General features: G+C 59.4%; 112 protein-coding genes and 1 tRNA gene (2 of these 113 only partly in view). 55 read left to right on the top strand and 58 right to left on the bottom strand.

Features of this window, described 5'->3' with window-relative positions; all coding sequences use genetic code 11:
- Together ACR0CG_RS00815 and ACR0CG_RS00820 are read left to right on the top strand one after the other, a co-directional pair.
- A protein-coding gene (locus ACR0CG_RS00815; RefSeq protein WP_480522420.1) for a helix-turn-helix domain-containing protein crosses the window boundary here: on the top strand, positions 1-278 show its 3' portion. It extends 601 nt beyond the left edge of the window; the window shows 278 of its 879 coding nt (coding positions 602-879); its start codon lies off the left edge, out of view; the stop codon is at positions 276-278.
- 80 nt (positions 279-358) lie between these two features.
- Positions 359-541: a hypothetical protein gene (locus ACR0CG_RS00820; RefSeq protein WP_170610632.1), complete on the top strand. Its 183-nt coding sequence runs from the start codon at positions 359-361 to the stop codon at positions 539-541.
- 3 nt (positions 542-544) lie between these two features.
- On the opposite strand, the gene ACR0CG_RS00825 is transcribed toward ACR0CG_RS00820, so the two are convergent.
- The 3 genes from ACR0CG_RS00825 to bcoG all read right to left on the bottom strand — a co-directional run bounded on the left by ACR0CG_RS00825 (position 545) and on the right by bcoG (position 3,769).
- Positions 545-1,303, bottom strand: a complete 759-nt coding sequence (locus tag ACR0CG_RS00825; RefSeq protein ID WP_170610629.1) for an SDR family oxidoreductase — start codon at positions 1,301-1,303, stop codon at positions 545-547.
- Positions 1,300-2,763 (bottom strand): carnitine 3-dehydrogenase, encoded by a 1,464-nt coding sequence (locus ACR0CG_RS00830; RefSeq protein WP_480522421.1) that lies wholly within the window; start codon positions 2,761-2,763, stop codon positions 1,300-1,302. The genes ACR0CG_RS00825 and ACR0CG_RS00830 overlap by 4 nt, the downstream gene beginning before the upstream one ends.
- Before the next feature lie 88 nt (positions 2,764-2,851).
- Positions 2,852-3,769, bottom strand: a complete 918-nt coding sequence (gene bcoG, locus ACR0CG_RS00835) for a 3-dehydrocarnitine:acetyl-CoA trimethylamine transferase BcoG (protein WP_480522422.1) — start codon at positions 3,767-3,769, stop codon at positions 2,852-2,854.
- 131 nt (positions 3,770-3,900) lie between these two features.
- Between bcoG and ACR0CG_RS00840 the strand changes: the two genes are divergently transcribed.
- Positions 3,901-4,887 (top strand): GlxA family transcriptional regulator, encoded by a 987-nt coding sequence (locus ACR0CG_RS00840; protein WP_170677424.1) that lies wholly within the window; start codon positions 3,901-3,903, stop codon positions 4,885-4,887.
- Between the two features lie 64 nt (positions 4,888-4,951).
- On the opposite strand, the gene ACR0CG_RS00845 is transcribed toward ACR0CG_RS00840, so the two are convergent.
- The 3 genes from ACR0CG_RS00845 to ACR0CG_RS00855 are packed head-to-tail and all read right to left on the bottom strand — an operon-like array spanning position 4,952 to position 7,957.
- The gene (locus ACR0CG_RS00845) at positions 4,952-5,998 is read right to left on the bottom strand and encodes an aldo/keto reductase (protein WP_480522423.1); all 1,047 of its coding nucleotides are present in this window, start codon (positions 5,996-5,998) and stop codon (positions 4,952-4,954) included.
- A 29-nt stretch (positions 5,999-6,027) separates the two neighbouring features.
- A complete protein-coding gene (locus ACR0CG_RS00850) occupies positions 6,028-6,486 on the bottom strand; it encodes a DNA polymerase III subunit chi (RefSeq protein WP_480522424.1) in 459 nt (152 codons plus the stop codon).
- Positions 6,487-6,490: 4 nt separating this feature from the next.
- On the bottom strand, positions 6,491-7,957 hold the full coding sequence (locus ACR0CG_RS00855; protein ID WP_480522425.1) for a leucyl aminopeptidase: 1,467 nt from the start codon (positions 7,955-7,957) through the stop codon (positions 6,491-6,493).
- Positions 7,958-8,186: 229 nt separating this feature from the next.
- Between ACR0CG_RS00855 and lptG the strand changes: the two genes are divergently transcribed.
- From lptG to rsmA, 5 genes are all read left to right on the top strand, one after another.
- On the top strand, positions 8,187-9,287 hold the full coding sequence (gene lptG / locus ACR0CG_RS00860) for an LPS export ABC transporter permease LptG (RefSeq protein WP_480522426.1): 1,101 nt from the start codon (positions 8,187-8,189) through the stop codon (positions 9,285-9,287).
- Positions 9,287-11,449: an LPS-assembly protein LptD gene (locus tag ACR0CG_RS00865; protein WP_480522427.1), complete on the top strand. Its 2,163-nt coding sequence runs from the start codon at positions 9,287-9,289 to the stop codon at positions 11,447-11,449. The genes lptG and ACR0CG_RS00865 overlap by 1 nt, the downstream gene beginning before the upstream one ends.
- Complete coding sequence (locus tag ACR0CG_RS00870; protein WP_480522428.1) at positions 11,440-12,693, top strand: peptidylprolyl isomerase; 1,254 nt, start codon at positions 11,440-11,442, stop codon at positions 12,691-12,693. Before ACR0CG_RS00865 ends, ACR0CG_RS00870 begins: the two co-directional genes overlap by 10 nt.
- On the top strand, positions 12,690-13,655 hold the full coding sequence (pdxA, locus tag ACR0CG_RS00875) for a 4-hydroxythreonine-4-phosphate dehydrogenase PdxA (RefSeq protein ID WP_480522429.1): 966 nt from the start codon (positions 12,690-12,692) through the stop codon (positions 13,653-13,655). Before ACR0CG_RS00870 ends, pdxA begins: the two co-directional genes overlap by 4 nt.
- Positions 13,656-13,739: 84 nt before the next feature.
- Entirely contained in the window at positions 13,740-14,582 is an 843-nt protein-coding gene (gene rsmA, locus ACR0CG_RS00880; RefSeq protein WP_480522430.1) for a 16S rRNA (adenine(1518)-N(6)/adenine(1519)-N(6))-dimethyltransferase RsmA, read from the top strand.
- Positions 14,583-14,634: 52 nt separating this feature from the next.
- On the opposite strand, the gene ACR0CG_RS00885 is transcribed toward rsmA, so the two are convergent.
- The 3 genes from ACR0CG_RS00885 to prfA form a co-directional block, all read right to left on the bottom strand.
- On the bottom strand, positions 14,635-15,222 hold the full coding sequence (locus tag ACR0CG_RS00885; protein ID WP_170610596.1) for a DUF4167 domain-containing protein: 588 nt from the start codon (positions 15,220-15,222) through the stop codon (positions 14,635-14,637).
- A 239-nt stretch (positions 15,223-15,461) separates the two neighbouring features.
- Entirely contained in the window at positions 15,462-16,307 is an 846-nt protein-coding gene (gene prmC, locus ACR0CG_RS00890) for a peptide chain release factor N(5)-glutamine methyltransferase (RefSeq protein WP_321252548.1), read from the bottom strand.
- Positions 16,304-17,359: a peptide chain release factor 1 gene (gene prfA / locus ACR0CG_RS00895; protein ID WP_480522631.1), complete on the bottom strand. Its 1,056-nt coding sequence runs from the start codon at positions 17,357-17,359 to the stop codon at positions 16,304-16,306. The genes prmC and prfA overlap by 4 nt, the downstream gene beginning before the upstream one ends.
- A 63-nt stretch (positions 17,360-17,422) precedes the next feature.
- On the opposite strand from prfA, the gene ACR0CG_RS00900 reads away from it, so the two are divergent.
- Positions 17,423-17,710 (top strand): hypothetical protein, encoded by a 288-nt coding sequence (locus tag ACR0CG_RS00900; RefSeq protein WP_321252546.1) that lies wholly within the window; start codon positions 17,423-17,425, stop codon positions 17,708-17,710.
- Here the strand turns inward: ACR0CG_RS00900 and ACR0CG_RS00905 are convergent.
- The 4 genes from ACR0CG_RS00905 to ACR0CG_RS00920 form a co-directional block, all read right to left on the bottom strand.
- Positions 17,651-18,058, bottom strand: coding sequence for a DUF1499 domain-containing protein (locus ACR0CG_RS00905; protein WP_480522431.1), 408 nt, complete (start codon positions 18,056-18,058; stop codon positions 17,651-17,653). The genes ACR0CG_RS00900 and ACR0CG_RS00905 overlap by 60 nt on opposite strands.
- 63 nt (positions 18,059-18,121) lie before the next feature.
- Positions 18,122-19,069 (bottom strand): agmatinase, encoded by a 948-nt coding sequence (gene speB, locus ACR0CG_RS00910; protein ID WP_480522432.1) that lies wholly within the window; start codon positions 19,067-19,069, stop codon positions 18,122-18,124.
- 64 nt (positions 19,070-19,133) lie between these two features.
- The gene (gene speB / locus ACR0CG_RS00915) at positions 19,134-20,102 is read right to left on the bottom strand and encodes an agmatinase (protein WP_480522433.1); all 969 of its coding nucleotides are present in this window, start codon (positions 20,100-20,102) and stop codon (positions 19,134-19,136) included.
- A 12-nt stretch (positions 20,103-20,114) separates the two neighbouring features.
- Entirely contained in the window at positions 20,115-21,278 is a 1,164-nt protein-coding gene (locus tag ACR0CG_RS00920) for a M20 aminoacylase family protein (protein ID WP_480522434.1), read from the bottom strand.
- Between the two features lie 66 nt (positions 21,279-21,344).
- Here ACR0CG_RS00920 and mazG point away from each other — a divergent pair, with 66 nt between their 5' ends.
- From mazG to ACR0CG_RS00935, 3 genes are all read left to right on the top strand, one after another.
- Positions 21,345-22,202 carry a nucleoside triphosphate pyrophosphohydrolase gene (gene mazG, locus ACR0CG_RS00925; protein ID WP_480522435.1) on the top strand — a complete coding sequence of 286 codons (858 nt, stop codon included), beginning with the start codon at positions 21,345-21,347 and terminating at the stop codon, positions 22,200-22,202.
- A 64-nt stretch (positions 22,203-22,266) separates the two neighbouring features.
- Positions 22,267-23,208 (top strand): nucleoside hydrolase, encoded by a 942-nt coding sequence (locus tag ACR0CG_RS00930; protein ID WP_480522436.1) that lies wholly within the window; start codon positions 22,267-22,269, stop codon positions 23,206-23,208.
- The gene (locus ACR0CG_RS00935; protein WP_170610566.1) at positions 23,205-23,654 is read left to right on the top strand and encodes a GNAT family N-acetyltransferase; all 450 of its coding nucleotides are present in this window, start codon (positions 23,205-23,207) and stop codon (positions 23,652-23,654) included. Before ACR0CG_RS00930 ends, ACR0CG_RS00935 begins: the two co-directional genes overlap by 4 nt.
- Here the strand turns inward: ACR0CG_RS00935 and ACR0CG_RS00940 are convergent.
- The 6 genes from ACR0CG_RS00940 to ACR0CG_RS00965 form a co-directional block, all read right to left on the bottom strand.
- On the bottom strand, positions 23,651-23,818 hold the full coding sequence (locus ACR0CG_RS00940) for a hypothetical protein (protein ID WP_170610563.1): 168 nt from the start codon (positions 23,816-23,818) through the stop codon (positions 23,651-23,653). The two genes, ACR0CG_RS00935 and ACR0CG_RS00940, sit on opposite strands and share 4 nt — an antisense overlap.
- A gap of 65 nt (positions 23,819-23,883) precedes the next feature.
- A complete protein-coding gene (locus tag ACR0CG_RS00945; protein ID WP_170805560.1) occupies positions 23,884-24,357 on the bottom strand; it encodes a hypothetical protein in 474 nt (157 codons plus the stop codon).
- A 214-nt stretch (positions 24,358-24,571) separates the two neighbouring features.
- The gene (gene eno, locus ACR0CG_RS00950) at positions 24,572-25,846 is read right to left on the bottom strand and encodes a phosphopyruvate hydratase (RefSeq protein ID WP_480522437.1); all 1,275 of its coding nucleotides are present in this window, start codon (positions 25,844-25,846) and stop codon (positions 24,572-24,574) included.
- Positions 25,847-25,991: 145 nt separating this feature from the next.
- Positions 25,992-26,873: a DMT family transporter gene (locus ACR0CG_RS00955; RefSeq protein ID WP_480522438.1), complete on the bottom strand. Its 882-nt coding sequence runs from the start codon at positions 26,871-26,873 to the stop codon at positions 25,992-25,994.
- A gap of 136 nt (positions 26,874-27,009) precedes the next feature.
- Entirely contained in the window at positions 27,010-27,423 is a 414-nt protein-coding gene (locus ACR0CG_RS00960) for a Fur family transcriptional regulator (protein ID WP_170610551.1), read from the bottom strand.
- 78 nt (positions 27,424-27,501) lie between these two features.
- The gene (locus ACR0CG_RS00965) at positions 27,502-28,206 is read right to left on the bottom strand and encodes an endonuclease/exonuclease/phosphatase family protein (RefSeq protein WP_170610549.1); all 705 of its coding nucleotides are present in this window, start codon (positions 28,204-28,206) and stop codon (positions 27,502-27,504) included.
- A 171-nt stretch (positions 28,207-28,377) separates the two neighbouring features.
- Between ACR0CG_RS00965 and ACR0CG_RS00970 the strand changes: the two genes are divergently transcribed.
- Positions 28,378-29,343 (top strand): cation diffusion facilitator family transporter, encoded by a 966-nt coding sequence (locus tag ACR0CG_RS00970; protein WP_480522439.1) that lies wholly within the window; start codon positions 28,378-28,380, stop codon positions 29,341-29,343.
- Between the two features lie 9 nt (positions 29,344-29,352).
- Here ACR0CG_RS00970 and ACR0CG_RS00975 read toward each other — a convergent pair whose 3' ends face one another.
- Positions 29,353-30,771 carry a protein adenylyltransferase SelO gene (locus ACR0CG_RS00975; protein WP_480522440.1) on the bottom strand — a complete coding sequence of 473 codons (1,419 nt, stop codon included), beginning with the start codon at positions 30,769-30,771 and terminating at the stop codon, positions 29,353-29,355.
- 85 nt (positions 30,772-30,856) lie between these two features.
- Between ACR0CG_RS00975 and ACR0CG_RS00980 the strand changes: the two genes are divergently transcribed.
- Together ACR0CG_RS00980 and ACR0CG_RS00985 are read left to right on the top strand one after the other, a co-directional pair.
- The gene (locus ACR0CG_RS00980; protein WP_480522441.1) at positions 30,857-31,276 is read left to right on the top strand and encodes a cupin domain-containing protein; all 420 of its coding nucleotides are present in this window, start codon (positions 30,857-30,859) and stop codon (positions 31,274-31,276) included.
- Between the two features lie 4 nt (positions 31,277-31,280).
- On the top strand, positions 31,281-32,171 hold the full coding sequence (locus tag ACR0CG_RS00985; protein WP_480522442.1) for a fatty acid desaturase: 891 nt from the start codon (positions 31,281-31,283) through the stop codon (positions 32,169-32,171).
- Between the two features lie 65 nt (positions 32,172-32,236).
- Here ACR0CG_RS00985 and ACR0CG_RS00990 read toward each other — a convergent pair whose 3' ends face one another.
- On the bottom strand, positions 32,237-33,364 hold the full coding sequence (locus ACR0CG_RS00990) for an anhydro-N-acetylmuramic acid kinase (protein WP_480522632.1): 1,128 nt from the start codon (positions 33,362-33,364) through the stop codon (positions 32,237-32,239).
- Positions 33,365-33,605: 241 nt separating this feature from the next.
- On the opposite strand from ACR0CG_RS00990, the gene ACR0CG_RS00995 reads away from it, so the two are divergent.
- The 5 genes from ACR0CG_RS00995 to ACR0CG_RS01015 all read left to right on the top strand — a co-directional run bounded on the left by ACR0CG_RS00995 (position 33,606) and on the right by ACR0CG_RS01015 (position 39,170).
- Positions 33,606-34,898, top strand: coding sequence for an MFS transporter (locus ACR0CG_RS00995; protein WP_480522443.1), 1,293 nt, complete (start codon positions 33,606-33,608; stop codon positions 34,896-34,898).
- 87 nt (positions 34,899-34,985) lie between these two features.
- Complete coding sequence (tyrS, locus tag ACR0CG_RS01000) at positions 34,986-36,236, top strand: tyrosine--tRNA ligase (protein WP_170677471.1); 1,251 nt, start codon at positions 34,986-34,988, stop codon at positions 36,234-36,236.
- A 226-nt stretch (positions 36,237-36,462) separates the two neighbouring features.
- The gene (locus ACR0CG_RS01005; protein WP_480522444.1) at positions 36,463-37,764 is read left to right on the top strand and encodes an agmatinase family protein; all 1,302 of its coding nucleotides are present in this window, start codon (positions 36,463-36,465) and stop codon (positions 37,762-37,764) included.
- Positions 37,754-38,287: a DUF3299 domain-containing protein gene (locus ACR0CG_RS01010; protein WP_480522445.1), complete on the top strand. Its 534-nt coding sequence runs from the start codon at positions 37,754-37,756 to the stop codon at positions 38,285-38,287. Before ACR0CG_RS01005 ends, ACR0CG_RS01010 begins: the two co-directional genes overlap by 11 nt.
- Before the next feature lie 127 nt (positions 38,288-38,414).
- Entirely contained in the window at positions 38,415-39,170 is a 756-nt protein-coding gene (locus tag ACR0CG_RS01015; protein ID WP_480490101.1) for a 3-hydroxyacyl-CoA dehydrogenase, read from the top strand.
- Between the two features lie 72 nt (positions 39,171-39,242).
- On the opposite strand, the gene ACR0CG_RS01020 is transcribed toward ACR0CG_RS01015, so the two are convergent.
- The 3 genes from ACR0CG_RS01020 to ACR0CG_RS01030 form a co-directional block, all read right to left on the bottom strand.
- A complete protein-coding gene (locus tag ACR0CG_RS01020; protein ID WP_480522446.1) occupies positions 39,243-41,051 on the bottom strand; it encodes an ABC-F family ATP-binding cassette domain-containing protein in 1,809 nt (602 codons plus the stop codon).
- Between the two features lie 68 nt (positions 41,052-41,119).
- Complete coding sequence (locus ACR0CG_RS01025; RefSeq protein ID WP_480522447.1) at positions 41,120-41,854, bottom strand: GNAT family N-acetyltransferase; 735 nt, start codon at positions 41,852-41,854, stop codon at positions 41,120-41,122.
- A gap of 99 nt (positions 41,855-41,953) precedes the next feature.
- The gene (locus ACR0CG_RS01030; RefSeq protein WP_170610518.1) at positions 41,954-42,430 is read right to left on the bottom strand and encodes an outer membrane protein assembly factor BamE; all 477 of its coding nucleotides are present in this window, start codon (positions 42,428-42,430) and stop codon (positions 41,954-41,956) included.
- 85 nt (positions 42,431-42,515) lie between these two features.
- On the opposite strand from ACR0CG_RS01030, the gene ACR0CG_RS01035 reads away from it, so the two are divergent.
- The 8 genes from ACR0CG_RS01035 to ACR0CG_RS01070 all read left to right on the top strand — a co-directional run bounded on the left by ACR0CG_RS01035 (position 42,516) and on the right by ACR0CG_RS01070 (position 47,891).
- Positions 42,516-43,052: a YceD family protein gene (locus tag ACR0CG_RS01035; RefSeq protein ID WP_480522448.1), complete on the top strand. Its 537-nt coding sequence runs from the start codon at positions 42,516-42,518 to the stop codon at positions 43,050-43,052.
- Positions 43,053-43,257: 205 nt separating this feature from the next.
- Positions 43,258-43,464, top strand: a complete 207-nt coding sequence (gene rpmF / locus ACR0CG_RS01040) for a 50S ribosomal protein L32 (protein ID WP_008756996.1) — start codon at positions 43,258-43,260, stop codon at positions 43,462-43,464.
- Positions 43,465-43,488: 24 nt separating this feature from the next.
- Positions 43,489-44,577, top strand: coding sequence for a phosphate acyltransferase PlsX (gene plsX / locus ACR0CG_RS01045; protein ID WP_170610513.1), 1,089 nt, complete (start codon positions 43,489-43,491; stop codon positions 44,575-44,577).
- A 22-nt stretch (positions 44,578-44,599) separates the two neighbouring features.
- A complete protein-coding gene (locus ACR0CG_RS01050) occupies positions 44,600-45,571 on the top strand; it encodes a beta-ketoacyl-ACP synthase III (RefSeq protein ID WP_170610510.1) in 972 nt (323 codons plus the stop codon).
- Between the two features lie 96 nt (positions 45,572-45,667).
- On the top strand, positions 45,668-45,970 hold the full coding sequence (gene ihfA / locus ACR0CG_RS01055) for an integration host factor subunit alpha (protein WP_008755922.1): 303 nt from the start codon (positions 45,668-45,670) through the stop codon (positions 45,968-45,970).
- A gap of 18 nt (positions 45,971-45,988) precedes the next feature.
- Positions 45,989-46,612: a MerR family transcriptional regulator gene (locus ACR0CG_RS01060; RefSeq protein WP_480522449.1), complete on the top strand. Its 624-nt coding sequence runs from the start codon at positions 45,989-45,991 to the stop codon at positions 46,610-46,612.
- A gap of 61 nt (positions 46,613-46,673) precedes the next feature.
- Positions 46,674-46,750, top strand: a tRNA-Pro gene (locus ACR0CG_RS01065).
- Positions 46,751-46,811: 61 nt separating this feature from the next.
- Positions 46,812-47,891, top strand: coding sequence for a 2'-deoxycytidine 5'-triphosphate deaminase (locus ACR0CG_RS01070; protein ID WP_480522450.1), 1,080 nt, complete (start codon positions 46,812-46,814; stop codon positions 47,889-47,891).
- 3 nt (positions 47,892-47,894) lie between these two features.
- Here the strand turns inward: ACR0CG_RS01070 and ACR0CG_RS01075 are convergent, their stop codons facing one another.
- From ACR0CG_RS01075 to argS, 6 genes are all read right to left on the bottom strand, one after another.
- Positions 47,895-48,137, bottom strand: coding sequence for a hypothetical protein (locus ACR0CG_RS01075; protein WP_480522451.1), 243 nt, complete (start codon positions 48,135-48,137; stop codon positions 47,895-47,897).
- Positions 48,138-48,200: 63 nt separating this feature from the next.
- The gene (gene scpB / locus ACR0CG_RS01080; protein WP_170610498.1) at positions 48,201-48,857 is read right to left on the bottom strand and encodes an SMC-Scp complex subunit ScpB; all 657 of its coding nucleotides are present in this window, start codon (positions 48,855-48,857) and stop codon (positions 48,201-48,203) included.
- Entirely contained in the window at positions 48,850-49,644 is a 795-nt protein-coding gene (locus ACR0CG_RS01085; RefSeq protein ID WP_170677493.1) for a segregation and condensation protein A, read from the bottom strand. The genes scpB and ACR0CG_RS01085 overlap by 8 nt, the downstream gene beginning before the upstream one ends.
- Positions 49,634-50,641 carry a beta-N-acetylhexosaminidase gene (nagZ, locus tag ACR0CG_RS01090; RefSeq protein WP_480522452.1) on the bottom strand — a complete coding sequence of 336 codons (1,008 nt, stop codon included), beginning with the start codon at positions 50,639-50,641 and terminating at the stop codon, positions 49,634-49,636. The genes ACR0CG_RS01085 and nagZ overlap by 11 nt, the downstream gene beginning before the upstream one ends.
- Positions 50,638-51,750: an SPOR domain-containing protein gene (locus ACR0CG_RS01095; RefSeq protein WP_480522453.1), complete on the bottom strand. Its 1,113-nt coding sequence runs from the start codon at positions 51,748-51,750 to the stop codon at positions 50,638-50,640. The genes nagZ and ACR0CG_RS01095 overlap by 4 nt, the downstream gene beginning before the upstream one ends.
- Before the next feature lie 39 nt (positions 51,751-51,789).
- On the bottom strand, positions 51,790-53,535 hold the full coding sequence (argS, locus tag ACR0CG_RS01100) for an arginine--tRNA ligase (protein ID WP_480522454.1): 1,746 nt from the start codon (positions 53,533-53,535) through the stop codon (positions 51,790-51,792).
- 132 nt (positions 53,536-53,667) lie between these two features.
- Between argS and ACR0CG_RS01105 the strand changes: the two genes are divergently transcribed.
- Complete coding sequence (locus tag ACR0CG_RS01105) at positions 53,668-54,219, top strand: putative pterin-binding protein (RefSeq protein WP_480522455.1); 552 nt, start codon at positions 53,668-53,670, stop codon at positions 54,217-54,219.
- Here ACR0CG_RS01105 and ACR0CG_RS01110 read toward each other — a convergent pair whose 3' ends face one another.
- Positions 54,220-55,377 carry a deoxyguanosinetriphosphate triphosphohydrolase gene (locus ACR0CG_RS01110; RefSeq protein WP_480522456.1) on the bottom strand — a complete coding sequence of 386 codons (1,158 nt, stop codon included), beginning with the start codon at positions 55,375-55,377 and terminating at the stop codon, positions 54,220-54,222.
- Between the two features lie 76 nt (positions 55,378-55,453).
- On the opposite strand from ACR0CG_RS01110, the gene ACR0CG_RS01115 reads away from it, so the two are divergent.
- Positions 55,454-55,777, top strand: a complete 324-nt coding sequence (locus ACR0CG_RS01115; protein ID WP_480522457.1) for a HesB/IscA family protein — start codon at positions 55,454-55,456, stop codon at positions 55,775-55,777.
- 203 nt (positions 55,778-55,980) lie between these two features.
- Positions 55,981-56,760 carry an exodeoxyribonuclease III gene (gene xth / locus ACR0CG_RS01120; RefSeq protein WP_480522458.1) on the top strand — a complete coding sequence of 260 codons (780 nt, stop codon included), beginning with the start codon at positions 55,981-55,983 and terminating at the stop codon, positions 56,758-56,760.
- A gap of 4 nt (positions 56,761-56,764) precedes the next feature.
- Here xth and ACR0CG_RS01125 read toward each other — a convergent pair whose 3' ends face one another.
- Together ACR0CG_RS01125 and dksA are read right to left on the bottom strand one after the other, a co-directional pair.
- The gene (locus ACR0CG_RS01125) at positions 56,765-57,913 is read right to left on the bottom strand and encodes an FAD-dependent monooxygenase (protein WP_480522459.1); all 1,149 of its coding nucleotides are present in this window, start codon (positions 57,911-57,913) and stop codon (positions 56,765-56,767) included.
- Positions 57,914-57,985: 72 nt separating this feature from the next.
- Positions 57,986-58,408 carry an RNA polymerase-binding protein DksA gene (gene dksA, locus ACR0CG_RS01130; protein WP_170610471.1) on the bottom strand — a complete coding sequence of 141 codons (423 nt, stop codon included), beginning with the start codon at positions 58,406-58,408 and terminating at the stop codon, positions 57,986-57,988.
- Between the two features lie 382 nt (positions 58,409-58,790).
- On the opposite strand from dksA, the gene ACR0CG_RS01135 reads away from it, so the two are divergent.
- The 7 genes from ACR0CG_RS01135 to ACR0CG_RS01165 all read left to right on the top strand — a co-directional run bounded on the left by ACR0CG_RS01135 (position 58,791) and on the right by ACR0CG_RS01165 (position 64,088).
- Complete coding sequence (locus tag ACR0CG_RS01135; RefSeq protein WP_170610468.1) at positions 58,791-59,636, top strand: AAA family ATPase; 846 nt, start codon at positions 58,791-58,793, stop codon at positions 59,634-59,636.
- Positions 59,637-59,765: 129 nt separating this feature from the next.
- The gene (locus ACR0CG_RS01140) at positions 59,766-60,215 is read left to right on the top strand and encodes an N-acetyltransferase family protein (RefSeq protein WP_480522460.1); all 450 of its coding nucleotides are present in this window, start codon (positions 59,766-59,768) and stop codon (positions 60,213-60,215) included.
- A complete protein-coding gene (locus ACR0CG_RS01145) occupies positions 60,212-61,579 on the top strand; it encodes a DUF2927 domain-containing protein (RefSeq protein WP_480522461.1) in 1,368 nt (455 codons plus the stop codon). The genes ACR0CG_RS01140 and ACR0CG_RS01145 overlap by 4 nt, the downstream gene beginning before the upstream one ends.
- A gap of 7 nt (positions 61,580-61,586) precedes the next feature.
- Positions 61,587-61,757 (top strand): hypothetical protein, encoded by a 171-nt coding sequence (locus ACR0CG_RS01150; RefSeq protein ID WP_480522462.1) that lies wholly within the window; start codon positions 61,587-61,589, stop codon positions 61,755-61,757.
- 4 nt (positions 61,758-61,761) lie between these two features.
- On the top strand, positions 61,762-62,946 hold the full coding sequence (locus ACR0CG_RS01155) for a vWA domain-containing protein (RefSeq protein WP_480522463.1): 1,185 nt from the start codon (positions 61,762-61,764) through the stop codon (positions 62,944-62,946).
- A gap of 74 nt (positions 62,947-63,020) precedes the next feature.
- Positions 63,021-63,317: an antibiotic biosynthesis monooxygenase family protein gene (locus ACR0CG_RS01160; protein ID WP_480522464.1), complete on the top strand. Its 297-nt coding sequence runs from the start codon at positions 63,021-63,023 to the stop codon at positions 63,315-63,317.
- A gap of 81 nt (positions 63,318-63,398) precedes the next feature.
- Entirely contained in the window at positions 63,399-64,088 is a 690-nt protein-coding gene (locus tag ACR0CG_RS01165) for a M48 family metallopeptidase (protein ID WP_170805531.1), read from the top strand.
- A gap of 45 nt (positions 64,089-64,133) precedes the next feature.
- Here the strand turns inward: ACR0CG_RS01165 and ACR0CG_RS01170 are convergent, their stop codons facing one another.
- The 5 genes from ACR0CG_RS01170 to ACR0CG_RS01190 are packed head-to-tail and all read right to left on the bottom strand — an operon-like array spanning position 64,134 to position 69,499.
- Positions 64,134-64,685: an RSP_2648 family PIN domain-containing protein gene (locus ACR0CG_RS01170; RefSeq protein WP_480522465.1), complete on the bottom strand. Its 552-nt coding sequence runs from the start codon at positions 64,683-64,685 to the stop codon at positions 64,134-64,136.
- The gene (locus tag ACR0CG_RS01175; RefSeq protein WP_480522466.1) at positions 64,682-65,890 is read right to left on the bottom strand and encodes an RSP_2647 family RNA methyltransferase; all 1,209 of its coding nucleotides are present in this window, start codon (positions 65,888-65,890) and stop codon (positions 64,682-64,684) included. Before ACR0CG_RS01175 ends, ACR0CG_RS01170 begins: the two co-directional genes overlap by 4 nt.
- A 43-nt stretch (positions 65,891-65,933) precedes the next feature.
- Positions 65,934-66,206 (bottom strand): hypothetical protein, encoded by a 273-nt coding sequence (locus tag ACR0CG_RS01180; RefSeq protein ID WP_480522467.1) that lies wholly within the window; start codon positions 66,204-66,206, stop codon positions 65,934-65,936.
- Positions 66,190-68,985, bottom strand: a complete 2,796-nt coding sequence (locus ACR0CG_RS01185) for a bifunctional [glutamine synthetase] adenylyltransferase/[glutamine synthetase]-adenylyl-L-tyrosine phosphorylase (RefSeq protein WP_480522468.1) — start codon at positions 68,983-68,985, stop codon at positions 66,190-66,192. The genes ACR0CG_RS01180 and ACR0CG_RS01185 overlap by 17 nt, the downstream gene beginning before the upstream one ends.
- Positions 68,986-69,034: 49 nt before the next feature.
- Complete coding sequence (locus ACR0CG_RS01190; RefSeq protein ID WP_480522469.1) at positions 69,035-69,499, bottom strand: DUF4440 domain-containing protein; 465 nt, start codon at positions 69,497-69,499, stop codon at positions 69,035-69,037.
- A gap of 78 nt (positions 69,500-69,577) precedes the next feature.
- Between ACR0CG_RS01190 and ACR0CG_RS01195 the strand changes: the two genes are divergently transcribed.
- From ACR0CG_RS01195 to ACR0CG_RS01210, 4 genes are all read left to right on the top strand, one after another.
- Positions 69,578-70,000: a DUF2852 domain-containing protein gene (locus ACR0CG_RS01195; RefSeq protein WP_480522470.1), complete on the top strand. Its 423-nt coding sequence runs from the start codon at positions 69,578-69,580 to the stop codon at positions 69,998-70,000.
- 66 nt (positions 70,001-70,066) lie between these two features.
- Positions 70,067-70,498, top strand: coding sequence for an RDD family protein (locus tag ACR0CG_RS01200; RefSeq protein WP_480522471.1), 432 nt, complete (start codon positions 70,067-70,069; stop codon positions 70,496-70,498).
- Between the two features lie 77 nt (positions 70,499-70,575).
- Positions 70,576-71,400, top strand: a complete 825-nt coding sequence (locus ACR0CG_RS01205) for an arginyltransferase (RefSeq protein WP_480522472.1) — start codon at positions 70,576-70,578, stop codon at positions 71,398-71,400.
- A gap of 9 nt (positions 71,401-71,409) precedes the next feature.
- Complete coding sequence (locus ACR0CG_RS01210; protein ID WP_480522473.1) at positions 71,410-71,799, top strand: VOC family protein; 390 nt, start codon at positions 71,410-71,412, stop codon at positions 71,797-71,799.
- A gap of 131 nt (positions 71,800-71,930) precedes the next feature.
- Here ACR0CG_RS01210 and ACR0CG_RS01215 read toward each other — a convergent pair whose 3' ends face one another.
- From ACR0CG_RS01215 to ACR0CG_RS01225, 3 genes are all read right to left on the bottom strand, one after another.
- Positions 71,931-74,285, bottom strand: a complete 2,355-nt coding sequence (locus ACR0CG_RS01215; protein WP_480522474.1) for a TRAP transporter large permease subunit — start codon at positions 74,283-74,285, stop codon at positions 71,931-71,933.
- 17 nt (positions 74,286-74,302) lie between these two features.
- Positions 74,303-75,229, bottom strand: a complete 927-nt coding sequence (locus ACR0CG_RS01220) for a TRAP transporter small permease subunit (RefSeq protein ID WP_170610432.1) — start codon at positions 75,227-75,229, stop codon at positions 74,303-74,305.
- Between the two features lie 120 nt (positions 75,230-75,349).
- A complete protein-coding gene (locus tag ACR0CG_RS01225) occupies positions 75,350-76,432 on the bottom strand; it encodes a TRAP transporter substrate-binding protein (RefSeq protein ID WP_170610429.1) in 1,083 nt (360 codons plus the stop codon).
- Positions 76,433-76,681: 249 nt separating this feature from the next.
- Here ACR0CG_RS01225 and ACR0CG_RS01230 point away from each other — a divergent pair, with 249 nt between their 5' ends.
- Positions 76,682-78,115, top strand: coding sequence for a cache domain-containing protein (locus ACR0CG_RS01230; protein WP_480522475.1), 1,434 nt, complete (start codon positions 76,682-76,684; stop codon positions 78,113-78,115).
- Positions 78,112-78,759, top strand: a complete 648-nt coding sequence (locus ACR0CG_RS01235; protein WP_170610423.1) for a response regulator transcription factor — start codon at positions 78,112-78,114, stop codon at positions 78,757-78,759. Before ACR0CG_RS01230 ends, ACR0CG_RS01235 begins: the two co-directional genes overlap by 4 nt.
- A gap of 80 nt (positions 78,760-78,839) precedes the next feature.
- Here ACR0CG_RS01235 and ACR0CG_RS01240 read toward each other — a convergent pair whose 3' ends face one another.
- A complete protein-coding gene (locus tag ACR0CG_RS01240; RefSeq protein WP_480522476.1) occupies positions 78,840-79,229 on the bottom strand; it encodes a bleomycin resistance protein in 390 nt (129 codons plus the stop codon).
- A 50-nt stretch (positions 79,230-79,279) separates the two neighbouring features.
- Positions 79,280-80,125, bottom strand: coding sequence for a HalD/BesD family halogenase (locus tag ACR0CG_RS01245; protein ID WP_480522477.1), 846 nt, complete (start codon positions 80,123-80,125; stop codon positions 79,280-79,282).
- Positions 80,126-80,547: 422 nt separating this feature from the next.
- Here ACR0CG_RS01245 and ACR0CG_RS01250 point away from each other — a divergent pair, with 422 nt between their 5' ends.
- The 3 genes from ACR0CG_RS01250 (at position 80,548) to ACR0CG_RS01260 (ending at position 83,972) form a co-directional block, all read left to right on the top strand.
- Positions 80,548-82,299: an acetolactate synthase 3 large subunit gene (locus tag ACR0CG_RS01250; RefSeq protein ID WP_480522478.1), complete on the top strand. Its 1,752-nt coding sequence runs from the start codon at positions 80,548-80,550 to the stop codon at positions 82,297-82,299.
- Between the two features lie 67 nt (positions 82,300-82,366).
- Entirely contained in the window at positions 82,367-82,927 is a 561-nt protein-coding gene (gene ilvN / locus ACR0CG_RS01255) for an acetolactate synthase small subunit (protein ID WP_170610415.1), read from the top strand.
- 316 nt (positions 82,928-83,243) lie between these two features.
- The gene (locus ACR0CG_RS01260; RefSeq protein ID WP_480522479.1) at positions 83,244-83,972 is read left to right on the top strand and encodes a helix-turn-helix domain-containing protein; all 729 of its coding nucleotides are present in this window, start codon (positions 83,244-83,246) and stop codon (positions 83,970-83,972) included.
- Between the two features lie 28 nt (positions 83,973-84,000).
- Here ACR0CG_RS01260 and ACR0CG_RS01265 read toward each other — a convergent pair whose 3' ends face one another.
- The 3 genes from ACR0CG_RS01265 to prfB all read right to left on the bottom strand — a co-directional run bounded on the left by ACR0CG_RS01265 (position 84,001) and on the right by prfB (position 87,519).
- Positions 84,001-84,783: a DUF2189 domain-containing protein gene (locus ACR0CG_RS01265; RefSeq protein ID WP_480522480.1), complete on the bottom strand. Its 783-nt coding sequence runs from the start codon at positions 84,781-84,783 to the stop codon at positions 84,001-84,003.
- Positions 84,784-84,807: 24 nt separating this feature from the next.
- Positions 84,808-86,205 (bottom strand): amidase, encoded by a 1,398-nt coding sequence (locus ACR0CG_RS01270; RefSeq protein WP_480522481.1) that lies wholly within the window; start codon positions 86,203-86,205, stop codon positions 84,808-84,810.
- Positions 86,206-86,391: 186 nt separating this feature from the next.
- On the bottom strand, positions 86,392-87,519 hold the full coding sequence (gene prfB / locus ACR0CG_RS01275; protein WP_170610394.1) for a peptide chain release factor 2: 1,128 nt from the start codon (positions 87,517-87,519) through the stop codon (positions 86,392-86,394).
- 127 nt (positions 87,520-87,646) lie between these two features.
- Here prfB and ACR0CG_RS01280 point away from each other — a divergent pair, with 127 nt between their 5' ends.
- A complete protein-coding gene (locus ACR0CG_RS01280; RefSeq protein ID WP_480522482.1) occupies positions 87,647-88,009 on the top strand; it encodes an aminoglycoside phosphotransferase family protein in 363 nt (120 codons plus the stop codon).
- A 22-nt stretch (positions 88,010-88,031) separates the two neighbouring features.
- Here the strand turns inward: ACR0CG_RS01280 and ACR0CG_RS01285 are convergent, their stop codons facing one another.
- The 3 genes from ACR0CG_RS01285 to ACR0CG_RS01295 all read right to left on the bottom strand — a co-directional run bounded on the left by ACR0CG_RS01285 (position 88,032) and on the right by ACR0CG_RS01295 (position 93,067).
- The gene (locus ACR0CG_RS01285) at positions 88,032-90,521 is read right to left on the bottom strand and encodes a PBP1A family penicillin-binding protein (RefSeq protein WP_170610366.1); all 2,490 of its coding nucleotides are present in this window, start codon (positions 90,519-90,521) and stop codon (positions 88,032-88,034) included.
- A 95-nt stretch (positions 90,522-90,616) separates the two neighbouring features.
- Positions 90,617-91,837: an N-acetylmuramoyl-L-alanine amidase gene (locus ACR0CG_RS01290; protein ID WP_480522483.1), complete on the bottom strand. Its 1,221-nt coding sequence runs from the start codon at positions 91,835-91,837 to the stop codon at positions 90,617-90,619.
- Positions 91,838-91,903: 66 nt separating this feature from the next.
- Positions 91,904-93,067, bottom strand: a complete 1,164-nt coding sequence (locus tag ACR0CG_RS01295) for a pyridoxal phosphate-dependent aminotransferase (protein ID WP_480522484.1) — start codon at positions 93,065-93,067, stop codon at positions 91,904-91,906.
- Between ACR0CG_RS01295 and ACR0CG_RS01300 the strand changes: the two genes are divergently transcribed.
- The 3 genes from ACR0CG_RS01300 (at position 93,066) to ACR0CG_RS01310 (ending at position 96,837) form a co-directional block, all read left to right on the top strand.
- Entirely contained in the window at positions 93,066-94,445 is a 1,380-nt protein-coding gene (locus tag ACR0CG_RS01300; RefSeq protein WP_480522485.1) for a M48 family metalloprotease, read from the top strand. The two genes, ACR0CG_RS01295 and ACR0CG_RS01300, sit on opposite strands and share 2 nt — an antisense overlap.
- A complete protein-coding gene (locus ACR0CG_RS01305; protein ID WP_480522486.1) occupies positions 94,442-95,200 on the top strand; it encodes a DsbA family protein in 759 nt (252 codons plus the stop codon). Before ACR0CG_RS01300 ends, ACR0CG_RS01305 begins: the two co-directional genes overlap by 4 nt.
- Before the next feature lie 200 nt (positions 95,201-95,400).
- On the top strand, positions 95,401-96,837 hold the full coding sequence (locus ACR0CG_RS01310) for an arylsulfatase (protein WP_480522487.1): 1,437 nt from the start codon (positions 95,401-95,403) through the stop codon (positions 96,835-96,837).
- A gap of 152 nt (positions 96,838-96,989) precedes the next feature.
- Here the strand turns inward: ACR0CG_RS01310 and ACR0CG_RS01315 are convergent, their stop codons facing one another.
- From ACR0CG_RS01315 to hemA, 4 genes are all read right to left on the bottom strand, one after another.
- Positions 96,990-97,838 (bottom strand): SDR family NAD(P)-dependent oxidoreductase, encoded by an 849-nt coding sequence (locus ACR0CG_RS01315; protein WP_480522488.1) that lies wholly within the window; start codon positions 97,836-97,838, stop codon positions 96,990-96,992.
- Between the two features lie 14 nt (positions 97,839-97,852).
- Positions 97,853-98,974 (bottom strand): flavodoxin-dependent (E)-4-hydroxy-3-methylbut-2-enyl-diphosphate synthase, encoded by a 1,122-nt coding sequence (gene ispG, locus ACR0CG_RS01320; protein WP_480522489.1) that lies wholly within the window; start codon positions 98,972-98,974, stop codon positions 97,853-97,855.
- Between the two features lie 71 nt (positions 98,975-99,045).
- Complete coding sequence (locus tag ACR0CG_RS01325) at positions 99,046-100,260, bottom strand: helix-turn-helix domain-containing protein (RefSeq protein WP_170610344.1); 1,215 nt, start codon at positions 100,258-100,260, stop codon at positions 99,046-99,048.
- A 130-nt stretch (positions 100,261-100,390) separates the two neighbouring features.
- Positions 100,391-101,614 (bottom strand): 5-aminolevulinate synthase, encoded by a 1,224-nt coding sequence (hemA, locus tag ACR0CG_RS01330; protein WP_480522490.1) that lies wholly within the window; start codon positions 101,612-101,614, stop codon positions 100,391-100,393.
- 328 nt (positions 101,615-101,942) lie between these two features.
- Between hemA and ACR0CG_RS01335 the strand changes: the two genes are divergently transcribed.
- Positions 101,943-103,328, top strand: a complete 1,386-nt coding sequence (locus tag ACR0CG_RS01335) for a M20/M25/M40 family metallo-hydrolase (protein WP_480522491.1) — start codon at positions 101,943-101,945, stop codon at positions 103,326-103,328.
- Between the two features lie 137 nt (positions 103,329-103,465).
- On the opposite strand, the gene lpdA is transcribed toward ACR0CG_RS01335, so the two are convergent.
- Positions 103,466-104,860: a dihydrolipoyl dehydrogenase gene (gene lpdA, locus ACR0CG_RS01340; protein ID WP_170610335.1), complete on the bottom strand. Its 1,395-nt coding sequence runs from the start codon at positions 104,858-104,860 to the stop codon at positions 103,466-103,468.
- Between the two features lie 215 nt (positions 104,861-105,075).
- Here lpdA and ACR0CG_RS01345 point away from each other — a divergent pair, with 215 nt between their 5' ends.
- On the top strand, positions 105,076-105,510 hold the full coding sequence (locus ACR0CG_RS01345; RefSeq protein ID WP_480522493.1) for a hypothetical protein: 435 nt from the start codon (positions 105,076-105,078) through the stop codon (positions 105,508-105,510).
- Here the strand turns inward: ACR0CG_RS01345 and ACR0CG_RS01350 are convergent.
- From ACR0CG_RS01350 to ACR0CG_RS01365, 4 genes are all read right to left on the bottom strand, one after another.
- Positions 105,507-106,085, bottom strand: coding sequence for a DUF924 family protein (locus ACR0CG_RS01350; protein WP_170610329.1), 579 nt, complete (start codon positions 106,083-106,085; stop codon positions 105,507-105,509). The genes ACR0CG_RS01345 and ACR0CG_RS01350 overlap by 4 nt on opposite strands.
- Positions 106,086-106,193: 108 nt before the next feature.
- Entirely contained in the window at positions 106,194-107,465 is a 1,272-nt protein-coding gene (locus ACR0CG_RS01355) for an MFS transporter (protein WP_170610327.1), read from the bottom strand.
- Between the two features lie 112 nt (positions 107,466-107,577).
- Entirely contained in the window at positions 107,578-108,624 is a 1,047-nt protein-coding gene (gene queA, locus ACR0CG_RS01360) for a tRNA preQ1(34) S-adenosylmethionine ribosyltransferase-isomerase QueA (protein WP_480522634.1), read from the bottom strand.
- 44 nt (positions 108,625-108,668) lie between these two features.
- A complete protein-coding gene (locus tag ACR0CG_RS01365; protein WP_480522494.1) occupies positions 108,669-112,049 on the bottom strand; it encodes a YhdP family protein in 3,381 nt (1,126 codons plus the stop codon).
- Positions 112,050-112,121: 72 nt separating this feature from the next.
- Between ACR0CG_RS01365 and ACR0CG_RS01370 the strand changes: the two genes are divergently transcribed.
- Positions 112,122-112,583, top strand: a complete 462-nt coding sequence (locus ACR0CG_RS01370) for a peroxiredoxin (RefSeq protein WP_170610321.1) — start codon at positions 112,122-112,124, stop codon at positions 112,581-112,583.
- A 94-nt stretch (positions 112,584-112,677) separates the two neighbouring features.
- A protein-coding gene (locus tag ACR0CG_RS01375) for a ferritin-like domain-containing protein (protein WP_480522636.1) crosses the window boundary here: on the top strand, positions 112,678-112,951 show its 5' end (the start). It continues 539 nt past the right edge of the window; only the first 274 of its 813 coding nucleotides appear in the window; its start codon is at positions 112,678-112,680; the stop codon falls past the right edge of the window.

Consider the following 112,951-nt stretch of genomic DNA (forward strand, 5'->3'; position numbering starts at 1 on the left):
ACCTGCTGGAACTCTGCGAATTGCTCTATCCACGATTGCGCATCTATCTGTTTGATGCCAAACGGCTTTATTCTGCACCAGTCACGATATTCGGCCCCCTTCTGTGCGTTTTCTACGCCGGCAGCCATTACATGGCTTTCCGCGATCGGGACCGGGTCGAGGTTTTCACCCGCCATTTCGATACCCTGATCCGCGAGGCCGACCTGACCGCCCGCGATTTTCCGGATCATCTGCGGCAATTCAGGTCAGCGATCTCAGATCCGTCTCAGACGCAGTGATGCGGCCTGGCAGTTCCTGTGTTATGGTGCCTTCGCGCGAACGTTTGGGACATCCGATCACAAGACGGAGGACTACAGGAATGGACGCACTGAAAACGGCAGAATACGCACGCGCCCTCTATACCGCGCACGGCGACCGGGCCGAGGCGGAAGCCGCTCAGAAAATGCGCGAATGCGAAGCTTCCGGTAACACACAGGAAGCTCAGGACTGGCAGGCCGTGCGCAGCGCTATTCGTCAGTTGCGTGGCCCAAATCAGGCCTGACGCTTAGACTTTGGGGTCGGGGTTCACTGTGTGACCATCCACGGCAATCACCTGCCCCGACACCAGCCTTGCCGCATCCGAGGCGAGAAAGACCGCCATATTGGCGATATCCTGCGCCTCGACGAATCGGCCCATCGAGGTGCCCGCGGCATAGCCCTGGTAAACCTGGTCGCGCGTCATTCCTTTGGCCGCAGCCTCACGCTGCAAAACGCCCTCCATTCGGGGGCCTTCGACAGCGCCCGGGCAGATGGCATTGGCGCGAATACCATGTGGCCCCAGCTCCATCGCCAGCGTCTTCATCAACCCGATCACGGCCCATTTCGCCGCTGAATAAGGCGCGCGAAACGGATACCCATATTGTCCGGCCGTCGAAGACGTCAGGATAATGCTTCCCGCGCGCGCCGATTTCATCATCGGGACCGCATGTTTGGCTGCCAGAAATGCGCCGTCCAGATTGACCGCGACACAGGACCGCCAAGCTGCCAGATCGATATCCTCGATCGCGTCAGTCGGCCCTGCGATCCCCGCATTGGCGCACAGCACGTCCAGACCGCCTGCTGCACCGGCCGCCTGAAAGACGGCGCTCATGTCGTTCTCGCTGGTCACATCCGTCCAATGCGCCGTCCAGTGATCCGGCAAGGCCTGCAGCGCCGCCTGATCAATATCCGTCACCCAGACCTCATAGCCTGCCGCGTCAAACGCATCGGCCATGGCACGACCGACGCCCGCAGCGCCGGCCGTGACCAGAACCCGCCGGGTCATGACGGTTTCCGGATGGCCACACCCGCACCTTCGGGGTATGGCAGATCAGCCTGCGCGGCGGCAATTCGCGCCATCGCATCCTCGATTTCGGCCGAAGGCGCGCTGGGGCGGCGGGTTTCCAGACTGACATGCAGCAAAAAGCTCTCACCCGTTGCCAGCAGCTTGTCGCCCTCGTACATGCTGTGGAAAACGTGCAGCTTCTTGCCCTGACCCAACAGCATCTGCGTGCGCACTTCGATCTTTGCGCCCGCATGGACTTCGTCGATATAGCGAAGGTGGTTCTCAGCGGTGAAATAGCTGCCGCCCGAGGCGATGTAATCCGCGTCACAGCCAATGATCTCCATGAACCGGTCGGTCGCCGAAGCAAAAGCCTCGAGGTATTTGGCCTCGTTCATGTGACCGTTGTAATCGGTCCAGTCCAGCGGCACCGCCCGCGACAGAGTCAGGATCGGCTGGCTCAGATCTGCCTGTTCCAGCGTCGGCAGCGCGCCGGGCCGCAGCATTGCGTCATGCTGGTTCAGCACCGCACCTGCCCCGTAATTCTGCAGCTTCAGCGCCCGCATCATCCCGACAAGGTTGTTGTCGCGGATACGCTCCAGTTCGCGGATCGAGTGCATCCCGGATTGCGCATCGGACTGTTCGGCGATCATGTCGACCAGTTCATCGGTAAATTCCGGCACGTCCATCAGCTTGGTCCAGGGCCATTGCAGGGCTGGTCCAAACTGCGCCATGAAATGCCGCATCCCGGCCTCGCCCCCGGCCACGCGATAGGTTTCGAACAGCCCCATTTGCGCCCAGCGGATGCCAAAGCCCATACGGATCGCCTCATCGATCTCTTCCGTGGTCGCAATGCCATCCTTGACCAGCCACAGCGCCTCACGCCAGACGGCCTCGAGAAACCGGTCTGCAATATGCGCGTCGATCTCTTTCTTGATATGCAGCGGGAAGAAGCCGACCGACGTCAGCATTTCCTTGGCCGTGGCAACCAACTCGGCTGAGTTCTTCTCGGTCGGCACCAGTTCGATCAACGGCAGCAGATACACCGGATTGAACGGGTGCGTCACGACGATCTGTTCGGGGCGCAGTGCGCCTTCCTGCAACTCCGAAGGCTTGAAGCCGCTGGTCGAGGACCCAATGATCGCGCCCGGATCACACGCCTCCTGCAACCCCTTGTAAACCTTCAATTTCAGCTCTAGCCGCTCGGGCACGCTTTCTTGAATCCAGTCCGCACCCCTGACGGCATCGGCCATATCCTCGTGAAAGCTCAGCGCCCCCTCGGTCGGCAAAGGCACATCGCTGAGACCGGGCAACGAGCGACGCGCATTGTCCAGCACTTCGCCAATTTTGCGCTCGGCTTCCGGGTCCGGGTCGAACACCCGAACATCCCAGCCATTCAGCAGAAACCGTGCGGCCCATCCGCCGCCGATTACACCACCACCAATGATCGCCGCTGTTTTCATGTCATCCTGCCAGTTGAACGCGCATATTTCATCTTTTTCAAAATACTCCGGGGGTTTGGGGGCTGGGCCCCCAAGTACCGCTCCGTTCTCACTTCGCTACCGGAGCCCGTTTGACCAGCCCCAACTTTTCACGCACTTCCTGCGGTCCGATCACCCGTGCACCCATGTTTTCGATGATGTTGCCCGCGCGCTCCACCAACTGCCAGTTCTCGGCAAGCACGCCTTTCTCCAGCCACAGATTGTCTTCCAGCCCGACGCGCACATTGCCGCCCGCCAAAACCGAGGCGGCAACAAACGGCATCTCGTTCCGTCCCAGCGAGAACGCGCTGAAGGTCCAGTCATCCGGCACATTGTTCACCATCGCCATGAACGTGTTCAGATCATCCGGCGCGCCCCAGGGGACGCCCATGCAAAGCTGGACCAGGGCGCTGGGTTCCAGAATACCTTCCTTCACTAGTTGCTTGGCAAACCACAGATGGCCGGTGTCAAACGCTTCGATTTCCGGCTTCACACCCAGGTCCGTCATCATCTTGCCCATGGCACGCAACGCGCCGGGCGTGTTGGTCATGACGTAATCGGCTTCGGCAAAGTTCATGGTGCCGCAGTCCAGCGTGCAGATTTCGGGCAGACACTCTGCAACATGCGCCACACGCTCGGACGCACCGATCATGTCCGTTGCGGCTTCATTGACAGGGAACGGGTTCTCAATCCCGCCAAAAACGATGTCGCCGCCCATGCCGGCGGTCAGGTTCAGAACCGCATCGACCTCGGCATCGCGAATGCGGTCGGTGACTTCGCGATAAAGGGCCAGGTCACGCGACGGTGCGCCGGTTTCCGGGTCGCGTACGTGGCAATGCACCACCGCTGCGCCAGCCTTGGCCGCGGCAATCGCACTTTCGGCGATCTGCTTGGGCGAGCGCGGCACATGCGGGCTGCGATCCTGCGTCCCGCCCGATCCGGTGACAGCACAAGTGATGAAGACTTCGCGGTTCATTTCCAGAGGCATTGCGTTTTCCCCAAGTTATACCCGGCTTCACCTTGGGTTTTCCCCAGGCTTTTCCCCGGATTCTGATTTGCGTTGCTGCCGACTCTGACGCAGCCTTGGGAAAACACTTGCCAGAATGCGAATCGAACTTGATGAAATCCGCAAAAAACATACTTCAGCCCGAACATCGCGCCCTGAAAACGGCGGTACTGGTGCTGGACGAATGCAACACGCTCAGCTTCGCTTCGGCCGTTGATCCAATGCGCGCGGCCAACCGTCTGGCAGACCGCCCGGCCTTTGACTGGGATTACGTCACCGCAACGGCTGAACCTGCAATGCTGACCAGCGCCCTGCAGGTGCCCGGGATCCCCCTGGCCCGGCTGCAAAGCTGCGAGTTGATGATTGTCGTCGCCGGGTTCCAGCTCGCCCGCCATGCCACGCCCAGTCTGCTGGCTGGCCTGCGCCGCATTGCCGGCACCGGCGCCACCATGGCCGGTATCGATGGCGGACCGTGGCTGCTGGCCGAAGCCGGCCTACTCAACGGCCACCCTGCCACAACGCATTGGGAAGACCTCAGCAGCTTCGCCGCGCGGTTCCCCGAAGTCGACGTCCGCCCGGACCGTTTCACCGTGTCAGAAGGCCGCCTGACTTCGGGTGGTGCGATTCCCGCAGTCGAGATGATGCTTCACATCATAGCCGCCCGCCATGGCGCCGGCTTCGCCGCGCGGGTTTCGGGCCTGTTCCTCTACGAAGGCGCGCCGCAACCTTCGAAACCCCAAAGCCGCACCGGCGCACCGCATCGCCATTCTGCCCTGACCGCCCGCGCCAATTCGCTGATGGAATCCTCGCTCGACGAACCACTGCCGCTGGCCTATATCGCCGACCGTCTGGGCACCAGTCCCCGTACCCTGCAACAACAATTCCGTCTGCGCCTGAACACCACGCCGCAGGACCACTACCTGCAATTGCGCCTGGCCGAGGCGCGCCGCCTTGTCACCGACACGGACATGCCACTGATGGATGTGGCCCTGGCCACCGGATTCGCCTCACAATCCAGCTTTGCCCGCGCCTTCCGTACGGCCCACGGCCTCTCGGCCCGTGACCTGAGGCAAGACCGGACCCAGCCCACGCATCACTGACCAAACCGCTCAATTGTTCAGAAAGACCTCGAGGAAGACACCGCTGGCGACGGGGGCTGCGCCCCTAGAACGGCATCGGATGGGCCCGGTGCGCTTGATTTATCTCGGTCAAAACGTCCGTCGACAATTCAAGATCGGCACCGCGCAGTATATGCTCCAACTGCACGACGCTCGTGGCCCCGAAGATGGCTGACATCATGAAAGGTCGGGTCCGGCACCAGGCCAGCGCCATGTGAACCGGGTCCAACCCGTGGCGATCCGCGATCTCGAGGTAGGCCGCCACTGCGTCAAAGACACGCGCGGACTTGCGTCCCCCCATTGCGGGCACCAGCGACATGCGCGATCCGGCCGGCACTGCCCCGTTCTGGTATTTGCCAGTCAGGAACCCTGCGGCCAAAGGGGAAAAGGCCATCAGGCCCACATCCTCGTGTACGCTCAACTCACCCAGGTCGGTGTCGAAGTGGCGGCAGAGCAGCGAATACTCGTTCTGTACAGACGCGACCCGTGGCGCGCCTGTCTGTTCGGCCAGCCGCAGCCACTGTGCCGTGCCCCAGGCGCTTTCGTTCGACAGGCCGAATGCGCGGATATTGCCCTTGTCCACCTGCGCCTGCAGCGCCAAAAGGCACTCCTGCATGTTCTCCAGAACTTCTCCGGTATTCTTCCCCGATGGCGCATAATCCCAATTTTGCCGAAACATGTAGCTGCCGCGATTGGGCCAGTGAAATTGGTAGAGATCAATGCAATCCGTTTGCAACCGCCGCAGCGAGCCTTCGATGGCCTCGGGGATGGTCTGCCCGGTGATTGGCGCGCCGTCGCGGGCGTGGGCAAACCCCGCGCCGGAATGCTTGGTGGCCAACACATAGTCGCCCTGTCGTGACCGGTTTGCGGCATTCCAGTTGCCCAGAATTTCCTCGGTCCGCCCGACCGTCTCTTTCGAGACCGGGTTCACCGGATACATCTCGGCCGCATCCACAAAGTTGACCCCGGCATCCAACGCCAGGTCGATCTGCGCATGCGCCTCGGGTTCTGAAGTTTGCGTGCCAAACGTCATCGTGCCCAGACACAGGTCCGACACCATGATGCCCGTACGGCCCAGAGGCTTGGTTTTCATCCGTCACTCTCCTGACTTGTTTTCGAAAATCAGGCCTCGGCCTTCTTTTCCCACCGCCCCGACGCCTCGGACCAGTATTGCGCCGAGCATCCCGCGGCGGTCAGCGCCTTCCACTGCCCCCGTGCGTGCTGAACGGCCTGTTCGTCGTTGCCATCGAACAGGATGCACACCCGTTCCAACGCGGCAACCTCGTCGGCCTCGACCGGCGCGCCATCCACCGCCATCACACAGGATGGGTCATTTGCGGCATCCGCCGTGGTGGTCAGCAGGATGGGCTGTGCCACATCATGCGGCCCGCCTTCCCGACCATGCGGCAGGAACCCCTCCTCGGGACCCAGCCACAGTTTTTCATCCAGCCAGTCCATCCGCGCGGGATCGGTCCCCCGCACGGCAATCCGCCACCCGGCCTGCCGCGCCTTGTCAAGCAGCTCCGACAGGGTCTGCTCCAAAGGCTGCCGGGTCAGGTGATAGAAATAGACGGCCCCCATCCGATTACTCGAAATTGTCCTGCACGAACCGGCTCAGTGCGCGCACGCCCCAGCCCGTGGCCCCCTTGGGAGCGTAAGACGTCTCGGTTGAAACCGAGGCAACACCGGCAATGTCCAGATGAATCCACGGCGTCTCTTCCTTGACAAACCGTTGCAGGAACTGCGCCGCAGTGATTGAACCCGCAGGCCGTCCGCCCACGTTTTTCATATCCGCAATGCGTGATTTCAACTGTTTGTCATAGGCCTCGCCCAGCGGCAGCCGCCACGCGCCCTCATCTTCGGCCCCGGCAGATTTCAGGAACGCATCGCAGAACGTGTCGTTGTTCGAGAATACACCGGCATTTTCATGTCCAAGACCGATGATGATCGCACCTGTCAACGTGGCCAGATCGACCATGCCAACGGGCCGGAACCGTTCCTGCGCATACCACATGACATCACACAAAACCAACCGCCCCTCGGCGTCGGTGTTGATGATCTCGACCGTATCGCCCTTCATCGAGGTGATCACGTCACCGGGCCGCGTGGCATTGCCCGAGGGCATGTTTTCGACCAGCCCCACCAGCCCGACGACATTGGCCTTTGCATTGCGTTTTGCCAGCGCCCGCATGGTGCCCGCCACAACGCCCGCGCCGCCCATGTCCATCGTCATGTCTTCCATGCCACCGGCGGGCTTCAACGAAATGCCGCCGGTGTCGAACACGACGCCCTTGCCGACCAGCGCCAGCGGCGCATCGTCCTTGTCGCCCCCGTTCCACTGCATCACCACCACTTTCGAGGGGCTGTCGGACCCCTGTCCGACGCTCAGCAATGTGCGCATTCCCAACTCGGCCAGCTTGTCCTCTTCCAGAACCTCGACCTCAAGCCCCAGCGCCTCCATCTCTTTCAGACGATCGGCGAACTCGGTTGTGGTCAGTACGTTGGCAGGTTCGTTGGTCAGGTCACGGGTCATCCGCACGCCGTCGGCCACGGCATAAAGCGGCGCAAAGGCGGCCTCGACCTCGTCATGCTTGCCGTGGCTGATGGTGACGGTGCCAGGTTCCTCCGCGTCCTTGGTCTTGTGCGCATCGAAATCGTAACTGCGCATCGCGATACCCATGGCCAGATCTTCGCACCGCAGCTGATTGGCCGCCATCACCAGCAGATCCGTGCCCGCTGCCAGCTTGGCCAGTGCCGCACCCGCCTTGCGCGCCTCTGCCCGCTCAGGCCGGCGCGGCAGCACCAGAACATCCAGCGCTTCCGCAGCCATCCCACCCGGCCAGCCCAGCGAGATGACTTCCCCGGTCTTGGCCTTGCCGAACTTCTCACTTTCAACCAGTCGCGCAACCGCACCACGTGTCAGGCGATTGGCGCGACGGGCGGCTGGACCCATTTTTCCCTCTGACGTAATGATGATCGCCACGCGCCCCTCAGCCTGCGCCATTGCATCCACATCGAAGGCCTGAAAACGGACTGGAACCAGACTGCTCATTGCAAACTCCTCAAAATCTGTTCCCCAAGACCTAGCCCGCACCGCGCGGCTTGACCAGATAGCAGTTTTCCCCAGCCGTCATTTGCATTAAAGTCCCGCAAAAAGAACCGACAGGCATCGGGGGACAAGACTTGGCACCAAACGGCAGGCACAAGCCGTCGCGCAGAAAATCACCTTCCGGCAAATTTGGCCCGGCCCCTTGCTTTTTCGGGCTGATGAGGGCGCTGTCGTGATCCTCGACCGCTATTTCGCCCGCAGATTCCTGCAAAGTTTTCTGGTCATTGGCAGCATCTTTCTGACACTGATGATTCTGATCGATCTGATCGAACAGATCCGTCGTTTTGACGATTCCAACCTGTCTTTTGGGCGCCTGCTACAGCTGACTTTGCTGAACACACCCGCTGCCATCAGCGAGATGTTGCCTCTGCTGATCATTCTGTCGACCATTGCCCTGTTCATCGGCCTGGCCCGCAGTTCCGAACTGGTTGTGACCCGCGCAACCGGGCGGTCCGGCATCCGCGCTCTGGCTGCGCCGGTTGTACTGGCGCTGATCATCGGTGCGCTGGCCGTGGCCCTGCTGAACCCGATCGCTGCGGCAACGTCCGAAGAATACCGGCGTCTGGCGGACAGCTACCGCAACGACGGCCGTTCGACCCTGTCCATCAGTCGCGATGGCCTGTGGCTGCGACAAGGGGCGCAGGACGGGCAATCGGTCATTCACGCGCAGGGCACCGAGAATGACGACATCCTGCATCTGACCGGTGTCACGATCATCACCTTTGGCCAAAACGGCAAGCCGACCCAGCAGATCGTCGCTGACGAAGCACGGCTGGAAGATGGCAGATGGGTCCTGCAGGACGCCAAGATCTGGTCCCTGAAGGATGACGAAAACCCCGAATTGAATGCGGTGACGCATGACCGGCTGGACCTGCCCACGTCCCTGACCCGTCAGCGCATCCTGGATTCACTGGGCCAGCAGGACTCTGTCTCGGTCTATGATCTGCCGCAACTGATCAACGATCTGGGACAGGCCGGGTTCTCGACCAAGCAATACGAGGTCTGGCTGCAATCCGAACTCGCGCGGCCCTTCTTTCTGGTCTCGATGGTCCTGATCGGTGCTGCCTTTACCATGCGCCACGTGCGTTTCGGCGGCACAGGCATCGCTGTGCTGACCGCCGTTCTACTGGGCTTTGCCATGTATTTTATCCGCAATTTTGCGCAAATCCTGGGGGAAAACGGACAATTGCCGGTCTACGTCTCGGCCTGGGCTCCACCCTTTGCCGCGCTGCTTCTGTCGCTGGGCCTGTTGCTGCACGCGGAGGACGGCTGATGCGGCACTTGCTACCCTTGTTGCTGTCCGGTGCGCTGATCCACAGCGCGCCAGTTATCGCTACAGCGCAGTCCGCGCCTGCACCAAATGCCGGGCAAGCGGCTGAACCGCAGGACCTTCCGGCCCTTCTGGTCGCAGACAAGATCTTTATCACTCCGGATCGCAAGCTGATCGCCGAAGGCAATGTCGAGGCGTTTCAGGGCGACGCCAAACTGACGGCCAGCAGCATCATCTATGATCGTGAAACCGGTTCGCTCGAACTGCAGGGACCGATCCGGATCGATCAGGAAGGCCGCACCACGATTCTGGCCGATTCGGCGGAACTGGACAACGGTATCCAGAACGGCCTTTTGATCGGTGCGCGCATGGTGTTCGACCAGCAGACCCAGATCGCCTCGGTCGAGGCGCGCCGCGCCGCCGGTCGTTACACGCAGCTCAGCAAGGTCTCGGCCACGTCCTGCCATGTTTGTGCCGACGGTCGTGCGCCACTGTGGCAGATTCGCGCCCGCAAGGTCACGCACGACCAGTTGGAGCGGCAGTTGTATTTCGAAGGCGCGCAGTTCCGTGTGCTGGATTTCCCTGTCTTCTATTTTCCGTATTTGCGCCTGCCGGATCCGACACTGGAACGCGCGACAGGGTTTCTTGTACCGTCCATTCGAACCACCTCGCAGCTTGGGACCGGCGTTCAGGTGCCGTACTTCTTCAAGCTCGGTGACCACAAGGACCTGACCCTGACCCCGTACCTGTCTTCGGGCACACGAACGCTGGGCTACCGGTACCGGCAAGCGTTCAAAACAGGCCGCATAAACATCGAAGGGGCCTACACACGTGACGACATCCAGCCGAACCAGGATCGCGGCTATCTGTTCGCAAGTGGCTTTTTTCTCTTGAAGAACGACTTCCGGTTGCTGTTCAGCATCAACACCACGTCTGACGACGGTTATCTGGCGGATTATGGCCTGCCCAATTACGACCGCCTGCGTAGCGAGGTCGCGCTTGAGCGGATCAAACGGGATACGGCCTTCAGGACCAACCTGATCCACTACAAAACGCTGCGTGACAGCGAAGATCAGGATGAAATTCCGTCGCGAATTTTCGACCTGAACTACCAGAAACGTTACTTCCCCCAAGGGGTTGGAGGCGAAGTCCGCCTGTCATTTCTCAGCCATGCCTACGAGCGTACCAGCGATACGGACGTCACTGGGCGCGATGTGGCGCGCGCCACCGTTGACGCCGAGTGGCTGCGCAGTTGGATATTCGCCACCGGATTACGGGCTGACGCTCAGTTCGGTGCGTCGGTGGACAGGTTCAACATCCGGCACGACAGCAATTTCGCGGATAACGTCAACCGGCTCACGCCTCGTGCGGCAATGACCCTGCGCTATCCGATGCAGCGCCGCGAAGCATCCGGTGCCTCGCAGGTGCTGGAACCTATCGCTCAGGTCGGGTGGACCCATGTGTCGACCAATGACGTGCCGATTGACGAAAGCACATTTCAGGAATTCGATCAGGGTGATCTGCTTTCCCTGTCCCGCTTTCCCGCAGTTGACCGCCGTGAAGACGGGCCGACCGGCGTTGTGGGCGTCAACTGGGCGCGGTACGGCATCAATGGCTCACGTGCATTGGCAACGATAGGTCAGGTTTTCCGCGCCGATGCCGACCCGGCCTTCAACCTGACATCCGGCCTTCAAGGCACGTCTTCCGATTTGCTGATTGCCGGGCAGGTAGACACGGTCAAGGGCTGGTCCATTGGCGGGCGCGGCCTGGTCAACGGCGATTTCAGCTTTGCAAAAGCCGAACTGCGTGGTCAATGGGCGCGCGGTGACGATGCAATCGTCGGCAGCTATGTCTGGCAGGAGCCTGACCCGGACGAGAACGTGGATGACGAAATCTCAGAATTCTGGGTGAACGGGCGCTACAGAATAGACGAGAACTGGCTGACTCGCGCCGAGGCGCGCTATGACCTCAGCGAAGACGAACCGATCCGGTACGGGTTTGGACTGACCTATCAGAACGAATGTGTTCAGGTTAACATGAGCGTCAGCCGACGCTTCACATCAACATCAAGTATTGAGCCTTCGACGGAATTCGGGTTTACCGTTGCCCTGACAGGTTACGCCATCGACGGCGGCGGTAAGAAGTACAAAAGATCATGCAGCTGAAATCAGGTTTCTCAAGGTTTATTCGTTCCGGCTGGATCAGGCGGGCCATTCCGGCACTTGCTGCCGCAGTCATCACGCTCGCAGCCGGGCAGATCTCGGCCCAAAGCCTGTTCTCGCCGGCGATCCGCGTCAATCAGGACATCATCACCTGGTACGAGTTGCAGCAACGCCAGCAATTGCTGACCGTTCTGGGCGTTCCCGGCAGTTCAGACCAAGAGGTGCGCGAAGCTTTGATTGAAGACAGCCTGCGCAATCAGGCCCTGCGCGATGCCGGCATCACGGCAACACCCGAAGACATTGAGGTCGGTATCGACGAATTCGCATCCCGCGGTCAGCTGTCGTCCGACGAATTCCTCAATGCCCTTAAAAATGAAGGGGTCGATCGCGAAACCGTGCGGGATCTGGTCGCCAACCAACTGGCTTGGCGCGAGTTCATCAGCACACGCTTTCTTTCCCAGTCCCGCCCTTCGGAAGACGAGATCAACCGCGCACTGGGACAAGGCGGCAATGGCGGCCTGCAGGTTCTGCTGTCTGAAATCATCATCCCGGTGACCCCGCAAACTCTGCCTCAGGCCCAGGTCCTGGCAGACGAAATCTCGAAACTCGAAGGCTATGACGCCTTCTCTGCCGCTGCCACACAGTACTCAGCCGCCGCTACCCGTGATAATGGCGGCAGGCTGGAATGGCTGGGCCTGACCGACCTGCCCCCGGCCCTGCAACCGGTGCTTCTGGGCCTCAAGAACGGCGAAATCACCGCGCCGCTGTCGCTGCCCAACGCTGTCGCCCTGTTCCAGATGCGCGGCGTTCGCGAGGTTTCGACCGCCGCGCCCCGGTATTCCGAGATCGACTATGCCGCGTATTACCTGCCCGGCGGGCGCAGCGCGGAAACCCTGACCCGGGCCAACAGGCTGAAGGAAGAGATCGACACCTGCGACGACCTTTATGGCATCGCGAAGGATCAGCCGGCTGCAGCATTGGATCGTGTGTCCGCGGCCCCGTCGGAAATCCCGCGCGATGTTGCGCTGGAACTGGCCAAGCTGGACAACAACGAGGTGTCGACAACGCTCACCCGCAACAACGGGCAGACTCTGATGTTCCTGATGCTGTGCACCCGCACTCTGGACAGGGGAGAGGACACGACGCGCCAGGACATTGCGAATGCCTTGACCCAGCAGCGCCTGCAAGCCTTTGCCGACAGTCTTCTGGAACAGATGAAGGCCGATGCGACCATCATCTCGCAATGACCGCCCCCATTGCGCTCAGTTGCGGGGAACCGGCCGGGATCAGCCCTGAAATCGCCGCTGGCGCATGGTCCCAATTGCACGGCGCCTGCCCGTTTTTCTATATCGGCGACGCTGCACACCTGCCCAAAGGCACCCCGATCCGCAAAATAAGCGCACCATCGCAGGCGCAAGCCGTCAGTGCCGAGGCCCTGCCTGTGCTGCACATGGAATTTCCCGCGCCCAACCGACCGGGCCATCCCGATCCGGACAATGCGCCGTCGGTCATCGATACCATTGAACTGGGCGTCAACCTCGTGCGCTCGGGCGAGGCCTCGGCGCTATGCACCGCGCCCATTCACAAGAAGGCCCTGATCGACGGGGCCGGGTTTTCCTTCCCCGGACATACCGAGTTTCTGGCAGCCCTCGCCGGTCAGGAGCGCGCGGTGATGATGCTGGCCAGTTCCAATCTGCGCGTCGTGCCCGCCACGATCCACATCCCGCTGTCCCGCGTGCCGTCCGAACTGACACCAGATCTGCTGCGCGACACCATTGCAATCACGGCTGACGGTCTGCGCCGTCAATTCGGCATCGCACACCCCCGTATCGCGGTGGCGGGCCTCAATCCACATGCTGGCGAAGGCGGCAAAATGGGAATGGAAGAACTGGACTGGATCGCGCCGCTTCTGAAAGGCCTGCCAACCAACGGCTACACCGTCACCGGCCCCCATCCGGCCGACACGATGTTCCACGCCGCCGCCCGCGCCCGATACGATGCCGCAATCGCCATGTATCACGATCAGGCCCTGATCCCGATCAAGACACTGGATTTTGACAAGGGCGTAAACGTAACGCTGGGCCTGCCCTTCATACGCACGTCGCCTGACCACGGCACCGCACTGGACATCGCCGGAAAAGGAATCGCCAATCCCACAAGCCTGATCGAGGCCCTGAAACTTGCCCAACAGATGGCACAAACCCCTTGATCCTTCACCTGGCCGAAAATATCCCCGCCGGAGGCAAAAAACCTCTGGCGCTTACCCACCAACCCGCGCCACGGTAATCGGATCATGAGCGCAATCGACACCCTCCCCCCTCTGCGCGAAGTCATCGCGTCACATCAGCTCTCGGCCCGCAAGTCGCTGGGTCAGAACTTTCTGCTCGACCTGAACCTGACCGCGAAGATCGCCCGTCAGGCCGGGGATCTGACCCAATGCGATGTGCTGGAAATCGGGCCGGGCCCCGGCGGACTGACCCGTGGCCTGCTGTCCGAAGGCGCGCGCAAGGTCGTCGCGGTCGAAAAAGATACGCGCTGCATCGCCGCCCTGAACGACATCGCCGCCGCCTATCCAGGCCGGCTCGAAGTAATCAACGGCGACGCTCTGGAAATCGACCCTCTGGCCCATCTGACCCCGCCGATTCGCATCGCAGCCAACCTGCCGTACAATGTCGGCACCGAACTGCTGGTGCGGTGGCTCACACCGCCCAAATGGCCGCCGTTCTGGCAAAGCCTGACTCTGATGTTCCAGCGCGAAGTGGCCGAGCGTATCGTCGCCCAACCCGGAAGCAAGGCCTATGGCCGCCTCGCTATCCTGGCCCAGTGGCGAGCCGAGGCGCGTATTGCCATGTCCCTGCCGCCCGGCGCGTTTACTCCGCCGCCCAAGGTTTCAAGCGCAGTGGTCCACCTGACCGCCCTGCCCGAGCCGCGTTTCCCGGCAAATGCTGCAACACTGTCCCGCGTGGTCGCCGCCGCATTCAACCAGCGCCGCAAGATGCTGCGCGCCTCGCTGAAAGGCGTGGCCCCGGATATCGAGGATCGTCTGCTGGCTGCCGGTATCCAGCCCACGGAACGGGCCGAACAGGTCCCTCTGGAAGCCTTCTGCGCGCTGGCGCGTGAAGTTTCCAAAGGCTGAAACAAAAAACCCCGGGCGTAACCCGGGGCTTCTTCTCAACCGATACGAGCGCTTACTCAGCCGCTTCCGGCGCGTCGCCTTCACTTGAAGGCGCTTCTTCAGCAGGTGCAGGCGCGGCCTTGGGCTTACGGCCCCGGGGCTTGCGCGCGGGTTTTTCCTTTTTCTCGGGCGTTTCGGCGACCGGCGCATCCTCTTTGCTTTCCGGCGTCTCGACCAGACCCGATTCCGGCGTTGCCTCCTCAGAACCGAAATCCATCACGTCGGGCTGCGGTGCCTCGGCCGGGTCTGCCTGGCGGGCAGCTTCACGTTCCTGACGTTCGGCGCGTTCGCGATCGCGTTCGGCCTGGCGCTCGCGATTCTGGCGCTCCTGCTCTTCGCGGCGCGCATCAATCTCGCGCTGCGCTTCGCTCAGCATGCGCAGATAATGCTCGGCGTGCTGCTGGAAATTTTCGGCCGCCACGCGGTCGTTGGACAACTGCGCGTCACGCGCCAGCTGATTGTACTTATCAATGATTTGTTGCGGCGTGCCACGCACCTTGCCCTCGGGGCCTGAACTGTCGAAAACCCGGTTTACGACGTTACCACCAGAAGGGCGATTGCGGTTATTCTTGGCCCGCGAGCGGGATTTTGAAGATCTCATCTTACTTTACGTCAGCCTTGTCATTCGCTGTCGATCAACCCGTACCTTACGCTGCTCAGAGGCTTGTCCCGTACCGCGTCATCGACTTTTTTGGGCTTGGCGTCAGGGGTGCGCTGCAAAAGCGCCAGCCTCGCTGACTACTCTGAGTAAGCATGTCCTGCCCGCGCAGACAAGGGGTTTATCGGATATTTCGCAGCTTTTTTACTTTCGCAGGCGCATTTCAGCCTCAGTTTTCGGGCCTAACCGGGCATTCTTGCGACAATTACCCGATCCCGCCCGTCCAGATCGGAAATGACACGAATTTCCGCCAGTCCGGCGGCATCAAACAACGCGGACACATAGTTGGCCTGCGTCGGTCCGATTTCGACCAGAAGACGCCCGCCCCGCGACAGAAAATCCGGGGCCGATGACGCGATCCGACGATACGCATCTAGCCCGTCGCCCTCATCTGTCAACGCTAGTCGCGGTTCATGTTCGCGTACTTCGGGGGAAAGCTCCTCCATTTCGGAAAGCGAGATATAAGGCGGGTTCGAAACGATCAGGTCAAACATGCCATCAACCGCCCCAAACCAGTCGGAATGCCAGACATCGATGCGGGCCTGCACCTGATGCTGCACCGCATTGGCGCTGGCCTGCAAACAGGCGGCTTCGCTGAGGTCGACACCAACCCCGGTTGCGCTGCGCCGCTCGGCCAGCAGCGTAATCAGAATACAACCGGACCCGACCCCCAGATCCAACACCCGGTCAAAAGGTTCGCTCAGGGCCGCTTCAATCAATACTTCCGTTTCGGGGCGCGGGTCCAGAACATCACGGCTGACGCGAAACCGGCGGCCGTAAAACTCGCGCTCTCCCAACAGGTGCGAGACCGGAACGCGTATGGCCCGAAGCGAGATCAGCTGGTCGTAGCGCTCGGCGATATCCGGCGACAGCTCCTCGGGCGCGATCAGAGTGACCCGGCTGGCTTCGATCCGGGCCGCATGAGCAAGCAACAGCCGCGCGTCCCGCGCCGGATCTTCAACGCCTGCCGCGCGCAGCCGGGCAGTTGCCGCCACCATCGCCTGCGCCGCAGTCTGCGCCCCGGTCATTGCGCCATCTCGGCCAGAAGCCGCGCCTGATCATCTGCGGTCAGCGCATCGATCACCTCTTCCAGATCGCCCTGCATCACCTGATCCAGCTTGTACAGAGTCAGATTGATACGGTGATCCGTCATGCGACCTTGGGGGAAATTATAGGTCCTGATCCGCTCGGACCGGTCGCCCGAGCCGACCTGACTGGCCCGATCCGCCGAACGCTCGCTGTCGATTCGCTGCCGCTCCAGATCGTAAAGCCGCGTTTTCAGCACCTGCATCGCAATCTCGCGGTTGCGGTGCTGGGATTTCTCGGAACTGGTTACCACGATGCCGCTGGGCAGGTGGGTGATCCGTACGGCCGAGTCGGTGGTGTTCACGTGCTGACCACCAGCACCGGAAGACCGCATCGTGTCGATGCGGATGTCACCCGCGTCAATCTGGATATCCACGTCCTCAGCCTCGGGCAAAACTGCCACCGTAGCCGCCGAGGTGTGAATTCGTCCGCCACTTTCGGTTTCTGGCACCCGCTGCACCCGATGCACGCCGGATTCGTATTTCATGCGCGCAAAGACGTTGTCACCCTTGATATGGGCCACCACTTCCTTGATCCCGCCCAGATCGGAGGCTTGCTCCTCGATGATTTCGAACTGCCATCCCCGCGCTTCGGCATAGCGCTGATACATGCGCAAAAGGTCTCCGGCGAACAATGCGGCCTCATCCCCGCCGGTGCCGGGACGGATTTCCAACATCGCCGGGCGCGCATCCGCTGCGTCCCGCGGCAACAACGCCAGTTGTAACGCGTGCTCTGCGTCGGGAATACGTGCCTGCAACGCCGGGATTTCCTCCTCGGCCAGTTCCTTCATGTCGGGGTCGGCCAGCATCACCTTTGCCTCGGCCAGATCGGCCACGAGCTGTCTCCAGGCCATGATCTGATCAACCACCGGCTTGAGGTCAGAATATTCCTTGGCCAATGCCGCAATATCACCGCCCGACGCGCCATCTGCCATGGCCGCTTCGAGGTACTGGAATCGCTGAGTTATCTGTTCAAGGCGTTCTTCGGGGATCATGCGCGGGGTGTCTATCATCCGGGGGCTTTGGTCAAGGGCAAGCCTTGTGCTAAGCTGTTATTCATGAAACGGATCGTGCTTGTTCTTGCCCTCTGCGCGGCACCTGCCATGGCCGATGTGGTCGGCCCCGGCGGCAAGGTTCAGGATTGTTATTGCACCGATAAATCCGGCACCCGCGTCGAACTGGGAGAGATGATCTGCCTGCAGGTCGATGGCCGCATGTTCATGGCCCAATGCCAGATGTCACTGAACGTCCCCATGTGGCGCGAGGTGCAGGAGGGGTGCCTGTCCTCAGGGCTGCAACAAAGCCAACCACCGGTCGACACGAACCCGGTTTACCCCAAAATCTGAACGCCCGAACCGCAATCTGCCGTGAATGCGCAGGATGTCCCCGTCTTGCTGTGCCGTTGTGTAATCGGGAAACCCTAATGTCGGTGTTCGGGTGACATATGTCACCATTCCATCACCAACCGACCCGGCCAAAACCGTTGTCCGTGGAGCGGCCCTTGCAATTGTATCGAAACGCGCCAACCCGTCCGGACCGGTTTCAACCACGCGCACCACGCCGCCTTTCATGTCCCGGTCCGAGTTACCAACCGGCGCGACGTGCCATGTCACGGGATCGGACGGAGCCAGCCGTATGAAAGCCGCCAGTCCAACCACCAGCGCAACACAAAGCCACAGCACCATCTTTGTCATCCCGATCCCAACCCTTTGACAAACCCTAGCCGGATCGGGATGCGGGGCAATATGCGACCCCGGTTATCGTGACGTCACTCCGGGCAGGATGCAGATCAATTCAAACAACAGGTTCGCCGCTGTCAGCGCCGTGTTGCCGGACGGATCGTAGGGCGGCGAAACCTCGACCAGATCACAGCCCACGACATTCATGCCCCCAAGCGCATGGATCAGTTGAAGCGCCTGCGGTGTGGTCAGCCCCGCAATCTCGGGTGTCCCGGTGCCGGGCGCATAGGCCGGGTCCAGACTGTCAATGTCGTAGGTGATGTAAACCGGATGATCCCCTACAGACTTGCGGATAAGCGAGCCGATCTCGGTCAGGTTCTGCTGCCACAGTTCCCAGGCCGGATATTGGCGGAAACCCCATCCCTTCGCTTCAGTGAAATCGCTGGCGGCGTAACCGGACCCGCGAATTCCGATCTGAAAGGTCTTGTCGGGAATGATCAGCCCCTCTTCGTAGGCGCGGCGGAAGACGGTGCCATGGGTCTCACGCTCGCCAAACATCTCGTCATTCACGTCCGCATGGGCATCCACATGCACCAGGGCGACCGAACCGTGCTTTGCCGCAATCGCGCGCAGGATCGGCAGGGTGATCGAATGATCGCCCCCCATCGCCACCGGGGTCACGTTCTGCGCCAGAATGCCGTCATAGCTGTCCTTTATGATCGTCAGACTGTCAGCCAGCGAAAACGTATTGATCGCCAGATCGCCGATATCGGCAATCTGCAAACTGTCAAACGGCGCGGCGAATGTCGCCATGTTATAGGGCCGGATCATCGCGCTTTCACTTCGGATCTGTTTCGGCCCGAACCGCGTGCCCGACCGCCACGAGGTGCCGATATCCATTGGAATACCCAAAACCGCCACATCCAGCCCCTCAAGCGAGGCCGCCTGCGGAAGGCGCATGAAGGTGTTCGGTCCCGAAAACCGGGCCAGATCATTGCCGCTGATCGGTTGGTTGAAATCTGCCATGCCTGTTTTCCCTTCTGCCCGGTCACACAATCAAGCAAATACCGGAAGTATGACTAACCAAATGTTAAACCGGAGCCAGCTTGTTCCAGCCCAGCAGGCAAATGATCTGCGTCGCCACATGCGCCCCGGCAATCGCGGTGGCGCCGGAGGTGTCGAACGGAGGCGAAACCTCGACCACATCGCCGCCCTTGATGTTGATCCCGGCGATGTCGCGCAGAATGATCTGCGTCTGGATCGAGGTCAGCCCGCCCCAGACAGGCGTCCCGGTACCGGGTGCAAAGGCAGGGTCCAGCCCATCAATGTCAAAGCTCAGGTAAACGGGACTGTCGCCCAGAATACCCTTGATCTTCTGCGCCACGGCGGCAGGGCCGGACTCATACACTTCGCGCGCGTCGATGATGTTGACGCCCAGCGTATCCTCGTTGTGTGTGCGAATCCCCACCTGAACCGAGCGCTTCGGGTCCACGATCCCGGATTTCACCGCCTTGTAGAACATCGTGCCGTGGTCCACGCGGGACATGTCGTCATCGGCCCAGGTGTCCGTGTGCGCATCGAATTGCAGCAGCGATATCGGCCCGTATTTCTCGGCATAGGCCTTCAGGATTGGAAAACTGATGTAGTGGTCCCCGCCCAGCGTGACCGAGGCGACATTCGCCTCCAGAATGGTGCGGATGTGATCGGTCAGCGTGTCGGGAAAGGCCGGGATGTTGGCATAGTCGTAGGCCATGTCGCCATAGTCGACGATGGCCAGTTCGCTGAGCGCATCAAAGGGCCAGCCATAAGGCGCATCGGGCGATTGCAGGGCGCTGGCCTCGCGGATCGCGCGGGGGCCCAGACGGGTGCCGGGGCGGTTGGTGACGGCCTGATCAAAAGGTACGCCTGTCACGGCGATGTCAACTCCGTTCAGATCCTTGGTATACAGCCGCCGCAGGAACGAGGTCGCGCCCCCGAACGTGTTCTCGTAGGACAACCCCTTGAGGTCGGGATTGGTGAACGCCTCATCCACTTGGTTTTTTGCGTCTTCCAGTGCCATGTCTTCTCCCTGTCAGCCCAGCGGCTGCGCCTTTTCCACGATCCGGGCAAAGAATGAGGCCCCGATCGGTGCGATGTCGTCGTTGAAGTTGTACTTCGGGTGATGCAGTCCTGCACCTTCACCCTGTCCCAGAAACAGATATGCGCCGGGACGTGCCTGCAGCATATAGGAAAAATCCTCGGCCCCCATCTCGCGCCCGCTATTGGCCGTGACCCGGTCATCGCCGGAAACCTCGCGGGCGACTTCAGCCGCAAATACCGCCTTGGCGTCATCGTTAACCGTGGCTGGGTAACTGACGTCATAGTCCAGCCGCGCTTCGACACCGTAGGATACCGCCTGCCCCTGCACGATCTGCTCCATCCGCTCCATCACCATCTTCTGCACATTGGGATCAAAGGTGCGCACGGTGCCGTTTATATAGGCCGTGTCGGGAATCACGTTGTTCACGGTTCCGGTATGAATCTGCGTGACCGAAACCACCAGATCATCCAACGCGTAGTTATTGCGGCTGACGATGGTCTGGATCGCCTGCGCGATACCGCAGGCCGCCATCACCGGATCGCGGGTTTCATGCGGCATCGCGCCATGGCCGCCCCTGCCCTTTATATGCACCTCGAACGTGTCGACCGCCGCCATGATCGGGCCGGGCGTTGTGTGGAACGCCCCTTCGGCAATGCCCGGCGCGTTGTGCAGCGCATAGACCTGCGAGATGTCAAACCGGTCCATGATGCCTTCTTCCACCATCACGCCGGCCCCGCCGCCTTCTTCCTCGGCGGGCTGAAAGATAAGTGCAACCCGCCCCCGGAAATTTCGTGTCTCGGCCAGATACCGCGCGGCCCCCAGCAACATGGTCGTGTGCCCATCATGGCCGCAGGCATGCATCTTGCCCGGATTCGTCGAGGCATAGGCGACACCAGTCTCCTCCGTGATCGGCAGCGCATCCATATCCGCACGCAGGCCAATGGTCGGCCCTTCACCCTGCCCGTTGATGATGGCGACCATGCCGGTTTTGGCGATGCCTTCGTGCAGTTCATCCACGCCGAACTCGCGCAGACGGTCCGCGACAAAAGCCGCCGTTTCATGGCATTCGAACTCCAGTTCCGGGATTTTATGCAGGTGCTGGCGCCATGCGGCCATATCGGCAGAGAAATCGGCAATTCGGTTGACGACGGGCATCGGGGGTGGACTCCTGATCCAAGCTGCGGGATGGATGCATCTGACACCGGAACAAGGGGCTTCGCAATGGCTGAAAATCCGCTGATCACCGACCCTGACGCTGGGATCGAGCGCTTGCTGGAAATCATGCGCCGCCTGCGCGACCCCGAATCGGGCTGTCCGTGGGATATCGAACAAGATTTCGCGACCATCGCCCCCTACACGATCGAAGAAGCCTACGAGGTCGCTGACGCCATCGAACGTGAGGCGTATGACGAGCTGAAGGGCGAGTTGGGAGACCTGCTGTTTCAATCCGTCTTTCACGCGCAAATGGCTGAAGAGGCTGGGCATTTCACCTTTCAGGACGTGGTTCGCACCATGTCGGACAAGATGGTCGACCGCCACCCGCATGTGTTCGGCGACGAGTCCCGCGACAAGTCCGCCGAACAACAGACAGCGGACTGGGAAACCATCAAGGCGGCAGAGCGTGCAGGCAAGAAACAGAAAGGAGCGTTGGACGGGGTTGCGGCCAACCTGCCTGCCCTGCTGCGTGCCCATAAACTGCAAAAACGCGCCGCCCGGGTCGGATTTGATTGGCCCGATGCCAGCCACGTGTTGGCCAAGATCACGGAAGAGGCCGCTGAACTGGAAGAGGCGCGCGACAGCATGGATGCCGACGCGCTCGAGGACGAATTCGGTGATCTGCTGTTCGTGATCGTCAACCTTGGCCGCCACTTAGGCATCGAACCCGAGGCCGCCCTGCGCCGCACAAACGCCAAGTTCACCCGCCGCTTCGAGAAGGTCGAAGCCCGGCTGGCCGAACGCGGTAAGACGCCCACCCAAAGTGATCTGGCCGAGATGGATGCGCTGTGGGACGAGGTGAAAATCGAGGAACACCGCGCCAATGGCAAACTCCCGCCGGTAAGCGCAACAACCGGGGCCTGAAACAACTGGACAAGACACGCTCAGCTTGTCAGTGTCCGACCTTCACCACCCCCGGAGGCAGAGCATGACCGCCCGCAAGATCATAATCGACACCGATCCCGGACAGGACGATGCCGTCGCCATCCTGCTGGCGCTGGCCAGCCCCGAAGAGGTCGAGGTTCTGGGCATCACCGCCGTCGCCGGAAACGTGCCGCTGGAACTGACGGCCAAGAATGCGCGTATCGTCTGCGAACTGGCCGGTCACACCGAAGTGCCCGTTTATGCCGGATGCGACCGCCCGCTGAACCGCCCTCTGATCACTGCGGAACATGTGCACGGTAAAACCGGCCTGGACGGCCCTGTTCTGCCCGACCCGCAGATGCCGCTGGCGCAAGGCCACGCGGTCGATTTTATCATCGACACCCTGCGTACACAGGCACCGGGGACCGTGACGCTTTGCCCGCTGGGTCCGCTGACCAATATCGCAACGGCGTTTCAGAAGGCCCCCGACATTGTCGACCGCGTTCAGGAAATTGTCCTGATGGGCGGGGCTTATTTTGAGGTCGGAAACATCACCCCAACAGCGGAATTCAACATTCACGTCGATCCGGAAGCTGCTGATATCGTGTTCAAATCCGGAAGGCCTATCGTCGTCATGCCGCTGGATGTCACTCACAAGGCACTTGTCACCAGACCCCGAAATGACGCCTTCCGCGCGCTCGGCAACAAGGTCGGCATCGCCGTGGCCGAAATGACAGATTTCTTCGAGCGGTTCGACATGAACAAATATGGCAGCGAAGGCGCTCCGCTGCACGATCCCTGCGTCACCGCCTATCTGATCCGTTCCGACCTGTTCAGCGGGCGTCACGTCAATGTCGAGATTGAAACCCATTCAGAACTGACCATGGGCATGACCGTCGCAGATTGGTGGGGCGTCACCGACCGCGCACCAAACGCCACATTCATGGGCGATGTGGACGCTGATGGTTTCTTTGCACTACTTACAGAAAGGCTGGCCCGGCTATGACCGCAGCACTCCGCCTCGCCCGACCGGACGACCTGGACCGCCTGATGACGCTGGTTTCCGCATTCCATGCCGAGACCGGAATTGAACAGGATGCCGACCAGCGGCGCGAAGCTCTGCGTCCCCTTCTGGAAGGAATCCCGCATGGGTGCATATACCTGATTGGCCCCGGCCGGGCTCCGCTGGGCTATATCATCCTGACTTTCGGGTGGTCGGTCGAGTTCGGCGGCATGGACGGCTTTGTCGATGAAATCTACATCCGCCCGGCCGTGCGTGGACGCGGTATCGCTTCCGAAGTGCTGCACGATCTGCCCAAAGCCCTTGCCGAGGCCGGAGTGACGGCCCTGCATCTGGAAGTCGATCGCACCAATGACGCTGCGCAAAAACTCTACCTGCGCAGCGGCTTCAAGGCCCGCGACCGCTATATGCTGATGAGCAGAACGCTCTAGCGGCTTTCCCCGCGGAAGATCACATCGGGGTTATACATTTCCTGAACCGGGTCATCCTGAGACACCTGCATCCCTGTGATCGGGTAGGTATCGGGTCCTGCGCAGGCCGCAAGGAAGGATACGGACAGGGCCGAAACCATCAGAAGGAATTTTGATACAGACATCGTGAGCTCCTTTCTGCAATGCAATCAGGATAACTCATGTTGAGACACCGCCGTTAGGAACAAGTTCACACATAACGATATAATACTCGGCCATTTTCCGCCGATATGTCTGTTTTCGCGGTCTTTTGACCAGCATATTCACTGCTAGAGCATTGATAACCATAGACGATCCAGCGATCGGACTTTTCGAGCGTTTTCCTAATTTCGTCTCGGATTTTTTGAATATTTTCTGTCCTCGCATCCCGAAATTTACACTTTCGCGACAAAACGCGCCCCTTTGCCACAACCTGAAAGCGATACGGAGAACTGAGATTTTCACCACATGCTCCAGTGACAGACAGCAAGGCGGCAGCTTGAAAACGCCCCCCATCAAAAGCCCTATCGTTTGTAACACATAGAATGAGCAACCGATCTGGCACCTGTTTGACGCCGCTCTGGTTCTCCCAAGCCCTGGATGGGCGAACATAGACCCGATTGCTGATCAGCTCGGTTCTACCACACTGCTGCGCCCCACAACTCGGCCAGAACCCGTCAAACAATCATGTTTCCCAAGCTGCTTGCCGAATGGCATGAACCGGGCGACTACGGGAACTCTTGTCCGAGGCACCTATCCCCAATTCACTGAAATGCCGTACCCCGCCCCCGCCTAATCGGCGAGGGAGGAACATGTTTTTTTGACACGCGGGCCAAAGCATCTGACTCCGCAATGATCTTCAGTCAGGATTCTTATTATTTTTGCCGAAAGGCTCCGACTCAGCGCAGGATCGATGCTCCGGCATATTCCGCGACCTCACCCAGTGACTCCTCGATCCGGATCAACTGGTTGTACTTGGCCAGCCGGTCCGACCGCGCGAGCGAGCCGGTTTTGATCTGACCACAGTTAGTTGCAACCGCCAGGTCAGCGATGGTTGCGTCCTCGGTCTCGCCCGAGCGGTGCGACATCACATTGGTGTAGCGTGCGCGATGCGCCATATCGACAGCGCGCAGGGTCTCGGTCAGCGATCCGATCTGGTTTACCTTGACCAGCATCGAGTTGGCACAACCGCGCTCGATCCCTTCGGCCAGACGCGCCGGGTTAGTTACAAACAGATCATCACCCACCAACTGTATCTTGTCGCCGATCATGTCGGTCAGAGCTTTCCAGCCGTCCCAGTCATCCTCGGACATGCCGTCTTCGATCGAGATGATCGGGTAATCCTTGACCAGCGCCGCCAGATACTCGGCATTTTCCTCGGACGTCAGCGAGATATTCTCGCCCGACAGGACGTATTTGCCGTCCCTGTAGTATTCGGTTGCCGCACAATCCAGCGCCAGGTGGATTTCCTCGCCCGGCTTGTAGCCTGCCTTTTCGATGGACTGCAGGATGAAATCCAGAGCCTCGCGGGTGGATGCAATATTGGGGGCAAAGCCGCCCTCATCGCCGACACCGGTGGCCAGACCAGCGGCTGACAACTCGCGTTTCAGCGTGTGGAACACCTCGGACCCCATGCGCACGGCTTCGCGGATATTCGCGGCCGAGGTGGGCATGATCATGAATTCCTGAATGTCTATCGGGTTGTCTGCATGTTCACCGCCGTTGATGATGTTCATCATCGGTACAGGCAGAACACGGGCCGAAGTGCCGCCCACATAGCGATACAATGGCTGCGTGGTGAAATCCGCTGCGGCCTTGGCAGTCGCCAGCGAGACACCCAGGATTGCGTTTGCGCCCAGACGGCCCTTGTTTTCGGTCCCGTCCAGTTCGATCATCGCCTGATCGATCGCCACCTGCTCGGTCGCGTCATAGCCCACCAGTTCTTCCGCGATCTCACCGTTCACGGCGGCGACGGCTTCCAGAACGCCCTTGCCCATATAGCGCGACTTGTCGCCATCGCGCTTTTCCACCGCTTCATAGGCGCCGGTTGATGCGCCAGAGGGCACAGCGGCGCGGCCCATGGTGCCGTCTTCCAGGATCACGTCCACTTCGACCGTCGGGTTGCCCCGGCTGTCCAGAATTTCACGTGCATGGATGTCGATGATGGTGCTCATAAGGCCCGTCCCTGTGGCTGCGTTCAGTTGCACGCCTCATACCATCACCGGGTGAAAAGTAAACCGGTCATGTTATCGCTAACACGCTAATCAGGTGGCCTTTAGGGCTAACAGCATCCTGTTTGCGCCAACCTGCGACGATCCGTCAGGCCGCAACCGCCATGGCACGCGCCAGACGGCGCTCGCGAACAAAGGTGTAAAGGCCGGAACCCATGATCAGCATGGCACCGGCCAGTGTCATCTGGTCGGGACGTTCGCCGAACATCAGCATCCCTGCGGCAATCGAGAAGACCAGGCGGGTGTACCGGAATGGCGTCAGGGCCGACGCCTCACCGATCCGCATCGCGGTTACGATGCCATAATATCCCAGAACGCCAAACCCGATCGCGCCAAGATAAGGACCGATCTGCGCCGTTTGCAGCGGAATGACCGGTTGAGCCGAAAACACCATCAGAACCGCACCGGCAAACGCCACCGCGATGTAGGCCTGCAGCGCCACAACAGATGACGCGACGCGAACATCAAGTTTCCGCGTGATCAGATCCCGCGCCGCAATGGCAATCACGGTTGCCACGACAAACAGGGACTCGGGCTGGAAACCCTCAAGTCCGGGACGAATGATCATCAGAACACCGATGAAACCAACGCCAATCGCGCTCCACCGCCGCCAGCCTACCTGTTCCCCCAGAAACAGCGCCGCCCCCATGGTCACCGCCAGCGGCATCGCCTGGAACACAGCTGCAACTGTGGACAGGTCGACAAGCGACAGGGCGGTAACAAAGGTCAATGCCCCCACCGCTTCGGTCGCGGCACGGGCCAGCGGCAACGGCTGCCACGCCACCGGATCAAGGATGCGTTTGCGTGTGGCCAACGACATCAGCACGAAAACAAGGCTGCAAAACAGCCCCAGAACAATCATGATCTGGCCGGTCGAAACACTGGTCGACAGATGCTTGATGAACATGTCTTCAAGCGAAAAGGCCACCATCGAGCCAATGATCAGCAATATGCCGTTTACGTTATTCATGCGCGTGTCCGTTTGGGTGGGCTGAAAAAATCTGAGCCTGTGAGTCACCAAAACCGGAACATTCGCGACGTCGCAAGCCGGATTACGACAGGTATAATGAATTGATTTGAAGCGACCAATCGCTTTTCGTGATAGGTCAGTCCTGTTCCAGCGGCACACCATACAGTTCCAGCCGGTGCCCTTTCAGCTTGTAGCCCAGCTTGGCGGCAATCTTTTCCTGCAGTGCCTCGATCTCGGGATCAACGAACTCGATCACCTCGCCCGACTGCATGTCGATCAGATGATCGTGGTGATCGCGCTCGGCGTCCTCGTACCGCGCGCGTCCGTCGCCGAATTCCAGCCGCTCCAGTATTCCCGCCTCTTCGAACAATTTGACGGTCCGGTAGACTGTTGCAATGGAAATGCCGGAATCAACGGCCGAGGCGCGCGTGTACAGTTCTTCGACATCCGGATGGTCTTCGCTTTCCTCCAGCACCTGGGCAATTGTGCGGCGCTGCCCCGTCATGCGCAGCCCTTTGGCTTCGCATCGGGTGATGATCGTATCCGGCATGATGACCCCCAGAAGTGTTCGGGTTTCTGTCTTAGTACGTCTGCACGGCGCGCGCCACAGGTGATTTTCCAGTGCGCCCTAGACTGCAGACCGCAGGTCAGCCCAGACCGGCAGATGATCCGACGCAATATGCGCCGGCCGCGCGTTATGTACACCGTGCAGCATTGCCTCAAGGCCGCCGCCCAGCGCGATTCGGTCCAGCGCGCCCAGGGGTTGCGCCGCCGGAAAGCTTGCGACCGGAGGCAGAAACCGCATGCCCGGAACCAGGTGATCCAGCACGGGCTGACGCGACCATTCGTTGAAATCCCCCGCCCAGACAGTCGGCATACTGTTCTGCCCCGCATCGCTGCGCCTGAGTTGCGTCAACTGCTGGCGGCGGGATGCGGGCAGCAGGCCCAGATGCATCCCCATAACCCGAAGCGGACCAATCTGAGTATCGAATTCGACCTGAACGGCCCCGCGCGGCTCCAGCCCCGGCAACTCGTGATGGGATGCGCTGCGCACCTGTATGGCGTCACCCCGCCAGATTACTGCGTTGCCGTGCCAGCCCAGGCTGCCCGCGCCGCCCAGATCGACAATGTTCCAGCCAGCTTCGTCCAGCATGAAATGCGGCAGCGCCGCAGGCCGGGGCGGCAGACGTTTGTCGGCCTCCTGCAACACCACGATATCCGCTTTCATTCCCTCCAGAACCTGAAGGATACGCTGCGGCTGACGCCGAAGGTCCAGCCCGACGCATTTCTGAATGTTGTAACTGGCAAGTCGAAGGGTCGGCGAACGGGTCATGGGCTTCCGGTTGTCGTAGACCTCTAAGATTGCGTCGCCCGTTCCCGTGTGCAACCCCGGAATACTTGTTTTTCGGTGCAAAATCCGCGCAGTTCAAATCATTGGCGAAATGCACGCTATTGACTATTTGTGCAGCGGATTGATGTTACTTCGGGGTAAAACGGGATGGCAATGCCGGACACTGACAACAAGAAACGCCTCGAAGGTCGGTCGCTACTTGTGGCCATGTGGGGCAACCTGTTCATGGCCGGGGCCGGTATTCTGGCCGGTATCCTGTCAAACTCCAATGCCATCATGATGGATGGCCTGTTTTCATTGATCGGTTTCGGCTCTGCCGTTCTGGGCCGCCGGATCAGCCAGCGCGTCGGCGCAGGACCCGACAAGCTGCGCCCCTTCGGATATGCGGCGGACGAGGCCATCTTCTCCACCTTCCGTGCCCTGTCGCTGCTGGGGCTTGTCCTGTTCGCTATCACAAACGCAATCAAGAACATCTACAGCTATCTAAGCGGCATTGATCCCGAGCCGCTGAATTTCGCGCCGATGTTCGTGTATTTCGCAACGATCGGGGCCACCTGTCTTTTCCTTTGGGCCTTTCATCACTTCACCTGGCGCAAGACCGGAAAGAACAGTTCGATCCTGCGTCTGGAGGCCCGCGCTTCGCTTTTCGATGGTATGATCACCGCCGCCGCCGGACTGGGGCTGGGCGCCATCTACCTGTTCCGCGATGGCCCCCTTGCGCCCATCGCTCCGATCGGGGACTCGATCATCGTTCTGGTGCTCTGTCTGCTGGCTGTCGGTACCTATTTTCGCGAGTTCCGGGGCGGTTTGGGAGAACTGGCGAACGTCACCGCAAACCCCGAACACCTGGCGACCGCGCGCCGGGCCCTGCGCGAAGCCATCGCCGAAGACGGTGGTACCTTGCGGGACATGTCCGTGACAAAACAGGGGCGCAGCTTTCTGGTGACGGTCTACTATGATCCGGGCCGCCCCGTCACTGCAGACGAAATCGACACCCTGAACTTGCGCATGATCAGCGATGCACGAACCGCGTTGCCTGAATCGGATGTGTTGCTTTTGGTCACCCAGTACCAGCGGCGCTGGCCGGACACGATCAACCCGTATCAGGCGACACCCTAACCTCTGCGCTCACGTGCCACAGAAGGTCGCCCGGACCACTTCATTCTCGGTCGGGGGTCGCATCAGGTCGGCCGCATCAGGCTGATCCACGTATGGGTTCGCCAGTACCTTGTTCAGACGGTGAAACGGCGCGTAGTCCCCTTTCACGGCGGACTGAATCATCTGTTCGACACGGTGATTGCGCGGGATGAAAGCCGGATTGGCCATTGCCATAACGCTTTGCGGGTCTGCCTCGCGTACCAGACGCGCGCTCCATCCTTCGGCCCAGGCGTCAAACGCCTCGCGCTCGGTGAACTGGTCCCGTGCCGCATCGCTGCCCAGCGCGCGGAAAGTATTTGTGAAATCGGCACCGTTCTGGGCCATCCGCGTCAGCAGGTCGGAAATCATCTCAAGATCGCCGTCCTCTGCCGTTGCAAGCCCGATCTTGGCCCGGAACCGGCGTAGCCAGTTCGCCTGCAGCAGCTCGGGCATGGCGTGCACGACCTCAGTCGCCTCCTCGACGGCGGCTTCCTTGTCCTCCATCTGCTGGATCAGCGATGTGGCCAGTTGCGCCACATTCCAGACGGCAACCTCGGGCTGGTTGGAATAGGCATACCGCCTCATCCGGTCAATCGAGCTGTAGACCGTGTTCGGATGATAGCTGTCCATGAAGGCACACGGCCCGTAATCGATGGTCTCTCCGGCAACCGAGCAATTGTCGGTGTTCATCACCCCGTGAATAAACCCCACACTCATCCAACCCGCGATCAATTGCGCCTGCGCGTCGACAACCGCACGCAGCAGGCCCATGGGGCCCTCTGTGTCGGGATAATGGCGCGCAATCGCGTAGTCCGTCAGCCGTTTCAAACTGTCCAACTGCCCGCGCGCGGCAAAGACCTGAAACGTACCCACCCGCAGATGGCTTTGCGCCACACGGGTCAGAACCGCGCCGGGCAACGGACCTTCCCGCAGAACAACCTCACCTGTTTCCACTGCCGCAAGCGCCCGGGTCGTCGGGATGCCCAGCGCGTGCATGGCTTCGGAAACCACGTATTCGCGCAGCACAGGACCCAGCCAGGCGCGTCCGTCCCCTTGCCGCGAAAACGGGGTCGGTCCGGACCCTTTCAACTGAATGTCACGGCGCACCCCATCCGTGCCGACCGTCTCACCCAAAAGCACGGCGCGGCCATCGCCCAGTTGCGGATTGTAGTGCCCGAACTGATGCCCGGCATAAAGCTGCGCCAACGGTTCGGCCCCTGCAGGCACGGCGTTTCCGGCAAAGGTCTCGGCCATTTCCTGCACATCACCCGCAGAAATTCGCAGAACCTTGGCCAGATCGGCATTGAACGCGATCATCTGCGGTGCTCGAACGGGAACCGGCGCCTGTCGCGCAAAAAACGTATCCGGCAGCCGGGCGTAGGAATTGTCAAAGGGGATCGTCAGGGTCATGCGCCAAACATATGGCCTGTGCCTGCGATTGCCATAGCGGATTGCGCCATCCCGTGCATAATTGACCCGAACATCCGAGGATCAAATGACCGCACAAGAGATGATCAATCACCTGCAAATGCAGCGCCACCCTGAAGGCGGCTGGTTCCGGGAAACCTGGCGCGCCAGCAATTCAGGCCGCGCCACTGGAACCTGCATCTATTTCCTTCTGCAGCAAGACGAAAGCAGCCACTGGCACCGTGTCGATGCCACGGAAATCTGGCTTTACCACGCCGGCGCGCCGTTGGTCCTTTCGCTGAGCGCAACCAGCCACGGCCCGGCCACCGATCACCTGCTCACCCCCGATCTGTCTGAGGGTGAGCCGCAACTGATCGTGCCGGAAAACCACTGGCAATCCGCCCGCAGCACCGGCGCCTATACATTGGTCAGTTGCACGGTCTCACCGGGGTTTAAGTTCGAAGGCTTCGAACTGGCCGAACCCGGCTTCGACATCCCGCGCAGCTGACCCCATGGATCACCGCGCGCTCGTCTCTTCCATCCCGGCAGACACAAAGGACCGTCTGCAAAGACGCTCGGACATCTTCGGGTTGAAACATCTTCTGATCTATCTTGGGATTCTGGCTGCAACCAGTGCCGGCATCGCTGCACAAATCCCGTTCTGGCCCGTTCTGCTCTTACCGCAGGGCATTCTTCTGGTCTTCCTGTTCACGCTCAGCCACGAATGCACCCACAAAACCCCGTTTCGGACCGGATGGCTCAACGACGCGGTCGGCCACGTGGTCTCGGTTCCCATCGCGCTGCCCTTCACATGGTTTCGCTTTTTCCACCTGGCCCACCACAAATGGACCAATCACCCGCAGAATGACCCCGAGCTCGACGGCAAGCCCCGCCCGGACAACTGGCGCAGCCTTGCGGTCTACCTCAGCGGCCGGCCCTACTGGTCCGGCATGGCACGGGTGATGTTCCGCAACGCCCGCGGCAGGATCGACGCCCCCTACCTGCCCGCCCGCCAGCACCGCGCAATCCGGGCCGAGGCGCGCTGTCTCCTGTCCCTCTACACCCTCGCGGTCCTCAGCCTGTTGTTTTCCCCAACCCTCTTCTGGCTGTGGATCCTTCCGGTTCTGATCGGCCAGCCGTTCCTGCGTCTCTACCTGTTGGCCGAACACGGCCTCTGCCCGCCCGTCGCCAACATGCTGGAAAACTCGCGCACCACCTTTACCAACAGGCTGATCCGCTTTCTCGCCTGGAACATGCCCTACCACGCGGAGCACCACGCGTTTCCGAACGTCCCGTTCCATCAGTTGCCCGAACTGCACCGCTGGACACAGGCGCATCTGAAATCCACGTCAAACGGCTATGCCGAATTCACCTCGGACTACACCCAAAGCCTTAGCCGTTAGGATCCGTTCTTCATCTGGCCACAACTATCCCGGGGTGAGGCCGCAAAGCCGAGGGGCAGCGCCCCTTACCCGCCAACCGCGACCCCAGGGGACGGCGAGGATACAATCCCGCCCCCCACCAACGCCTTGACCCCGGTTGTTCCCGGGCACGAGGTCGGCAGCCCCCGCGCGACGCGCACGGCGAGATAGGCAAAAGCCTGCGCCTCCAGCATGTCGCCATCCAGTCCGACGGCCTCGACCGGTTCGACGGGACAGTCCAGTGACACACTTAGCATCTTCATCAGCACCGGATTGCGCCGTCCGCCGCCCGTAACCAGCACTCGTTCGGGCGGTTTCGGGCAATGCTCCATCCCCTGCGCCACACCGGCCGCGCACATTCCGGTCAGGGTTGCGACCGCATCCGCATCGCCGAGCTCTTTGACCAGTTCAATCATCTCGGCAAAATCGTTGCGATCCAGTGATTTCGGCGGCATACGGGCAAAGAACGGCTCGGCCAGAAACAGCTCAAGCGCGCCGGTCTCCACCGAACCGCCCTGCGCCACAGCCCCGTCCCGATCCATTGGCAAACCCAACCTCGCCTGCATCAGATCGTCAACCGGCGCATTGGCCGGACCCGTGTCAAAAGCCAGCAGCGCGCCCGGCACCTCTGGTCCGGCACAGGCCGGATCCACATAAGTCAGGTTGCCGACCCCGCCAAGGTTCAGGAAACACAGTGGCCGGGTCGCGCCAATCCATTTGGCGCAGGCAAAGTGAAAGAACGGTGCCAGCGGCGCCCCCTCGCCCCCCATCGCCACGTCGTCGCTGCGGAAATCCCAGACCACCGGCAAGCCCAGCGCCTGCGACAGGCCAACGCCATCGCCAACCTGCAACGTCCCTTGTGTTTTCGGCGCATGGGCCAGGGTCTGTCCGTGAAACCCGATGACGTCCACCTCTTCGAACTCTGACAGAAGCTCGGCATGGGCGCGGGTCACCAACTCCTCCGCCGCGTCGACCTCGGCGCCGTGCCAGCGTCCCAGCGCCCTGCGCAACAGCGCGCGTTCCTCATCCGAATACGCGCGGTACAGGCTTTCCCCAAACCCGAGAATCTCACGACCGTCTGTTACCACAACAGCTGCATCCACCCCGTCCAGGGATGTGCCTGACATGGCGCCCAAAGCTCTGACGGACCCGTTTTTCTTGATGGCCTGCCCCACGCTTGTCTCTCCTGCAACTTCATTCTGCGCCTGAAATCCCGGCGTCAGGCTCAACCTGCCCATGTATAGCCGCACAAAGCAAGTCGCATGGAATTCGCCGATCACAAGGCAACCGGAATCGTTGCCTCAAATCTATATCCAACCCGGTACCGCGATCTGACTGTGGCGGGATTTGCGAAAAAGTGACGGAGTATGGCAAGTTACAACCATATGGAATTCAGAACACCCGAGTCATTACCTGATGCAGCGACCGGACACACCCGAGGGCACCAATCCGATTGAGGCCCGCAACTACCAGCTGATTTTCTGGTCAGGCGCGCTGGCGACGATCGGCGGGCAACTGGTCAACCCCCGGCTGGTTCTGCCATTCCTCTATCTTGCGCTTGCTGCCCCCACCTTCGTTGCAGGCCTGCTGCTGCCGTTTGTCACCGGCGCAAGGCTGATCGCTGAAATCTTCGTCTCGCCCTTCATCAACCGCGTGACCCGCGCGAAAGTGGCGGTCTATATCCCAAACATCCTGACCGGGGCCATCCTGGCCGTCGTGGCGTTGTTTGCCACCAACCTGCCACAGATCATGGTGGTCGCATTGTTCCTGATCACCGCGATCATCATGGGCCTGTGTCAGGGGATCACCAGCCTCGGCACCAGCCAGATCTACGGCGTGTCGGTTCCCAAGGCCAAGCGTAACCGGATGGTCTTTGCCCAGGCCACGATCTCGGGCGTTCTGGCCATTGCGATCGTCTGGATCACCAAGGATCTTCTGGCCTCAGAAGAACCCCTGCAACGCCATATCGTCGTCATGTGGTGCGGTGTTGTCGCGATGTTTGCCGCCGGTATCAGCTTTGCCGGTGTCCGCCTGCTTGAGGAAGAACACGCTGCCAAACCCGCGCCGGCACAAAAGCCCAAACCCCTCGCCGAGCTTGCCACCGGCTTCAAAACCGGCATGGCCCTGGGCTGGTATCGCAAATTTCTGACCGCCCGTATGATCTTCATCTCGGTGGAACTGGCCATGCCGTTCTACACCATCCACGCGGCGACCTACCATGTGGGCACCAAACACTCACTCAGCTACTTCGTCATGGCCGCCAGCGCAGGTGTCGTGATCGGCTCGGTCGTCTGGGGCTGGCTCAGCGGGCGCATATCGGTCAAGCCGGTCATGTGGCTGGGGTGCCTGATTTCGATGATATCGGCCATTCTGGCGCTGGCGTTCACGATGCTGGGTTACGCACAGAACGTCTGGCTCTACGCGCTGGTGATCCTGCTGCTGTCCGTCGGAGGTAATGGCGTGATCTACGGTCGCTACCTCTATCTGATCGAGTTGACCGAGGAAAAGGAACGTCCCTACCTTGTAGCGCTGGGGGACGTGATTGCCGGATTGGTCGGCATCGTGTTCGCCGCCATTCTTGGCGCCGTGGCCCATCTGCATGACCCGGTCACGCCCATTTTCGTGCTGGCGGTGCTGAACCTGATCGCAATGATATACGCGTTCAGCCTGCCACCGGTCGACCAGTCACCTGAACCGAAAGACCCCTAGGCATCGATCTCAGCGAAAAAGGTGCCTTTCCCTTACCCATCCCGCCGCCTATACAGTGCCCCGCAACATCAACCCCGAGGGCACGATATGAACTACCACCCCAAATCGGATTTCATCGCCACGATGATCGAGCGCGGCTTTCTCGCCGACTGCACCGATTATCAGGGCCTTGACGACGCGCTGATCAGCGGGGTGCAAACTGCCTATATCGGATATGACGCCACGGCGCAGTCGCTGCACGTGGGTCATTTGATGAACATCATGGTTCTGCGCTGGCTGCAAAAGACCGGCCACAAGCCGATTACCCTGATGGGCGGCGGCACGACCAAGGTGGGCGACCCCTCGTTCCGCTCGGACGAGCGCCCTTTGCTGGGCCCCGAACAGATCGACGCCAATATCGCGGGCATGAAGCAGGTTTTCGCCAAATACCTGTCCTATGACGACAGCGAGACCGGCGCGCTGATGCTGAACAATGCCGAATGGCTGGACGGTCTGAACTACCTCGATTTCCTGCGCGATATCGGGCGGCATTTCTCAGTCAACCGGATGCTGAGCTTTGAATCGGTGAAATCACGGCTGGATCGTGAACAATCGCTGAGCTTCCTCGAGTTCAACTACATGATCCTGCAGGCCTACGACTTCCTCGAGCTGAACCGCCGCTATGGCTGCGTTCTGCAGATGGGCGGTTCAGACCAGTGGGGCAATATCGTCAACGGCATAGACCTGACCCGCCGGGTTCTGGATCAGGAGATTTACGGCCTGACCACACCGCTGCTGACGACCAGCGATGGCCGCAAGATGGGCAAGTCGCAGGGCGGCGCGGTCTGGCTGAACGGTGACATGCTGAGCGCTTACGAATTCTGGCAGTTCTGGCGCAACACCACCGACGCAGATGTGGGCCGCTTCCTTAAAATCTTCACGGAACTCCCTGTCGAGGAATGCAACCGCATGGGCGCGCTGGCCGGGTCCGAGATCAACGAGGCCAAAATCCGTCTCGCCAATGAGGTCACCACCCTGCTGCACGGGGCCGACGCCGCCGCGACGGCAGAAGCCACCGCCCGCGAGGTTTTCGAAAAAGGCGGTGTCGGAGGTGATCTGCCTACCCTAACCCTCAGCGTGGATGAACTGGGCGACGGCATGTCCATCGTGCAGATCATCGTGAAATCCGGCCTGGCAAAATCGGGCAAGGAAGCCAAACGCCTGATCGCCGAAAACGGCGCCAAACTGGACGACGCGCCGTTGACGGATGCGGGCCTGATGATCGACGCAGGCGCGCTGTCGTCGCCGATCAAGCTGAGCGCCGGAAAAAAGCGTCACGCGCTGGTGCAGCTGGGCTGAAGACAAATACAATTCTTCGAAGCGGCCACCTGACCGGTGGCCGTTTTCGTTTGACCGCCAAGCTTAACCATGGGCGGAGCGCCAGCTAAGTGGACAAGGTCGCAAGTCTGGAAAAGAAACTCTGGATTTGCAGGAGGAAAAACAGGCTGACAAAAGGCCTTACATCCCAGTGCAAAGGACGTACCCGAGCCAGAACTTGCGAAAAACTGCAGTTTCGGCGATAGTTTTGGTTAAGCCAAAACCAAGGGAGGGGCTTCCGGTGTTTCAAAGTCTCCAATTCACGCTCGCTGTTTTGTGCGTTGCCTTTGCAAGTTCCGCAAACGCTCAAATTTATGGTCATGAATTCGAAGGTGCCCAAGCACCGATCCGTGAGGGGGAACAACCCGTTATTCCTTTGGACACTGAAGATCCAACTTACAATGCATGGCGCACTCCTTTGCCAAGTTTTGAAGGAGAGCGTGAAGGACGAGAACCCGGGGTTGTCGACCCTCAGCGTTTCCCTGGCCAAGGCTATATGCAACTCCCAACTTTCTTGCACCAACCGTTAGCATTCACGCCCGGCGATCTAGCCGCTGCTGAAGTTGACGTCGCCATCATGGGTGCCTTTACTGACATGGGGACCGGCGCACGCGGGGCGTCGCGCGGTCCGAATGCAGTTCGTAACTCCTCGTTGTATCTCGGCCGTGGGGCGCGGCAGCCGCATATGCACGTCATGGTTGATCCGCTGCAGGAAATGACAGTTGTTGACTACGGAAACGCCCCGAACGACATCATGAGCACCGAGCGCACAATTCATGCGGTCCGTTCTTTTGTTGGTCAGGCAGCGGCAGTGCAACACGCTGACGGCAGCCATGTGATACCTTTTATTGTTGGTGGTGATCATTCATTGATGTATCCGAACGTGGCAGCCATGACGGACGTTTATGGCAAGGGTAACGTGGGCGTCGTTCATTTCGATGCACACTACGATGCCGGAAAGTATGGCTTTGGACACCTGATCAACCATGGCATGCCTGTTTTCAGGTTGATCGAAGAAGACTTGGTCGAGGGCAAAAACTTCATTCAAGTCGCATTGCGCGGATACTACCCGGATGAAAAAGCGTTTGAGTGGATGCGCACCAACCAATTCCGCTATCATACCATGGCCGAGATCGAACATCGCGGCTGGGACGCGGTTATGGAAGACGTCATTGCGGAAGCAAATGACGGGCCGGAGTTTATCTATATCTCTTTCGACATCGACACTTTTGACCCGGCATTTGTCCCCGGCACGGGAACGCCCGAACCTGGCGGCCTGATGCCGCGCGAGATCTTTCCGATAATTCGTCGTCTCTGCGCCGAGTCGAATGTGATTGGGTTCGAAATTGTCGAACTGGCTCCGTTGATGGACCCAACCTACGTTTCGGCTTTGAATGCCAATCGAACGATCAGGGAATGCCTGACCGGCATTGCGATGCGTAAACAGGGTCTGACCGAACCGGATTACAAAAGCCCGCTCACTGTTTCACACGGTCAGAATGACAATTAGACTTCTTGTCTGTTCAGTCTTCTTTGTTTCTCTGACCGGTTTGGCAGCACAGTCCGAGCCGCAGAAGATTTCGTGGTCAGATCTTCGCGAAGGCCGCCTTGTCGAGTGCGCTCAGTTTTTGGATGAATACCTGTCAAACCCAAGTTGCCTGCCCAGAGACTTAAGCGATCGTATGCTATCGATGCAGATTGCCGAATGCGTGCCGGGGAACTCTGACCTGGAAGGCGATCTTGTTCTCATTGCCGGGTACGCTCATCCCGTTGAGTTTGAATTCAAGGACGTGAAAGACTTCCTGTTAGTGCCTCTGTTGTCTCAGACGTGCCGGCATCCAACCGCACCACTTCCTGATCAGGTAATTTCTGTTGAGTATCCGGAAGGCGTCGACATATCTGCGGATCCGGTTTGGGTGACAGGTGAAATCTTCATCCGACAGTCTCAGAGCGAACTCGCGCCTTCAGTCTACAAGATCAAAGCTTCGGACGTTGTTACAGCAACCATTCCTGACGTCTCAGCCGCCGAGTGAAACCACCCGTCAGGCGATAAACTACCCATTTGGGACGGAAACGGACCTTCATGCACACACGACTGGACAGGCATAGCCTCTTCCCATTAAATGAACATACGTTCAAATCACCGCAGAGGAGCCCGCCATGCAATTGTCCACCACAGCCGCGATCGTCACCGGCGGCGCATCCGGATTGGGCGAAGCCACTGCCCGCTATTTTGCCGAAAACGGTGCTCAGGTCACGATTCTGGACCGGGACGCCGACCGGGGAACGCAGGTGGCAGAGGATATCAACGGGCACTTTGCGAATACGGATGTAACTGACGAGGCCTCGGTCTCTGCTGCCATCGCATTGGCCACGGACAAGATGGGCAAGATCACGGCCGCCGTGAACTGCGCCGGTATCGCTTATGGCATCAAGACGGTCGGCAAGGATGGCCCCCACCCGCTGGACGCGTTCCAGCGAACCATCGACATCAATCTGGTCGGCACCTTCAACGTGTCACGTCTCGCCGCAACCGAGATGGCGCGGAACGAACCCGAACCCGACGGCGCACGCGGGGTGATCATCAACACGGCGTCGATCGCGGCTTTCGACGGACAGAAAGGTCAGGCCGCCTATGCTGCCTCCAAAGGTGGCGTGGTGGGCATGACCCTGCCCATGGCCCGTGATCTGGCCTCGACCGGCATACGCGTCATGACCATCGCGCCCGGTATCTTCATGACCCCGATGCTGGCCGGGTTGCCGGAAGAGGTGCAGCAGCAGCTTGCCGCCGACGTGCCCAACCCGCCCCGTCTGGGTGATCCGCGTGAATACGGGCGGCTGGCTGGATTCATAGTCGAGATGGGTTACCTGAACGGCGAAGTCATCCGCATCGACGGCGCGCTGCGCATGCGCTGATGCACCGAATACGGCCGCAGGAATTTGGTACAAATCAAACACACCCGCGATGGCGGGACGTACAAAACAGTACTAAGTGCCTTCGGCCTTTTCTTCCAGCATCAGCCATTCTTCCTCGGCGGCGGACAGTTTCTCCTGCCGCTCGACCAGCGCATCGGTTGCTTTCTGAAACTTGACCGGCTCGCGGGTAAACAGCTCCGGGTCGGACATCAGGTCTTCCAGCTTGGCAATCTCGGCCTCAAGGCGCGTGATCTCGGCCGGAAGCTTTTCCAACCGGTGCTTTTCCGAGAAGGACAGTCCCGATTTCGGCTTCGTCTCCTGCTTGACCTTTGCCCTTGAAGGCTTTGATTTTTCTTCTTTCTTATCGGTCACGTCGCCGCGTTGCGCGATGTAATCCGACCAGCCGCCAGCATAGACCGTGGCGCGCCCATTACCCTCCATCGCGATGGTAGTGGTGGCCACGCGATCAAGAAAGTCCCGGTCATGGCTGACCAGCAAAACCGTGCCATCATAGTCGTCCAGCAGTTCCTGCAACAGGTCCAGCGTCTCGACATCCAGATCGTTGGTCGGTTCGTCCAGCACCAGCAGATTCGATGATTTTGCCATCAGCTTCGCCAACAGCAATCGTGCTTTTTCCCCACCAGACAAAGACTTAACGGCTGCTCTCGCCTGCCGCTCGTCGAACAGAAATTCCTTGAGATAGCCAACCACATGCTTGGGCTGGCCGCCGACCATAACCTGATCAGCCTTGCCCGACACCCGCATGTCCGGATCACCGGTCAGGCTGTCCCACAAGGTCATTTCGGGATCAAGCTGCGCCCGTGTCTGATCGAAAACCGCGATCTCCAGATTGGTCCCCAGGTTGACCGCGCCCTCATCCGGCGCCTCTTGTCCCAGAAGCATCTTCAACAGCGTCGTCTTGCCCACACCATTGGGCCCGACAAAGGCCACACGATCACCGCGCTGAACCAGCAGATCGAAATTTCGCACGATCTGCGTATCCCCAAAGCTCTTGGCCAGCCCTTCGGCCACAATCACTTTTCGGCCGGATTTCGGTCCGGATTCCAATGACATGGCGGCAGCGCCCTGACGTTTGATCTGCGCTGCTTTCTCCGCCCGCAGCGCCTGCAAGGCACGCACACGACCCTGGTTGCGCTTGCGTCTGGCGCTGATGCCCTCAACTGCCCATTTCGCCTCGGACTTGATCAGCCGGTTCAGCTTGTGGCGTTGCTGGTCTTCCTCCTCCCAGACCTTGTCCCGCCACGCCTCGAACGCGTCAAACCCCTGTTCCTGCCGCCGCACCGACCCGCGATCAATCCACAAAGTCGCCCGCGTCAGTGCGCGCAAAAAGGCACGGTCATGCGAGATCAGGACAAAAGCCGCCCGCGCTGACCCCAGCTCGCGTTCAAGCCACCCAATCGCTTCGATATCCAGATGGTTGGTCGGCTCGTCCAGCAACATAAGATCCGGGGCCTCGGCCATCAGCTTGGCCAGCGCCGCCCGCCGCCGCTCGCCGCCCGAGGCGGTCTCAACCGCGCGTGACGGATCGAACTTCAACCCTTCACCGGCGCGTTCCACCTTGTACAGTTCGCCCGGCTCCAATCCGCTGGACGCGTAATCGCCCAGCGTTGCGAACCCTTCCATCGTCGGGTCCTGCTCCATGTACCCAACCGATTTTCCGGGCGGCACAACGATTTCGCCGTGATCAGGCTCGACCAGACCCGCCATCACTTTCATCAATGTGGATTTGCCTGATCCGTTGCGCCCGACAAGGGCCACCCGATCACCGGGCTGGACCACAAGATCAAGCCCGGAAAACACCGGATCACCCCCGAACGTCAGGGAAATACCGGACATCTGCAACAAAGGAATTCTCGCCATGCCCGCCAGCTAAACCGGCTGACGGGACGCGTCAACGCCCTCGCTTCACCTTTTCCAAAATACTCAAATCACCCGGCCACGGTTCGCAGCAAACGTTTGCGGCCCGGGGGTATCGCTCCGATCTCAAGCCCGGTAAACACATGCAACGTGTTCATGTGCCGGTCCACCACCGCATGATCGCTGACCCAGCCCCCCATCATCAGATAGGTCCGCAACAGTGGCGGCATACGCAGCATCGCCTTCCTCACATCCGGCCTGCGCCGCAGGCGCGCGGCAAAGCGGAAAACATCCGGTGCCTTGACCCGGGGCAACCAGCGCTTCGGTGCCAGATGGCCATGTTTGAGCATGGCGAATGCGTCCAGGTACTCGGCCGTCTCGGTGCCTGCAAAAGAGGAACAGCCAAACAGCATCCGGACCTCGTTCTCGTCCACATAGGTGGTCATGGCCCCCCACGCGACGCGCAGTATGTCGTGATCGAAACAGTCGGGATGTATGCAGAACCGCCCCATCTCAACCATCCGCCCGCTGATACCTTCAAGCGCCGAAAGGTCATAGAATTGCGAGGAATAGCTGCGCCCGATGTCAGTGCCGCTGTTCATTGTCAGCATGCGGAAGCAGCAAACCAATTGCCCGCTGCTTCGCACGTCTTCAACCAGTATATGCGCGCAGACCGGATCGAAATCGTCCTGATCGGTCCGCCCCGTTCCAAATGCCAGTGTCCGCAGTCGCTGCGCCGTCGCAACGTCCTGCGGCGATTGCGCAAGACGGGCGCGATACCGCCCCCTACCGAGCAAAAGTGCCATGGTCGCATCCTCCGCGGTTGCTGACCCGATTTCGACTTGCCGTATCGATACCATGCAATGTGTGACTGTCGTGTGACCATCGCTAGTTTTGGCGGAACTTTAGTTTGTTGCCCCCGGGATGTTGGCCGGGTTGAAGTTGCCGATGTTACCGATCAGCTGGCGAATAAGCCCCTGGTCCTCGATGTTGGATTCGGTGACGCGGCGCTCCAGCGGCACTACGATTCCATCCTCCAGGCCAAAACGTTCGATGTTTCGCACAACACCCCGCTGGTCGAAACTGATGGCCAGCAACTCTCGTGATACCACTTCGGGCTTCTTGGGGCCGTAAAACCGGACACGCGACGCCACATAGTAGTAACCCGAATCCCGAACTACACCGGTCGAGGTGGGCGCGCCGACCGCTTCGGCCACGCTGTCGCGGGTGTCTACGCCAACTTTGATTTCTGCCAGCTCTTCGGCCGGTGGAATATAGCCGTGGTTTTTGTAGGTCGCCGTACAGGCACCCAGGGTTGCCAGGCACGCAGCAAAGACAAGCGTCTTCGACGCCGGATTGAACCTGTTCACGATCTTCAACATCTGCACCCTCTTGCCTTGGCCTCTTGCGGCTTCTATCCGATTACAGAAACCGGTGCCTTGGTTCAACACAGGAAAGGGCCATGAAGTGAGCAACCATACATCTCTGCGGGTGGCCGACCTGCCGCAAAACACGCCGACGCCGTTTGATTTGCGCCCTGGCACCCAATCTTTGGCGGCGATCAAGGACGAACTTGGGCTGCTGGGGCTGCGCAAACTCAGCTTCAAGGGAGACGTGCGCGCGCAGGGAAAGCGAGACTGGGTGGTCAGCGGCAAGCTCGGCGCGACGGTCGTTCAGCCCTGTGTCGTCTCGCTGGATCCGGTGACAACCCGGATCGATATCCCGGTCACACGAGTATTTCTGGCCGACTGGAGCGACCCAGACGAAGAAGAGTTCGAAATTCCCGAAGGGGACGAAACCGAACCACTGGGTGCTGAAATCGATCCGCAAGCGATCATGATCGAGGCGCTGTCGCTGGCCCTGCCCCAATACCCGCGCAAGGACGGCGCGGAACTGGGGCAAGCTGACTATACCCAGGCGGGCAAACAGGCGATGACGGATAAGGACGTCAAGCCGTTTGCCGGACTGGCCGGTTTGCGCGATGCGATGAAAAAAGACGAGTGACACGAGGGCGATTTCCTGTCATAGCAGGCGCTCAGAAAAATCGCTTGAACATGACGAGAATCGCAGTATTTTCGCGCGCTCATCGGAATTTGGGTTGGACATTGCGGGGCTCGTCCCCTAAACGCGCGTCAAACCACGAGAAAACGAAGAATGAAACCCCGGCCACAGCGAATCTGTCGGCCCATAGTAGACAAAGGTTGAGACCATGGCCGTCCAACAGAACAAAGTTTCCAAGTCGCGTCGCAACAACCGCCGCGCACACGACGCTCTGGTTGCTGCAAACCCGAACGAATGCCCGAACTGCGGCGAGCTGAAGCGCCCGCACCACGTTTGTGCATCCTGCGGCCACTATGATGATCGCGAAGTCGTCGCACAAGCCGACGAAATCGATCTGGACGAAGACGCGGCCTAAGCCTGACAGGACGCAGGCCCAGGCATGACGGATCAGCCCACGCAAAACGACCGGATCATCATCTCGGTTGATGCTATGGGTGGTGATGCAGGGCCCGCTGCCGTTGTCGCGGGTATTGCCAAATCGGCAAGTAAGAACCCGGACATCGGATTTATCCTGCACGGGCCGGAAGAAGAGCTGCGCAGACTGGTTGCCAAACGGCGTGTCCTTGAAGGGCGCGTCGTTTTTCGTGATTGCCCGGACGTGGTCACGATGGAGGACAAACCCAGCCAGGTGGTGCGCAACGGCAAGCAGACCTCGATGTGGTCGACGCTGGAAGCGGTCCGCGAGGGCGATGCCCATGGCGCGGTGTCCTGCGGCAATACCGGCGCGCTGATGGCGTTGTCGATGATGCGCCTGCGCAAATTGCCCGGCGTGAACCGTCCGGCCATCGCCATTCTGTGGCCTTCGCGCAACCCGCAGGGTTTCAACGTGATGCTGGATGTCGGGGCGGATGTCCGCGCCGACGCAAAGGATCTGCTGCAATATGCACTGATGGGCGCATCCTACGCGCGCAATGGCATGGCGCTTGGCCGCCCCCGCATCGGCCTGCTGAACGTTGGGACCGAAGAACATAAAGGCCGCGCCGAACTGAAAGAAGCCCACACGATGATTACGGAATTCGCGGAGCAGGCGAATTTCGAGTTTGTGGGTTTCGTCGAAGGCAGTGATATCCCCGGCGACAAGGCGGATGTCATTGTAACCGATGGCTTTACCGGCAATGTCGCCATCAAGACCGGAGAAGGCACAGCCAGCCTGATTGGCGATCTGCTGCGCGAGGCGTTCAAGTATTCGCCCCTGTCCCGGCTGGCCTCGGTTCTTGCGATCACCTCGTTGCAACGTCTGAAGAAACGCATTGATCCTCGTCGTGTGAATGGCGGCGTGTTTCTGGGCCTGAACGGGACCGTCGTGAAATCGCATGGCGGGGCGGATGCCACGGGTGTCTCGGCGGCCGTCAAACTGGCGTTTACCCTGGCCGAGTCGGGTTTCGCTGAAAAATTGGCGGCACGGGTTGCATCCACAGCCGAGCTTGCACAAGATGCCGCGCATACTCCGCCCCAGGCGGAAGAATAACAAAAAAGGCAGTACCTACAAAATGGCAGGCCGTTCAGTTGTAGTTGGTATCGGGCATTATTTGCCGGAACGCGTGGTCCCGAACTCTGAATTCGAAAAAACGCTGGATACAACGGATGAGTGGATTCGAACCCGTTCCGGAATCGAACGCCGTCACTTTGCCGCCGATGATGAGACGACATCCGATCTGGCCATCAAGGCAGCAACTGCTGCGCTGGATGATGCCGGTCTGACCGCCGATGATATCGATGCCATTGTTCTGGCGACCTCGACCGCCGATCTGACCTTCCCGTCCGCTGCAACGATGGTGCAGGCCGGACTGGGCATGACCCGTGGTTTTGCTTTCGATGTGCAGGCTGTCTGCGCCGGGTTTGTTTTTGCGCTCGGCAATGCGAACGCATTGATCCTGGCGGGTCAGGCAAAGCGGGTTATGGTGATCGGCGCCGAGACGTTTTCGCGAATCATGGACTGGACCGACCGGTCGACCTGTGTGCTGTTCGGAGATGGCGCCGGTGCGCTGATACTTGAGGCACAGGAAGGTGAAGGCACGGCGCAGGACCGTGGAATTCTGGCGACCGACCTGAACTCGGACGGGCGCTACAAGGATCTGCTCTATGTCGATGGTGGTGTATCCACCCAATCGACCGGCCATTTGCGGATGCAAGGCAATCAGGTGTTCCGCCATGCCGTCGAAAAGCTGGCCGGAACAGCGAACACCGCGCTTGAGCGAGCCGGCCTTGGCAGTGCAGACGTGGACTGGATTGTTCCGCATCAGGCCAATATCCGCATCATTCAGGGCACGGCCAAGAAGATGGGATTGCCCATGGAAAATGTCGTTGTCACGGTTCAGGATCATGGGAACACATCTGCAGCCTCGATTCCCCTGGCCCTGTCGGTCGGCAAGAAGCGTGGCCAAATCAAACCCGGCGACCTGATCGTTACTGAAGCAATTGGCGGGGGTCTTGCCTGGGGTGCGGTAGTCCTGCGCTGGTAACAGGCGCAATTCGGCTTACATGTCCGCTTGCAATTCATTGATATTGACAGCGAATTTGCCCTACCCCTATGCTTTGTTATCAACAGGGGAAATGGCATGGGCGACAAAACACTGACCCGAATGGATCTGAGCGAGGCCGTCTTTCGTGAAGTTGGCCTTTCACGCAATGAAAGCGCGCAGCTGGTCGAAAGCGTGCTGAACCACATGTCCGACGCACTGGTACGTGGCGAACAGGTGAAGATTTCATCTTTCGGTACATTCAGCGTTCGCGACAAAACCGCCCGTATCGGCCGCAACCCCAAAACCGGTGAAGAGGTTCCCATTCAGCCGCGCCGCGTGCTGACTTTCCGTCCGTCGCATCTGATGAAAGATCGCGTCGCCGCAGGGAATCGCAAGTAAGTTCAGGGCGCCACGATTATGAGCAAGTCCCCCGACGCGTTTCGCACCATCAGTGAAGTTGCGGACTGGTTGGGCGTTCAGGCTCATGTTTTGCGGTTCTGGGAAAGCCGCTTCACGCAGGTCAAACCTGTCAAACGTGCTGGTGGCCGCAGGTATTACCGCCCCAATGACATGCGGCTGCTGGGTGGCATCAAGAAGCTTCTGCACGAAGATGGAACCACCATCAAAGGTGTTCAGCGTATCCTGCGCGAACAGGGTGTCGCGCATGTGGCCTCGCTGTCTCAGCCGCTCGAGGATGCGGCCGAGACGGATGTGATCACTCAGGACGACACCGTCGTTCCGTTCACCGCTCCCCCTGTCCCGCCATCCGGTCAGATTGATCTTGATCTGGGCGACGGCGATTCCGTTACCCCGGAAGTTTCGACCCGGCCCGAAGCGGCGGAAGCCCCGGCAACAAACGGCTCGGAAGCCGCTAGGCAGGCCGAACCTGAATATCTGGATGAGGCACCTTTGCTGGGCGGTATCGCATCGCAAGCCTGGAACAGGACCGAGTTCGATGAGGACCTGCTTAAGCAAATCGCCCCCGTCGCAAATGAACTGCGCGCACTGTTGAACAGAATAGAAAACCGATCGGCAGGATAAGAAAAAAGGCGATGATTTCCTCTTGCCCCTGCCGGGAAAGTCTTTATGAACACCTCAACGTCGGGCTATGGCGCAGCCTGGTAGCGCGTCCGTCTGGGGGACGGAAGGTCGCAGGTTCGAGTCCTGCTAGCCCGACCAAATCACACCGACGTTTAAGGCAGACAGGCCAGATCCCGCTCTGGCATCAGGGGGGATCGGAATGACAGGCGTATGCCCGAACCAGCAGATCGAGGCAATGATTGCGCGCGCTGAGATTACCGCCAACCCCGATGTCCTGCCGGCGCAGATTCAACCAGCGAGCCTGGATTTGCGTCTGGGAACAGTAGCTTACCGGGTGCGCGCTTCGTTCCTCGCGGGTGAAGGACGCACAGTCGCGGATCGTCTGGCCGAGTTCGAGATGCATCGGATCGACATCACCGACGGTGCCGTTCTGGAAAAAGGCTGCGTCTATCTGGTGCCGCTGATGGAGTCGCTGGCCCTGCCTGCCGACACCAGCGCCGTGGCCAACGCGAAAAGCTCGACCGGGCGGTTGGACCTGCTGACCCGAACCATCACCGACGAAGGCACGGAGTTCGACCGGGTTCCGAAGGGGTATTCCGGCCCGCTTTATGCTGAGATTTGCCCCCGGTCGTTCTCGGTTCTTGTTCGTCCGGGGATGCGCCTGAACCAGATCCGCTTCCGTCAGGGTCAGGCCGTGCTGAGCGACGCGGAGTTGACTGCACTGCACGCTGAATCGCCGCTGGTCGATGGCCCTGCGGTGATTCAGGACGGGCTGGGTTTCTCGGTCGATCTGCAATTGCCGGACACTGATCTGGTTGGGTATCGGGCCAAACCCCATACCGGCGTGATTGATCTGGATCGCATCGGTGAATATGATCCGCAGGATTACTGGGAAGAAGTGCGGACCCGAAATGGCTGCATCATCCTTGATCCGGGCGCATTCTACATCCTCGTCAGTCGCGAGGCGGTTCATATCCCACCTATGTACGCCGCTGAAATGGCCCCATACCTGGCGATGGTCGGAGAGTTTCGCGTGCACTATGCCGGCTTCTTCGACCCGGGTTTCGGCCATGCTGCTGCCGGTGGCGAAGGATCGCGCGGCGTTCTTGAAGTGCGTTGCCACGAAGCGCCCTTTGTTCTGGAACATGGACAGGTCGTCGGGCGTTTGGTGTACGAAAAGATGTCCGAGATGCCGACGCAGCTATACGGCGCTGGGATCGCCTCGAACTATCAGGGACAGGGGTTGAAACTGTCCAAGCATTTCAAAGCAGTCGGCTAACGGTCAGAACTTCATGAACCGGCGCATCTGCCTGGTCATGCGCTGAGCCTGTTTCATGCCCTGCGCCTGCCGATTGGCGCTTTCCTGCATGTGACGGTCGGCCTCCGGGTCGCGGGGCGCCTCATTTGTCTGCCCGGGCTTGCGGGTCATCCGGTCGGCCATGTCAAAGCTCATGTCCACGCCCCGCGTGACAAGCCGGCGCATGACCTGACGCACGATCATGTCGATGATCCGATTTGCATTCATTGCTCAACTCCGTTTTCTGCCCTTAACCTAGTCGATCCATGCGGCAACAAATGGGCGTCCTGCCTACTCGCCCTCGAACAGCTCCGTCTGCTCGTCGTCCGCCTCTTCTTCGCGCCCTTCACCCAGCGGGATCGTGCCCGGAGGGGGCCTGTTCTCGAGCAGACCGGCGGCGCGCAATTCCTTGAGGCCCGGCAGATCGCGGGCATTCTCAAGCCCGAAGTGATCCAGAAACTCCGGTGTCACCACAAATGTCACCGGCCGACCCGGTGTCATGCGGCGACGGCCCAGCCTGATCCATTCCATTTCCAGCAACTGGTCGATGGTTCCGCGTGATACCGAAACGCCGCGAATTTCCTCGATCTCGGCACGGGTACAGGGTTGGTGATAGGCCACAATGGCCAGCGTCTCAATCGCGGCACGGCTGAGTTTGCGGGTCTCGACCGTTTCCTTCTGCATCAGAAAACCCAGATCGGGCGCTGTGCGGATCGCCCAGGCTTCGCCCACCCGGACCACGCGCACGCCCCGCCCCTCATAACGTTTCTGCAACAATTCAACAGCTTGCGCGGCGTTGCTGCCATGAGGCATGCGCGCCTCAAGATCGGCGATGGTCACCGGCTCGGCGCTGGCGAAAAGCACGGCCTCGACCATACGTTCCTGTTCCGCCAGGGGCGGCGCTTCGAACAGTGTGCCGGTGCCTTCGTCTTCGGGCGCGTCAGTCACGAGTGTCAGTCCTCTTGCGCAGATGGATCGGGGCAAAGGTTTCGCTTTGCTTGATCTCCATATGTCCTTCTTTCACCAGTTCCAGCGAGGCTGCGAACGTCGCCGCCGTGGCAGAGCGCCGCCGCATCGGGTCGGCATTCCAGCCCTCGGGCAAATAGGTCTCCATATCTGTCCAGGTGCCCGCGAACCCTATCAGAGGACGCATCCGTTCAAGCGCCTGCTCCATGGTGAATACGGCGTCGCGGTCCATCACAAACGGGCGGAACTCGTCGCGGGTCCGGATGCGCGCATAGCCCTGCATCAGGTCCAGCAGCGTCGCTGAGTACGTCACGGTGCGGATACGGGTGACATCCTCGCCCTGACCGCGTTTGAAAAAGTCGCGCCCAAGCTGGTCGCGCGCCATCAGACGCGCGGCCGCGTCGCGCATGGCCTGCAGACGCTCCAACTGGAACGCCAGATGGGCGGCCAGTTCCTCGCCCGAAGGGCCTTCATCATCCGGGTCAGGGGGCAACAATAGACGGGATTTCAGAAACGCCAGCCAGGCGGCCATGACCAGATAATCGGCGGCCAGCTCGATCCGCAGCGCACGTGCTTTTTCGACAAAGGCCAGATATTGCTGCGCCAGCGCCAGAACCGAGATTTTCCGCAGATCGACCTTTTGCGTCCGTGACAGGGTCAGCAGCACATCCAACGGGCCTTCAAACCCGTCGACGTCAACGATCAGCGCCTCGGCTGCCAGCCGGTCCGCGACCGAGACCGGGTCTTCGCTGAAAAGGTTATCGTTCATACACCTGCCCGCCCATTAGGGCAGATAGTTCCGCCTCGGCAGCGGGGATGTCAAGTTCCCGAGGGGCTTTGCGCATCGCCAGCGCCCGTTCAGCGCGAGTTTGCGCCTGCCCGGTCATCTCTCCGGCGGCTTCAAGCACACTGGCGCGGGCTTCGAAAGACCCGTTGCAGTGCAGAACCACATCGCACCCTGCGGCCAGTGCCTGACCGGAAATTTCTTCGGGCGCGCCGCTGAGCGCCTTCATCGAGATATCGTCGGTCATGATCAGGCCATCAAAACCGATCTTGTCGCGGATCAACCCGATCATCGTCGGCGAAATCGTTGCCGGTTGTGGATCGATCCGGTCATAGACCAGATGCGCGGTCATCCCCATTGGCAGGTCGTTAAGGGCGCGAAACGGGGCAAAGTCGGCCTGTGCCAACTCGTCCTGAGCCAGATCCACATGCGGCAGGTCATGGTGGCTGTCCAAAGTCGAGAGACCATGCCCCGGCATATGCTTGATAACCGGCAGGACACCACCATCCAGATGCCCCTGCGCCACGGCATTGCCAATTTTCGAAACCGATGCAGGATCAGTGCCGTAGCAGCGGTTCTTCAGAAACGGGTGCGTTTCGTCCCGGGCCAGGTCAACCATCGGGGCGCAATTGCTGTCGATCCCCAACTCGAACAACTCATTCGCAATCAGACGATAGCGCAGGTACATGGCGCGTTCGGCCTGATCGCCAGCGCGGCTGGCGTGGTCCAGTGGGGACATCCATTCCCTGGCCAAAGGCGAGCGCAAGCGCTGAACCCGGCCGCCTTCCTGATCGATGGTGATGGGGCAGTTGCGGCCCACCGCCTCGCGGAAATCATCGCACAGGGCGCGGATTTGATCTGCGGTGTCGATGTTGCGGGCAAACAGAATGAACCCGAAGGGGTTCATCTGACGGAACAGGCTCTTTTCATCAGGCGTCAGACGCAGGCCTTCGGCATCGGTGATCGCGGCACCAAATGTCACCGTACTGCAACCGGGATGCAGTCAGCCCCCTGTGCCTGGAGCGCCGCGCAGAACTGACGCGAGTCGCTCAGATCGTCGAACCCCAGAACGCGCAGGCGATAGAATGTCCGGCCGCCACTTGAGGTTTTCTGGATAACCCTTTGCTTTCCATCCATATATTCATCAAATCGCCCACTCATCCGGCCCCATTCCGCCTGCGCGACTTCAACGCTTTCATAGGCCCCCAACTGGGCCATCCGGGTGCCCTTCGGCAGTGCATTCGGATCAACATCCAGCCCGACCGCCGCTTTGACGGCGGCATTGATTGCGGCCTCGGTCTGGCTGTCCGCAGGCACACCGCGATGCACCGCGCGCGCCGGTCTCACCACCGGACGCAGAGATCTGCGAACGCCGGGCAGAACCGCCAGTTCTGGATCCGGCAATTGTGCAGCCAGATCGGCCGGATCAATGGCGGGCTCGTCATCAAGCGTGGACAGCGAGGCCAATTGCACGCCTTCATCTTCCACCTGATCGGGACTGGCAGCTTCCTGGGCCAGCTCGGCAACCAGCGCGTCAACTGCGCCCTGCCGCAACCGCGCGGCCTCTTGATCCGAGATCGGCTCTTCGATGTGGTGAACGGCCTTTGTCGGCTTCAAGGTGCCCATCGGAGCATCCTCGTCCGCCAATGAAACCGGACGCGGTGCAAGGATCAGGCGATCAGCCGGCGCGGCGGCCGAGCCTTGCGCGGCAACTGCGTTCACGGCAAGCCCCTGGTGATCGGCGGGTGTTCCCCCCGGGTTTTCCGGCTGGATACGCATCGGTCCTTCGACAGCGCGCACCACCGGGACCCCGCTGACATCGCGCATGATCAGTTTGTAACCCCAGACAGCGACACCGGCGACCAGCGCCAGAGAGGCGACCGCACCAAGCACATTGACGATCCGGCCCAGTCCAACCGCACTGTGCGGGGCATCATAATCCTGCATGTCGTCGGAAAAATCATAGCCATCTTCGGGATGCGCTTGATTCGTGTAATGCATGTGCCCGGGGCCTGTCTGCCCCGAGTAATCGTAACTCGTCATTTCCGCCTCACCGCCCGATTGCGCCTTAATACGTGGCGCGCGGGTCATTTCTTGTCTGCCTCGATCCGGCGGTTCGGGCGGTGTTGGTTACCGCATCTCCTGCGCCGGAGTGACGCCAAGAATACCCAAGCCCGCTGAAATCACAACAGAAACGGCCCGGGCCAAAGCGATTTTCGACTGGCTTGTGGCAACATCGCCATCCTGGATAAAGCGCAGTTGGGTTTCGTCGTTGCCTTTGTTCCACAGCGCGTGGAAGTCGCCCGCAAGCTCGTACAGGTAGAATGCAACCCGGTGCGGCTCGTTGGTACGCGCGGCGATTTCCACCAAGCGCGGCCATTCGGCCAGTTTCTTGGCGACCGTCAGTTCAGAGGCATGGTCGTTCTTGCCCAAATCCGCCCCGGCAAGGGTCGCGTCATCCGTGGCAATCGCCGCCTCGGCTGCGCGGCGCAGCACGCTCATGACGCGGGCATGGGCGTACTGCACGTAGAACACGGGGTTCTCGCGGCTCTGTTCCAGCACCTTGTCGAAATCGAAATCCAACGGCGCGTCGTTCTTGCGGGTCAGCATCACAAAGCGGGTCACGTCTGGCCCAACCTGATCGACCACATCGCGCAGAGTGACAAAGTTCCCTGCCCGTTTTGACATCTTGAACGGCTCGCCATTCTTCCACAGTTTCACCAACTGGGTCAGCTTGATATCCAGCGGCACCTTGCCATCGGACAGCGCCGATACAGCCGCCTTCATCCGTTTGACATAGCCACCGTGGTCGGCACCGAACACATCGATCAACGCGTCAAAGCCGCGGCTAACCTTGTCATAGTGATAGGCGATGTCCGGGGCGAAATAAGTCCAGCTGCCGTCCGACTTTTTGACCGGACGGTCGACATCGTCGCCATGCTGGGTCGACTTGAACAGGGTCTGCTCGCGCGGTTCCCAATCCTCGGGCTTTTTGCCCTTGGGTGGTTCCAGCACACCTTCGTAGATCAGGCCCTTGTCGGTCAGCGATTGCAGCGCCGCCTCGATCCGGCCCGTGCCGTAGAGCGACTTTTCGGAGAAGAACACGTCCATTTCGACGCCCAGCGCCTTCAGATCGGCCCGGATCAGATCCATCATCGCATCGGTGGCAAAGTCGCGCAGCTCTTCCAGCCATTCGCTTTCCGGCTTATCGATCAGGCTGTCGCCGTATTTCTCTTTCAGCGCTTCACCGATCGGGATCAGGTAATCCCCGGGATACAGCCCTTCGGCGATCTCGGGGCTCAGTCCGTTGGCTTCGCGATAGCGTTCATAGGCAGACCGCGCCAGCACATCGACCTGCGCGCCGCCGTCGTTGATGTAATATTCACGCGTCACGTCATGACCCGAATATGCCAGCAAGCTTGCCAAAGCATCCCCGAACACCGCGCCCCGCGTATGGCCCACGTGCAGCGGACCGGTGGGGTTTGCGGACACGTATTCCACGTTCACTTTCTGCCCGTGACCCATGGTCGAACGGCCATAGTCTGTGCCCTTCTCAAGCACAGCAGCCAGAACACCCTGCCACACGGATGGCGCGAGCCGCAGGTTCAAAAAGCCCGGTCCGGCTACTTCGGCACTGGTGATCCGGTCATCCGCCGCCAGTTTCCCGGCCAGAACATCGGCAATGTCGCGCGGCTTCATCTTTGCTGGTTTCGCCAGCACCATCGCCGCGTTGGTCGCCATGTCGCCATGTGCGGCATCGCGCGGCGGTTCGACCGCCACGTTGTCAAAGCTCAACCCCTCGGGCAAAGCGCCTTCGGACTGCATCTGTGCCAGCGCGTCCAGAACGAGGCCGCGGATCTCGGAAAACAGGTTCATTTCGGATGTCCTTTTGCTTGCCCGGCGGTTTACCACGCAAAGCGGCAAGGTCAATGGAAGCGATCAGTTTAGGCTTGGTTTAGACGTGAACCGGGCTAATGTCGGCAAAAACCACCAACAGGAGTACCAATTATGCGCCTTGCCCTGCCCCTTGCCCTGCTGCTGACAACATCCCTGCCGGTTTGGGCGGATATGCCTTCGCCCCAAGACCACGTGTTGCTAACGCTGGGCGGTGCGGTATCGCAGACAAACCTGCCCGCGCGCAGCGAAAATGATGGCGGATTGCTGGGATACCTCGAGGTCCAGCACGATGGCGGCGCAGGCTTTGATGCCGCAATGCTGGATGCGCTGGAACAGACCGAGATTTCAATCACCTATGGCCGCGAAGGAAACAAGCGAGAGATTGCCTTTTCCGGGCCACTTCTGTCGGACGTGATGAAGATGGCGGGTGCGGAAGGCAAAACAGCAAGGCCCATGGCCATGGACGGCTATCAAGCCGAAATTGCGTGGGACAGCATCGCCGCCCACAAGCCCATTGTTGCGACCCACGCAGATGGCGCACCAATGGGGATCGGCGGATATGGCCCCACCATGATCGTATTCCCGCCCACCGATGACGCCGACCTAGCCCAGACACAATCCGGGCAACAGGTCTGGGCGCTGGCCTATATTGGGGTCGAGTAGTCAGTCCTTCGTAGCAGAAACACCGGTCAGCCTTGCGTGATCCTGCAAGGCGAACCGGTCCGTCATACCGGCGATATAGTCCGAGACTATGCGCGCCAACGCGGTTTCACTTTGGGCAGCTTCGATGTCCTCGTGCCAGCGCGCGGGCATCTGTTTCGGATCGCTCAGGTAGATGGGGAACAGGTCTTCAACAACTTGACCGACCTGGGCCCGCACTTTCATGACGCTGGGCGCGCGATACATGCGCGAAAACAAGAAGGCCCGGATTTCCCGGAGCCGCGCCCACAAGTCGTCCGAGAACCGCACAACCGGATAGCCAAGGTTGCGAATATCCTCGACCGATTGCGCGCCGGAAGCCGCAATCAGTTTGGTTGATGTGTCGATGACATCAGCGACCATAACACCAAAGACCCGCCGAAGCGCTTCATGCCGACGACGGTACGCGTCCAGACCCGGGTATTTTTGATCCACTTCCGAGTAGCAATCGCCGACGATAGGAAGTTGCAGGATTTCATCGTCCGAAAACAAACCTGCGCGCAAGCCATCCAGCAGGTCGTGGTTGTTATAGGCAATGTCATCCGACAGCGCAGCCACCTGAGCCTCGGCACTTGCATGGGTGTGCAGTTCAAGGTCGAAACCCTGATTGCATTCCGCCAGTGCCCACGGCAGGTCACCGACAACCGGGCCGTTGTGCTTTGCGATGCCTTCCAGACATTCCCAGGTCAGGTTGCAACCATCAAACTCGGCATAATGGCGCTCCAGCCTCGTGACGATCCGAATGGCTTGGGCGTTATGATCAAAGCCGCCATAGGGTTTCATCAAAGCGTGCAATGCGTCCTCGCCGGTGTGCCCGAAAGGTGTATGCCCCAGATCATGTGCCAGCGCGACGGCCTCGGTCAGTTCGGGGTTCAGCCGCAACGCGCCAGCAATCGTGCGCGCGACCTGAGCGACTTCGATGGAATGGGTCAGGCGCGTGCGATAGCTGTCACCCTCATGCTCGACAAACACCTGCGTCTTGTGCTTGAGGCGTCGAAACGCGCTGGCATGAATGATCCTGTCGCGGTCGCGCTGAAAGCATGACCGGAAACTGCTTTCCTCCTCGGGAACAAGCCGCCCCCTTGCGCGGCCCGGATCCGAGGCAAAACACGCTCGCTCCAATAGTCTTGTCCTTGTCGCCTGTCCTTGCAATTTCTATATTGTAAGGTAATGCGGAAATAAACCTTTGGAGCCCGGCATGAATCTGCCTCCGACAGTTACAGAACGCGCTTTTGATCGCCTAGCCGAAATCGGCGCGGCAGATCAGGGTCAGGCCCTGCGCGTTGCAGTGGAAGGCGGCGGATGTTCCGGTTTTCAATACGAAATCGCGCTGGACATCCCGAAAGAGGATGACCTTGTTCTGGAAGGAAAAGGCCAGAAGGTCATTGTGGACTCGGTCTCGTTGCCGTTTCTTGAAAATGCGGTGATCGATTTCTCGCAGGAACTGATCGGGGCGCGGTTTGTGGTTGATAATCCCAATGCCACGTCCTCCTGTGGCTGCGGCACATCTTTCTCAATGTAGCGACTCAAATGGGGGCTCTACCCCCACCCCGGGAAAGACCCGCCCCCCCCCAAGGCGTTTGCAAACAAAAGAAGCATGGTCCCTGCTCTTCTTCTGTTCAAAAGAACCTCGAACGGCGAAGCCGAGCCCCGCGAATCCGTCCATGATCTTGCCGCCGTGCCTTTTCTGGGCGATAGGTTGCTCAAAGCCACGGAGGACCGCGCATGAAAATCGCCACATTCAACATCAATGGCATCAAGGCGCGGGCCGAAGCGCTGCCCCGGTGGCTGGACGATGCGCAACCGGATGTGGTGCTTCTTCAGGAGATCAAATCGGTAGACGAGGATTTCCCACGGGAAATGTTCGAAGAGCGGGGATACAACGTCGAGACCCACGGCCAGAAAAGTTTCAATGGCGTGGCCATCCTTTCCAAGTTGCCGCTTGAGGACGTGACCCGCGGATTGCCGGGCGATGATGCAGATGAACAGGCACGCTGGATCGAGGCGACTGTCGTCGGCAAAAAGGCCCTGCGCATTTGCGGTTTGTATCTGCCGAACGGCAATCCCGCTCCGGGACCGAAATACGATTACAAACTGGCGTGGATGGACCGACTTTATGAGCGGGCCAAAGATCTGCTGGCCAGTGAAGAGCCCGCCTTGATGGCCGGTGACTACAACATCATCCCTCAGGCCGAAGATGCCAAACGTCCGGACGCCTGGCGCGACGACGCCCTGTTTCGCCCGGACAGCCGTGCGGCGTTTCGCAAGATCCTGAACCTTGGGTTTACCGAGGCCTTTCGGGCACGCACGCAGGGGCCGGGCCACTATTCATTCTGGGATTATCAGGCCGGAGCCTGGAACAAGAATGACGGCATTCGCATTGATCATTTTCTGCTGACCCCGCAAGCGGCCGACCTGATGCGCGATTGCCGGATCGATGCCGAGGTTCGCGGACAGGAAAAACCATCCGACCACGTTCCGGTCTGGGTCGATTTCGATCTGTAAGTCGTCACGCCGTGGCGTCGTAGCTGTAGATCCACTCATACCGCCGCCCCAGTCGCGGCCCCATCGCGGTCAGTGCCATCTGTGCTGCTACGCGCATCGGCCCGCGCAGATGAAAGTTGCGCGCATTGGCAGTTGCCGTTTCGACTACCTGTCTGGCGCGCGCAGCGCGCGCGGTTTCATAATTGCCAAGCGCATCCGCCAGACCGTCGGCCTGAAACGAACGCGCCAGTATCAGTGCATCTTCCAGTGCGAGACAGGCGCCCTGCGCCATGAACGGAAGCGTCGGATGGGCGGCATCCCCCAGCAAGGCAATGCGTCCATTCTGCCATTTCCGTGCAACCGGCCGAAGGTGAAGCGCCCAGACAAAAGTCTCTTGCACTTCGCCCAGAATCTCACGCACTTTTCCGCCAAAATCCGAGAACCGTTGGCGCAATTCCTCCGGATCACCCGCAAGGCGCCAGTCTTCCTGTTGCCAGTCTGATCGTTCCTCGATCGCGACAATGTTCATAAGGCTCTGATCCCGCAGGGGATAAGTCACGACATGCTGCCCCGGCCCCATCGTCAAATGCGCCTTGGGTGCGCTCAGCTCGACACTCCAGGGGATTGTCGCGCGCCAGGCAACCTGATGGGAAAAACCTGGTATCTCTTCTCCGTTCAGATAGGGACGAATGGCGCTGCGGCCGCCATCTGCCGCGATCAGACAATCGACCGTCAGCAGATCACCGTTCGCCATCCGGATCTCGACATTGTCGTCGTCTTCCCGGATGTCCTGAACTTGGCTGTTCAAACGGATTTCCACGCCGGCCGCCTGGGCGGAGTTCAGCAGCAATTCAATCAGGTCCGCCCGGTGATAGTAATAAGTGGGACCTGCCGAAGGTTCCCGTATTCGGCTGATGAAGCGGCCGGTTTTGTAATCACGTAAAACCGTTCCATAGGACCGCTGGCCAGCTTCGATGGCACCACTCACCGCACCCAATGCTTTCAGCACCACCATGCCGTTGGCACTGATCTGCAACCCGGCCCCGACCTCGCTGATGTCACTGGCCTGTTCAAGGACCACCACATCAGCCCCGGTCTGACGCAATGCGGAGGCGGCGGCAAGGCCGCCGATTCCGGCGCCCACAACCGCGATTTTCAAACCCTGAGTATTCATGAATCAGACTTACCGCACAAAAAACGCCGGAGCCAATGGCCCCGGCGTTTTTGAATTGCAATATTCCGGCGGTTAATCGTCGCGGTGGACTTTTTCACGGCGCTCGTGACGCTCTTGCGCCTCAAGCGTCATGGTCGCAATCGGACGCGCATCCAGTCGCTTGAGCGAGATCGGATCGCCCGTCATCTCGCAATACCCGTATTCGCCCTCGTCAATCCGGCGCAGCGCCGAGTCGATCTTGGCCACCAGCTTGCGCTGACGATCACGGGTACGCAGTTCCAGCGCGCGGTCGGTTTCCTCGCTTGCGCGGTCTGCGACATCCGGGATGTTACGCGTGTTGCCCTGCAACCCTTCGATGGTATCGCGGCTGCCTGCCAATAGTTCATTCTTCCAATCGGTCAGCTTGCGTCGAAAATATTCAAGCTGGCGGTCGTTCATGAACGGTTCATCTTCGGCCGGTCGATAATCTTCCGGCAGAAAAACTTCCTGTTTCATTTGTGCTCCCTCGGTACGGCCAGAAACGTCGGTCGCGGTCGTTTCACCTGACATTTGGCACCCCCTCTGCGCAGCATTTATCCGACGGCGCAGGGAATGTCACTACACAAAACCCGGACTGCTGCGCCGTCATCATGTCAGTATCTAATAATGATACTTTGCAAGGGAGAACCTTGTTTTTCTGTGGAGTTTTCCGGGCCTTTTCCGGGCAGTTTGTTAACAGCGCAACTTTAGGATGAGGGCGAATCAATTCCCTGGCCTTCCCGGGCTGCAATTTTGCCTGCACGGACGCAGCGGCGCGGGTTGTCAAACCCGCCCGCCCTCTGTACCCCAAGGGGCGCAAATTCCGCCCATGACGGGCACGATACGACACGGGGGCCCAATGACCACACGTTTCCAAGGTACAGCCGAATATGTTGCCACAGACGACCTCAATATCGCCGTCAATGCCGCTGTGACCCTTGAACGCCCGTTGCTGGTCAAAGGTGAGCCCGGTACTGGCAAGACCGAACTGGCAAAGCAGGTGGCCGGTGCGCTGGGTCTGAGAATGATCGAATGGAACATAAAGTCGACCACGCGCGCGCAACAGGGTCTGTATGAATACGATGCCGTCAGCCGCCTGCGCGACAGCCAGCTGGGCGAAGAGCGTGTGCACGACGTGTCAAACTACATCCGCAAGGGCAAGCTGTGGCAGGCATTCGAGACGGACGAAAAGGTCGTTCTGCTGATCGATGAGATCGACAAGGCCGATATCGAGTTTCCAAACGACCTGCTGCAGGAGCTCGACAAGATGGAGTTCCATGTCTACGAGACCGGAGAGACCATCCGCGCCAAAAACCGGCCGATCGTAATCATTACCTCGAACAACGAAAAAGAACTGCCCGACGCATTCCTGCGCCGCTGCTTCTTCCACTACATCCGCTTTCCGGATGAGGCCACGATGCGCCGGATCGTCGACGTGCACCACCCAGGCATCAAGGACGCGCTGCTGACCACGGCCCTGACCCAGTTCTACGAAATCCGCGAAACTCAGGGGTTGAAGAAAAAACCTTCGACCTCGGAAGTGCTGGACTGGCTCAAGCTGCTTCTGGCCGAGGATCTGACAGCCGAAGACCTGAAGCGTGATGGTGTCAACGCTCTGCCCAAGCTGCATGGCGCACTGCTTAAGAACGAGCAGGACGTGCATTTGTTCGAACGCCTTGCTTTCATGGCGCGCAGCAAGCGGTAATTCCGCCGATCTGGCTGAACATCGGGTGATCGCGGGTTGCCTTGGGTCCGACCGGGTGTCAGCATAACTCCGGCCAGCCCCGGCGCATCGCGCCCCGAAACCGACATGAATTGACAGGATCTGCAACAGATGCCCGACGCCCCAACAGTTCGCCCCTTGCGTAACGAGGACCGGGATCAGTGGTCCGACATGTGGCGCGACTACCTGGCGTTCTACGAAACATCGGTTCCGGACGACGTCTATGACACGACCTTTTCCCGTCTTCTGGGAGATGACCCAAGTGATTTTTCCTGTTTCGTTGCCGAACTGGACGGGCAACTGATCGGGCTGACTCATTTCCTGTTTCACCGCCACGCCTGGAAGGTTGAACAGGTTTGCTATCTGCAGGATCTGTTCGCACGCCCCGAAGCGCGCGGCACGGGTGTCGGGCGGGCACTAATCCAGGCGGTCTATGACGAGGCGGATCGCCAAGGTGCGCCGTCAGTCTACTGGTTGACCCAGGATTTCAATCATACTGCCCGAAAACTCTACGACCGCATTGGAAAGCAGACACCGTTTATCAGGTATCAGCGCCCATGATGCGATGGGGTGCTCTTTGTCTGGCGGCCGCATTGGCGGGCTGTGCGTCTGTCAAAACGACGGAACCCCCGACCCGGGTGCAAGCGGTGGAAACCGTGCTGCCCCCGGCAAAGATGTTCACAAGATCTTATCCGATGCCGCCCGCGCGCTCGAACGGAAACATCGCTGCTGATTTTATGTCGCTGCATTTCGCACTGGAATCCGGCGCGGTTCTGCCCGTGTTCACGCGCTTTGAAGGTCCGGTCACTGTCCGGTTGACCGGCACTCCGACCGCCAGCATGCAACGCGATCTGAACAGGTTGCTGACCCGCCTGCAACGTGAAGCCGGGATCGACATCCGTCAGATCAGGGACGGTCAGGCCAACATTACCATCGAGGCGGTCGGTCAGAAACAAATCCACAGCATCTTGCCCAATGCCGCCTGTTTTGTGGTGCCAAACGCATCCAGTTTTGAAGAATACCGCCGCGACCGGCGTAAACGCAAAAGCAACTGGACCGAATTGCGCAAGCGCGATCGTCTGGGGATTTTCATCCCATTCGACGTTAGCCCACAGGAAATGCGCGACTGCCTTCACGAGGAACTGGCGCAAGCGCTGGGGCCGCTGAATGACCTGTATCACCTGCCGGATTCGGTTTTCAACGACGACAATATCCACACCGTCCTGACCGGCTTTGACATGCTGATCCTGCGCACCGCCTACGCGCCCGAACTGCGCAACGGCATGACCCCTGAACAGGTCGCGGCCGCCCTGCCCGGAGTTCTGAGCCGCCTGAACCCACGCGGTGACAGATTGCCGAAGCAACCCGTTTCGGAAACGCCGCGCGAGTGGATTGTTGCGATACAGAAGGCGCTTGGGCCGGGTCAGGGCTCGTCCAGACAGGTCCGGGCAGCCGAGAACGCAGCGCGGATCGGAAAAGCGCGCGGCTGGACAGATCATCGCCGCGCTTACCCACACTATCTGTTGGGCCGCATGGCCCAGTTCGATGACCCGCTGGAAGCGAAACGTCAGTACGACATTGCCATGCAATATCTGATGCAGACCCCCGGCACCGAAGTTCATAGGGCGCATGTCACGACACAGACTGCAGCCTATTCGCTGGCGCAAGGCAGAGGGCCGGAGGTTCTGCCTCAACTGGACAACGCGATTGATGTCATGACAAGGGCCGAAAACGCCTCGATCCTGGCCACGCTGCTGCTGTTGAAATCCGAATCTCTCAATCAGGCCGGTCGCCCGGAACAGGCACGCGCCGTCAGGCTGGACAGTCTTGGGTGGGCAAGATACGGCTTCGGCTCGGATCTGGTAATGCGTTCCGTGACTCAGGAAGTCGCCGCGACGAACGCCAACACTGAAAACAACGGATGACGGGCGAATGGTAGTGGTTTTGGGCATGGCGGTTCTGGGCGCAATTCTGGGGGCGCTGACCGCGCGAAAACGCAATGGGTCCGGGGCGGACATTGCACAATACGCCGCCGGATACGGCATCGCGTTCGCATTGGTGGGTTTGGTGATGTCCCTGATCCTGGTTCGTCTGGTGGCCTGATCCGATGTTTCTGCCCTTCTTCGAAAACCTTCGCAAAGCAGGCATTCCGGTGTCTCTGCGCGAGTATCTGACGTTTCTGGAAGGGATGAAAAAAGGGCTTGCCACCTATGATGTTGAGGCCTTCTATTACCTCGCCCGTGTGTCGATGGTGAAGGACGAACGCAACATCGACAAATTCGACCGGGCCTTTGCCGCCAGCTTCGAAGGACTGAACGAAATCAGTTTCGATCAGGTGCTGGAGGCGGTCGATATCCCCGCCGACTGGCTTGCCAGGATGGCTGAAAAGCACCTTAGCGACGAGGAAAAGGCCGAAATCGAGGCTCTGGGCGGGTTTGAAAAGCTGATGGAGACGCTGCGCGAGCGTCTGAAAGAGCAGCAAGGCCGCCACCAGGGCGGCAACAAGTGGATCGGCACCGCCGGAACCTCGCCGTTCGGCGCCTATGGCTACAATCCCGAAGGCGTCCGGATCGGTCAAAAGGAAAGCCGCCATCAGCGCGCGGTCAAGGTCTGGGATAAGCGTGAATTCAAGAACTTAGACGACACAGTTGAACTGGGCACCCGCAACATCAAAGTGGCACTGAAACGCCTGCGTCGCTGGGCCCGTGAAGGGGCTGCCGAAGAACTGGATCTGGACGGAACCATCCGCGCCACGGCCGAACACGGCTATCTGGATGTCAAAACCCGGCCTGAACGTCACAACGCCGTAAAAGTGCTGCTGTTTCTGGACGTGGGCGGTTCGATGGACCCGCATATCAAGGTGGTCGAGGAGCTGTTCTCGGCCGCCCGGACCGAGTTCAAGCATCTTGAATACTACTATTTCCACAACTGCCTCTATGAAGGCGTCTGGCGCGACAATCGCCGTCGTTGGGATCAACAGACACCGACCCACGAAGTGCTGCGCACCTATGGTCCGGACTACAAGTGTATCTTTGTCGGCGACGCTTCGATGAGCCCTTACGAGATCGCCTATCCCGGTGGCGCGAACGAGCATTGGAACAAAGAGGCCGGTCAGGTCTGGATGCAACGCGCGCGCGAGCAGTGGACATCGAACCTGTGGATCAATCCGGTCCCCGAGAAATACTGGGAATACACTCACTCGATCGGAATGATCCGCGAGATTTTCGAGGATCGCATGGTGCCGATGACACTGGCTGGACTGGAGCAAGGGATGCGCGAACTGACGCGGTAACGTCAGGGGAGCCGGGCGCAAGGCGCACCATGTTTTGATGTACCATTCTCACCATGTCGGAGAGGTACACGAAAATGATCATTCGCATCTTTCAGGTTGTAACACGCCCTGGCAAAGAGGAAGAGTTTGGCAGGTTTTTCCATGAAACCGCTATTCCGCTTATGAAAAGCACTAAGGGAATCGTAAATGTGCTTCCCGGTGCGCCGCGGAAAGAGACCCCCAGAGAATTCAGTTTTGTCATGGTTTGGGAGAGTTTGGACGCCCTGAAAGCCTTTGTCGGGGAAGATTACACCAGCCCGCATATCGACCCCGCCGAGGCTGAACTGGTCGAAAGCAGATTGATAAAGCACTACAATCTGGTCGAAACCTGAGTTCAAATGCCCAGATCAAAACAAGCGTTCAATCCGAGAATTCAGGTTGCCCTGACCGGCCTGCACGCCCATATCTGAACTATGCTTCGTCTGACCCCGATCCTGCTGGCCATAGCCTATGCCGTCGTGATGTATCGCATCTCGGTCTGGCGCACGCATCGGGAACTGGATGCCAAATCGACCGAACTGGCAGACCCGGCCCTGAAGCGGATGACCGACCGGCTGGCTGCCGCTTTGAATGTGGATCGGGTGCCGGTCTATATTTACGAGATTGACCCGGTTAACGGGCTGGCCTCGCCGGATGGCCGCATCTTCATCACACGCGGCTTTTACCGGAAATTCGCAAACGGAGAGGTTTCCGCCGAAGAAATGGCCAGCGTCATCGCTCATGAGCTGGGCCATGTTGCGCTTGGACATGCACGGCGGCGGATGATCGACTTTTCCGGGCAGAACGCTTTGCGCGCAGCGCTGATGATGCTGCTGAACCGGTTCATTCCCTTCATCGGTGCCTGGATTGCAAATATGCTGACGCATCTGCTGGCATCGCGACTGTCGCGTGGCGATGAGTATGAAGCGGATGAGTACGCTGCTGCGCTTCTGACCAAGGCGGGAATTGGAATTGGCCCGCAAAAATCACTGTTTCACAAGCTGGAAGGCCTGACCCAGCAGCGTGCGGGCGTTGTTCCGGCCTGGTTGATGAGTCACCCGAAGACGGATGAACGGATTGCGGCGCTGGAAGTCCTTGAACAGCGTTGGGGATCAAACGGATAGGGCCGGAACTTGGGGGCGCCGCCCCTTTCGCTCTCCGAGGGACTTTCAAACAGAAGTCGTATGCAGCGCTTTGCCCAGACGCGGCAGGCGGGCCTTTTTCATGAGCGCGCGCATGGTCCATTGATCGCCGGACAGACGGTTGGCTTCGGCCAGAACGCGCGCGGCGTTTTGGGCCATTCCGTTGGGGTCGGTAGTCCATAAACCATGCAGAAATGTATCGGGGTCGATCCGTTCAAGGCCCTCTTCGGCCAGAAGGTTTCTGGGAAAATCCTTGGCGTTTACCGTGACAATCACATCAGCGGAACTGGCGACTGCAGTTGCCAGCACGTGGATGTCCGCAGCATCAGGCAGCCACAGTCGGTTTTCGATACCCGGAGCCGCTGACTTTGCTGCGCCCGGCCATTGCGTCTGTGTCAAAGCGATTTCGGCGCGGGCCTGCATTTCACCGTTAGGACCCAGCTTGCGCGCGGCACGGGCCCATTCCTCGAGGATACGGTCCGACCAGACAGGTGTGAAATGGCCCAGATGGGCCGCGCCCAGCAGCATCTCTCGCATCACGGTGGGGTAGATGACGCAGGTGTCCAGAACCGCCTTCACAGTCGGAAGAACACCGCTTTGAGGTAGCCGCTTTCGGCCAGTTGCGGCAGTTGCGGGTGGTCGGAACCGGCGAAACCTGTGTGGATCAGTTGCGCCTGCCGCCCGGCCCGCCCGATCCCGCGGGCGGATGCGTCCCTGAAGCGGCCCAGATCCGCCGCGTGGGAACAGGAGCACAAGCCCAGATACCCGCCGGGTTTGACCAGCGGGGCGGCCAGACGCGCAATACGTTCATAAGCCCGCAAACCTGCATCAAGCGCTTGTTTCGAAGGTGCAAATGCCGGGGGGTCGCAGACCACCACGTCAAAGCGGCCCCCTTCTTCGCCCAGCTGGGTCAAAACATCGAACGCATCACCCTGCCGGGTGCTGAAGCGGTCCAAAAAGCCGGAGGCCGCGGCCCCCTTGGTCGCCAGATCCAGCGCTGCTGCAGATCCATCCACGGATAGCGCACCAGCAGCGCCGCCCGCCAACATCGCCAGACCGAAGCCGCCCACATGGCTGAACACGTCCAGTACCTGAGCACCGGGATGCACCAGTCTGGCGGCAAAGGCGTGATTTGGGCGTTGATCGTAGAACAGACCGGTTTTCTGGCCACCCGTCAGATCGGCCATGTAGGTCGCGCCATTCATCGGAACGTGCAACGGAGCATCCGGGGCTGTACCGCGCAGGGTCATGTTCACATCATCCAGCCCTTCCAGCCCGCGCGTACGACCAGAGGCATTCTTGAGCACCGTGGAAACCCCGGTCACCTTGACCAGCGCATCCGTCAGCCTGTCCAGATGGGCTTCGGCCCAAGCTGCGTTAGGCTGGATCACGCAGGCGTCACCAAAACGATCGATGATGACGCCCGGGAATCCGTCGGCCTCGGCATGCACGAGGCGATAATAGGGTGCGTCGAACAAACGCTCGCGCATCTCCAGCGCCCGTGTCAGGCGGGTTTCAAACCACGCTGCATCAATCTGCGCGTTCAGATCGCGATCGAGAACGCGGCACATGATTTTTGAATCCGGGTTGACCGCCACTAGCGCGATCGGCGCCCGTTTGTCGTCTTCCAGAACGGCAAGCGCGCCTGCTGCGATCTTGCGCGTGCGGCGGTCGGTGACGATGTCGTTGGCATAAACCCAAGGAAAACCATGGCGCAGACCGCGCGCGTTGGCTTTGGGTTTCAGACGGATGGAAGGGCGATCTGTTTCAGCAGGCTGGGTCATGGCGCCCTCTTAGTGGCGAACGCAGGTCTGCGAAACCCCTTGTTTACCTGTCGCGCCCGCGCCAGCCGCCGCGCCGCTTCGGAGCCTGAGCGGTTTGCAGCCCCTCACTCAGCACCTGCGTCATAGGATGTTCAGCATTTTCAGTTGCGTAAGCCGCGTGCAACTCGGTCAGGGCCTGCGTCTGATCACGATCCGCAGGCAGGCTGAGCGCCCAGTCCAGAAAGATACTGCGGCATTCGGGCAAAGTGATGCCGTCTATACGATAGGCCTCGAGTATCAGACCCTTGTGATCGTTTGGATCAGTGTTTCGGCCCATCGTCTTCCCCTTGCATCACCACCCCGATCAGCCGGGCGGCCGTATCGTAGCTTTCCTGCAGCGCGTTCTGCAACTGGCTGACCTGATCAAATCCAGTGGCCCGGCAAAGGAAGGCGGTGCCGCCTTCGCCGATCTGATCAGCCTCGATCACTTTACCCGACAGCAGTCGCGCAGCGCATTGTACCGACCAGCATAGGTCGTAACAGTCTTTCAGAGATTGTGCCTGCGCGACATCCAGCAACCCGGCAGCGACCGCGCCGTCAAGCCCGGAATGCACGTCGCGTTGGGGAATGCCTGCCAGCAACGCTCCGGTTTCGGCCATAAGTTCGATATCCATCATCCGCCCCGGGCCGTTCTTGGCATCCCAGATACCAGCCGGCGATTTTGCGGCGGCAAGCCGTTCCCGCATTTCGGCGACCTCCCGCAAGATCTTGTCCCGGTCGCGCGGCTGCGCCATGAAATCTGCGCGGAAGGTTTCGATCGCAGCGCCAAGGTCCGGGTCACCGCCCACGACGCGGGCACGGGTCAGCGCCAGATGTTCCCACACCCAGGCCTCATTTTTCTGGTAATTGGTAAAACTGGCCCAGCTTGTAGCCACCGGACCCTGATTGCCGGAGGGGCGCAGGCGCATATCGACCTCATAAAGCCGTCCTTGCGACATCGGCGCAGACAAGGCGGTGATCAGGGCCTGTGTAAATCGGGCAAAATACGGACGCGTGCCCAACGGACGCGGCCCGTCCGACATATCCTGATCCAGCGGATCATAGATTACAATCATGTCCAGATCGGATTGCGAGTTGATCTGCCCCGCCCCTAGCGAGCCTATGCCCAGAACCACGGCCCCGCGCCCCGGCGCCGGACCATGTTTGCGGGCAAACTGTTCGGCCACGCAGGGCAGGATTGCGGCGATCACGGCATGAGCCAGTTCGGCGTATTGCCGCCCGGCCTCTACACCGTCAATCAATCCGCGCAAGTGGTGTACACCGATGCGGAAATGCCATTCCTTGCACCAGCGCCGTGCCAGATCCAGCCGGGATTCATAATCGTCCTCACCAGACAACGCCTGCGTCAACTCAGCCTCAAGCGCGGCCTGCCCGGGCCAATCGGCAAAGAAACTGCCGCCTATGACGGCATCAAAAACCGAAGCGTTGCGCGACAGATGCGTAGCCAGCGCGTGTGAAGTGCCAACAATATCGATCAGCAGGTCGATCAGTTGCGGGTTGGCTTCGAACAGGGAAAACAGCTGCACACCGGCGGGCAATCCGGCCAGAAACCCATCAAGCGCCTGCAAGGCCTCGTCGGGCTGGGCTGTCTTGGCCAGACGCGAGAGCAATTCGGGCTTCAGGCGTTCGAATATCCGTGCGCCGCGCTGCGAGCGCAAAGCGGGGTAAGTCGGCCAGCGGGCCAAAACGTTCTTGTCAAATTCTACGCTTTCTACCGAGCTCGGCCGTGGGCCATGCCCCGGGGCGAAAAACCCTTCGGTCAGTTCATGTACTTCGGTCAGCCTGCGGGTCAGGTCCGATTGCAACGCGGCGCTGCTGATCCCCATCAGGCAGGCGACGCGTTCAATTCCGTCTTCGGATTTCGGAACCTTGTGGGTCTGGGCGTCGTGAACCATCTGGATGCGGTGCTCAACCTCGCGATGGGCGCGGTAGTGATCGCTGAGCTTTTCTGAAACGTCCTGCGGCACCCACCCCTTGTTCGCCAGCGCCGCCAACCCCGGAACCGTTGCGCGCAGCCGCAGATCCGGGTCGCGGCCACCCGCAATCAACTGGCGTGTCTGGGTGAAGAACTCGATTTCCCGAATGCCACCCTGCCCCAGTTTCATGTCATGGCCCGGGATGGTCAGCGTGCCGCCGGTCCCCTTGTTTTCCCGAATGCGCAAGCGCATGTCGTGGGCGTCCTGAATCGCTGCAAAGTCCAGATGGCGGCGCCAGACAAAGGGGCGCAGCGCGTCAAGAAACCTGTCTCCGGCCGCAATATCGCCCGCGCAGGGGCGCGCCTTGATATAGGCGGCACGTTCCCAAGTGCGACCCAGGCTTTCATAGTACCGTTCCGCCGCTTCCATCGCCATGCAGACCGGTGTTACGGCCGGGTCGGGGCGCAGGCGCAGATCGGTGCGGAATACATAGCCATCAGCGGTTTTCTCGCTCAGCGTGGCGCAGAAATTGCGGGTCGCGCGCACCATGCTTTGCCGCGCGTCATAGAAATCATCCGGTTCGAAACGTGTCTCGTCAAACAAGATGATCAGATCGATGTCCGAACTGTAGTTCAGTTCGTGCGCACCCATCTTGCCCATAGCCAGGATGACCATTCCGGCAGCGTTTACAACATCTTCCTCGGTCATTCCCGGCAGTTTGCCGCGTCTGATCAGAGCCGTGATTTCCGCCTTGGCAGCGACATCCGCTGCCAGCGCACCAAAATCGGTCAGCGCTGCAGTCACTTTTTCCAGAGGCCAGACCCCGGACAGATCAGCAAGCGCGGTCAGCAAGGCCACGCGCCGCTTGGCCTGCCGCAACCCCGGTTTCAACTGATCCGGCGGCAATGCACGGGCGGCATCCATCACATCTGCCAGCGCCTGATCAGGGTGGTGCAATGCGCCCGACAGCCATTCGGCCTCTCGTTCAACAAGGCTTTTCAGATAAGGACTGGAACCGGCTGTTCCGGCGATCAGATCACCTTGTTCGCTGGTCAGATCAGGCACCAACGCCCGCGTCTCGGCCCCCAAAACGGGATCATAGGCGAGCGGTGCGCGAATAATGGCAAGTGCATCTGTCATGCGCGCAGGTTGCGCATCACCGTTGAGCAACGTCAATGAGACAATCCGGTCACTCTCCGGTCAAAGGCGTGTCCTGACTGAAACTGTTAACCCAAACGCCGTGCCGCCTTTCCCAAAGAAATGAAATCAACATCGCCTCTTTCATCTTCGAATTCGGGCGCGTGTAGTCAGCGCGATAACTCAGCAATACGATGTCCTCCGTCAAAACCCGGAGCCTCGCATCGCCGAGTTCAAAACTGGCCATCGTCGGCGCATCCGCGAACTGCCCGACATGAGCGTCACGGTTCGCAAAGCCCGTTAGGTATACGCCTAAGAAATCCGGGCTCAGCAAGGCCCGGTCAGCCGTCGCGTCCCCCTCGACCAGCGCCGTCCAGACCTGGCGTTCAAGCGAAAGGATTTCTTCCAATGTCGGGGCGGATTTGTATTCGCGGTCATCCATAGCCGGAACCTGCGCGAGTGATGCCCCTGCGTCAACCGCAGTTGAGGAAATTGCCAAAATGTAAATCTTTTTCACATTACCCCTTGCAACCCGGTTTTTCCGCTCCCATCTTGGTGATGTGAAGACGATTTACATCAACCCCGGAGACCTGAAATGACCGCATTGTCCGACCACGCCACTCCCCAAAACCCGGGATGGCTGCACCGTTCCGAGGCCTGGCTTGACGACAAAGGCAAAGGCGCCTGGATCGCCGTCATGGTGCTTGGTTTCATCATTTTCTGGCCGATTGGCCTGGCCCTTCTGGCCTACATGATCTGGAGCAAACGTATGTTCAGCAAATCCTGCAGCCGCCGCAAAACCTGGCACAGCCACATGAGCGCCATGAAACCTTCGGGCAACAGCGCATTTGACGCCTACAAGGCCGACACGCTGGCCCGACTGGAGCGTGAACAGGCAGATTTCGAAGCATTTCTGCATCGCCTGCGCGAAGCCAAGGACAAGGCCGAATTCGACCAGTTCATGGATGAACGCGCCCGCGAAAACCATGAAGAGCCGGAAAACGGCGAGCGCACCTGATCCAGCCTTGCCCTGTCCCGTCATTCGGGACAGGGTACACCTACATAAGCTCCCGGAATTCCTTTAATGACCCACCTGCCCGATCCCGACCGCCAGCCTGAATTCTATCAGTCCGTGGCGACCAAACGTTTTGTCGCATGGCTTTTCGACATCGCCTTCATCTCGCTTCTTTGCATCGTCCCGGTCTTCCTGACATTTGGAATGGGCGTTTTCTTCCTGCCCCTTATCTACGCGGTCATCAGCTTTGTGTACCGGGTTGTCACCATCTCGAACGGATCCGCGACGCTGGGAATGCGCTTCATGAACATTGAATTGCGCGATGCCTTCGGTGCCCGGATGGATACCGGCAAAGCACTGGCCCATACCGCCGGCTATTTTGTCAGCATGGCATTCTTCGTGATCCAGATCATCTCTGTCATCATGATGCTGACCAGTTCCCGCTGCCAGGGGCTGACCGACGCGTTCCTTGGAACCGTCATGATCAACCAGCGGGCATAAAAGAACCGACGCCTTGAATCACTTGGCGGCTCGCGGAAGCGTTGCTATCATCGCGTTGCGGGAAACACGGGACTTTCATGCGACACACGCTGCCAATAGCGCCACAATTCTATGTGACGGCACCACAGCCCTGTCCTTATCTTGAGGGCAGGATGGAGCGTAAATTGTTCACTGCCCTTCAGGGTGATGGCGCGGATCAGTTGAATAACTCGTTGTCCCAACAGGGTTTTCGCCGCTCTCAGAATGTACTCTACCGCCCATCCTGCACGGACTGCGCCGCCTGCCTGTCCGCCCGGATCGACGTGTCGGCCTTTCAACCCAACAAAAGCCAGAGACGCGCCGCAAAACGCAATGAGGGTCTGGAGCGCCGCGCCAATTCCCCCTGGGCGACGGACGAACAGTACGAGCTGTTTCGCCGCTATCTCGATACCCGCCACGCCGATGGCGGCATGGCGGACATGGATGTTTTCGAGTTCGCCGCGATGATCGAGGAAACGCCGATCCGCAGTCGCGTGGTTGAATATGCTGACCCCAAAACCGGCGATCTGATCGCTGTCAGCCTGACAGATGTGCTCAATGACGGGCTCAGCATGGTCTATTCCTTTTACGACCCCGCCCAACCGTCCAATTCGCTTGGCACCTACATGATCCTCGATCATATCGATATCGCGCGCGAGGCCGGCCTGCCTTACGTGTACCTGGGCTACTGGGTTCCGGGCAGTCCCAAAATGGGATACAAGGCCCGGTTCTCGGGTCTGGAAGCGTATATTCAAAACGAATGGAAACCTATCCGGGATCCTGATGGCCTGCCCGATGCGCAGCATCATCCATTGTCTACAGCTCCGATCGCGGAACAAGTCGCCAATATTCAGCTGCCTGACCGCCACCCGACTAAAGGCTGAACAGCATCCATGCGCCAAAACCTGCACGCCGTCACCCTGGTGGTTCCGGATTATGACGAGGCGATTGCATTCTATACCGAAACACTGAATTTTGCGCTGTTGCAGGATATTGCGCTTGGCGAAGGCAAGCGATGGGTTCGTGTTGCGCCACCGGGTTCCGGAGGCGCATCGCTTTTGCTCGCACAGGCTGACGGTCCCGACCAAAAGGCCGCCATCGGCAATCAAACAGGCGGCCGTGTCGGCTTTTTTCTGGAAACTGACAACTTCCAACGCGACCACACCGCAATGCGTGAAAACGGTGTCCATTTCGAAGAGGACCCCCGCCAAGAACCCTATGGCACCGTCGCCGTCTGGTGCGATCCGTTCGGCAATCGCTGGGACCTGATCCAGTTCACCTGATCCGTATCTTCATCTGGCTGAAAATATCCCGGGGATGAACTGGCCAAAGGCCAGGAAGGGGCTGGCCCCTTCCTACCAAGTTCAAAGCAAAGGGGGCCCGAAGGCCCCATTTTCATTTTGTCAGTCTTTGATCAATTCGGGATCAGATCCGGCACAATGGTTACAATCGATGGGAAGAACCACAGGATTCCGATGCCCACGACCTGAATCAGGACAAACGGAACGATCCCACGATAGATATGACCTGTTGTCACCTCTTTGGGCGCGACGCCCCTCAGGTAGAACAGCGCAAACCCAAATGGCGGTGTCAGGAACGAGGTCTGCAGGTTCACCGCCACCATGATCGTCACCCATTTCGGATCGAACGACCCGCCATAGATCACAGGTCCCACGATCGGGATCACGATGTAGATGATTTCCAGGAAATCCAGCACGAACCCAAGGATGAACAGCACCAGCATCACGATCAGGAAGACCGTGAACTCGTTGTCGAAACTCTTGAGGAATTGCTGGATATAGTGCTCGCCCCCGAACGAGATCACCACCAGGTTCAGCAATTGCGAGCCGATCAGGATCGTGAACACCATCGAGGTCACTTTTGCGGTTTCCCGCACCACAGGAGTCAGAACGCCGCTGGAGAACAACACCCAGCATCCGAACAGCAAGCCGAACAAGGCGAAAAGATAGGTACCGTAGGCCAGGAAGAAGGCTACCCAGGTCTCAGCGGTGACACCGCCCTGATTGATCCTAAGGTCGAAATTCACCCCAAGCAGCAAGCAGATGATCACGGCAAAGGTCGACCAGATGATAATATTGCCCGACCGTTCCTGATCCTTCAGCTTGCGGTATGCAGCCAGCATGATCGCACCACCAGCCCCCAGCGCGGCTGCCGGTGTCGGGTTGGTCACACCACCAAGGATCGAGCCGAGAACAGCGATGATCAGAACCAGCGGCGGGAACACCACGCGGATCAGATCATTGGTCGCGCAGCGCGCGGCGGCCTCCTTGCAGCCATAGATGGCCAGCGCAAATGGCAACGCCAACAGCACGAACGTGGCCCCTGATGTGGTCGTTGGCGCAACCAGCAGCACATCGACCAGCAGCATCAGCAACAAGCCAATCCCACCCACGATCAAGGGCTGCACGGGACGGGACGGCGCGATGCCGCGGCCCAGCACCAGAGTCAGGCCCAACAGTACCACGACAATTGCAACGCCGGTTCCGATCGGCGCTGCGGCAGCGATCTTGGCTTCCTGCGCGGCGGCCAGCTCTTCTTCGCTCAGCCGCTGCGCCTCGGACACGCCACCGGCAGCGTCAATCGCCTCTTGCTCGGCGACGGCCTGATCCCATGCTTGCTGGCCATGCAACTCGATCATCGACGCCTGACATTCGGCCGACACGCTGGTCCGCAGCGAAGCGCCCTGCCCGATATCCGAAAACCCGGAGACAGTGATATTCTGGCTTCCGATCGCGCCAACACTGCTCAGCAGGAAGGCACCGGCGATCAATGCCACCGGAACACCCAACAGCCATGTCAGACCCTCGGCGCGTGTGATTGGTTCACCGCCACCACCGGACATCTCGACCGCGGGCGCCTTTTCCGGGTTGAGCAAAGCGTAGCCAAAGGCATAAAGCGCGTAGAGCAACGCGAGCATGATACCCGGCAGCAATGCCGCCTGAAACAGCGTACCCACCGAAACCACAGCAGGCTCGCCCAGATAGGTCAGCGCGTCGGTACACCCGGCCTCGACCGCGCGGGTTTCCTGTGCGGTGGAATACAGATCACCCGCCAGCGTTCCCAGCAGAACGATCACGATGGAGGGCGGAATGATCTGCCCCAGCGTGCCCGAGGCAGCGATCACACCGGTCGCCAGTTCCGGCGAGTAGTTGTTGCGCAGCATTGTGGGCAGCGCCAGCAGGCCCATGGTCACTACGGTCGCGCCCACGATACCGGTCGAGGCAGCCAGAAACGCGCCCACAACCACGATCGAAACGGCCAGACCACCGGGCAGCGGGCCAAAGACCCGGGCCATGGTGGTCAGCAGGTCGTTTGCGATTTTCGAGCGTTCCAGGGTGATGCCCATCAGTACGAACATCAAAACGGCCAGAAGGGTTTCAATCGACTGCCCCGCCAGAACACGCTCATTCATCCGGTTCACGATGAAGGATACGTTCCGGTCCAGCGCTGTTTCCCACCCTGCGGTAAAGACCGGTTCTGCCATCGTGGGCAAGTCCGGATATCGAAACACCGAGATCACATCAGGTTTGACACCCGAGTTCACGACGTCCCGATAGGCTTGTGACCCGGTGTCGATTGCCTGATGGATCAGCAACCCGGCGCTGTCCAAAGCCGCGATGATCCCGAACGAGATCACCCCGGCCCCACCAATGGCGAAGGCCACCGGAAAGCCGCTCAGAATGCCTCCGAAAAGGCAGAAGAATACGATAATGAGGCCTATCTCGACGCCATCAAGTCCGAATAGCATTGTCTTGGTCTCCGTCCTTAATGTGCGCCTTCGTAGGCTTCTTCACCCTCACCAAGGCTGTCCTTGTCGAGGTATTTTCCTTCGCTTTCCGGCCCTTCCACAAATTCCAGGTAAGACCGGTACAGGAATGCAATCGCGTGCAGAAACACCATTGCAGCAAAGGCAATCAGCAGAATTTTGAACAGAAAGTAGCCATTGAAACCATTGGGGCTGAAACCGATGGTTTCGACATTCCAGCGCATCGCGCGGGATTTCATGACCAGCCTGTCCAGCGTGTCGCTGGCCGATGGTTTCGGCACGATCAGGTGCCGCCACATGAAGTACCAGCCGTACATCCAGGTCAGTACCGCCATCGGCATCATGAACAGGACCGACCCCAGCATATCGACCACACGCTTGGCCCTGTAGCTGATCCCGGCATAGATCAGGTCGACGCGCACGTGACCGCCCTGCACAAATGTGTAGGTGCAGCACAGGCATACGACCATGGCGTTGTAAAGTTTAAGCTCTTCAGCATACCAACTGATGTCCATCTGGATCGGAATACCGAAACCAAATGCCATGTCGGGACGCGCGAACACGCGCTGCATGAAAACGATGACGATCTGCTGGATGACCATCAGCAGACCGGCCCAGGCAAAGAACCGGCCAGTGGTGTTGGCGAACCCTTCGAGACCGCGCACCATCCCCCACATAAAGTTCCTGAAATACAGCCCTACGGCCGTCAGAACCAGAAAGATGGTAAAAACCACAAAGAAGAACTCGACCGACCCGCCGTAGTAGACAAAGCGCATGATCGCCTCTTTGTCCGACCAGTTCAGCCAGAGTTGCGGATGCGTGATGGCGTATCCGAAATTATAGAAGGCTTCGGCAATGTTCTGAATGAACCACACCAGTCCATTCCACAGGGCGCCGAAGAACGAGATACCGTTTTCGTCCTGCATGTTGTCCCCAGGTCGCGTCAGTTGCACTTGTTATTATAGCCGGTTTGAAATCACCGTGCATGTGCAACAGGAAAGGTTCCCCCGCATGTGCGGGGGAACCATGTGAGTGTGAGCCGGATGTTAGCCGCGGACGCGGTCGCGCTGCGAGGTGTAGACGCCCGACGACAGGTTGAGCCATGCCGAAGACGCGGTCGACGAAGCAACGGCGCTGTCGTGGATCTTCTTGAACAGCTCATCGCTCATGTTCTCGTCCAGCACTTCCTGGCTGGCTTGGCCAAATGCATCCCAGACGCTGTCAGGGAATTCCATGACCTTGACGCCACCCGACTGCAGACGCTGCAGTGCGGCACCGTTGTTGGCCAGGAACTGCGACAGGTTCCACTGGTGACATTCGCCTGCAGCGATCTCGATGATCTTCTGCTGGGCGGGTGTCAGGCTTTCGAACACGTCGCGGTTGGTTGCCAGAGACAGGCCCGCATTCGGTTCATGGAAGCCGGCGGTGTAGTAAACCTTGGTGATTTCCTGGAAACCGGCCTTTTCGTCGGCCCACGGACCGATCCACTCGGTTCCGTCAATCGCGCCCGAGGACAGCGCCTGATACACTTCCGAACCCGGAATGTTCTGAACCGAAGCGCCCAGTTTACCCAGTGCTTTACCGCCCAGACCCGGCATGCGGAACTTCAGACCGTTGAAATCTTCGGGGCTGTTGATCTCTTTCGAGAACCAGCCGCCCGCCTGTGCACCGGTGTTACCGGCCAGGAACGACTTCAGACCAAAGATCTGACCCAGTTCGTCATGCAGCTCCATGCCGCCATCCTGGTAGTACCAGTTCACCATTTCCTGCGCGGTCATGCCGAACGGAACAGCGGTGAAGAAGGCATAGCCCGGGTGCTGACCAACGAAATAGTAGTCAGCGGCGTGGTACATGTCGGCCTGACCGGACGATACCGCGTCAAACACCTCGAACGCGCCAACCAGTTCGCCGGCAGCTTTGATGTCAACGGTCAGGTTGCCGTCCGACATTGCCGTGATGCTGTCGGCACAACGCTGTGCGCTGTCGAAAACACCAGCCAGACCACGACCCCACGAAGTCACCATGGTCAGCGTGCGCTTGCCCTGCGCGTAAGCCGGTGCCGCCAGCGTGGTGGCTGCAGCTGCCGAGCCGCCCAGAGCAGATGTTTTCAGAAATGAACGACGATCCATATGAGTGTTCCTCCCCTACATATTCAAAAACCCGGCGACAGCCGGGTCAGTCGTTTTCGGTGCGCGTCAGCCTAAATGTCGTCGCGGGAATGTGAATACCAAGTACTACGTAGACGATCAGGTTTTTTTCATCTCGCCAGATGCAAATACCGTGTTTTCAGGCCCGTTCCGCTGAATTTCCGCCAAATCTGTTTTTCCGTCCCCGCAATCCTTTTGCTTTTCCGGCCGGGCTTGCGTATCGATTCGAACATGGCAGGGCTTCGACATCTGGTCTCACTCACCTATGCGCAAAAGCTGTCGCTTGTTGCGGCAATTCCTCTGGTTTTGGCAGTGGCCGCGATTGCTTTGGTCGTTGCTTATGAATCGCGCGCAACTGCCGAAAGCGAGATACAGGCGCTTGAGCGGCGCCTGATCGAGGCCAAAAAGGAAGAACTGCGCAACTACGTCACGCAGGCCCGCAACGGATTTGCCTACATTTATGGTCGCGCCGAGCCTGATGATGACACAGCCAAAAGTCTTGTGACGCAAATCCTGGCGGCGATGATCTATGGCAAGGACGGGTTCTTCTTTGTTTATGACTATGACGGCAACAACTTGGTCAGTCCGCGCCAGACCGAGTTCATCAACCGCAACTGGGTCGGCCTGACCGACAGTGACGGCACCCCTGTCGTGGATGAGTTCATCCGCATGGCCCGCCAGGGCGCAGGCTGGCACAGTTTCATGTGGCAAAAACCCTCGACCGGGGAAGAGGCGCAGATGATTGCCTATGTGGTCGGATTGCAGGACTGGCGCTGGGTTGTCGGCACCGGCGTTTTTATCGATGACATCGTCGCCACGGTCGCAAACGCAAGGGCCGAGGTCGAAGCGAGGGTGCGACGAACATTCATGTATATCGGCGGTATTGTTCTGGCGGCGGTACTGATCGTGTTCGCATCGGGCATGTTGCTAAATTTCCGCGAGCGGCGGCTGGCGGACGCCAAGCTGAAAGAGCTGACCCAACGCGTGTTTGACGCGCAAGAGGAAGAACGGGGCCGCGTGGCGCGCGAGTTGCATGACGGGATCAGCCAGATTCTGGTCGGGGTGCGATACGCGCTGGACAATGCGCGCCGACGTCTGCTTCGCGGTGATGATGACGGTGCCCGGGACCCGCTCGACAAGGGGATCGACAACCTGGGCTCTGCCATCACCGAAGTCCGCCGCATCAGCCGGGACCTGCGTCCCGGAGTACTGGACGATCTGGGCCTTGGCCCTGCCCTCAAGGCGCTGACCGACGATTTTGCCGAGCGCACCGGGATTGAAACCGAATTCACCACAGTCGTTTTCCGCAATCGGCTGGACCAGGACAGCAAGATCGCGCTCTACCGGATCGCACAGGAGGCACTGACCAACGTCGAACGTCACTCTGGGGCGACCCGTGTTACAATCGACCTGCGCGGGCACAAGAAGGGTGCGACCATGCGCATCACCGACAATGGCTGCGGCCTGCGCACCGGGCCGGACCAGTCCAGCGCCGGGATTGGATTGCGTAATATGCAGGAGCGTATCGAACAGCTTGACGGATCGCTGCGCATTCTGTCATCACGCGGCGCGCAAAGCGGAACAGTAATCGACGTCGACCTGCCCCTCAGCCACCTCTTGTCCCCTCAGGACGACGCGACACCGAACCGAAAGGCCGGGACATGACCGAGCAAACAATCCGAGTCCTTATCGTTGATGACCATCCCATGGTCGCCGAAGGCATCCAGTCCATCCTCGAAAGTTATGACGGTATCGAAGTCGTCGGAACCCTCGGCAGCGGGCAGGACGCAGTGGATCAGGCTGCGCGGCTGAACCCGGACGTTGTTCTGATGGATCTCAACATGCCGGGCATGGGCGGGCTCAGCGCCACAGAAATCATTCTGGAACGCCTGCCCGACATTCGCATCCTGATCCTGTCCATGCACGACAGCCCCGAGTACATTTCGACCGCCCTGAGCCATGGCGCGAAAGGATACATCCTGAAAGACGTCCCGACCGATGAGATAAAACATGCCATCGACGCGGTGATGAAGGGCGAACAATATCTGTGCACCGGGGCCAGCGGGTCGCTGAAACCAAAAGGAGACAACGCACGCGAAGCGCTGACCGGGCGTGAACAGACGATCCTGCTGGAGCTTGCGCAAGGTAAATCGAACAAGGACGTCGCGCATGCGCTGGATATTTCCGTGCGCACCGTCGAAACGCACCGCAAGAACATCAAGCGCAAACTCGGCATCTCATCGACTGCCGGTCTGACCCGTTATGCGCTGGAACATGGCATGTTGCAGGGGACAAGCCCCGGCTTCTGATACGCGCTTGCAGCGCGCAGCGCTGCCCGGCCCAACCAGAGCGGATACGCCAAAGGCGTGTTGACGATGGGCGGGAGGGTTTATCCCTGCGGTCTCTCTCTGATGTCCTCACCAAAGAAAACCAGTGTCCCGTCTTCATCTATCACGTGGAATTCGCGCTGCTCATAGGGCTGGTCAAACGGTGGGCGCACGCGGCCCGCTGGCAGGTCAGCCAATCCCGCACGCAGGCTTTCGAACAGATCGTCGATGCCCTCGACATCGATGTAAAAGGACTGATCATCGCCCAAAGGGCGGCCATCATCGCGTGGCGGGCATTGCAAAAGGCGGATCGCGACGGCTCCGTGCCTCAGGAAGGCATAATTGTCCTGCCTGAAATTGCAGGTAAACCCAAGCCGTTCGGTGTAGAAGCGGATCTGGGCATCTAATGAGGAACACAGAACAAACGGTGTCAGTTGCAAAATTCGTGGCATGAGGCTCCCTTCGGCCGATTGATCATGGGTTCTCACATCCCGATATGGGGTCAATCCAGCAACTGATCTCGCCGGTTCCCTTCTCGTTCATAGTGATGTGGCAATACGCGACCGCAAAGTTGCCGGGTCCTTTCGACCCCGCCGCACATCCCTGCCGTCTCGACAAACGAGAATATCCCGACGTAGCGGTTGCGCGGTCCCTTGACCGGAGCAACCCGATGCAGCGCATACCGCCCCTTAAATATCTGCAGATCCCCCGGCTGAAGTTCCAGTTCACGTACCTGCGCCCGGTTTCCATCCAGTATCGAGGCCACCTGGCTGAAATTCTCGTCTTCTGCCGTGCGCAAATTGGGCACATATTCAAACGTGCCGCCGGTTACACCGTTCTGGATGGCAAGCGTCACCGTAAAATTGTTGGTATCGAAGTGCCACGGAAAGCCCTGCCCCTCCTCGACCACGTTGATAATCACGTCCGCCAGGGGATCGTCGTAACGGAAAAACCGGTCCTCGGACTCGTCAAGCGCATCCCGCACGAACGGCATGAAGCCTTCATATTCGTAAATCCGGCGCAGGGGGCCGGAATCCGGGAAATTGTCCGCCGGAACAAACGCGTTTGATCGGTCATAGAAGCGTCGTATCGGATGGCCGATCCCGAACCGGGGATCGTCCTTGGTGAAATAGGCGTTTGTCCGGTTGAACGAGCGATGTGCCTGGGGGGCGACCGCATCGGCTTCGCGCACCAGCAGGTCCAGCCCCGCCTGATGCACAAACCCGGGCAAAACCGCGCATCCGTCCCTGTCCAGATCCCGCCGCAGATCGGCGATCATCTGATCATAGGCGCGCGAGTCCGGCCTGTCGATCGGATACCGTCCCAGATCCACCAAATCCTGTAGCATGGTTCGCCTCCTGAAACTGTTGACCTGGGTTCAGCGTGACCCAGACAATTGCACCTCTCATGTCAATTTCAGACATGAGGCTGACGCAATTAGACCACTGCTGACATGGCAAGGATTGACCCCAACCGGCCCAATTTCACGGAAATTCCGGGCATGCGGCAATCTGCGCAACAAAATGTCGCAAAAACCGCGCCCTGAGATAGAAAATTGGCACAATTGCCTGTTGACGCCCCTTCCCCCCGCTCATAATGTCCCCCCACGCAAAGAAGGAGCCTCTGGCGATGAAAACGCTAGTCGTAATCGTAGGAACCACGCGCATGGGCCGGTAACGGTAAACCATAATCGAACCCATGCGCCTCCGAAAATCTCGGGGGCTTTTTTTTGTCAAACGCAAGACACATGTCGCGAACGGAGCAAAGCAGATGACACGTGAGATGACCGGCGCAAAGATGGTAGTTCAGGCCCTCAAAGATCAGGGCGTGGACACGGTATTCGGATACCCCGGCGGCGCCGTGCTACCGATCTATGATGAGATCTTTCTGCAAAACGACATTCGCCACATCCTGGTACGTCACGAACAGGGCGCGGTTCATGCCGCCGAAGGCTATGCCCGCTCGACCGGGAAGCCCGGCGTAGCGCTGGTGACGTCCGGCCCCGGTGCCACAAACGCGGTAACGGGTCTGACGGATGCGTTGCTGGACTCGATCCCGATCGTCGTTCTGACCGGTCAGGTTCCCACATTCATGATCGGCTCGGACGCCTTTCAGGAGGCCGACACCGTTGGCATCACCCGCCCCTGCACCAAGCACAACTGGCTGGTCAAAGATACGGATTCTCTGGCCGCGACCATGCACGAGGCCTTTCACGTCGCCAAATCGGGCCGCCCCGGTCCGGTGCTGATCGACATCCCGAAGGACGTGCAGTTCGCCTCGGGCGAATACAGCCCGCCCAAGCCATCGACTTCGCATTACCAGCCGGTGCTGAAAGGTGATCTGGAAGAGATCACCGAACTTGTCGCGGCGATGGAATCCGCGAAAAAGCCCGTGTTCTATACCGGCGGCGGCGTGATTAACTCGGGCCCTGCCGCCAGTCAGTTACTGCGCGAACTGGTAGACGCGACGGGCTTTCCGATCACCTCGACCCTGATGGGGCTGGGTGCTTATCCGGCGTCGGGTAAGAACTGGCTGGGTATGCTCGGCATGCATGGTCTTTATGAAGCCAATCTGGCGATGCACGATTGCGATCTGATGATCAATATCGGCGCGCGGTTCGACGACCGTATCACCGGCCGGATCGATGCATTCTCGCCGAAGTCGAAAAAAGCCCATATCGACATTGATCCTTCGTCGATCAACAAGGTGATCCGTGTGGACATACCGATTGTTGGCGACGTCGCCCATGTTCTCGAGGATATTCTGAAAGTCTGGAAAGCCCGCGGGCGCAAAACCAACGCCGCCGCGGTCAAGAAATGGCAGGCTCAGGTCGATGAGTGGCGCAAGGTCAACTGCCTTGCCTATACCAACAGCGAAAAGACCATCAAGCCGCAATACGCGCTGCAACGGCTGGAAGAACTGACAAAGGACCACGACCGTTACATCACAACCGAAGTGGGCCAGCATCAGATGTGGGCTGCGCAGTATCTTGGGTTCGAGGATCCGAACCGCTGGATGACGTCTGGCGGTCTGGGTACGATGGGCTACGGTTTCCCGGCCTCGATCGGCGTACAGATGGCACATCCTGACGCGCTGGTCATCAACGTTGCCGGAGAGGCCTCGTGGTTGATGAACATGCAGGAAATGGGCACCGCAGCGCAGTATCGTCTGCCGGTGAAACAGTTCATCCTGAACAACGAACGTCTTGGCATGGTGCGTCAGTGGCAGGAATTGCTGCATGGCGAACGCTATTCCCATTCGTGGTCCGAAGCGCTGCCCGATTTCGTCAAACTCGCCGAAGCTTTCGGAGCCAAGGGCATCCTGTGCACTGACCCGGCCGATCTGGATGATGCGATCATGGAGATGATCAACTATGACGGCCCGGTGATCTTTGACTGTCTGGTTGAAAAGCACGAGAACTGCTTCCCCATGATCCCGTCGGGCAAGGCGCACAATGAGATGCTGCTGGGCGAGGCCGAAACGCAGGGCGTCATCGACTCCAAAGGGTCGGTTCTGGTCTGACAAAAATCGACAAATTTTGTCGGGTGCCTCTTGTGCCCGGCACTATGTGATGACGAAAGGGACATAAATGTCTGCCCTACATATCAAAAAAGGCGCGAACCGCCATTCGGCCTACAACCTACGCCCGACTTTCTCGGACGTGCAGGAACAGCATACGATCGCCGTTCTGGTCGAGAACGAACCGGGTGTTCTGGCCCGCGTGATCGGGCTGTTCTCGGGCCGCGGTTACAACATCGAAAGCCTGACCGTGGCCGAGGTGGACCATACCGGCCATCTCAGCCGTATCACCATCGTAACCACAGGCACACCGCAAGTGATCGAGCAGATCAAGGCGCAGCTTGGCCGGATCGTTACCGTCCATGACGTGCATGATCTGACCGTCGAAGGTCCCTCGGTCGAGCGTGAACTGGCGATCATCAAGGTTGTGGGCGAAGGCGACAAGCGGGTCGAAGCGCTGCGTCTGGCGGACATCTTCCGTGCCAACGTGGTCGACAGCACGCTGAATTCCTTCATCTTCGAGATCACCGGCGCCCCGGACAAGATCGACGCCTTCGCCGATCTGATGCGTCCTCTGGGCCTTTTGGAGATCGCCCGTACTGGCGTTGCCGCCCTGCTGCGCGGCGACTGAGCTGAAAACTCCGCTCCGGACACAAGATCATTGCGACCGGGGCGGGCCAGCCGGCCCTGGTTAGCACCCCAATTGACTGCGACGCGTGCTCAAGTATGGGCGCGGTTCAACTGCCATACGCCTCGGAAATCAAGAATAAGACCACTCAATTGGCGATTTAGCCTATTGCGTTTATTCCTTTGCGCGTTAGCCTCTACACGCAACGAGACGTGACCACACGTCCGTCAGGTGTTTAGTCACGATTTCAGACGCAGCGCGCCCTATGAGCCGCACGTGTCCTTGGTTCCAAAAAGAGTACGTGAGTTCCGGGACGAGAATGACGAATGACTTCCGCAGCCCTACTGAATTGCGCAGAATGTTCGGCGCAAATCTGAGATTGCTGTCTCACCAGTACCCATCTGTCTCAGAGCTTTGCCGCCAGCTTGGTATCAACCGGACGCAGTACAACAGATATCTTGGCGGCGAGAGCTTTCCCAGGCCCGACGTACTGGACCGCATTTGCCGCTTTTTCAAAGTCGACGCCCGTATCCTGCTGAAACCACTGGACGAGATCGCCCAGCCTTTCCGCCACCCCGCTGCCTCGGCCCTGACCGAGTTCCTGGGGTCTGGCCCGAATGCCTTGCCCGAGACCCTGTTTCCTGCCGGATTCTACTATGCGACGGAAACAGCGCTGGACAGCAACACTGCTCTGCGGCATCGGTTGTTCTACGCCCGCAGACTGCCGCAATGTACGCTTGTGCGCAGCTACGAGCCTCGTCCCACCATGCCCGAGGCGCCGCCCAAAGAACGTGAGGTTCAGGGCATTGCCGCCTGCGCTGGTCGTCAGATCTATATCCTGACGTCACAGCGCGACGCGCAAAACAGCCGGATGTTCCTGATCTCTCATCATTCCGGAGATCAGGCCGGTCAACTGCGGGGCGTGGCAATCAGGTTGTCGGACACATCCACGGACCCCAGCGGGACACAGCGGATCATGTTGCGGCATCTGGGATCGGATCGGTCCGCTGTCTTCGGCGCGGCAAGGGCCGCGCGCGCCTGGCTCTGATCCTGTACTCGGAACAGCCCCCCCTGCCTTACTCGGAAACAGCATTCTGTTCCTGCGTGATCAGCCGGTACAGATGCCAACTGGCGTGGCCCAGTAACGGCAACACAAGAAACAGCCCAAGAAACCAAGGCAACATCGCCACAAAGGTCAGAACCGCAATAAACATGCCCCATCCAATCATGACCGGGAAATTGTCACGGACATAGCCGAAGCTGGCGATCATGGCGGTTACGAAATCCAGTTCGCGATCCAGCAGCATCGGAATCGAAAGCACGGTGATCATATACAGCACGGTCGCGAATATTGCGCCAACGATCGAGCCGATGGCCAGCATCGCCAATCCGTTCGCAGTCAAAAACACCTCAATCGAGGAAGAGACATTCGTCATGGTGGAAAGCCCCATGAACAAAGCGAAAATCATGTGCCCCAGAAAGAACCAGAACAGAAACATCACCACGATGATCGCACAGATTGAGGGCAACTGGCGGCGGCCCTGCTGCAGCACCACGCCAAAAATCGACCCGAAATCCAGCGGTTCTCCCTGCTCAAGCCGATGGGATACTTCGTACAGTCCAACCGCCGCAAATGGCCCAAGCAGCGGGAAACCGATCGCGGCCAGAACAAGCCAGTAGGTGGTTCCAGTTTTCAGGGTGACCCATGCCATTGCCCACCCGGCCAACACGTAGAATCCCGCGAACAGAATCCCGAACACCGGCGCCCGACGATAATCGGCCCATGCCTGATGAATAGCCTGCCGCAGCATCGCCGTATCGGCCTGCTGCATTACCGGAACACCAAAGGGTTTTTCCATGTCTGTCTCTCCTCCCCAGCGACCCTATTGCAGGGCCGGTCGTTTTTGGGGCCAGCCGGTTGCATCGTGATAGCTTGCCCCGATGGACAAGAGCTTTGCATCCGCGCCGCGCGGCCCGAAAATCTGCATTCCCATTGGCAGACCGTTCTCTCCAAAACCCACAGGAACCGACAGGCAGGGCAACCCGATCAGGCTGACCGGTGTGACGACCTGCATCCAGCGGTGATAGGTGTCCATCGCCTGCCCGTCTATTTCGGTCGGATACGCAGTTTCGACGGCGAAAGGCCAAACCTGGGCCGTTGGCAGCACCAGCGCATCATACGTCTCAAACAAACGGGCGGCACATCGATACCACTCGGATCGCAGAACGCTGGCGTGATGCACGTCCATCGCACTCAGCGCCAGTCCCCGATCCAGCTCCCATTGTGCGGTATCCTTCAGCACGTCCCGATGCTCCGAAAGTTCCAAAAGCCCAGCCGCAACGCTCCAGGATCGTAGTGTAATCCAGCTGTCCCAGATCTGGCTTGCGTCAAAAGGCGGTTTTGTTTCTTCGACGTCGGCCCCCAAATCCGAAAACACGGTCAGCGCAGACCGGCACAGATCGACGATCCCGGTTTCGAACGGAAAGGCACCGCCCCAGTCACCCAGCCAGCCAACACGCAAACCCGTGAGATCAGCCGGCTGCACAGGTGACACAGCGCCATCAACATACAATGGCTGACGTGCATCCGGACCTGCCATGACGTCCAGCAAAATACCCATATCTTGCGGGCTGCGGGCCATGGGGCCCAATGTCGAAAGCTGATGCAGAAAACCGTCTCCGATCGGTTCACTCGGAACCCGGCCCCAGCTTGGCCGGAACCCGTATACATTGTTCCAGGCCGCCGGGTTGCGAAGGCTGCCCATCATGTCCGAGCCATCCGCCAAGGCCACCATGCCCGTTGCCAGCGCCACCGCCGCGCCACCGGACGAACCGCCGCAGGTTCGGGCGGGGTCGTACGGGTTGCGCGTGGCGCCATACACCGGATTGAACGTATGCGATCCCAGCCCAAACTCGGGTGTATTTGTTTTGCCGATCAGAATGGCACCGGCAGTCCGCAATCTTTCTGCGATCAGATCGTCCCGCTCGGGCACGTTGTTTCGGTAAATCGGCGATCCATGAGACGACACAATCCCGGCCACATTGACCAGATCTTTGACCGCCATGGGCAGTCCATGCAGTGGGCCGCCCCGGGGACCGGCATCCAGCGCCTCAGCCTCGGACATCAACTCATCCTCATCGCGTAGGGCGACGATGGCATTGACCTCTCCATTAACGCTGGCAATCCGATGCAAGGTTTCGCGCATTAACTCAGCAGCCGTCAATTGCCCCGAGGACAGCGCAGACAGCAATGCAACGGCGGAAGATTGGCTCAGATCCATGGGAGTTCATCAGCTCAGATACAACGTGGTCGCCACCAGCCTAGCCGGGGCAACCTGCCAATTAAACCCACTGTTTACATGTATCTTTTCGGGACCCCCAGGCACCCCGGCGGATCCGCTTCATCTGGCCAAAAATATCCCGGGGGAGTCGCGTCCCGCCGAGACGGGGGCAGAGCCCCCTTGTGATCAGCCGTCGCCCTGCGCTTCGGACCGGCTTTTGCCGGCAACGTTCTGGGCCAGCGTGGCTGCCATAAACCCATCCAGATCACCGTCCAGAACCCCTTTGGTGTCCGAGGTTTCGTGATTGGTCCGCAGGTCCTTGACCATCTGATAAGGCTGCAACACGTAAGACCGGATCTGATTGCCCCACCCGGCATCGCCCTTGGCTTCGTGCGCCGCGTTGATATCGGCGTTGCGACGGTCCAGTTCCTGCTGGTACAGGCGCGATTTCAGCGCCTTCATGGCGATGTCACGGTTCTGGTGCTGCGACTTCTCGGACGAGGTCACAACGATGCCCGTGGGGATGTGCGTGATCCGAACCGCCGAGTCCGTGGTGTTCACGTGCTGACCACCGGCACCCGAAGAGCGGTAAGTATCGATGCGGATGTCCGACGGGTTCACCTCGATCTCGATATTGTCGTCAACCACCGGATAGACCCAGACCGAGCTGAACGACGTGTGCCGCTTGGCCGCCGAGTCATAGGGCGAGATGCGCACAAGCCGGTGCACCCCGCTTTCCGACTTCAGCCAACCATAGGCGTTGTGGCCTGAAATCTTGTAGGCGGCAGACTTGATCCCCGCCTCTTCACCCGCGGTCTCGGACTGCAATTCGACCGTATAGCCCTTTTTCTCGGCCCAGCGCACATACATCCGCGCCAGCATCGAGGCCCAGTCACAACTTTCGGTGCCCCCCGCGCCCGAGTTGATCTCAAGGAACGTGTCATTGCCGTCTGCCTCGCCATCCAGCAGGGCCTCAAGCTCTTTCTTGGCGGCCTTGGCCTTCAGTTTCCTGATAGCGTCCTCGGCGTCGGCAACGACTTCTTCGTCCTCTTCCATCTCGCCCAGTTCGATCAGTTCGACATTGTCACTCAGGTCGGTCTTGATCGACTCGTAGGTTTCGATGGCATCGACCAGCATCTGGCGTTCGCGCATCAGCTTCTGAGCGTTCTCCGGGTTGTCCCACAGGTTCGGGTCTTCGACGCGTGCGTTGAATTCCTCAAGCCGGTGCGGCGCCGTTTCGTAATCCATGCGCTTCGCCAGCAGCTCCAGCGACTTTTCTATTTCCGCCACAATATTCTGGGTTTCGGCGCGCATGGTTTTGTCCCAACTTGCTCAATCAGGCCTGCGTGATAGCAAGAGGCGAGAGCCACCACAAGACAAGTGAGATGCGAATGAAGGATGCGTCGGGCGAGTTTTTGACAGTTGGGACCTGACACGCATCGTGTTGCTTGCGGACACGGGGCTGGCCCAAGATCTGTTAAGCAGTCAGCACACGCACGACCCGCTTCACGGCGATCTGCATACCGACAACGTGCTACTATCGGATCCCGGTCCTCGGGTTATAGATGCCAAGGGATATCTGGGGGATGCTACTTTCGAACTGGCAAACGCTATGCGACATCCGAAAGGCATGCCGGAACTTGTACGCGAGCCTTCGCATATTACCCGCTGCCTGTCGCTCTATTCGGACGCATTGGACGTGCCGGCCAAACGGTTTGCCAAATGGGCTGCTGCCAAATGTGCGCTATCGATCTGCTGGCGGTCTTGTGAACAGATTACTGATGACAGCGAACCGATCTTTTGAACCTATTCGTACAAGTTGCGGACTAGTACAGTCCGCCCCCCTGCAGATCACCCTGGCTTGCGTTGGGTCCGACCGTAACTGTGCTTCCGGTGGAAGTTGTCACCTGCCGACCCGATCCGCTTACTTCTTCGAACAGTGGCAAATCGGATCCCATGGCAAAGCCGCCATCGAAAATCCGGTCTATGAAGCCATCGACACCGTCGCGGAAATACTCGGCAACTACATATTCCCCGACCGCGTCCTCCGGCAAGCGCGCCCCGCTGAAACGGTCAATCTTGATGAAGTGCCCGCCTGGCGGAACTTCGAACGGACCGCCGCCATATTTCTCGACCGCCTTTTCCATGAAACTTTGGAATACCGGCCCGCACATCGTACCGCCATAGGCGCCACTGCCCATCGGACGAGGCCGGTCGTAGCCAATATAGCAGCCGGCCACGATGTTCGAGGTGAAGCCGATAAACCAGGCGTCCTTGGATTCGTTGGTGGTGCCGGTCTTGCCGGCAGTCGGCACCGGCAGGTTGACAACACGTGACGCAGTGCCGCGATCAACCACGCCTTTCATCATAGACGTCAATTGATAGGCGGTGATGGCATCCATAACCTGTTCGCGATCGGTCACGATCTGCGGCGACTCATCCGGTTCCAGCCAGGTTGAGTTGCAGTCCAGACACTGGCGGTCATCATGCCGGTAGATCGTCTTTCCGAACCGGTCCTGAATACGGTCGACCAGAGTGGGTTCGACCCGCTCGCCGCCGTTGGCGAACATCGCATAGGCGGCGACCATCTTGTACAGCGTCGTTTCTTCCGATCCCAGCGAGTTCGCAAGGAACGCGCCCATTCGGTCATAAACACCAAACCGTTCGGCATATCCCGCAACCACCGGCATCGTCACCTCCTGGGCCAGACGGATGGTCATGAGGTTCCGCGACTGTTCGATCCCGGTACGCAGCGGTGTCGGCCCGTAGAATTTGTTCGACGAGTTCTTGGGCCGCCAGAGACCTTGCGGCGTGTTCACCTCGATCGGGGCGTCCACAACGATCGTGGCGGGACTGTAACCACTGTCCAGCGCGGCGGCATAGACGAAAGGCTTAAAGCTGGATCCCGGCTGACGCTGAGCCTGCGTGGCACGGTTAAACACCGAATCCTGATACGAGAACCCGCCCTGCATCGCCAGAACACGGCCCGAGTTCACATCCATCGCGACGAAGCCGCCCTGCACCTCAGGCACTTGGCGGGCAGACCACTGCCCTTCTTCCCCGGCCATCACCAGAATGACATCGCCGCGCTTGAAATTGTCCTTGAAGCTGCCCTGCATCCATTTGATGTCTTCGCGTGGAATGGTTCCGTCTGCCGGACCGTTTTCGATACCCACGGTCAGCGACTGATCGGCCACGTTCATCACAACAGCCGGATACCATTGGGTCGGCAATTCGACATCGCGCGGAATTTCCATGATGGCCAGCGCCTCGCGCCACTGGGCTTCCTCCGCCAGTTTTTCTTCCGGGATCACCTCACCCGTACCGCGCCATTTCCCGCGCGAGCGGTCGTATTTCTGCAGGGCCGTGCGCAGGGCCTTGGCAGCTTCGACCTGCATTTCCTCGTCCACCGATGCACGCACCGTGAAGCCGCCGGTAAAGAACTCACCCTCACCGAAATCCTCGCTCAGCTGGCGGCGGATTTCGTCGGTGAAATAGTCACGGGGCGGCAATGCGGTGCGGAAGCTTTCAAAGTCACCGTTCTGTACCGAGCGCAAAGGCATGTTGACCTCGGCCTCATAGGTGGCCCGATCAATGTAGCCGTTCTGGTTCATTTCCCGCAGCACGTAGTCGCGACGCGCCAGCAACCGTTCCTTTTGCAAAACCGGATGGTAGTTTGACGGCGCCTTCGGCATGGCCGCCAGCATGGCGGCCTCATGCGGGGCCAGCTCCTGCAGCGTCTTGTTGAAATACGTCTGTGCAGCCGCCGTCACACCGTAAGAGTTCTGGCCCAAAAAGATCTCGTTCATGTAAAGTTCGAGGATCTGTTCCTTGTCCAGAGTGTCTTCCAGCCGGGTCGCAAGGATGATTTCCTTGATCTTGCGTTCGGCCTGCCGGTCGCCGGACAACAGAAAGTTCTTCATGACCTGCTGCGTGATGGTCGACGCGCCGCGCACGTTTTCACCTTTGGATTTCACCGCTTCGACACCCGCAGCAATTATCCCGCGCGGGTCATAGCCCTGATGGGTGTAGAAATTCTTGTCTTCCGCCGAAATAAAGGCCTGCTTCACCAGATCCGGGATTTCCTCGGACGGCGTGAACAGGCGGCGCTCCTGGGCGAATTCGTCGATCAGTTGCCCTTTACCGGAATAAATCCTGCTGATCGTGGGCGGCTTGTACTGCGCCAGTGATTCATGACTGGGCAGGTCGCGCCCATACATCCAGAAGACCGCACCGATGACCAGTGCCGCCATGAAGATACCCAGGGTCACGAGGCTGAAGATCGCCCCGAAAAACGAAAGAATGAACCGGATCACTGTACTGCCTTTTACTCGCGGTGCGGCCTATATAGTGTCGGCCCCACGCCAGGTCAAAACACCATGGCGTATTCTAGCCTGTTTGCGACGCGGGGTCACTGGCCAATCAATGAGCGTCTGATCACATCCTGCTGTCGCCAGTTTTCCAGACCGTTGTAAATCCCACGCGCCATTTGCGCGCGCCATTCGGAATTTTGCAGGTTTTTCAGGTCTCTGGGGCTGGAAAGAAAACCCAGTTCGACCAGTACCGAGGGAATGTCCGCCGCCTTGAGAACCGAAAACGACGCCGTACGGACGGGCCGCCGGTTCATCGGACCACCTTGCTGCGCCATGCCATTGGCCAAAGCCCGCGCCAATGCGTTGGTGCGCGGTCTGGTTTCCTGACGGGCCATGTCCAGCAAAACATCCGCAACCTGATCGTCGGCCCCGTTCAGATCCACCCCCGAGAGCAGGTCGCCCCGGTCGTGACGTTCCGCAAGTTTCTGGCTGGCAACATCCGATGCGTCAGTTGACAGGGTATACACGGCCGCACCATGCGCCTGCCCGTCCGACAGGGAATCCGCGTGCAGCGAGATGAACACATCGGCACCGGCCCGATGCGCCAGCGCAATTCGCCGCTCCAGCGAAACAAACTGGTCCTCGACGCGGGTCAGAACCACTTCATACCCACCTGAACGCAGCAATAGTTCTTTCAGTTCGCGCGCAAAGGTCAGCATCAGGGTTTTTTCATCGGTCCCGCCAACCTCGGCCCCCGGGTCGATGCCGCCATGTCCAGGGTCCAGCATGACGCGAATGGGTCCGTCGGGATCACGCGGCGCCGCCGGAAGTGGGGCGGTCGCTTCCGGCAAATCCCAACCGGGAACCTGAGGAGCACCGGCGCTGGCATTGAATACGTCGAACTCGACCCCCTTGAGCATAAGGGACAACACCGCAGTGCCTGTTATCTGATCCAGCTTCAACTGCGCCGTATCGACACCCATCGGCGCACCAAGTTCCAGAACCAGACGGGACCAGCCGGGGACGTAAGTGCCGAACTGCACCCCACTGATCCGTTCGGATTGCAGGAATTCACTGCTGATCAGACCGGTCCAGTCGACCTCGCGGAAGTCAAGAACCATGCGATACGGATCCCGCAAAGTGAAAACGCGGTAAGGTACGCCCTGGCTCAGCCCGATATCCACCTTCACGCCGGTTCGGCCGACATCCGTGATACGGCTTTGGTCCGGCTGCACGCGCGCAAGGGCGCTGAAATCCTGCGCTGCGACAGCGCCCGTCAGCGCCCAGATCAGCGCGAAGGCATAGAAAAGTCTGCTCATGGCCTCAAGTTTTCCCGAGATCGTGTTGAGCAGACCCTACTGTACCAGCGCCGGTTTGTGAACGGGTTACACTGCCTGCGGGATGGCCCCTCGTGCCGCCATGAAGCTGCGCAGCCGCTGCAACCCTTCCTGTATGTCCGCCGTCGAGCGGGCATAGGAAAATCGAAGGGTCTTGTGGCCGCGTTCGGGATCGAAATCCAGCCCCGGCGTCACCGCCACACCGGCTTGTTCCAAAATCTCAGCCGCAAAGGCGCGGCTGTCCTGCGTCAGGTCCGATACATCGGCATAAACGTAGAAAGCGCCGTCCGGCGGTGCGATATTGGTAAATCCGGCTTTGGGCAGCCCGTCCAGCATGAGGGTTCGGTTTTGCCGGTAGACGTCCAGATTGGCTTGCAATTCGTCCTCGCAATCCATCGCGGCCAGCGCCGCGACCTGGCTGGCGTGTGGGGCGCAGATAAACATGTTCTGAGAGATCCGCTCGACCACGCGCACCTGGTCCTCGGGCACCACCATCCATCCGACGCGCCAGCCGGTCATCGAGAAATACTTGGAGAACGAGTTGATGACGTAGCATTCGTCCGTCAGTTCCAGCGCGGTGACGGCTTTGGCCTCGTATTCCAGGCCGTGGTAGATTTCGTCGCTGATGAATGACGCGTTCTGTCCGTGGGCCGCATCGATCAGCGCAGCCATAGCCGGTCGATCCAGCATGGTGCCGGTCGGGTTTGCCGGGGACGCCACCATCAAACCTTGCAGATCAAGCCCCGCGAAATCCGCCGGGACGGGTTGCAGGCGGTTTTCCGGCGCGGTCGGCAGATCGACCGGAACCAGCCCAAGCGCCCTGAGGATCTGCCGGTAAGAGGGATAGCCCGGCGCGCCGATACCGACCCGATCGCCGCTGTCGAAAAGCGCGGTGAACGCCAGCAGAAACCCACCGGAAGATCCGGGCGTAATCACCACCCGGTCAGGGTTCAGATCGACATTGTACCACTCGCCATACATTTGTGCGATCCGTTGCCGCAGCGCCGGCAGGCCCAGCGAAACGGTATAGCCCAGCGGCGACTGACCCATGGCCGACGCCAAAGCCTCGACTGCGCCTTTGGGGGCACCGGTTCCGGGCTGCCCGACTTCCATGTGGATGATATGGCGTCCTGCTTCTTCGGCGCGGCGCGCGGCTTCCATCACATCCATCACGATGAAGGGATCGACCCCGGATCGGGTTGAGTTTCTCATGGCCATCTCCCATGTTGCGGCCATGGCTTTTGAACGCGTATCCAGGCTGGCGTCAATCCCGGCCATGTTGCTGATTGCGGTGACATGGATAACCGGCGCTGTTCCCGCCAAGGCACAGGGCCTGATCCGCGATCCTGACATCGAACACGGATTGCGGGAACTGGCTTTTCCGGTGCTGCGGGCTGCTGGACTGAACACGAACAGGGTGCGGATTCTGGTCGTCCACGACAAGACGTTCAACGCCTTCGTCATCGATTACAACGCCATCTACGTGAACTACGGGCTGATCCTGACTGTCGACAGCCCCGAGATGCTGCAGGCTGTCATCGCGCATGAGGCCGCACATATCGCAAATGGCCATCTGGCCAGACGTGTGGAAAACCTGCGCGCCGCAAAGCGCAATGCTTCTCTGGGAACCGCTTTGGCGCTGATTGTCGCCGCGGCGGGCGGTGGCGAAGCAGCCGGCGGCATCGCTGCCGGGACATCCGGATCAGCCCTGCGCAGCTTTCTGGGGCATACACGCGCCGAAGAGGCATCGGCAGATCGCAGTGCGGCAGGTTATCTGCGATGGGCGGGCATTTCACCAAAAGGCATGGTGGCCCTGCATCGCAAGTTTGCAGGCCAGGAACTGCTGAGCGAGGCAAATCAGGATCCCTATACACGGTCGCACCCCACCAGCCGGGAACGCCTGCGCGCGGCCGAGGCGTTTCTTGACGAGTTCGGAGACAACTCGACCCACAACGCCAATGCCGACTACTGGTTTGCCCGGGTCAAGGGCAAGCTGTCTGCGTTTCTGCGAACGCCTGCCTGGACAATGCGACGCGCGCGCGAGGAAAGCGCGGAGGATATTCGCCTGATGCGCCAGGCAGCAGCGCACCACCAGAACCGAGATCTTGCGGCCGCCCGCGCGGCGATTGACGGGGCACTGGCCATTCGCCCGGACGATCCGTACTACTACGAACTCAAGGGGCAGATATTGCTGGAAAACAGGCAGATGGATCAGGCTGTTGCCGCCTACGGCCGTGCTGTTGAAATGGCCCCGAACGACTCGCTTATCCTCGCCGGGTACGGGCGTGCGCTGCTGGCGCAAGGGCAAACCGAGAACGCCCTGCAAGCGCTTGAAAAAGCCCGCGCGCGCGATTATCGAAACGGTCGGCTGATGCAGGATCTGGGGGTTGCCTATTCTCAGGTCGGCAACAACGGAATGGCCGCGGTTGTGACAGCGGAACGATACGCCCTGCAAGGTCGCATGGCCGATGCAGGCATCCACGCAAAACGGGCCATAAGGCAATTGCCCGAAGGGTCTCCGGGGTGGCAAAGGGCGCAGGATGTGCTGATAGCCTCGGAACAGGTAGAAAAGAAAAGGAAACGCAGATGATCCTCAGACATGCAGCCACGGCCCTTGTTGGGCTTTCCCTGATCACCGGACCGGTGCAGGCGCTGGACCTGAACGACATGAGCGACGCCGAAAAGGCCGAGTTCGGTACACAGGTTCGCGAATACCTGCTGCAAAACCCCGAGGTGATCCTCGAGGCGATCAACATTCTGGAGCAGCGCAACGCCGCCGCCGAGGCCGTGGCTGACCAGGAACTGGTCGCAGCCAATGCCGAGGACCTGTTCAATGACGGCTATAGCTGGGTGGGCGGAAACCCCGATGGCGACATCACTCTGGTCGAGTTCATGGACTATCGCTGCGGATATTGCCGCCGTGCGGTTCCCGAAGTGGATGCTCTGCTGGCGGAAGACGGGAACATCCGGCTGATCATCAAGGAGTTCCCAATCCTTGGCGAAGCTTCGATGATATCGTCGCGCTTTGCCGTGGCGACCAAACATGTCGCAGGTTCAGATGCCTACAAGCAGGTGCACGATGCACTGCTTGAATTCACAGGCGAACCCAACGAAGTCACGCTGCGTCGTCTCTCGGATGGTCTGGGTCTTGAAACCGACGACATCATCGCCGCCATGGACAGTGACGCGGTTTCCAAAGAGATCGCCCAAACCCGAGAACTGGCGCAACGCATGCGGATTTCCGGCACCCCGTCGTTCGTGCTGGGTACTGAACTTCTGCGCGGCTACCTGCCTGCCGACCAGATGCAACAGATTGCGGACGGTGTTCGGGCCGAACAAGGATAACGATTCCGGGATCACCCTTTGATGTTCCTTGAAAAATAGGCCGCTTCGCACGCCAGACCTTTGCGGTAAATGGTGCATGTGAGAACCTTGAAGGCTCGAAGCGCAATTGCTGCTTCGAGCCCGAAACTGACGGTCATTCTTGACCGCAGGCACCCTTTTTCGCCAGTCTCGAACGAATGATATTTGTTTGGAGCGTCGTCATGAAGCGGTTTTCGCGAACATTCCTACTGTTGCTATCTCTTCTAATGGGCACTGTCGTCTCGGCTCAGGACAAGCCCAATATTGTCTTTATATTTCTCGATAACTTTGGATGGGGTGAGCCAGGGTTCAACGGCGGCGGGATAATTCGTGGCACCGCCACCCCGGAAATGGACGCTCTGGCCGCTGAGGGCTTTAGGCTTACGAACTTCAACGTGGAAAGTCAGTGCACTCCTTCCCGTGCAGCGACTATGACCGGTCGTTACGGCATTCGGAGTGGCAACCATACAGTCCCACTTGGAGGTGGCGTTTACGGTCTGACCCAGTGGGAAATCACAATGGCCGAGATGCTTAAGGAAGCAGGGTATAACACGGCCATGTACGGCAAGTGGCACCTAGGCTGGACCGAAGGCCGCTTTCCGACGAGCCAAGGCTTCGACGAGTTTTATGGTGTTGAAACCACGGACGTCACGGTCTGGCGTTCGCTTGCGGGCTTTGCCGATGCCAACATGGAAGAGCCTGTTGTCATGCAGGGAATTGCGGGCGAACCGGCAACCGTTGCGCGGGCCTATGACTTGGACTATCGCGGCGAGATAGATGGCGACCTGACAATCAAGGCCATCGATTTCATCAAAGCCAAGAGTGTGGAAGATGCACCCTTCTTCATCTATCTTGCTTACACGCAGACCCATTATCCAAACATCGTGTCCAAAGAATTTGAAGGGACCACTGGAAACGGTGTCTGGGCCGACATTCTACTTCAAACAGATACCTATATAGGGCGCATCGTTGATGCGATCGAGGCGGCAGGTGTTTCCGACGACACCGTGGTGATATTTACTGCTGACAACGGCCCTGAAGCTCTTCCGGTTGGAAACGCCAATGTCTCGCCGGTTCCTGCGGTACATGGTACTGCGGGGCCTTGGCGGGGCACTCTGTTCACCAGCCTCGAGGGAAGCATGCGCGTGCCCTTCGCAATCAAGTGGCCGGGGAAGATTCCCGCTGGTTCAGAAAGCAATGACGTTGTCCACTCGATGGACCTTTATCCAACACTGGCGGCATTCTCAGGCGGCAAAGTACCAGAGGACCGGGCATTTGATGGCATCGACCAGTCCGAGTTCTTTCTGGGCATCCAGCCGAGATCGAACCGAGAAGGCGTGATCGTTTACATGGGCGAACAGATATTCGGTGTAAAATGGAAGGACTGGAAAGTTCTGTTCAAAGAGAACACTACGGCTTTTGGAGCGACGGAGTCCTTCGACACACCAAGGGTCTACAACCTTCTGAATGATCCGCATGAACGCGAAAGCGTGCTCTTCCCGCACACTTGGGCAGTCGAAAAGGCGTTGCCACAGCTACAGGAACACCTTGCTACATTCGAGGAATTTCCTCCGATCCCCCCAGGAACGCCGGACCCCTACGAACCAACCAAAGACTGAATGGCGGCCTTGTACGCATAGCTGACATCCGTCGCAGACAGCGGCCGAAGATATCTTCGGGCGCTGCTTTTTCCGCATGGCGTCGCGCCTACAATGCGTTCGGCCCGACGCTGCATCATCAATCGCAAAGGCATGGCTCCGCGCGGCCTTATTTACTTTTCCCCGGTCTTTTCGAAGTTTGCAAAGCCTTCGGCGAAGTCGGGGTGCCATCGGGACAAGGGCGGACGGTTCTGGGTGATATCCTCGACATTCCACGCGATCCGGCGCGCGTCGCGGGTTTGGTCCACGTCATTGTCCGGGCAAAGGATGTAGAAATCCCCGTCCGCCATACGATGGATGAAATGATCTATTGTTTGCTCGCTTGTCCAGGCCCCGGCAGGCTTTTCCGGCAGAAAGGCGGCGATCATCCCGGTGTAGGTAAAGCCCGGAACGAACAGATGTACCGATATCGGTGCGCCCGCCTCGCGCAACTCATGCGCCAACTGCTCGCTCAGCACTTTCACGGCGGCCTTGCTCACATTGTAGCCGGGATTGCCGGGCGGAGTCGTGATACCCTGCTTTGATCCGGTATTGATCACGACTGCCGGCCGGTCCGCCTCGATCATGCGGGGCAGAAAGGCCTGAACGCCGCGCAACACGCCCAGAAAGTTGATTTCCAGCAGTTTCAGCCAGTTCTCCATCTCCGACCACGCTTTGGTCGGCAGACCGACCCCGGCATTGTTCATGAGAACTGCAACCGGACCGGTTGCAAAGGCCTTTTCGGCCAGTGCGTCGATGTCTTCCTGTTTGGAGACATCGGTGGCAACACCAATGACCTGCGCACCTTCAGCAGTGCTGGCACTGACCTCTGCCACGGCCTCGTTCAGCTTGTCCCCCGGCAAATCCGCCAGAATGACGCTAAGCCCGCTTTGCGCAAACCTAAGGGCAGCAACGCGCCCTACACCGCTGGCCGCCCCAGTGACAACGGCGACACCGCCTTGTTCAATTGCCTTTTCATACATCGCTGACCTCTGGTTTACTCGGCAGCCTCCAGCGCGGCATCCAACTCAGCCGCCTTCTTCTCGACCTGTTCAACAATATGGTCGATCATCTGATCGTTCGACATCTTATGGCTGGCCTTGCCGGCCAGATAAACCATGCCCGAGCCTGCCCCGCCGCCGGTAAAGCCGACATCTGTCATCAGCGCCTCACCGGGGCCGTTCACGACACAGCCGATGATGGAAAGGCTCATCGGGGTCTTGATGTGTTCAAGACGCTGTTCCAGCGCTTCGACTGTCTTGATCACGTCGAACCCCTGCCGCGCGCAGGAGGGGCACGAGATGATGTTCACCCCACGATGGCGCAGGCCCAGCGATTTTAGGATTTCGTATCCTACCTTCACCTCTTCGACCGGGTCAGCCGACAGGCTGACACGGATCGTGTCACCAATGCCCATCCACAACAGGTTGCCCAGACCGATTGCGGACTTGATTGTACCCGAGACAAGTCCGCCAGCTTCGGTGATCCCTAGATGGATCGGGGCGTCCGTTGCTTCGGCAATGCCCTGATAGGCCGCTGCGGACAGGAACACGTCGCTGGCCTTTACGCTGATCTTGAAATCGTGGAAATCATTGTCCTGCAGGATGCGGATATGCTCCAGCCCGCTTTCGACCATCGCCTCGGGGCACGGCTCGCCGTATTTTTCAAGCAGGTGCTTTTCCAGGCTACCTGCGTTCACGCCGATCCGGATCGAACAATTGTGGTCGCGCGCGGCCTTGATTACTTCTTTCACCCGTTTCTCGTCGCCGATATTGCCGGGGTTGATCCGCAGGCAGGCAGCGCCGGCTTCGGCGGCTTCGATGCCGCGGCGGTAATGAAAGTGGATATCGGCCACAATCGGTACTGGGCTTTCGCGCACGATCTCTTTCAGTGCTTTCGATGACGCCTCGTCCGGGACCGACACCCGCACGATGTCCGCGCCGGCCTCGGCTGCGGCTTGCACCTGTGCCACAGTGGCCGCCACATCCGTTGTCAAGGTGTTCGTCATCGTCTGAACCGCGATCGGTGCATCACCACCTATGGCGACATCTCCGACCATGATCTGACGGGATTTGCGGCGGTAGATGTTACGCCACGGACGAACGTGATTGAGCGACATGAGGACGGGTCCAGAACAGCCAGAGTTGCGACTTTAGATAGTCTGGCAACAGCACTATCGCAATGGCAAGATCACTCGGACGGAGTTTCCGCCGCCTGTGTCTGCAACTCGGCTACCAGTTGTTTGAGCGCACTGTTCTGTTCTGCCTCAAGGTCGGCAACCTGGAACCGCTCTGCCACCGCGTCTTTCGACAGCACGACACCCTTGGTGACTGTACCGGGTGCCCCAACAGGCCCGAAGTGTTCACCGTTCATCGAGAAGTAAACCGCGCCCGATGCCCCTGCCCGCAATTGAGGCGGTTCTTCGGTCAGCGGCACTTCGAATGTACTGCCTTTTTCGACCGTGCCCAGCGTCCCTTCGAACAGAATGCTGCCATCCGCCGCCGTGATCCGCATCCAGGATGGGTTCACAGCTACGATCTTGAGGGTGGTGTCGATCTGTTCGACCACCTGCGGCAGCGCGGGGCGTTCGACAGTGTGAACTTCGGCCAGCTGAATTTCGGGCAGCTCCGGCGGCCGGAAGGCGCCCACTTCCCGCGGATCAAGGGTCGAAATCGGTGCGTCACGCGCGACCAGAACCGGAACGTCCAAAGCCTGCGGGCGATAAAGGCGGTCCAGTGCCTCGGCGCTGGGTGTCTCCAGTGCCGCCACTTCCTGAACATCTTCTTTCGAACGCGCGGCATCCAAGGGATCAAGGTCTGACAGAACAACCGGTGCCTGTTCGACCGGGCTGACCTGAACCTGCTGAATCCTATTCAGAACCGACCAGCCGCCATATCCAATGCCGCAGATGACAGCCACAAGAACCAGTGAAGATCCTATGGCACGCGGCTCGATCTGACTTACGAACGATTCCCTGCCGGGCAGATACGGTGTGTTCGGAGAAATAAACGGGTCACGGCCCATCGGTCCCCGGGATGGCAGATTGCCTGTACCCTTGCGGATGACCGAAGCTTCGGCCGACATGCCGTGCGCAACCTCGAACCCGCTTTCCTGGCAGAACGCGGCGAAGGTATCATCCGGGTTCATACCCAGATAACGCGCGTAAGAACGCACATACCCGGCGATAAAGCCGGGCGTGTCGAAGGCGTCAGGGTCGGCGTTTTCTATCGCGGCGATGTAGTTGGCTTTGATCCGCAACTCGCGCTGAACATCCAGAAGCGACTTGCCCATTGTGGCGCGTTCGCCACGCATCACATCACCCAGCCGAACCTCGTAGTCGTCAAAACCCTTCGGTCTGACGTCGGTATCCTGTTCGGAATCGCGCTGAGATCTGCGCCCAATCATTCCTGCTGCCCCATTCTGCCTTCGCGTGTGTTTCACGCTAACGGCGAATCATCCCCAAAACGATTCGTCCGATGCTTTTGTTGCCGTTAGCTTAACACGCGTCAAACACGTTGCACACTTTGGTGTTAGATTAACCCGCAAGTTCGGCGCGATTTAGCGCACAATGTGACCAAAGTTCGTCCATAGCGTGTACAAGGCGGTCCATTTCGTTCGGACCATGCACTGGAGAAGGGGTAAACCGCAGACGCTCGGTTCCACGGGGTACAGTTGGGAAATTGATTGGCTGCACATAAATGCCGTAATCGTCCAACAGCATATCGCTCAGCTTTTTCGTGTGCACCGGATTTCCGACAATCACCGGAACAATGTGACTGCCGTGATCGATCAATGGCAGACCAAGCCCCTTAAGCCGCAGCTTGAGGATACTTGCCTGCGTCTGATGCTGCTCGCGCAGTTCGGGCGCCCGCTTCAGGTAAGCAACCGACGCTGCCGCCCCGGCTGCAACCGCAGGCGGCAGAGAGGTTGTGAAGATGAAGCCCGGCGCATAAGAACGCACGGCATCGCACATTTTTGCGCTGGCGGCGATATACCCACCCATCACACCATAAGCCTTGGCGAGCGTTCCATTGATAATATCGATGCGATGCGCCAGGCGATCACGTTCGGTTACGCCCCCGCCGCGCGGGCCGTACATGCCAACCGCGTGCACTTCGTCGACGTAGGTCAGCGCGCCGAATTCATCGGCCAGATCGCAGATTTCTTCGATGGGGCCAAAATCGCCGTCCATTGAATAAACGGATTCGAACGCAATCAGCTTGGGCGCGGCCGGGTCGTCAGCCTCCAACAGCTCGCGCAGATGTGCGACGTCGTTGTGACGGAAGATCCGCTTGGCCCCGCCGTTGCGGCGCACGCCTTCGATCATCGAGGCATGGTTCAGCGCATCGGAATAGATGATCAGACCGGGGAACAGTTTCGGCAGCGTGCTGAGCGTCGCATCGTTGGCGATATAAGCACTGGTAAACAGCAGCGCGGCTTCCTTGCCGTGCAGGTCAGCCAATTCAGCTTCCAGCCGTTTGTGGTAGACCGTCGTGCCTGAAATGTTGCGTGTTCCGCCCGAGCCTGCTCCGGCGGCATCCACCGCCTCGTGCATGGCGTCCAGAACAACCGGGTGCTGACCCATCCCCAGATAATCGTTGCCGCACCAAACAGTGATGTTTTGCTGCGAGCCATCCGGGCAAGTGCGTACAGCATGTGGAAAATGGCCCTTGCGACGCTCAATGTCGATAAAGGTCCGGTAGCGCCCTTCTTCATGTAGCTTGGCAATCGCTGAATCGAGCTGAGCTGTATAATCCACCGGTCTCTCCTTGCACCCCGATCTGGTCGTCCACAACCGGGTAACTTACTTTATCAACTGGCACCTTTTCAGGCCATAGCGGCCAGGTTCCCTACCCCGTCTGCCTAACCGTGTTGCGGGGCGGGCCACTTTGATTTGCATCAACTATCCCCTATCACAACGGCAGACAAGTAAAGTTACGGCCATCAGACGCGAGGAAACGACGCAGGCCGCCGTGTTTGGCGCTTCGATTTCATCAGTATAGACCAAATTCCCGTCGATACACACTGGACGGCGCGGCCAGCGCTGATAGGCTCCGCGCAAATTCACAACCATTCAGGAGAAAGCAATGTCGCTTGACGCTGTTCTGAGCAGGATCGACGACGATCTGACCACTTCTATCGACCGTCTGATGGAGTTTCTTCGCATCCCTTCGATCTCGACAGACCCGGCCTTCAAGGAAAAGGTCGATCAGGCGGCAGACTGGCTGGTATCCGACCTGCAAAGTATCGGTATCGACGCCGAAAAACGCGTGACACCTGGTCACCCCATGGTTGTCGGTCATGTTGGTGACGACAATGACGCCCCGCATGTTCTTTTCTATGGTCACTATGATGTGCAGCCGGTCGACCCGCTAAACCTCTGGAACCGCGATCCCTTCGACCCGGCGCTGGAAGACACCGAACATGGTCAGGTCATTCGCGGGCGCGGCTCTTCGGACGACAAGGGCCAGTTGATGACCTTTGTCGAAGCTTGCCGCGCCTGGAAAGCGGTTCACGGGAAACTGCCCTGCCGCATAACGTTCTTTTTCGAGGGTGAAGAGGAGTCTGGATCGCCATCGCTGGTGCCGTTCCTTGAGGCCAACAAAAAGGAATTGCAGGCTGACCTGGCCCTGGTTTGCGACACTTCCATGGTATCTCGCGGTGTGCCTTCGATTGCATCGCGGTTGCGCGGAATGCTGAAAGACGAATTCACCGTCGTCGGCCCCCGCATCGATCTGCACTCGGGCCACTATGGCGGCCCGGGCCTGAATCCTTTGCGGGAGTTGTCGAAAATCGTCGCCTCTTTCTATGACGATGAAACTGGACGCGTTTCGGTTGATGGCTTCTATGAGGGCGTCCACGAAGTTCCCGCCGATCAGTTACGCCAATGGGAGGGCTGCGGATTTGACGAAGCCGAATACCTGAACTCGGTCGGGTACACACAGCCGCACGGTGAAAAGGATTATTCCACGCTGGAACAGCAATGGGCGCGCCCCACGCTTGAGGTGAACGGGTTGTGGGGGGGCTACAACGGCGCGGGATCGAAAACCGTTATCCCGTCCGAGGCGCATTGCAAAATCACCTGCCGTCTGGTGGGCGACATGGACCCTGACGCGTTGCGCAACAAAATCCGCAAACATGTCGAAGACCGCCTGTCACCCGATGCCAAAGTTATCTGGGACAGCGATCTGGAGGGATCCCCTGCTTCGGTCATGAACCTTGACCGCCCTGAATTCGAAGCGGCGCGCGGCGCGCTTTCGGATGAATGGGATCGCGAAGCGGTCTTCACCGGCATGGGCGGATCGATCCCTGTGGTTGGCTATTTCAACACGGTTCTAGGATTAGATTCGATGCTGGTCGGGTATGCCAATGACGATGATGCTATTCACTCACCGAATGAAAAATACGACGTGAAAAGCTTTCACAAAGGCATCCGCTCATGGGCCCGTATTCTTGACGCCCTGACCCGCTGAACCGGTTTTAGGCGAGGCTCTGCCTCGCGCTCCGGGATATTTGGGGCCAGATGAACTGGGGATCCTTCATTCATCTGGCTCAAAAATATCCCCGGGGAGTCGCCCATAGGGCGGCGGGGGCAGCGCCCCCTGATGCGCTACATGTGGATTACGCGCCCATAGGCATCGAGAACGCTCTCATGCATCATCTCTGACAGGGTCGGATGCGGGAAGACCGTGTTCATCAAATCTTCTTCCGTGGTCTCCAGTTGACGCCCCACAACATAGCCCTGGATCAGTTCGGTAACTTCCGCGCCGATCATATGAGCCCCCAACAGTTCGCCCGTTTTGGCGTCGAAGACGGTCTTGATCAGACCTTCCGGTTCACCCAAAGCGATGGCTTTACCGTTACCGATGAAGGGGAAGCGGCCGACTTTTACGTCATACCCAAGTTCCTTTGCCTTGGCTTCAGAATAGCCGACAGATGCAACCTGCGGCTGGCAATAGGTGCATCCCGCAATGCTCTCAGGTTTCACCGGGTGTGCGTGCTGACCTGCGATCAAGTCTGCGACCATGACACCTTCGTGACTGGCCTTGTGCGCCAGCCAGGGCGCACCGGCGATATCACCAATCGCATAAAGACCATCGACTCCGGTGCGACAGTATTCGTCCGTCACAACATGGGTTCGGTCAATTTTGACGCCCAGCGCCTCGAGCCCCAGGCCTTCAACATTTCCGACAATGCCCACGGCAGAAATCACGGTATCAAAATCGTGCTTTTCGACCTTGCCCTTGACCTCGATATGGGCCGTGACTTTACCCTTGGCGCGATCCAGTTGCTTGACCATGGCTTTTTCCATGATCTTCATGCCCTGCTTGGTAAATGCCTTCTTCGCCAGACCGCTGATTTCCGCGTCTTCAACCGGCAGAACCCGATCCATGACTTCAACTACGGTCGTGTCGGCACCCAACGTGTTGTAGAAGCTGGCAAATTCGATGCCAATTGCGCCGGAACCAATGACCAGCAACTTTTTCGGCATCCGCGGTGGTTGCAGCGCATGCTTGTATGTCCAGACCAGATCGCCGTCGGCCTCGAGGCCCGGCAGTTCGCGCGCACGGGCACCGGTGGCCAGGACGATATTCTTGGCGGTCAGTTCCTCGGTCCCCTTGTCGGTTTTGACGCTGACTTTCCCTTTGGCAGGGATTGTTGCCTCACCCATCACGACGGTGACTTTGTTTTTCTTCAGAAGATGTCCAATTCCGCCCGACAGTTGGGCTGCAACGCCGCGCGAGCGTTTGACGACCGCGTCGAGGTCATAGCCGACCTTATCCGCGCTCAGGCCGAAATCCTTCGCGCGTTCCATCAGATGGAAAACTTCGGAAGACCGTAGCAGCGCCTTTGTCGGGATACATCCCCAGTTCAGGCAGATGCCCCCCAAATGTTCACGTTCGACAACAGCGGTTTTCAGACCCAGCTGTGCGCCGCGAATGGCAGCGACATATCCGCCGGGACCGGCACCGATTACGATCAGATCAAAAGATTGTGCTGCCATGTGTTCCTCTCGGCGCAGGTCGATTGAAAATTAGTTTACCATTAAACTATTCCCCGCAATGCATCAATATGCCGTCTCCGCGACAAAAGCGACGCAAGGTCATCCAAATCGAAAGACGCGGATTTCTGCCTATACCGACGGAAGAACGGGCGTTAGAACAAAAACGGCGGAGTTCTCCGGCCTTTTCTGATCAAGCTTCAACTGAAAGATGACTCATGGCCAAAACGCTTAAAGATCTTGTACTTGCCCTGCTGAACGCGACTTTGCTTCTGCTGGCGCTGTGCCTGTTTTTGGGATGGAAACTGGCTTCGACCCTTGAGGGGATAACAACCGGGTTTGCTGAAAAGCTGCAGGTCGTGGCCCCCCTGCAGGAACAGGCACAAGGCATCAGGGATGAGATCAAGGGGTTGAGGGATGAACTGACACTGATCCAGGTAAATGGTGACGTTCTGGATAGCGCTGTAAAACTACGCGTGACAACCGCACTGGATCGTTTGCAAGAAACACAGGATCGTCTGCAATCGGTTCAGGAGCGCTTCACTGATCTGTCAGAGTCCCCGGACGAGTTGATCAACAATGCAATCCATACATCTGCCGACGCTATCGCCGACAGAGTCATCGCGATCCGTGAGTGTAAACCTGCGTCCTAGCTTGCGGCCTGCAATTCGCGAACGGTGGACCCGTAGCCACCTTTGCTTACATAAGCAGCCTCATGTTCCGTCATCTGCCGCGACAACGCTTCGTTGCGATAGGGAAAGCGACCGAACTTGCGGATTACTTCGCGATGCGCGCGCGCGTGCAACAGGTTGCCCGGATTGCATTCGCTGAGGTTCTGACAAATCAGGCGTACACACCGTTCCTGATCACACAGATTTTCCGAATGCATCATCGGAAGATAAAAGAACTGCCGGGCGGGTTCATCAATCTTCAAATCCCAGCCTTTGTCGACCGAACATTTCGCAGCCGCCAGCGCTGCACGATCCGTCGAGAATGCCTTTCCAGAGCCCCGGAACATGTTTCGCGGGAACTGGTCCGTCAAAATGATGTAGGCCAAAGCACCGCTGGGATAGGTGAGCCAAAGAGAAAACTTGCCCTCTTTCGCGGCTTCCCAGGTTTTTAAGAACTTGTCCCGGATTTTCGCGTCCAGCGCGTCATCCTGAATATACCATCCTTCGGGGCCAACTTCATCTAACCAAAAACTCAATACTTCTTCAGGCGTAACCATTGCCGTCACTCCGTGCATTGTCCTCCCCAGGGACGTAACGTCATTTAAGGCCGTTTTACAGAAGTGTTACAGTAACATATTGCAACACTTGCGACATAAATCTGTGTCCTAGGCATCAACCCGCTCAGCCTGCTCGGCTTCGGCGGCTTCGATGGCAACCTCCTGCGCCAATTCAAACGCCACAGGCGAAGCCGTCGGGTAAAGGGTCGACATGGTGCCAGTTTCGTCGACCGGTACAGAAGCGCGCTGTGTCATACGGTATAGCGAATAGAAGGCCATCACGAATAACAGTGCGGCAATAAACAGAAAAAAGCCCGGTGGCCCGAAGATCGCATCACCCATCAGCCAACCGGTGATCAGCGGGCCTGCAATTGCTCCAAGCCCGTTGATGAATACAAGACCGCCGGATGCGGCGGGCATGTCATCGTGGTCCAAGAAGTCGTTCGTGTGGGCAATCAGCAGGGAATATAGCGGGTTGGACATTCCGCCGATCAGGAAGGCCGCGCCCAGAAGGATTGGAAACGATACGCCGAAAAGCATGGCCACTGTTGACCCGCAGCCACCCAGCGTTGCGACGACAAGGATCAGCACACGCCGGTCCATACGGTCGGAAAACCAACCCAACGGGTATTGCAGTACCATCGCGCCGATATAAAACGAGGCGACAAAGGTCGAGATTTCGACCAGCGAAAGCCCTGCCCGCGCGCCGTAAACGGCGGCCATGCCGAACTGAGCTGAAAAGACGCCACCCAGCAGGAACATGCCCACGCAGCCCAGGGGTGATATCCCCATTAGCTGAAGCAACGTCATGGGTTTGGCGGTGTCAAATGCCGGGGTCGGTGAAATCGACAGCAAGATGGGCGCAAAGGAGACCGAAACAAGGATCGATGCGATCACGAATGTCTCATAGCCTGCCGGGTCGCCGACCAGCATAAGGGCCTGAGCACTGATGATCCCCGCCATCTGCACAATCATATACAGCGACAGCGCCTGCCCGCGGTTTTCATTGCTGGCCGCGTTGTTCAGCCAGCTTTCAGCGGTCACATAAACACCGGAAAAGCAGAAACCGATTACCACGCGCCCGAGAATCCAGGCGATCGGATCGGTCAGCATCGGGTACATGATCATCACAGCCGAGATGAACGAGGCCAGCGCCGCAAAAACACGTACATGGCCAACTCGCCGGATCATTTCCGGCGCCAGACGGGACCCACCCAGAAACCCAAGGAAGTATGCCGACATAACAAAGGACATCTCGAGGGTCGAGAACCCTTCGATTTCGCCGCGGACACCCAGGATTGTACCCTGCAGGCCGTTGCCGATCATCAGCAACCCCATACCGAGAAGAAGCGCCCATGCGCTGGAAAGAACCTGAAGCATCGGGGCCTCCGAAAATTGCCAATCTATCTGTCCGCACCGCAGTCAGATCAAAAAACACTCTGATCGTGCTTGTCTATGATATTGCCAGCGCCTGATCCAGCGAACGCGCCATTCACGGGATTAAAAGCGACGCGTCTCCGTACGAAAAGAAGCGATACTTCCGGGCGATTGCGTTCGCGTAGACCTTGCGCATCCGATCCTGTCCCATCAGGGCCGAAACCAGCATCAACAAAGTGGATTTCGGCAAGTGGAAGTTGGTCATCAGCGCATCTGTGACGTTAAAACGAAAGCCGGGATAAATGAAGATATCCGTATCCCCTTCCCAGGCTTCGATCTCGCCATTTCGGGCCGCGCTTTCGATCAGACGCAATGCAGTGGTTCCCACAGGAATGACCCGCCCGCCCGCGGCTTTGGTCGTCCGGATATCGGCGGCGGCTTCGGCACTGACCCTGCCCCATTCTGCATGCATCTTGTGGGTTTTGACATCCTCGACCTTGACTGGCAGGAAGGTTCCGGCCCCGACATGCAGAGTGACATGAGTGATCGAAACACCCCGGTCCGCCAGCGCCTGCATCAAGGGTTCATCGAAATGCAACGACGCGGTCGGCGCGGCCACCGCGCCCGAATTTCTGGCCCAGATCGTCTGATAATCGGTCTTGTCTTGATCGTCCGCCGGACGTTTCGCTGCAATGTAAGGGGGCAAAGGCATCGCACCGGCCTGTTCAAGCGCCGCATCGAAATCCTGGCCCGTCAGGTTGAAGCGTAAAAAGGCCTGTCCGTCTGCGACGGTCTCCAGCGTCGCGCTCAGTTGGTCCGAGAAGCGGATTTCCTCACCCGGCTTCACCTTCTTCAACGGTTTGACCAAAGCGGACCATGTGCCATCGGCCTGCGGATCCAGCAAAGTCGCCTGGATCGCGGCCGATACCGGCCCCTGCGCGCTGTCGCGATGGCGGTGTCCGTTCAGGCGTGCGGGGATCACGCGCGTGTCATTCAGCACCAGCCTGTCGCCGGGCTCCAACCAATCGGGCAGATCGAACACATGCCCGTCCGAAATTGAATCCCCCTGCGCCACCAGCAAACGGGCCGAGGAACGCGGGCTGGCGGGCCGCGTGGCAATCAGGTCTTCGGGCAGATGGAAATCAAAATCGCTGAGTTTCATGGCCGCGCCATACAAGGCCGCGATAGATTCGGCCACAGTTGCGTTCAATGATCTTTTGGCGGGGAACCGTAGGTGCGTTTGGGTTCATCCGGCTTGGGCGCCTGGGCATTCGGGCCATCCGACACGGTGGGTGCAGGGGCACGCATCAGGTCCCGCAGAAACAGGGGCGCCAGACCCGACAAAGGATTCACCGAAACCTTGGGATTCGTCAGCGGCCCCTTCAGCGTGTAGTTGAAGCCAAAAACACCTTCACCCTTTCGGGTCAAAACGCTACCGATGGCATTCACCAGATAGATGGGTGAGATCGCCCCGCGCAAATTCAGTCGCTGGGTTACCGTATCAATGCTTCCGTCAAAAGAAAGGCCCATCGACGGCCCAACCGCGCTACCGCTGAGCACCTTGATCTCTGTCGGCGTGATCCGCATCCGGCTGTCGATTGCCGAAAAGAAAATGCCCTGACCCGCCATCTCGTCTACCAGCCCCACCAGGCTGATGGCGTTCAGAAGCGCCGCCATGGCTGGCGCATCCTTGATCCGCGTATCTACGATCTTCAGGATCACGTCATAATTTCCGGGACCTGCTACCGGCTCAAGTTGCAGGTCAAATCCTCCGCCACGCGCCTGCGTTATCACTCCGGCCGAGCGCAGGACCGCCCCCGCGTCCTGTGATTTCAGGGTGACGGCGCTGCGCCCCGCGCGCGGCGTGACCTGCCCCTGTACAGTTGCCCCGCCATTGACCTGTGCAGTGAAACCACCGTTGACGCCCCCGGTTGTTGCAAACGCGCCTTTGAAACCGGTCAATGCAACGGCTTCCGTGATCTGCAGACGATCCAGCGCGACGTTCAGTCTTGGCCCGGCCCCTGCACCACCACCGCCACTGCTTTGGCCAAAGGTTGCCTTTGCCATGTTCATGACACCGCCCAGCACCCGAATGTCCGGGGCCCCGGCCCCGCGCGCGATCAGTTCGGCAGGCACGGCCAGCCAATCACCCAAATCGAACGAGCTGAAGCTGACCCGGTCGAACGCCCCCCCTTCGCGGAACGAAATCGACGCCTTGCTGCGCAGCCCTGCTGCGTCGATCTGCAACTGATCCACCTTCAACTGATCGCCGAGCGTCGCTTCGACATCCATCGTGCCCGCGCTTCCGTCAGCTTTTCTCCAACCAAGTTCCGGTATCGCCAGACCAACGCCGACAAGATCAGACGTCGCCGTCAACCTTGGCGGCTCTCCTCCACCGATACCCAAATCGAAATCGGCCGTCCCCTGCCCGGTCAGCATCCCGTTTGGCAGGCCGGCCTTGAGTTCATCCATGAGACGGGGTGAGAGTTCAATCTGGCCGCTCAAGGTGCTGCGCTGCGCACCGCCGGTGCCAATCGGCTGGTTCCAGCGCGCCTGTACCGGCACAGCACCGAACAAACCGTAACCTTCAATGGCAATGTCGTTCTGATCACCGGTCAGCGTCAGACGGTCCGCGCTGACGGTGAAGCCGGGCACCAGCCGGTCGCTGAACAGGTTTCCCAGCTCACCGGTGAAATGAAACTCGGTATCCTCAAAATCCAGCCCCTTTTGCATTGGCAAGGCCAGCGTGCCTTCAACCGTCAGGTCGCCATCCGCCAGTTCAACCGGCAGATTTGCCTTGCTCATCAGTTGCAATGGTGGGCGCTCCAGCAGTGACAGGGCCGCCGTTGTGCTGCCGCTTGCCTGAATACGTGCGATGGCCGGAGAGGACTTCTTGATACCTGTATCAGGAATAATGAAGGACGTGCCCGATGCGTCCACGGGCCCACCTACGTCAGGGATCACGACCCCGCTTTGCGCGGTCACGGTGAACCGGTCGCTCAGCAGGCTTGCCTGCCCGTGTGCGTCCTGGACCGGAGGCAACGTTTTTGCAAATCGGACAGTCGTTTCACTGAACCCGAAGTCCAGATAGATATCGGGCTTAACTCCCGGTTTTAGCCGCAAAGCAAAATCCACGTTCGAAAGATTGCCTTGGTAAACGTTCTCGGAGACCCATTTCCTGGGTTTGGGCGCCAGACGCTCGGGCCAATAGTTCAAAAGATCGTCGGACGGCATTTTATCCAGATGAGCATCCAGCCCACCGGCCCAGCCATCGGTCAGACCTTCCAGCCGCCCCGACGCAAGCAAACGGTGGCTGCCATCCTCAATCACCATCTGGCCAAGTCGCAGGCGAAATGGGGCAAGCTTCATCTGGAAATCAAGCTCGGCACGCGACAGTTCGAGCGTCTTGGGAAACAAATTGGCCGGGTTGATCCGGATGGCACTCAGCCTTAGCTGCGATGACAGGCTTTCAAGCACATTATTTTCCAGACCGTGCAAAAACGCCTTGCCGTCGGCATGTACGGACCCCCATGCCGACTCGATTGACACCTCGTTGAAATCCAGCGTCTGGCCTTTGGGATCGTAGGTGAAATAAGTGCGCGCGGCTTCAAACGGGATCGGTTTGATATCCGCTGTAGGCTGCACAGCACCCGCCCCAAGGTTCAGCGTCGCAAACACCGGACCCAAAGCACCTTCGGTATCGAAACTGCCGCGCAACGCGCCAGAGATCGCGGTCTTGAGCACCTGCAACCACGACAGTGCCAGACTTTGTCCGGCAATATCCTCGGAGGGCAGATCAGTAATGGAAATGCCGAAACTGGCCTGCGGCGAACCCAGTGTACTTGTGTAATTTGCCTCGATCGTGCTGGCGTAATCGCGCCCGGTCAGTACCGAAAACCCGGTGGCAAGCCGCATCTTTCCCGCGCTGCGAATGGCCTGAATGTGGCCCCCGTCCAGAACCCAGGACCGGCCCAGGCGCAAATCCTGGTAGCCCAGAGTGATCGCATCCAGTTCCACCGACGTCAGAGCGGACAGGAGCGGCGACAGGAATATCTCGTCGGCTTCCTCGATCAGCTGCGCCAGATCGGGCGCCTCTTGAACCGGCGCGCTGCCGGAGCCGACGGTCAGTGTCAGCGCACCGTCCAGCCCCCGGGTCAGGTCGATCTGGGCACCGCTGAGCATGATACGCTTGGGCCGCACGTTACCGCGCAACAGGGGGCGCATCGCCAGGCTGGCTTGCAAGTCAGAAACCTGTGCGATTTGCTGACCTGCCGCATCGCTGATACTTACGTCGCTCAGCCGCAATCTGGGTCGCCACCCTTCGTGGATAACGAAAGTGACATCCCCAAAGCGGATCTGCAGCCCGCCCAGCGTCCTCTCCAGACGTTCTTCGACCCGGTCGCGCAGCCAGGCGGGCGCATGCATCGTCTGGCCCAGAACCATGAATCCGGTGAAAAGACCCAACAGAACCAACAGCGCGACACCCCGCATCGCCCAAAGGCTGGCGGCGCGGCGACGTGACCGCCGGCGTGGAGGCTGGCTGGCCTCTCCGGTCTGCTGTTCTTCGTTTTCCGTCAAAGCGTTCACTACACCTTTCAACCTGCTCGTGCCGCCCTATAGTCCGCTAAACCGAACTTGACCAATTCAACGGAGTTTCCAATGCCCGATGTTTCAGACATAGCCCCCGATTTCGCCCTGCCACGGGACGGAGGCGGTGAAATTACCTTGTCGGACCTGCGCGGCCAAGCCGTCGTCTTATTCTTTTACCCCCGTGATGATACGCCGGGCTGCACCAAGGAATCCATCGGTTTCTCGGAACAACTTCAGAGCTTTGCGGAAGCTGGCGCTCAAGTTTTCGGCATCTCGAGGGACAGTGTGGCCAAGCACGACAAATTCGTCGCCAAGCATGGACTGACCACACCGCTGTTGTCAGACGAGGGATCAACCACTTGCGAGGACTACGGGGTCTGGGTGGAAAAGAACATGTATGGGCGCAAATCCATGGGGATCGAAAGATCAACCTTTCTGATCGACGCTGATGGTCGGATCGCCCGGGTCTGGCGCAAGGTCAAGGTGCCCGGTCACGTCGACGAGGTGCTGGAGGCTGTACGCGCACTTTAGGTTCGGCCCCCTCGACCCAGGCGACCATACGGTCTATCAACCGCGCGACACCAGGCTACTGCGGAGGATACCCGTGTCCGACACGCTGACGACGATGGCGACCGAAGTTCTGAACACGGCAGATGGGCGGGCCAAGACCGCGCTTTCCAAGCGCCATGCCGCCGCATGGTTTGCTGCCCGCAAGGGTGAAGCGCCGCGGATTGAAATCGGCACCGCCACGCCACCTCTGAACCCGGCACGGCCTGAAAAGCCCGAACTTCGGTCGCCGCGCGACGTACCCAAACGCCGCCCCGGCTCCGAGGCCGGTCGCATCGCGCTGTTACACGCAGTGGCCCATATCGAGCTGAATGCAGTGGACCTCCACTGGG

The sequence above is a fragment of the Ruegeria sp. AB8 genome, assembly GCF_056542605.1.

Excerpts from the sequence above, each read along its gene's own strand:
- lpdA (WP_170610335.1), bottom strand. The coding sequence starts at position 104,860 with ATGGCAGCACAATCTTTTGATCTGATCGTAATCGGTGCCGGTCCCGGC.
- ACR0CG_RS00965 (WP_170610549.1), bottom strand. The coding sequence starts at position 28,206 with ATGACCCGTTCGCCGACCCTTCGACTTGCCAGTTACAACATTCAGAAA.
- ACR0CG_RS00900 (WP_321252546.1), top strand. The coding sequence starts at position 17,423 with ATGAAACGGATCGTGCTTGTTCTTGCCCTCTGCGCGGCACCTGCCATG.
- ACR0CG_RS00830 (WP_480522421.1), bottom strand. The coding sequence starts at position 2,763 with ATGAAAACAGCGGCGATCATTGGTGGTGGTGTAATCGGCGGCGGATGG.
- ACR0CG_RS01060 (WP_480522449.1), top strand. The coding sequence starts at position 45,989 with ATGAGCAAGTCCCCCGACGCGTTTCGCACCATCAGTGAAGTTGCGGAC.
- ACR0CG_RS00995 (WP_480522443.1), top strand. The coding sequence starts at position 33,606 with ATGCAGCGACCGGACACACCCGAGGGCACCAATCCGATTGAGGCCCGC.
- ACR0CG_RS01215 (WP_480522474.1), bottom strand. The coding sequence starts at position 74,285 with ATGCTATTCGGACTTGATGGCGTCGAGATAGGCCTCATTATCGTATTC.
- ACR0CG_RS01140 (WP_480522460.1), top strand. The coding sequence starts at position 59,766 with ATGCCCGACGCCCCAACAGTTCGCCCCTTGCGTAACGAGGACCGGGAT.
- ACR0CG_RS01300 (WP_480522485.1), top strand. The coding sequence starts at position 93,066 with ATGGCCATCTCCCATGTTGCGGCCATGGCTTTTGAACGCGTATCCAGG.
- ACR0CG_RS01185 (WP_480522468.1), bottom strand. The coding sequence starts at position 68,985 with ATGACAGATGCACTTGCCATTATTCGCGCACCGCTCGCCTATGATCCC.
- ACR0CG_RS01295 (WP_480522484.1), bottom strand. The coding sequence starts at position 93,067 with ATGAGAAACTCAACCCGATCCGGGGTCGATCCCTTCATCGTGATGGAT.
- ACR0CG_RS01010 (WP_480522445.1), top strand. The coding sequence starts at position 37,754 with ATGACAATTAGACTTCTTGTCTGTTCAGTCTTCTTTGTTTCTCTGACC.
- ACR0CG_RS01335 (WP_480522491.1), top strand. The coding sequence starts at position 101,943 with ATGTCGCTTGACGCTGTTCTGAGCAGGATCGACGACGATCTGACCACT.
- ilvN (WP_170610415.1), top strand. The coding sequence starts at position 82,367 with ATGTCTGCCCTACATATCAAAAAAGGCGCGAACCGCCATTCGGCCTAC.
- ACR0CG_RS01310 (WP_480522487.1), top strand. The coding sequence starts at position 95,401 with ATGAAGCGGTTTTCGCGAACATTCCTACTGTTGCTATCTCTTCTAATG.
- rsmA (WP_480522430.1), top strand. The coding sequence starts at position 13,740 with ATGAGCGCAATCGACACCCTCCCCCCTCTGCGCGAAGTCATCGCGTCA.
- ACR0CG_RS01150 (WP_480522462.1), top strand. The coding sequence starts at position 61,587 with ATGGTAGTGGTTTTGGGCATGGCGGTTCTGGGCGCAATTCTGGGGGCG.
- ACR0CG_RS00955 (WP_480522438.1), bottom strand. The coding sequence starts at position 26,873 with ATGAATAACGTAAACGGCATATTGCTGATCATTGGCTCGATGGTGGCC.
- ACR0CG_RS01050 (WP_170610510.1), top strand. The coding sequence starts at position 44,600 with ATGGCAGGCCGTTCAGTTGTAGTTGGTATCGGGCATTATTTGCCGGAA.
- ACR0CG_RS01105 (WP_480522455.1), top strand. The coding sequence starts at position 53,668 with ATGCGCCTTGCCCTGCCCCTTGCCCTGCTGCTGACAACATCCCTGCCG.
- ACR0CG_RS01315 (WP_480522488.1), bottom strand. The coding sequence starts at position 97,838 with ATGTATGAAAAGGCAATTGAACAAGGCGGTGTCGCCGTTGTCACTGGG.
- ACR0CG_RS01200 (WP_480522471.1), top strand. The coding sequence starts at position 70,067 with ATGACCCACCTGCCCGATCCCGACCGCCAGCCTGAATTCTATCAGTCC.
- ACR0CG_RS01195 (WP_480522470.1), top strand. The coding sequence starts at position 69,578 with ATGACCGCATTGTCCGACCACGCCACTCCCCAAAACCCGGGATGGCTG.
- ACR0CG_RS01165 (WP_170805531.1), top strand. The coding sequence starts at position 63,399 with ATGCTTCGTCTGACCCCGATCCTGCTGGCCATAGCCTATGCCGTCGTG.
- ACR0CG_RS00930 (WP_480522436.1), top strand. The coding sequence starts at position 22,267 with ATGACCGCCCGCAAGATCATAATCGACACCGATCCCGGACAGGACGAT.
- ACR0CG_RS01175 (WP_480522466.1), bottom strand. The coding sequence starts at position 65,890 with ATGACCCAGCCTGCTGAAACAGATCGCCCTTCCATCCGTCTGAAACCC.
- ACR0CG_RS01220 (WP_170610432.1), bottom strand. The coding sequence starts at position 75,229 with ATGCAGGACGAAAACGGTATCTCGTTCTTCGGCGCCCTGTGGAATGGA.
- ACR0CG_RS01260 (WP_480522479.1), top strand. The coding sequence starts at position 83,244 with ATGACGAATGACTTCCGCAGCCCTACTGAATTGCGCAGAATGTTCGGC.
- ACR0CG_RS01155 (WP_480522463.1), top strand. The coding sequence starts at position 61,762 with ATGTTTCTGCCCTTCTTCGAAAACCTTCGCAAAGCAGGCATTCCGGTG.
- eno (WP_480522437.1), bottom strand. The coding sequence starts at position 25,846 with ATGAGCACCATCATCGACATCCATGCACGTGAAATTCTGGACAGCCGG.
- ACR0CG_RS01355 (WP_170610327.1), bottom strand. The coding sequence starts at position 107,465 with ATGCTTCAGGTTCTTTCCAGCGCATGGGCGCTTCTTCTCGGTATGGGG.
- ACR0CG_RS00975 (WP_480522440.1), bottom strand. The coding sequence starts at position 30,771 with ATGACCCTGACGATCCCCTTTGACAATTCCTACGCCCGGCTGCCGGAT.
- ACR0CG_RS01020 (WP_480522446.1), bottom strand. The coding sequence starts at position 41,051 with ATGGCGAGAATTCCTTTGTTGCAGATGTCCGGTATTTCCCTGACGTTC.
- ACR0CG_RS01160 (WP_480522464.1), top strand. The coding sequence starts at position 63,021 with ATGATCATTCGCATCTTTCAGGTTGTAACACGCCCTGGCAAAGAGGAA.
- ACR0CG_RS01075 (WP_480522451.1), bottom strand. The coding sequence starts at position 48,137 with ATGAATGCAAATCGGATCATCGACATGATCGTGCGTCAGGTCATGCGC.
- argS (WP_480522454.1), bottom strand. The coding sequence starts at position 53,535 with ATGAACCTGTTTTCCGAGATCCGCGGCCTCGTTCTGGACGCGCTGGCA.
- ACR0CG_RS01025 (WP_480522447.1), bottom strand. The coding sequence starts at position 41,854 with ATGGCACTTTTGCTCGGTAGGGGGCGGTATCGCGCCCGTCTTGCGCAA.
- ACR0CG_RS01345 (WP_480522493.1), top strand. The coding sequence starts at position 105,076 with ATGGCCAAAACGCTTAAAGATCTTGTACTTGCCCTGCTGAACGCGACT.
- ACR0CG_RS01210 (WP_480522473.1), top strand. The coding sequence starts at position 71,410 with ATGCGCCAAAACCTGCACGCCGTCACCCTGGTGGTTCCGGATTATGAC.
- ACR0CG_RS01350 (WP_170610329.1), bottom strand. The coding sequence starts at position 106,085 with ATGGTTACGCCTGAAGAAGTATTGAGTTTTTGGTTAGATGAAGTTGGC.
- ACR0CG_RS00940 (WP_170610563.1), bottom strand. The coding sequence starts at position 23,818 with ATGTCTGTATCAAAATTCCTTCTGATGGTTTCGGCCCTGTCCGTATCC.
- ACR0CG_RS00885 (WP_170610596.1), bottom strand. The coding sequence starts at position 15,222 with ATGAGATCTTCAAAATCCCGCTCGCGGGCCAAGAATAACCGCAATCGC.
- ACR0CG_RS00980 (WP_480522441.1), top strand. The coding sequence starts at position 30,857 with ATGACCGCACAAGAGATGATCAATCACCTGCAAATGCAGCGCCACCCT.
- ACR0CG_RS01245 (WP_480522477.1), bottom strand. The coding sequence starts at position 80,125 with ATGCTACAGGATTTGGTGGATCTGGGACGGTATCCGATCGACAGGCCG.
- ACR0CG_RS01250 (WP_480522478.1), top strand. The coding sequence starts at position 80,548 with ATGACACGTGAGATGACCGGCGCAAAGATGGTAGTTCAGGCCCTCAAA.
- speB (WP_480522433.1), bottom strand. The coding sequence starts at position 20,102 with ATGGCACTGGAAGACGCAAAAAACCAAGTGGATGAGGCGTTCACCAAT.
- ACR0CG_RS00985 (WP_480522442.1), top strand. The coding sequence starts at position 31,281 with ATGGATCACCGCGCGCTCGTCTCTTCCATCCCGGCAGACACAAAGGAC.
- plsX (WP_170610513.1), top strand. The coding sequence starts at position 43,489 with ATGACGGATCAGCCCACGCAAAACGACCGGATCATCATCTCGGTTGAT.
- rpmF (WP_008756996.1), top strand. The coding sequence starts at position 43,258 with ATGGCCGTCCAACAGAACAAAGTTTCCAAGTCGCGTCGCAACAACCGC.
- ACR0CG_RS00840 (WP_170677424.1), top strand. The coding sequence starts at position 3,901 with ATGAAATCCGCAAAAAACATACTTCAGCCCGAACATCGCGCCCTGAAA.
- ihfA (WP_008755922.1), top strand. The coding sequence starts at position 45,668 with ATGGGCGACAAAACACTGACCCGAATGGATCTGAGCGAGGCCGTCTTT.
- ACR0CG_RS01205 (WP_480522472.1), top strand. The coding sequence starts at position 70,576 with ATGCGACACACGCTGCCAATAGCGCCACAATTCTATGTGACGGCACCA.
- mazG (WP_480522435.1), top strand. The coding sequence starts at position 21,345 with ATGGCTGAAAATCCGCTGATCACCGACCCTGACGCTGGGATCGAGCGC.
- ACR0CG_RS00870 (WP_480522428.1), top strand. The coding sequence starts at position 11,440 with ATGCAGCTGAAATCAGGTTTCTCAAGGTTTATTCGTTCCGGCTGGATC.
- xth (WP_480522458.1), top strand. The coding sequence starts at position 55,981 with ATGAAAATCGCCACATTCAACATCAATGGCATCAAGGCGCGGGCCGAA.
- ACR0CG_RS00960 (WP_170610551.1), bottom strand. The coding sequence starts at position 27,423 with ATGCCGGATACGATCATCACCCGATGCGAAGCCAAAGGGCTGCGCATG.
- ACR0CG_RS01180 (WP_480522467.1), bottom strand. The coding sequence starts at position 66,206 with ATGGGCCGAAACACTGATCCAAACGATCACAAGGGTCTGATACTCGAG.
- ACR0CG_RS00825 (WP_170610629.1), bottom strand. The coding sequence starts at position 1,303 with ATGACCCGGCGGGTTCTGGTCACGGCCGGCGCTGCGGGCGTCGGTCGT.
- ACR0CG_RS00865 (WP_480522427.1), top strand. The coding sequence starts at position 9,287 with ATGCGGCACTTGCTACCCTTGTTGCTGTCCGGTGCGCTGATCCACAGC.
- ACR0CG_RS01015 (WP_480490101.1), top strand. The coding sequence starts at position 38,415 with ATGCAATTGTCCACCACAGCCGCGATCGTCACCGGCGGCGCATCCGGA.
- tyrS (WP_170677471.1), top strand. The coding sequence starts at position 34,986 with ATGAACTACCACCCCAAATCGGATTTCATCGCCACGATGATCGAGCGC.
- pdxA (WP_480522429.1), top strand. The coding sequence starts at position 12,690 with ATGACCGCCCCCATTGCGCTCAGTTGCGGGGAACCGGCCGGGATCAGC.
- ACR0CG_RS01070 (WP_480522450.1), top strand. The coding sequence starts at position 46,812 with ATGACAGGCGTATGCCCGAACCAGCAGATCGAGGCAATGATTGCGCGC.
- speB (WP_480522432.1), bottom strand. The coding sequence starts at position 19,069 with ATGGCAGATTTCAACCAACCGATCAGCGGCAATGATCTGGCCCGGTTT.
- bcoG (WP_480522422.1), bottom strand. The coding sequence starts at position 3,769 with ATGCCTCTGGAAATGAACCGCGAAGTCTTCATCACTTGTGCTGTCACC.
- ACR0CG_RS01290 (WP_480522483.1), bottom strand. The coding sequence starts at position 91,837 with ATGAGCAGACTTTTCTATGCCTTCGCGCTGATCTGGGCGCTGACGGGC.
- ACR0CG_RS01135 (WP_170610468.1), top strand. The coding sequence starts at position 58,791 with ATGACCACACGTTTCCAAGGTACAGCCGAATATGTTGCCACAGACGAC.
- ACR0CG_RS01270 (WP_480522481.1), bottom strand. The coding sequence starts at position 86,205 with ATGGATCTGAGCCAATCTTCCGCCGTTGCATTGCTGTCTGCGCTGTCC.
- ACR0CG_RS00935 (WP_170610566.1), top strand. The coding sequence starts at position 23,205 with ATGACCGCAGCACTCCGCCTCGCCCGACCGGACGACCTGGACCGCCTG.
- ACR0CG_RS01265 (WP_480522480.1), bottom strand. The coding sequence starts at position 84,783 with ATGGAAAAACCCTTTGGTGTTCCGGTAATGCAGCAGGCCGATACGGCG.
- ACR0CG_RS01145 (WP_480522461.1), top strand. The coding sequence starts at position 60,212 with ATGATGCGATGGGGTGCTCTTTGTCTGGCGGCCGCATTGGCGGGCTGT.
- ACR0CG_RS01325 (WP_170610344.1), bottom strand. The coding sequence starts at position 100,260 with ATGATTGGGCGCAGATCTCAGCGCGATTCCGAACAGGATACCGACGTC.
- ACR0CG_RS00855 (WP_480522425.1), bottom strand. The coding sequence starts at position 7,957 with ATGAGCAGTCTGGTTCCAGTCCGTTTTCAGGCCTTCGATGTGGATGCA.
- ACR0CG_RS01030 (WP_170610518.1), bottom strand. The coding sequence starts at position 42,430 with ATGTTGAAGATCGTGAACAGGTTCAATCCGGCGTCGAAGACGCTTGTC.
- dksA (WP_170610471.1), bottom strand. The coding sequence starts at position 58,408 with ATGAAACAGGAAGTTTTTCTGCCGGAAGATTATCGACCGGCCGAAGAT.
- ACR0CG_RS01370 (WP_170610321.1), top strand. The coding sequence starts at position 112,122 with ATGCCCGATGTTTCAGACATAGCCCCCGATTTCGCCCTGCCACGGGAC.
- ACR0CG_RS01085 (WP_170677493.1), bottom strand. The coding sequence starts at position 49,644 with ATGAACGATAACCTTTTCAGCGAAGACCCGGTCTCGGTCGCGGACCGG.
- prfB (WP_170610394.1), bottom strand. The coding sequence starts at position 87,519 with ATGCGCGCCGAAACCCAGAATATTGTGGCGGAAATAGAAAAGTCGCTG.
- ACR0CG_RS00820 (WP_170610632.1), top strand. The coding sequence starts at position 359 with ATGGACGCACTGAAAACGGCAGAATACGCACGCGCCCTCTATACCGCG.
- ACR0CG_RS01305 (WP_480522486.1), top strand. The coding sequence starts at position 94,442 with ATGATCCTCAGACATGCAGCCACGGCCCTTGTTGGGCTTTCCCTGATC.
- ACR0CG_RS00970 (WP_480522439.1), top strand. The coding sequence starts at position 28,378 with ATGCCGGACACTGACAACAAGAAACGCCTCGAAGGTCGGTCGCTACTT.
- ACR0CG_RS01115 (WP_480522457.1), top strand. The coding sequence starts at position 55,454 with ATGAATCTGCCTCCGACAGTTACAGAACGCGCTTTTGATCGCCTAGCC.
- ACR0CG_RS01225 (WP_170610429.1), bottom strand. The coding sequence starts at position 76,432 with ATGGATCGTCGTTCATTTCTGAAAACATCTGCTCTGGGCGGCTCGGCA.
- prmC (WP_321252548.1), bottom strand. The coding sequence starts at position 16,307 with ATGACCGGGGCGCAGACTGCGGCGCAGGCGATGGTGGCGGCAACTGCC.
- queA (WP_480522634.1), bottom strand. The coding sequence starts at position 108,624 with ATGAAACTCAGCGATTTTGATTTCCATCTGCCCGAAGACCTGATTGCC.
- ACR0CG_RS01240 (WP_480522476.1), bottom strand. The coding sequence starts at position 79,229 with ATGCCACGAATTTTGCAACTGACACCGTTTGTTCTGTGTTCCTCATTA.
- ACR0CG_RS01125 (WP_480522459.1), bottom strand. The coding sequence starts at position 57,913 with ATGAATACTCAGGGTTTGAAAATCGCGGTTGTGGGCGCCGGAATCGGC.
- ACR0CG_RS00920 (WP_480522434.1), bottom strand. The coding sequence starts at position 21,278 with ATGCCCGTCGTCAACCGAATTGCCGATTTCTCTGCCGATATGGCCGCA.
- ACR0CG_RS00845 (WP_480522423.1), bottom strand. The coding sequence starts at position 5,998 with ATGAAAACCAAGCCTCTGGGCCGTACGGGCATCATGGTGTCGGACCTG.
- prfA (WP_480522631.1), bottom strand. The coding sequence starts at position 17,359 with ATGATCCCCGAAGAACGCCTTGAACAGATAACTCAGCGATTCCAGTAC.
- ispG (WP_480522489.1), bottom strand. The coding sequence starts at position 98,974 with ATGTCGCTCAATCACGTTCGTCCGTGGCGTAACATCTACCGCCGCAAA.
- ACR0CG_RS00905 (WP_480522431.1), bottom strand. The coding sequence starts at position 18,058 with ATGACAAAGATGGTGCTGTGGCTTTGTGTTGCGCTGGTGGTTGGACTG.
- ACR0CG_RS01235 (WP_170610423.1), top strand. The coding sequence starts at position 78,112 with ATGACCGAGCAAACAATCCGAGTCCTTATCGTTGATGACCATCCCATG.
- ACR0CG_RS01095 (WP_480522453.1), bottom strand. The coding sequence starts at position 51,750 with ATGACCCGCGCGCCACGTATTAAGGCGCAATCGGGCGGTGAGGCGGAA.
- ACR0CG_RS00850 (WP_480522424.1), bottom strand. The coding sequence starts at position 6,486 with ATGGGGGCCGTCTATTTCTATCACCTGACCCGGCAGCCTTTGGAGCAG.
- ACR0CG_RS01230 (WP_480522475.1), top strand. The coding sequence starts at position 76,682 with ATGGCAGGGCTTCGACATCTGGTCTCACTCACCTATGCGCAAAAGCTG.